The sequence below is a fragment of the Streptomyces sp. NBC_01808 genome, assembly GCF_035917395.1.
Classification (GTDB): Bacteria; Actinomycetota; Actinomycetes; order Streptomycetales; family Streptomycetaceae; genus Streptomyces.
This window is the reverse complement of the sequence record NZ_CP109072.1, coordinates 7,630,506-7,745,848: the sequence shown is the minus strand read 5'-3', so window position 1 is coordinate 7,745,848 and position 115,343 is coordinate 7,630,506. Positions and strand designations below refer to the sequence as shown.

Genomic DNA, 115,343 nt, shown 5'->3' with positions numbered 1-115,343 from the left:
GGGTCCTTCCCCAGCGCCGTCCGGGCCCGGAGGATGTCCAGGGAGGCCTCTCCCACGACCGTGCGCAGCCAGCCGCCGAGGCTCTCCACCCCGTCAGGGCCCGCACGGCTCACCCGCAACCACGCCTCCCGCACGGCTTCCTCGGCCAGCTCGGCCGAGCCCAGAACCCTGTGGGCGACCGCGTGCAGATGCGCGCGATGCTCCTCGAACCGCAGGGCCAGGAACTCGTGCTCGTCCATCGGGTCCTTCCTCCGTTCCGCCTGTCACCACCGTGACCAGCGAAGCGCGGCTGATGTGACAAGGGGGCGGCCATGGTGCTCAGGTCGTGAGACGGCGTTGCCGTCCGCGCGGGGCCCGTGGTCCGATCGCCGGATGACTCGCCGCATCGTGATCGTCGGGGCCGGCATCGTCGGCTCGTCGCTGGCCCGGGAGCTGGCGGGGCGGGACGGCTGTCAGGTCACCGTCCTCGACCGCTCCCCCGCGGGCCGGCTGTACGGGTCCACGGGCCACGCGCCCGGCTACGTCGGCGTGCTCGGCGAGGCCCCCGTCCTCACCGAGCTGGCCCGCGCCACGGTGCGGATCTACCGGGGGCTCACGGACGACTACGACGCGACCGGCGGTGCCCGTGCGCGGGGCGGCGCCGGCTTCGAGGAGACCGGCTGCCTGGAGGTCGCCACCACGCCCGCGGCGCACGAGACGCTACGCGGGCGCTCCGCCGCGGCGGAGACCGCGGGACTGACCGCCCGGTTGGTGGGGCCCGAGGAGGCCGCGGCGCTGGCGCCGCGGCTCGTCGACCCGGCCACGGCCGTCGCCGGGCTGCACTTCCCCGGCGACGGCACCGCCCGCGCCGGGCTGCTGACCGCGGTGCAGCGGCGCCGGGCGGAGGCGCGGGGCGCGGAGTTCGCCGACGGCGCGGAGGCGACGGGCCTGGAGATACGCGCCGGGCGGGTGCACGGCGTGTGGCTCGCCGACGGCACGCTCGTGCCGGCCGACGACACGGTGCTCGCCTCCGGGATCTGGGGCCCGCTGCTCGCCGCCCGGGCGGGCGTGGCCCTGCCGCTGACGCCGGTATCCCACCCGTACGTCTACGGCGGACCGCGCCCGGCGCGGCATCCGCGCGGGCCGTTCGTACGCTGGCCCGAGCACCACGCCTACGCCCGCGACCACGGCGACCGGGACGGGATCGGCACGTACGACCACGACCTGCGGCCGGTGGCGCCCGCGGACCTCGGGGTGCGCGCAGAGGAGCCCTGGCCGGGCGAGCCGTTCGACGGGCCCGTGGCCGCCGCGCTCGCGCTGCTGCCGCCCGCGCACCGCTTCACGCCCGCCGTCCGTCTCAACGGGGTCTTCTCCGTCACCCCGGACAACCTGCCGCTGCTCGGCCCGTTCACGGGGCTGCCCGGGCTGTGGTCGGCGACGGCGATCTGGGTCACGCACGCCGCGGGCGCGGCTGCCGCGCTCGCGGAGGCGATGGACGGCGGCGAGCCGGGCGCGGGGCTCGCGGCTCTGGCGCCTGACCGCTTCGCGGGCGAGCCGGCCGGGGAGCTGCGCCGCCGGGCGCTGCGCCACTACCGGGACATCTACGCCGGGGGGTGAGGCGCCGAAGGACCGGCAGGAGCGCGGAGTCGGGCCCGCCGCACCCCGGGCCCGGGGCCGCTCCCGGGGCCCTGTGGATAACTTCCGGCGCTGTCGGGCCGGCGCCGTAGGATCCCCGTGAGATCGCCGGAGGTGCGAATTGGCCGTGGACGAAACCCCCGAGGCAGGCACGCCGCCGTGGCGGATGCTGCTCGCGTACGCGCGGCCGCACCGCTGGGCGCTGTTCGCCGGAGCGCTGCTGTCACTGGCGACGGGCGCCACCGGCCTCGCGCTGCCGCTGGTGGCGCGGTCGCTGATCGACGACCTGTCGCACGACCGGTCGATCGCCGGTGCGCTGATCGTGATGTCGGTGCTGGTTGTCGCCAACGCCGGGGTGGGGGCGCTGGGTTCGTACGTGCTGCGGCGCACCGCCGAGTCGGTGGTGCTGACGGCGCGGCGCCGGCTCAGCTCGTATCTGCTGCGGCTGCGGATAGCGGCGGTGGACCGCACGGAGCCCGGGGACCTGATGGCCCGGGTGACGTCCGACTCCACGCTGCTTCGCGAGGTCACCACCGACACCCTCGTCGGGCTCGGCACCGGCGGTCTGACCGCCGTGGCGACGCTGGTGCTGATGGGCGTCGTCGATCCCGTGCTGCTCGCGGTGACCGCCGGCGTGATCTTCGCGGCCGGCACCGTCATCGGCGTCATCGTGCCGCGCATCAACCGGGCGGCCAAGCGGGCCGCGGAGTCCGTGGGTCTGATGGGTGCGGCGCTGGAGCGGGTGCTCGGCGCGCTGCGCACGATCAAGGCATCGGGCGCCGAGCACCGCGAGGAGCGGGCGGTGCACGAGGCGGCGGAGGAGTCCTGGCGGCAGAGCGTGCGGGCCGCCAAGTGGTCGGCGCTGGCGGGGAACACGGCCGGCCTGTCGATGCAGGTCGCGTTCATCACCGTGCTGGCAGTGGGCGGCGCCCGGGTGGCGACCGGGGCGATCGACGTCGGCACGCTGGTCGCCTTCCTGCTCTACGTCTTCTATCTGATGTCGCCGATCCAGCAGGTGGTGGGCGCGGTCGCGCAATACCAGACAGGAGCTGCCGCGCTGGAGCGCATCCGCGAGGCGCAGCTCCTGCCGGCCGAGCCCGCCGCGGAGCCCGCGCCGCTGCCGGAGCCCGGCGCCGAGCCGGCGGCGCTGGCCTTCGAGGACGTCCGCTTCCGGTACGCGGACGACCTGCCCTATGTGCACCACGGCGTCAGCTTCGCGATACCGCCGCGCGGCATGACGGCGTTCGTCGGCCCGTCGGGAGCGGGCAAGACCACCGTCTTCTCGCTCATCGAGCGGTTCTACGAGCCGACCGCCGGGCGGATACTCCTCGACGGCGACGACGTGACCCGCTGGGAGATACCCGCGCTGCGCGCCGCGATCGGATACGTGGAGCAGGACGCCCCCGTGCTCTCCGGCTCGCTCGGGGACAACCTGCTGCTGGGCAACGCCGCGGCCGGTGAGGACGACGTACGGGAGGTGCTGAAGACCACCCGGCTCGAGGAGCTGGTGGCGCGGCTGCCGCAGGGCCTGGACACCCTCGTCGGCCACCGGGGCACCAAGCTGTCCGGCGGCGAGCGCCAGCGCGTCGCGATCGCCCGCGCGCTGCTGCGCCGGCCCCGGCTGCTGCTGCTCGACGAGGCCACGTCGCAGTTGGACGCGGTCAACGGGGCGGCGCTGCGCGACACCGTCGCGGAGGTGTCGCGGGACACCACGGTGCTCGTCGTCGCCCACCGGCTGTCGACCGTCACCAGTGCCGACCGGATCGTGGTGATGGACGCCGGCGAGGTGCGGGCCGTGGGCACGCACGCCGAGCTGGTCGCCGGCGACCCGCTCTACGCGGAGCTGGCCACCACCCAGTTCCTCGCCGCCGCGGCCGGCACCGCATGATGGAAGACGAACGACCGAGGAGGACCGCCGTGCGCCCCGAGCTGCAGATCAGCGCCACCAACCCGGAGCATCCCGCCGCGCTGCTCGACCTGCCCTGGGAGCTGCCGCTCGACGCCTGGCCGGATGACTGCCTGGTCGACCTGCCGCGTGGCATCTCGCGGCACGTGGTGCGCTTCGCCGAGGCCGGCGAGGAGGTCGTGGCGATCAAGGAGGTGCCGGAGCGCGCCGCCCGCCGGGAGTACGAGCTGCTGCGAGACCTCGACCGGCTCGGCATCCCCGCCGTGGACGCGCTCGCGGTCGTCACCGGCCGCACCGGCGCCGACGGCGAGCCGCTGGAGCCGGCGCTGGTCACCCGGCATCTGGTGGGCTCGCGCCCGTACCGGGCGATGTTCGAGACGACGCTGCGCCCGGGCACCGTGAACCGGCTGATGGACGCGCTGGCCGTGCTCCTCGTCCGGCTGCACCTGGCGGGCTTCGCCTGGGGCGACTGCTCGCTCTCCAACACCCTCTTCCGCCGGGACGCCGGGGCGTACGCCGCGTATCTGGTGGACGCCGAGACCGGGCAGATCCAGCCGCGGCTGAGCAACGGCCAGCGGGAGTACGACATCGAGCTGGCCCGCATGAACATCTCGGGCGAGCTGATGGACCTGGAGGCCTCCGGGGCGCTGCACCCGTCGATCGACCCGATCCCGTTCGGCGCGGCCATCGCGGAGCGGTACGGAGACCTGTGGCACGAGCTGACCCGGCAGTCGGTCTACCCGGCCGACAAGCGGCACTACATCGAGCGCCGCATACGCCGCCTGCACGACCTCGGCTTCGACGTCGCCGAGATGCAGATCACGCACTCGCCGGGCGGCGACACCGTCTCGTTCGTGCCGAAGGTCGTCGACGCCGGCCACCACCAGCGCCAGTTGCTGCGGCTGACCGGCATGGACACCGAGGAGAACCAGGCCCGCCGGCTGCTGAACGACCTGGAGAGCTGGATGGCGACCCAGGACGACTACGCGCCCGGCGACCCGCTCGGCGCCCGGCCCGAGGTGCTGGCGCACCGCTGGGTGCGGGAGGTCTTCCGGCCCACCGTGGGCGCGGTGCCGCTGGCGCTGCGCGGCCAGCTCGACCCGGCGCAGGTCTACCACGAGGTGCTGGAGCACCGCTGGCTGCTCGCCGAGCAGAAGCAGCAGGACGTGGGGCTGGAGGCCGCGGTCGCCGACTACGTCGAGAACGTCCTGCCGGGCTCCGTGGCCGGCACCTCCGGCTGAGGGCACACACCCCGGCCGCCGGCGCCGCCGGCCGACGGCGCGGCCCGCGCCCGGCCGGCGGCCCACACCCCGTCCCGCGGCCCGCTGACGGCACCGCCGGGCCCCCGGCCTGATGACGCCCGCTGCCGCCGACCGCCCCCGGCGCGGTAGCGTCCGTCCATGCCCGGGATGTCGGCCGCCACCGCCGCGCTGCTGCTCGGAGCCGTCGTGGTGCTCTGCGCCGCCGCGGTGCTCATCGGCGTGCGCGTCGCACGGAACCAGCAGTACGGCACGGCGCAGGAGCGCGCCGCGTACGAGACGCTGCACACCGCCTCCCTCGCCGGCCCTCCGCTGCGCGCCGGCCTCACCGCGGACACCGCCCGCCGCGCCGCCCCGCACCTGCGCGACCTCCTCGGCGCGCCCGCGCTCGCGCTCGCCGACGGCAAGGGCGAGCTGCTGGCCTGGGACGGCCCCGAGGGCAAGCCGGGCCACGACCACTCCGAAGCCGTCCCCGGCGCCGCGGCCCAGGTGACGGACAGCGGCCGGACGCAGGTCATCGGCCCCCGCGAGGTGGCCTGCGCCTGGCCGGACTGCCCGCTGCGGCACGCCGTGGCGGTGCCGCTGGCGGTCGCCGGCCGCGTCGACGGCGTGCTCGCCGTCTTCACCTCGCAGGCGTCCGCGGGCCTGGTGCGCGCCGCCTCCGAGGTGGCCCGCTGGGTCTCGGCGCAACTGGAGCTGGCCGAGCTGGACAGCTCCCGGGCCGCCGCCAGCGAGGCGGAGCTGCGGGCGCTGCGCGCGCAGATCTCCCCGCACTTCATCTACAACTCCCTGTCCACCGTCGCCTCCTTCGTGCGCACCGACCCGGAGCGCGCCCGCGAGCTGATCGTGGAGTTCGCCGAGTTCACCCGCTACTCCTTCCGCCGCCACGGCGACTTCACGTCCCTCTCCGAGGAACTGCGCTGCATCGACCGCTACCTGCTGCTGGAGCGCGCCCGCTTCGGCGGCCGGCTGGAGGTCTCGCTGCGGGTTGCCCCGGAGGTGCTGAGCGTCGTGGTGCCGTTCCTGTGCCTGCAGCCGCTGGTGGAGAACGCCGTACGGCACGGGCTGGAGAAGAAGCCGGGCCCGGGCCGGCTCACGATCACCGCGGCCGACGGCGGCAGCGAGGCGCTGATAAGCGTCGAGGACGACGGCGCCGGCATGGCGGCGGAGACGCTGGCCCGCACCCTGGCCGGGGATCTGGCGGAGCTGGCGGGGGACGCGCCGCGGGCGCCGGGCATCGGGCTGCGGAACGTCGACGAGCGGCTGCGGCAGGTCTACGGGGACGCCTACGGGCTCGTCATCGAGACCGCTCCGGGCGCCGGGACCAAGGTGCACGTCCGGGTGCCGAAGTTCCATCCGGACGCGGTGCAGAGCGGCCCCGGCGGGATGTGAGCGATAGACGGGTTTCGCTGCCGCCGCGCCCCGCATAGGGTTCCCGCATGCTGCACACTCTCGCCGTCGACGACGAGGAGCCCGCCCTGGCGGAGCTGGCGTACCTGCTGCGCCGCGACCCGCGGGTGGCCGAGGTGCAGACGGCCGGCGACGCGCAGCAGGCGCTGCTGGCCCTCGACCGGGCGCTGGCCTCGGGCCGTTCCGTGGACGCCGTGTTCCTGGACATCGGCATGCCGGGCCTGGACGGGCTGGCGCTGGCCCGGCTGATATCCCGGTTCGCGCAGCCGCCGCGGGTGGTGTTCGTCACCGCGCACGAGGACCACGCGGTGGAGGCGTTCGCGCTGCACGCCGCGGACTACGTGCTCAAGCCCGTGGCGCCGGAGCGGCTCGCGGAGGCGGTGCGCAGGTGCGCCGAGTCGGCCGCGGAGCCGGCGCCGGAGGAGCAGCCCGAGCCGGTCGGTGCGGCGCCGGCGGAGCGCGCGGCGGTGCCGGACGAGGTCATCAGCGTGGAACTCGCCGGTGTCACCCGGTTCGTGCAGCGCAGCGAGGTGCTCTACGCCGAGGCGCAGGGCGACTACGCGCGGCTGCACACCGGCGGCGGCAGCCACCTCGTCCGCATCCCGCTCGCGACGCTGGAGGAGCGGTGGGGGGCGGCCGGGTTCGTGCGCATCCACCGCAGCCACCTCGTCGCCCTGCACCACGTGCGCGAGCTGCGCATGGAGGCGGGGCGTACGTACGTGGTCCTCGGCGGGCACATGCTGCCGGTCAGCCGGCGGCACACCCGCCAGGTCCGCGAGATGCTGGTCCGACATCCGCCCACGGCGGCGGTGTGACATGGCGGGCGATCGGGGGATCTCCGCGGCGAAGAGCGGCACGCGGAAGAGCGGTACGCCCGGCGGACGCATAGCGAAGGCGAGTTCCCAGAAGAGCAGGACGCAGAAGAGCGGGACCAGGAAGAGCGGCGTGCAGCAGAACGGCATGGAGCAGAACGCCGACGCCGACGCCACCCGGCAGACCGGAACGCCCGACTCCCCCGTGCCCCACAGCCGCACCCCGCAGAGCACCGCCCCGCCCGAACCCCCCGAGCCGCCGCCCCGCGTGACCGTCGCCCACCCCCGCACCCTCGCCGCCCGCAGCTCCCAGCCGCTGCCCGGCAGCCGCGCCCTCGTCGCCGACGACCTGGGCCGGCAGACGCCGCTGGGCGACGTCTACCTCCGCTCCCTCATGCGCACCCAACTGCGCCTCGCCGCCTTTGTCGTCGGCGCCCTCGGCGTCGTGCTCGGCGTGCTGCCGGTGCTGCTGGCGACGGTGCCCAGCGTGCGCGACAGCACGCTGGCCGGCGTGCCCGTGCCGTGGCTGGTGATCGGCGTCGCGGTGCACCCGGTGATCCTCGCGCTGGCGTGGGTGTACCAGCGCCAGGCGCGCAAGAACGAGGCCGAGTTCGCGGACCTGGTCGAGCGGTCGTGACCGCAGTCGTGACAGGGCACAGCACGTGAACACCCTCCAGCCCGCCGTCGCCGTGGCCGTCGTCTGCCTCGCCACCGCCCTGTTCGGCGTGTACGGGCTGCGCCCCGGCCGCGCCACCTCCGACTTCTACGTCGCCTCCCGCGCCGTGACGCCGCTGCAGAACGCCTCCGCGATCGGCGGCGAGTACCTGTCGGCCGCGTCCTTCCTCGGCATCGCGGGGCTGGTGCTCGCGTACGGCGCCGACATGCTCTGGTACGGCGTCGGCTACACCGCCGGCTACCTGGTCCTCCTCGCCTTCGTCGCCGCGCCGATGCGCCGCTCCGGCGCGTACACCGTCCCGGACTTCGCCGAGGCCCGGCTGCAGTCGAAGCGCGTGCGGCAGCTCGCCTCGGTGCTCGTCGTCCTCATCGGCTGGCTCTATCTGCTGCCCCAGCTCCAGGGCGCGGGGCTCACCCTGCGCACGGTCACCGGCGCCCCGCTGTGGGTCGGCCCGGTGGCCGTCGCGGCGGTGGTGATGACGACCGTCGCGTCCGGCGGCATGCGCAGCGTCACCGCGGTGCAGGCGTTCCAGTACTGGCTGAAGCTGACGGCGCTCGCGGTGCCGGTGATCTTCCTGCTGCTGGCCTGGCGCGCGGACGGCGCGCCGTGGCCGGACGCCGACGCGCCGCCGCGGTTCCGGGACGCGACGACGGTGACCGTGCACCAGGCGGTCGACGTGCGGGTCGAGGATCCGGTACGGGTCACGGTGCACGGCCGGCTCGACGGCGAGCGGCTGGACGGGGAGCGGGTGCGTATCGGCCCCGGCGTGCACGCGATCGGCGAGGAGACCCGGGTCCGGTTCCCCGCGGGCGCCGACGTACCGCACCCGGTGGACGAGGAGCCCGTCGACGGCCTCAACTGGACGCGCCCGCTGTCCGGTACGGAACACCCCGGCTACGGCACGTACTCGCTGCTCATCGCCACCCTGCTCGGCACCATGGGCCTGCCGCACGTCATCGTCCGCTTCTACACCAACCCCGACGGTCCCGCCGCCCGCCGCACCACCTGGACCGTGCTGTGGCTGCTGGCCGCCTTCTACCTGCTGCCGCCGCTCTACGGCGCCCTCGGCCGCCTCTACACCCCCGAACTCCTCATGACCGGCCGCACGGACGCCACGCTGCTCCTCCTCCCCGACCGGCTGCTCGGCGGCGGGCCGGCCGCGGCGGTCCTCGGCACGCTGCTGACCGCGGGCGCGTTCGCGGCGTTCCTGTCCACCGCCTCCGGCCTGACGATGTCGGTGGCGGGCGTGCTGGGGCAGGAGTTGGAGCGCAGACGGGCCCGGCGGGCGACGGCGCCGCCGGGCAAGGCGGCCGACGCCCGCGCGGAGGTGCGGGCGACCGTGCTGCGGCTGCGGCTCGCCGGGGTGGCCGCGGCGGCGGTGCCGTGCGTGGCGTCGCTGGTGGTCGTGGAGCGGCCGGTCGCGGACGTGGTGGGGCTGGCGTTCGCGGTCGCGGCCTCGTCGTTCTGCCCGCTGCTGCTGCTCGGGATCTGGTGGCGCGGGCTGACCCCGCAGGGCGCCGCCGCCGGGCTGCTCGCCGGCGGCGGGGCGGCGCTGGCGACGGTGGCGGCGACGATGTTCGGCGTGCAACTCGGCGGCTGGCCGGGAGCGTTGCTGGCGCGTCCGGCGGCCTGGACGGTGCCGCTGGCGTTCGCGGTGATGGTGGGGGTCTCGTGGCTGACGAGGCGCAGTGTGCCCAGCGGTACGGCGCACGCGCTGCTGCGGCTGCATGCCCCCGAGTCGCTGGACCTGCCCCGCCGCCCGGGACGTACCGCGGGCTGACCGAAGGCGTACGGGCGGTCACCCACCGCGTACGAGCGCCCGGCCCACCACGTACGAGCACCCGGCGCACCGCGTACGACCGTCGCCGGCGCAGCGCCCACCGCCCGCCGTTCGGCCCGAACCACCGCCCGGCCGACCGCTCGTCGTGCCGTCGCTACCGCTCGGCGCATCCGCGCCGCCGTTCACGGCACCACCGCCGCGCGGCGGCTCGCGCGGCGGACCGCGCGCTTCTACGGTGACCGCGCCCGGCCCGTCCGGACACCCCCGTCCCCACAAGGCGCCCATGGAGGCCGCGATGAGCAGCACACCCCCGACCGGCAGATCGCCGGACGTGTACGAGGAAGTACAGCAGAGCGAGGAGTTCGGGGAGCTGCGACGCGCGCACCGTTCGTTCGCGTTTCCGCTGACCATCGGATTCATCGCCTGGTACCTGCTGTACGTGCTGCTGTCGAACTACGCGGGCGGCTTCATGGGCACCGAGGTCGCCGGCAACATCAACGTGGCGTTCGTGCTGGGCATCGCGCAGTTCGTCACCACGTTCGCCATCGCATGGTGGTACGCGCGGCACGCCGCCGCGAAGCTCGACCCCAGGTCCGAGCAGCTCAAGGCTGAGGTCGAGGCCCGGGTGGCCGGCAGTGGCACGGAGGTCGGGAAATGACGGGCGCCACCACGAACGCGCTGCAGATGGTCGCCCAGTCGGATCCGGGTGAGCACCGCACGCTGATCGTCACGCTGTTCTCGGTCTTCGTGGCGCTCACCCTGGCGGTGACGGTGTGGGCGGGACGCAAGACGAAGGACGCCACCGACTACTACGCGGGCGGCCGTTCCTTCACGGGCTTCCAGAACGGGCTGGCGATCTCCGGGGACTACATGTCCGCGGCCTCCTTCCTGGGCATCGCCGGCGCCATCGCGCTGGCGGGTTACGACGGGTTCCTGTACTCCATCGGCTTCCTGGTCGCCTGGCTGGTGGCACTGCTGCTGGTCGCGGAACCGCTGCGCAACTCGGGCCGGTTCACCATGGGCGACGTGCTCGCCTACCGGATGCGCCAGCGTCCCGTACGCACCGCGGCCGGGGTGTCGACCATCGTGGTGTCGATCTTCTACCTGCTGGCGCAGATGGTCGGCGCGGGCGCCCTGGTCGCCCTGCTGCTGGGGATCACCGGGGACGCGGGCAAGAACTTCATCGTGGTCCTCGTCGGCCTGGTGATGATCCTGTACGTCACCATCGGCGGCATGAAGGGCACCACCTGGGTGCAGATCATCAAGGCCGTGCTGCTGATCCTGGGCACCCTGCTGATCACGATCCTGGTGCTGGCGAAGTTCGACTTCAACATCTCCCAACTGCTGGGCGCCGCCGCGGACAACTCCGGCAAGGGCGCGGCGTTCCTGGAGCCGGGGCTGAAGTACGGGGTGACGACCACCTCGAAGATCGACTTCATCTCGCTGGGCATCGCGCTGGTGCTGGGCACCGCCGGTCTGCCGCACATCCTGATCCGCTTCTACACGGTGCCGACCGCGCAGACCGCGCGTAAGTCCGTGCTCTGGGCGATCGGCATCATCGGCGGCTTCTACCTGATGACCATCGCGCTGGGCTTCGGCGCCGCCGCGCTGATCAAACAGGAAACGATCGTCGAGTCCAACCCGGCGGGCAATACCGCGGCACCACTACTGGCGGAAGAAGTCGGCGGCGGAGCGGGATCCACCGGAGGCGCGATCCTGCTGGCGATGATCTCCGCGGTCGCGTTCGCCACGATCCTCGCGGTCGTCGCAGGACTCACGCTGGCGTCGTCGTCGTCGTTCGCGCACGACCTGTACGCCAACGTCATCCGCAAGGGCAAGGCCACCGAGAAGGAGGAGATCGCGGCGGCGCGGATCGCCGCCGTCGGTATCGGCGCGGTCGCCATCCTGCTGGGCGTCTTCGCGGGCAATCTGAACGTCGCGGGACTGGTGGCCCTGGCCTTCGCCGTGGCGGCGTCGGCGAACCTGCCGACGATCCTCTACAGCCTGTTCTGGAAGCGGTTCACCACCCAGGGCGCGCTGTGGTCCATCTACGGCGGCCTGTTCACCTCGGTGTTCCTGGTGCTGTTCTCCCCGGTGGTCTCCGGCAAGGAGACCAGCATGTGGCCGGGCGTGGACTTCCAGTGGTTCCCGCTGGAGAACCCGGGCCTGATCTCCATCCCGGCCGGCTTCATCCTCGGCTGGCTCGGCTCGATCCTGTCCAAGGACGAGGACGCCACCGGCAAGAAGTACGCCGAACTCGAGGTCCGTTCCCTCACCGGCGCCGGCGCCCACTAGGCACCGCCGCCCGGCCGGCGCGGGTCGCAAGCGCGACCCGCCCGGCCATGCCGGTTCCCCGCCGGCATCCGAACGGCGGCCGGCCGGCGGTGCCCGAGCGCCTGCCGTCCGGTCGTCACCCACCCCCCTCCCCGGGGGGGGCGGGGCACCCTCCTCCGCCCCGCCCCCTCCCCCCACTCCCGCGGGCCCTTCGGCTACCCGACCGTCCCCCTTCGCTACCCGACCGTCTCCTTCGCCCGCACCTGCAGCGCGTCGAGCGCGGCGCGCACCGCAGGGCTGCCGGTCGCGCCGCGCCGGGTGACGGTGAGGAACGTACGCGACGGGACGGGCGCCCCGGTGATCCGCAGCCGCCGGATCGACGGCACGCCGGAGAACTGCGCGAGCCGGGGCACGAGGGCGACGCCGAGCCCGTGGGAGACCATCACCGCGGTCACGGTCCAGTCGCACGCCTCGTGGGTCACGTTGGGCCCGAAGCCCGCCGCGCTGCACGCCGCGAGCACGTGCTGCCGCGACCAGACGCCCGGGGGGCCGATGATCCACCGCTCCCCCGCGGCCTCGGCGAGCTCGATCGCCGTACGGTCGGCCAGCGGGTGGTCCTCCGGCACGACCAGGTCGAAGGGGTCCTCGATGAGCGTGTGCTGCTCGAAGCGCTGGTCACCGCGGGCCGGCGCCTCGGCGGACGCCTCCACGACGGCGAGATCCGTCTCGCAGTCGAAGAGCAGGTCGTAGCAGTCCGCGGGCTCCGCCTCGCGCAGCCGTACGTCGAGCCGCGGATGCGCCGCGCGCAGCGCGCCTGCCACCGGCGCCAGCAGCCGGCACATCGCGCTCGGAAACCCCGACATGCGCAGTTCGCCGGCCGGCTCCTCGCCGAGCGCGTGCAGTTCGGCCGCCGCCCGCTCCCACTGCGCCTCGATGACGTCGGCGTGCGCGAGCAGCCCGCGCGCCGCGGGTGTGAGCCGCACCCGGCGGCCCTGCGGCTCCAGCAGACTGACGTCCAGCTCCCGGGCGAGCTGCCGGATCTGCTGGGAGGCGGCGGAGGGCGTGAGGTGGAGTGACTCGGCGGCGGCGGTCACGGTGCCGTAGTACGCGACCGCGCGGAGCACGCGCAGCCGGCGCAGGTCAATCATGTAGGCCCTCCTTCACGATGCGCTCCATAAATCCAACCTAGACCTGAACGAATGAAACTTCCATGCTGAAGAGGCAAGGAACGCGGGCCCGGCCGACGGGCCGCGCCGGACGAGAACCGCCGGAGCGTACGGCGGGGAGGGGACAACACGTTGTTCGAGGGTCACTGCCCCCACTGCGGCTGGGCGGACAGCACGCCGTTCCACACGGTCTCGCAGCACCGTACGGGCGGGGGGATGACGATCTGGACCCGGTGCCAGTGCGGCTCCCTGCAGATGCGGACGGTGGACGCGGCCGGCGGCCGCATCGTCACGCGCGGGCGCCCGGCCCCGGACGCGGCGGGCGGCCCGTACCCCGGAACGGCGCGGCAGCAGCCCGCGGCGCGGGTAGAAAGGTGCCATGACGGCTGACGAACCGGCGCCCGCGGTCGCCGAGATGCTCCGCGCCAACGAGGCCAACTGGGACGCCCGCGCCCCCGTGCACGCGCGCAGCGACTTCTACGGCCTCGACGGCTCCCGGGCGCCGGCCGACTGGTTCGCCCCCTTCGAGTGGGACGACCTCGGCGACCTGCACGGCCGGGACGTGCTCCACCTGATGTGCCATCTCGGCACCGACACGCTTGCCTTCGCCGAGCGGGGCGCGGCCCGCACCGTCGGCCTCGACTTCTCCGCCGCGTCCGTCGCCGGGGCGCAGCGGATCGCGGCGGCGGCGGGCCGGGAGGTGGAGTTCGTACGGGCCGACGTGCACCGGGCGCCCGAGGCGCTGGCGGGCCGGCGCTTCGACGTCGTCTACACCGGCAAGGGCGCGCTGTGCTACCTGCCGGACCTCGCGGCGTGGGCCGACGTCGTACGGGCCCTGCTGCGGCCCGGCGGCGTGCTGTACCTGGCCGAGTTCCACCCGCTGCTCAACTCACTCGGCCCCGCGGGCGACCCCGGCGAGGTGCCGGAGCTGCTGCTGCGCCACGACTACCTCGCCGGCCGCGGCCCCGTACGCAAGGACTCCCCGCACACGTACACTGACGGCCCGCCGCTCACCGGATCCTTCACCAGCTACGAGTGGCGCCACGGCCTCGGCGACGTGGTCACGGCGCTGGCCGGCGCCGGGCTCGCCGTCGACCTGCTGCGCGAGACGGACCTGCTGCCGTGGCCGCGGTTCGCTGCGATGGAGCGGGACCCGGCGAGCGGCTGGTGGCGGCTGCCGGCGACCCGGCCCGCGGTCCCGCTGCTCTTCGCGCTCCGCGCCGCCCCCGCGCCCGGGCCCGTGCGAGGGGCTTGATCCGGGGACCCGTTCCGGGTGACGCTCCCCTGACCACCGCACGAGCCCCGCGTAGGCCACCCGCTCCCGCCCCCGTCAGGAAGCGCACCGCATGACGCAGCCCGCCCGCCGTCCCCACATCCTGCTCCTCACCAGCGACCAGCAGCACTGGAACACCCTCGGCCGCGGCAACCCGGAGATCCGCACCCCGCACCTCGACCGGCTCGCCGCCCAGGGCACCGCCTTCGAGCGCGCGTACTGCCCCAACCCGACGTGCACCCCGACCCGCGCCTCGATGATCACCGGCAAGTACCCCAGCCAGCACGGCGCGTGGACGCTCGGCACCAAGCTGCCCGAGGACCAGCCGACGCTCGGGCAGCACCTGAGCGCCGCGGGGTACGCCACCTCGCTGGTCGGCAAGGCACACTTCCAGCCGCTCGCGAGCACGGCGGAGCACCCCTCGATCGAGTCGTACCCGCTGCTGCAGGACCTCGACTTCTGGCGGGACTTCCACGGCCCGTACTACGGCTTCGACCACGTGGAGCTGGCCCGCAACCACACCGCGGAGGCGCACGCGGGCCAGCACTACGCGCTCTGGCTTGAGGAGCAGGGCTGCGCGGACTGGCGGCGGTACTTCCGGCCGCCGACCGGCACCCTGGACCCCGGCGTGCGGCACACCTGGCCGATCCCCGAGGAACTGCACTACAACGCCTGGATCGCCGAGCGCACCGGCGCGCTGCTCGACGGATACGCGGAGCGGGACGAACCGTTCTTCTGCTGGGCCAGCTTCTTCGACCCGCACCCGCCGTACCTCGTGCCCGAGCCCTGGGACCGGATGTACGACCCGGACGCGCTGACCGTGCCGGAGGCCGTCGCGGGCGAACACGACGGCAACCCGCCGCACTTCGGCCTCACCCAGCAGGACCGGCCGGACTTCTCGCCGTGGCAGGAGTCGGGGCAGTACGTCCACGGCTTCCACTCCCACCGGCTGCCGGCCGCGGAGCGGCGCCGGCTGGTGGCGACGTACTACGGGATGGTCAGCATGCTCGACGCGTACGTCGGCCGGATCCTGGACCGGCTCGACGCGCTGGGGCTGGCCGAGGACACGATCGTGGTGTTCACCACCGACCACGGGCACTTCTTCGGCCAGCACGGGCTGCAGGCCAAGGGCGCGTTCCACTACGAGGACCTGCTGCGGGTGCCGTTCCTCGCCCGGCTGCCCGGCCGGGTGCCCGCCGGGCGCGCCTCCTCCGCGCTGGTGTCGACCGTCGACCTGGCGCCGACGTTCCTGGAGCTGGCCGGGCTGCCGGTGCCGCGGGAGATGACCGGCGTCAGCCAGGCGGAGGTCCTCACCGGCGGCGCGCCGAGCGCGCGGGACCACGTCATCTGCGAGTTCCGGCACGAGCCGACGGCGGTCAGCCTGCGCACGTACGTCGACGACCGCTACAAGCTGACGGTCTATCAGGGGCGCACGTACGGCGAGTTGTTCGACCTGCGCGCCGATCCGGGCGAGACGCGCAACCTGTGGGACGACCCGGGGAGCGCCGGGCTCAAGTCCGAGCTGCTGCTCAGGTACATCTGGGCGGAGCTGGGCAAGGAGCCGATGTGGATGCCGCGGGTGGCGGCGGCCTAGGGTACGGGCCCCGGGCGCTCCCCGGGGCCGGGTCAGTCCCGGTCGACGTACTCGCGCAGATGCTGCGCCGTGAGCGTGTCCGCCTCCGCGACCAGGGCGGCCGGGGTGCCGGTGAACACCACCCGGCCGCCGTCGTGGCCGCCGCCGGGACCGAGGTCGATCAGCCAGTCGGCGTGCGCCATGACCGCCTGGTGGTGCTCGATGACCACCACCGAGTTGCCGTCGTCGACCAGCCGGTCGAGCAGCGCCAGCAGCTTGTCGACGTCGGCCATGTGCAGCCCGGTGGTCGGCTCGTCGAGGATGTACGTCGCCGCCTTCTCGGCCATGTGGATGGCCAGCTTCAGCCGCTGCCGCTCGCCGCCGGAGAGGGTGTTGAGCGGCTGGCCGAGGCGCAGGTAGCCCAGGCCCACGTCGGCGAGCCGGCCGAGGATGGCGTGCGCCCGGCCGGCGGGGAAGAAGCCGTGCGCCTCGGCGACCGACATCTCCAGCACCTCGCTGATGTTCTTGCCGCGCAGCGTGTACGTCAGCACCTCGGGCGTGTAGCGCTTGCCCTCGCACTCCTCGCACACGGACGCGACACCGGCCATCATCGCCAGGTCGGTGTAGATCAGCCCGATGCCCTTGCACTTGGGGCAGGCGCCCGCGGAGTTGGCCGAGAAGAGCGCGGCCTTGACGCCGTTGGCCTTCGCGAAGGCGGTACGCATCGGGCCGAGCAGCCCGGTGTACGTCGCGGGGTTGGACCGCCGCGAGCCGCGGATCGGCGACTGGTCGGCGACTACGACGCCGTCCCGTCCGGCGAGGTAGCCGTGCACGAGCGAGGACTTGCCGGAGCCGGCGACGCCGGTGACCACGGTGAGCACCCCGAGCGGCACCTCGACGCTGACGTCGCGGAGGTTGTGCAGGTCGGCGCCCTCGACGGCGATGTGCCCGCGCGGCTGTCTGGGCCGCTCCCGCAGCCGTACCCGGTGCTCCAGATACCGGCCGGTCAGCGTTCCTGAGGCGCGCAGCCCCGGCACGTCGCCGCTGAAGGTGACGTGCCCGCCGTCGCTGCCCGCGCCGGGGCCGAGGTCCACGACGTGGTCGGCGATGGCGACGACCTCCGGCTTGTGCTCCACGACGAGCACGGTGTTGCCCTTGTCGCGCAGTTGCAGCAGCAGGTCGTTCATGCGCCGGATGTCGTGCGGGTGCAGCCCGACGGTGGGCTCGTCGAAGACGTACGTGACGTCGGTGAGGCTGGAGCCGAGGTGGCGGACCATCTTCACGCGCTGCGCCTCGCCGCCGGAGAGGGTGGCGGAGGGGCGGTCGAGGCTGAGGTAGCCGAGGCCGATCTCGACCAGCGAGTCCAGCACCCCGCGCAGGTTGTCCAGCAGCGGCCCCACCGACTCGTCCTCGATCGCGCGGACGAACTTGGCGAGGTCGGTGATCTGCAGGGCGGCGCACTCGGCGATGTTCCGGCCCTGGATCTTCGAGGAGAGCGCGGCGGCGGAGAGCCGGGTGCCGCCGCAGTCGGGGCACTCGGCGAAGACGACGGCGCGGTCGACGAAGGCGCGGACGTGGCTCTGCAGCGCGTCGCGCTCCTTCACCAGCCACATCCGCGTGATCTTGGGTATCAGCCCCTCGTACGTGATGTTGTGGTTGCCGACCCTGACCTTCACGGTCTCCTTGCGCAGGAGGTCGTGCCACTCCTGGTCGGTGAAGTCCGCGAGCTTCTTGTCCGGGTCGTAGAAGCCGGAGGAGACCAGGACCTCCCAGTACCAGTTGCCGACGGCGAAGTTCGGGATGGTGACGGCGCCCTCGTTGAGCGAGAGCCGGCGGTCCACGAGCTGGTCGACGTCGATCTGCGAGACCTCGCCCAGCCCCTCGCAGCGCGGGCACATGCCCTCGGGGATGTTGAAGCTGAACGCGCCGGAGGTGCCCACGTGCGGCTCGCCGAGCCGGCTGAACAGGATGCGCAGCATCGCGTACGCGTCGGTGGCCGTGCCCACCGTGGAGCGGGAGTTGGCGCCCATCCGCTCCTGGTCGATGACGATGGCGGCGGAGAGGTTGTGCAGCCCGTCGGCGTCGGGCCGGGGCAGGTTCGGCATGAAGGACTGGACGAAGGCGCTGTACGTCTCGTTGATCAGCCGCTGCGACTCCGCGGCGATGGTGCCGAAGACGAGCGAGGACTTGCCGGAGCCGGAGACGCCGGTGAAGACCGAGAGCCGCCGCTTGGGGATGTCGAGCGAGATGCCGGCCAGGTTGTTCGCCCGGGCGCCGCGCACCTTGATCACGTCGTGGGTGTCGGCGAGGCTCGCCGCGCCGGCCGCGGGCGGCGGGCCCGGCGGGTCGTTCTCTGCTGCTTGCGCTGAACACATGAGCGCGATTCTAATCAAACTTGACTAGCGACCGCTTCCGGGTTTTCTCCGGGCAGGGCGTCGGCCAGCGTCGGCACCGGACCGAGCGCGTCGAGCAGGCCGCAGCACCGCAGGATCCGGTGCGCGATGCCGCCCTCGGGGCAGACCAGCCGCAGCTCGCCGCCGCGGTCGTCGGTGCGCTTGCGGGCGCGTACCAGCAGCCGCAGTCCCGAGCAGTCGAGGAACTCCGTCCCGCACAGGTCGATGACCACGCGCGGCGCGGGCGCGCCGGTGATCACGTCGAGGTACGGCTCGAGATCGAGCTGGGCGGCGAGGTCGATCTCGCCGGTCAGCTCGAGCACCGTGAATCCGTGCAGCCGGTAGCTCCGCGCGAAGCGCGACTCCACCCGGTCGGCGTGGTCGCCGCCGGTACGCCACGAAGCTCCGGTCACGTCGTCTGTGTACACCACGTGCTCCCCCCACGGGGCCCGTTCTGCCCAGCCTGGGGCAGGCAGCCGAGGTCATAGTCACCGGGGTCCTGGGTGGACCGCCAACCGTAGTGCGGCATGTCGGGACAGGGGCAAGGTTGGCGCAAACGAGCCGGTCAATTTTCCTTCGACCGGGCGATTAATCCACAAACAGCTTGACCGATCCTCACACGATATGGCAATGGGCGATACCGCATCGGGTGCGCCGGCGCGTAAGTCCACGCCGCGCCGCGCTTCCGTCCATGGCCGCGGTCGCCGACGGGCTGGTACGCCTGGGCAGTTGCCGTCGTCCGAGGGAGCCGCCATGCCGCAGGAGACCCCAGCGCCAGCACCGCGCAGCCCGTCCGTACGCACGACGCCGCACCCCGGGCCGTACGCCCGCCGCCGGAACCGGCGCCCCCGCAGCCGCGCGCCGTGGCTCGCCGCGGCCGCCGGGATGCTGCTGTCCCTCGCCCCCGGCGTGCCCGCCAGCCAGGCCGCCGAGCCCAACCCGGCGCCCGTCACGGTCCCTTCGGTCCGCTCGTGGGAGGGCGGCACGGGCACGTGGGAGCTGACCCGGGACAGCCGGATCGTGCTGGACCGCGGCGACGCCGGGCGACTGGCGCCCACCGCGGCGATACTCGCCCGCGAACTGGACCTCCAGGAGGGGCTGCGCCCGCGGATCGCCACCGGCCTCCCCGGCCGCGGCGACATCGGCCTGGCCCTCGGCGGCGGCGCCCCCTCCCCCGAGGGCTACGAGCTGGACCTCGCCGACTCCGCCCGGATCACCGCCCCGGACCGCCGCGGCGTGCTCTACGGCACCCGCACCCTGCTCCAGGCCCTGCGCACCAGTGCCACGGAGCACCAGGTCGCCCGCGGGACCGTGCGCGACCACCCCACCCACGGCGAGCGCGGCACGATGCTCGACGCGGGCCGCCGGTACTACTCCGTGGACTACCTCAAGCAGCAGATCCGCCAGCTCGCCTGGTACAAGCTCAACACCTTCCACCTGCACCTGACGGACTGGAACGGCTACCGCATCGAGAGCGACAAGTACCCGGAGATCGTCGCGGAACAGCACTACACCAAGCGCCAGTTGCGCGACCTGGAGGACTACGCGGCGCGCTACGGGGTGACGCTCGTTCCGGAGATCGACCTGCCCGGGCACGCCGTCTCCATCGGCGACGCCCGCCCCGACCTGGCGTTCTCCTGCGAGTCGATGTCCCGGCCGAGCAACGGCTGGGAGGGCTCGGACCGCGGCCACTGGACCCTGGACTACACCAAGCCGGAGACGCGGCGCTTCGCCCGCGAACTGGTCGCCGAGGTCGCGGACGTCTTCGACAGCCCCTACCTCCACATCGGCACCGACGAGATCCCGCTGCGCCCGGCACAGGAGGCGTGCCCCGAACTCGTCGCGTACCAGAAGAAGCAGGGCTACCCCTACCCCGGCGACGTGCTGGTGGAGTTCATCGACGACCTGGCCGGGGCCGTCCGCGCCGAGGGCAAGACGGCGCAGGTCTGGCAGTGGTGGGACTTCCAGCAGCCCACGAGCATCGACCCGGACAAGCGCACGGGGGTCACCGAATGGCTCTCGCCCCCCGGCGGCCGGGCCGCCGAGGGCTACCCGACCGTGGGGATGGAGGAGAGCAAGCTGTACATGAGCGCCGGATTCGGCGCCACGCCCGGCGACTACGCCTTCTTCGACGTGCGCGACGTGTACCGCGACTACCCGTTCGAGTCCGCGCCCAACATCCTCGGCTACCGGATGGCCCGCTGGTCCGACCGCACCTACGACTACTCCGTCGGCTGGGTCGACTACTTCGCCCGCCGTCCGCTCGCCGTCGTCGCCGACCGCACCTGGGCCACCCCGGCCGGCTCCCCCGTGCAGCCGTTCCTCGACGCCTACGACCGCGTCGGCGACGCGCTGCCGGTCACGGCGTCCGACCCGGCGGACCCCGGGTCGCAGATCGGCGCCAACCCCGGTCTGTACGGTCAGGAGGGCTGGACGGCGACGGCCACCAGCGAGGAGAGCACCGGCGAGCCGGGCGGCGCGGCGCGCGCCGTCGACAACGACCCGTACACCCACTGGCACAGCGACTACGGCGCCGCGCTGCCGCAGCAGTTGTCCGTCGACACGGGGGCCCAGCGGCGTCTCGCCGGGGTGCGCTACATGCCGCGGCAGGACGGTGGCATCAACGGCCGGGTCAAGGACTACGAGGTGCTGGTCTCCACCGACGGCGAGCGCTGGCGGACGGTGGCGGCGGGCAGCTTTTCCGAGGACCGCACGGAGTTCACCGTGCCGTTCCGGGAGGTGGAGGCAAGGCACATCGCACTGAAGGTGCTCAGTGAGCACGGTGCGTCGGACACGTTCGCCTCGGTGGCCGAACTGGACGCCGTACGCGCCCGGTGAGCCCCGCAGGGCGCGCCGGTGTGAATGTCGAGCGACACCGGGGCGCACCCCCGGTGACGTACCGACATAACTGAAATACCCGGACAACCCTCACCCCCGGCGGGCGGTCTGACCCCGTGTCAGACCGCACCGCTGGAAGCGGTATTCACGAATGAGGACTCGGGTACGCACCGCCCTGGCGATCGCCGCGGCGCTCGCCGCCGGCGCCGCGCTCGCCGCCCCCGCGACGGCCGCGGGCCGGGCGCACGAACCCCGCTGGGGGATATCGCTCGCCGGCAGCCTGCCGGACGGGGCCTGGCTGCACTCGGTGACGTCCGCGGGCGGCAGCGCCTGGGCCGTCGGCGGCTTCGCCCACGTCGGCCGGGAGAGCCGCCCCGTGGTGATGCGCTGGCGGAACGGCGGCTGGACCGAGGCCGAGGCCCCCGGCGACCCGGACCTGCGGCTGACCGACGTCCACGTGGAGTCCGACCGCAGCGTCTGGGCGACCGGCCGGGTCCCCGCGGCCGACGGCGTGGGGTTCGCCGAGCCCAGGGTCCTGCACTGGAACGGCCGCGGGTGGCGGGACGTCACCGGCCCGGTGAGCGGGCTCTTCGCCGAGGCCCTCACCGGCGACGGCCGCGGCGGCGTCTGGGTGTCGGGAGACCCGTACGGGTGGGAGGGCCCGCCGGTGCTCTGGCACTACGACGGCCGCCGCTGGACCCGCCACGAGGGCGCCACGGTGGCGGCGGGCGAGACGCAGGCGTACGAGGTCACCGCCCTGGCCCCGGGCGGGCGGCACGGCGGTCCGTGGGCCGTGGGCAGCTACGCGCGGGTCGAGGGCACGACGGCGTACCAGTCCGAGCTGATCGAGCGGTTCGGCCGCCGCTGAGGCGTTAATTCGGTTGCCCTGCCCGGCCGGCCGCTGCTCCACTGGCCGGGCACGGCAGACCCATGCCCCAGGACCGAGAGGAAACGCGCATGCGCGCAGCGTTCATGTCCACCCAGCAGGCCATCGCCACCTACGCAAGGGACATGACGCTCCGTGCACACGCTGAACCTGGGAATCCTGGCCCATGTCGACGCCGGTAAGACCAGCCTGACCGAGCGGCTGCTGCACGCGGCCGGGGTCGTCGAGGAGGTCGGGAGCGTCGACGACGGCAGCACCCGCACCGACTCGCTCGCGCTGGAGCGGCAGCGCGGCATCACCATCAAGTCCGCCGTCGTCTCCTTCGCGCTCGACGGCATCACCGTCAACCTCATCGACACGCCCGGCCACCCGGACTTCATCGCCGAGGTGGAGCGGGTGCTGCACGTGCTCGACGGCGCGGTGCTCGTGGTCTCCGCGGTGGAGGGCGTGCAGGCGCAGACGCGCGTGCTGATGCGCACGCTGCGGCGGCTTTCGATCCCCACGCTCGTCTTCGTCAACAAGACCGACCGGCGCGGCGCGCGCGACGACGCGCTGGTGCGCGACATCGCCGCGAAGCTCACGCCCGGGGCCGTCGCCATGGGCTCCGTCCGCGGACTCGGCACCCGGGCCGCCGCGTTCACCCCCTACGGCCCTGACCACCCCGGCGACCCGGGCGCCCCCGACAACGCCGCCTTCGCCGGCCGGCTCGCCGACGTCCTCTCCGGCCACGACGACGCGCTGCTCGCGGACTACGTCGCCGACGAGGCGGCGGTGACGTACCGCAGGCTGCGCAAGAGCCTCGCGGAGCAGACCGCGGGCGCGCTCGTGCATCCGGTGTACTTCGGCTCCGCCGCCACCGGGGCGGGCGTCGCGGAGCTGACCGCGGGCATCAAGGAGTTGCTGCCGGCGCCCGCCGGGGACCCGGAGGGTCCGGCCGCGGGCACGGTCTTCAAGGTCGAGCGCGGTCCCGGCGGCGAGAAGGTCGCGTACGTGCGGATGCTCGCCGGCACGCTGCGCACCCGCCAGGAGGTGGCGTACGGCGACGGCGACCGCGCCCCCGTGACGGAGAAGGTCACCGGCGTCGAGGTCTTCGAACAGGGCGCGGCGGTGCCCGCCGCCGGGGTCGGGGCCGGCCGCATCGCTCTGGTGCGGGGCCTGGCCGGGGTGCGCATCGGCGACGCGGTGGGCGCGGCCGTGGGCCGGGCGGCGGACGCGCGGCGGCACCACTTCGCGCCGCCGACGCTGGAGACGGTGGTGGTGCCGGACCGGGCCGCCGACCGGGGCGCGCTGCACACGGCGCTCTTCCAACTGGCCGAGCAGGACCCGCTGATCGCGCTGCGCCGGGGGGCCGGGCCGGGCGGTCTGCAAGAGCTGTACGTCTCGCTCTACGGCGAGGTGCAGAAGGAGGTCATCGGGGCCACGCTCGCCGACGAGTACGGTCTGCCGGTCTCCTTCCGCGAGTCGTCCGTCATCCACGTCGAGCGGCTGGCGGGCAGCGGCTCGGCGTACGAGAAGGGCGACACGGACACCAACCCGTTCCTGGCCACCGTCGGGCTGCGCGTCGACCCCGCGCCGCCCGGCACGGGCGTGGTCTTCGCGCTCGCGGTGGAGCTGGGCTCGATGCCGTACGCGTTCTTCAAGGCCGTCGAGGACACGGTCCGCGCGACCCTGCACCAGGGCCTGTCCGGCTGGGAGATCCCCGACGTGCGGGTGACGATGACGCACTCCGGCTACTGGCCCCGGCAGAGCCACGCCCACCAGGGCTTCAGCAAGGCCATGTCGAGCACCGGCGCCGACTTCCGCGGCATCACGCCGCTGGTGCTGGCGGACGCGCTGAAGCGCGCGGGCACCCGGGTGCACGAGCCCGTGCAGCGGTTCCGGCTGGAGGCGCCCGAGGACGCGGTGCCCGCGCTGTGGCCGGTGTTCGCGGCGCTGGCCGCGGTGGTCGACGGGCAGGAGGTGCGCGGCGGGGTCGCGGTGCTGGAGGGCGAGGTGCCGGCGGCGCGGGTGCACGGCCTTGAGCGGCGGCTGCCGGGGCTGACCCGGGGCGAGGGCGTGCTGGAGACCTCCTTCGGCCACTACCGGGCGGTGCGCGGCCCGGCCCCGGCCCGGCCGCGTACCGACCACAACCCGCTGGACCGCAAGGAGTATCTGCTGCACGTCCAGCGGCGGGTGTGAGAGGCGGTACGGGTACGGGGTGGTGGCCTCCCGTACCCGTACCGCGGCTGTGTGCCCCGCCGGAGCCGGCGCTTCAGCGCGCGAGCGCGGCGAGGGGTTCGCGGGCCAGGACGCGCACCGCCTCCTCGGCGAGCCGGCGGATGTCGCCGCGCGGCTTCTCGGGGTAGCGGTCGCGGCGGCGCGCCCAGGCGTCCTCGTACGCGAACCAGTCGACGGCGGCCGGCTCCTCGCCGGTCGCCAGCGCGGTGTCGAGCGTGGCGAAGTAGGTCTTCCAGCGGCTGTGGTAGAAGTCGCCGAGCAGGCCCTGCCATTCGCGGTTCGCGTAGTCGTGCAGCCCGGCCTCGCTGCCGGCGCGCGGGCCCCAGGTGGTGATCAGCGAGCGCGCGTCGTACTCCAGCCGGTCGCGCTCGGCGCGGTCGGCGCCCCAGGCGCGGGCCTCGGCGAGGTGCCGGCCGAGCAGGTGCTGCGCGTCGGTGCCCACCACCCGGTCGAGCAGCCGGATCAGCTCCAGCCAGGCGGCGGTCAGCTCGCGCAGCCCGTCGCGGTCGCCGGCCTCGTACGCCTCCTTGATCCGCGCCAGCAGCGGGCGGCTGCGGTTGGCGAGCGCCTGCCTGGCGACGTCCATGAGGTCGTAGCGGTACGCGGCGGAGCGGCTCAGCCCGGGGGCGACGGCGAGGAGTTCGGTGAGCGCGCGGTCGAAGGCGGCGATGTCGTAGCGGTCCTCCTGCGGGCTCCAGGCGGCGGCGCTGCGGACGGTGAGCCCGGGGCGGGCGCAGAAGAGGCTGTCGGCGCCCTCGCTCCAGGAGTCCGCGCGCGTGGTGCCGTACGCGGTCTCGCGCAGCACCTGCCAGGCGGCTGCCGCGTGCGGGTCCTCGGCGCCGTAGCGGGCGGTGGCGTACTCGCGGAACCAGGCGTCGAGGTCGATCCGGCCGGGGGTCCAGGCGAGTTCGGTGAGCAGGGACATCGCGGCGGGGTTGTTGTCGGCGCCCTCCGGCATCATGGCGATGCCGGCCAGTGCGCTGCCCGGCTTGTCGCGCCAGGCGGGGTAGAGCGCGGCCCAGTCGGGGGTGTTGGCGCCGAGGGGGGTGTGGCCGCCGAAGTTCCAGATGGAGCCGAAGGCGTAGGGGGTGCCGAGCCAGTCGGCCTCGCGGTCGGTGACGGTGGGGAACCGGTCGGACAGGCCGTCGAGGATGAGCATGCGGTCGCGGTCGACGGCGTCGAGGATCTCCCGGCGCGGGTTGTGCTGCCAGCCGAGTATCGCCCAGAGGGCGTCCGGGTGGGCGCGCCGGAGGGCGGCCTCCACGGCGCGGGCGGCGGGGCCGACGGGGACGTCGCCGGGGTCGCCGCCCTCGTGCAGCAGGTCCATCTTGTACAGGCCCGCGGGGCCGAGCAGATCGCGCTGGTGGCCGTAGAAGGCGGCGGCGACCTCGGCGAAGCGCGGGTCGCGGGGGTCGAGCCAGCCGGGGCGGTCGAAGCCGACCCAGCCGCCCTGCGGGACGACGTGGGCGCCGGGGTTCTTCCCGGCGAAGCCGTCGGGGACGGTGCCGAAGTAGCCGGGGAGCACGGGCGTCATGCCCAGCTCGCGGACGCGCGCGGTGATGCGGGCGCCCAGTTCGGCGCGCAGGCGCAGCAGCCGGGCGGAGACGGGCCCGCCGAAGTACGCCATGTTCTGCAGCAGCCACCAGGGCTGGTGCGCGGGGGCGGGGATCCAGGCGCGCAGTTCTTCGTCGGAGTAGCCGAAGGCGCGGAAGGTCTCGTAGTAGACGGCGTCGGTGCCCACGCAGACCAGCACCTCGTTCACGCCGTGCAGCGCGAGCACGTCGAGGGCGCGCTCCCACGCGGCGAAGTCGCGGTAGGCGCCGGTGTAGCCCTCGTTGGTGTCGTTGTACGCGAAGCGGTGCGGCACGTGCGCCTCGCCGGTGAGCGGGGCGGCGGGGGCGGGCAGTCGCGCGGGCAGGTCGAGCTGGTCGCCGTTCCAGGAGATGTGCGCGCGGGCGGTGCGCTTGAGGTAGGCGCCGGCGCCGGTGAGCAGCGCGCCGGTGCCGGTGGCGGCCACCTCGATCCGGCCGGGGGAACCGGTGACCCGGTAGCGGTCGGGGCCGTCGGCGGGGAGCAGGGAGAGCTCGAACTGCCGGTGGTGGCTGGGCAGCAGGCGGGCCAGCGCCCGGCGGGCGCCCGCGGTGCCGTCCCCGCCGCCGCTCCCGTCGCCCTCGCCGTCCGCGCCGTCTCCGCCGCCGCGCGCCGCGGCGGGCGCCGTGAGGCCGAGGGCCGGCAGCAGCACGGCGCCGCCGGCGATCGACGTCCCTGCCAGGAAGTGCCTGCGGTTCACGCTCATCGGTTCCCTCCGGGGAAGTCGGTGCTCTGGACCTCAGTGCTGGTGCGCGGGGCGGCGCTGGCCGGCCGCGAAGTACTCGGCGAGCACGGGGTCCGGCGGCGGTACGTCGTACGCCGTGCCGCCGGTGCGCAGCGACCGGGTCGCGAGCACGCCCGCGGCGACGCTCATCCGGGCGGCCAGCGGCGAGGTGTCGGTGGCGTCGCCGAGGCGGACGAAGCGGCAGAACTCGGCGATGACCCGGTCGTCGGCCCGGCCGTGCGCGCCCTCGCCGGCGGGCACGCGGTGGATGGCGTCCGCGCCGGGGCGGTAGCCGGAGGGGCCGGTGTGCCAGACGCGGACCTCGTCGCCGGGGCGGTCGCCGAAGTTCTCCAGCCGGCCCTCGGTGCCGATGACGGTGTAGCTGCGCCAGTAGTCGGGGCTGAAGTGGCACTGCTGGTAGGCGGCGATGACGCCGTTGTCGAGGCGCATGTTCATCACCGAGACGTCCTCGACGTCCACCACGGGGTTCAGGTCGCGGCGCGCGGCGGGCGGCCAGGTGTCGTCGCGGTGCCGGCCGGCGGGGCGCGGGGTGCCGGGCGGACGGCGGGGCAGGTCGCCGTAGAGCATGAGGGCCCCGAGGGCGTGCACGCGGCTGGTGTAGCCGCCGGCGAGCCAGTGCACGACGTCGATGTCGTGGGCGGCCTTCTGCACCAGCAGCCCGGTGGTGCGGCGGCGGTCGGCGTGCCAGTCCTTGAAGTAGTAGTCGCCGCCGTACGCGACGAAGTGCCGCACCCACACGGTGCGCGGCACGCCGATGTCGCCGCGCGCGACGATGTCGCGCATCAGCCGGACGACGCCCGTGTGCCGCATGGTGTCCCCGACGTACAGCGGCGTGCCCGTCTCGTACGCGGTGCGCAGGATCGCGTCGCACTGCTCGACGGTGATGCCGAGGGGCTTCTCGACGAAGACCGGCTTGCCCGCTTCGAGCGCGGCGCGCGCGACGGCCGCGTGGGTGTCGTCGGGGGTGGTGACGACGATCGCGTCCACGCCGTCGGCGTCCGCGGCGTCGAGGAGCCTGCGGTGGTCGGCGTACGCGACGGCGCCGGGGAAGCGCGCGCCGACTCCCGCGCGCACCACCGGGTCGGTGTCGGCGACGGCGGCCACGACGGAGCCCACCCCGGGCCGGTGGGCGGCATCGGCGAGGTTGCCGCGCAGCCCGAGGCCGACGACGCCCAGCCGCAGGTCCGTCACGATGCTCCCGCGCCCGCTCATGCCCGCACCACGGACATCCCCTGCTCCTCGAACTCGCGCGCCCTGTCCGCCGCCCGGTCGTCCGTGACGAGCACGTCGATGTCGGCCGGCGGGCAGATCCGGGCGAAGGTGCGCACCCCGAGCTTGGTGGAGTCGGCGACCACGACGAGCTTCGCGGCCTGCGCGGCGAGCAGCGCGTTGATGCTCGCCTCGTGCTCGTCGCGGGCGCTGGCGCCGTGCTCGGCGTCGACGGCGTCGGCGCCGACGAAGGCGATGTCGAGGCGGATCTCGCGCAGGATGTGGCCGGCGAGCGGGCCGACCAGCTCGTACGAGGACGGCATGGCGACGCCGCCGGAGACGACGACCTTCACGCTGCGCCGCACGGCCAGTTCGGCGGCGATGTTGAGCGCGTTGGTGACGACGGTGACGGCGGGCTGGCCGTCGCCGCGGGCGCCGTCGCCCTCGCCGTCGCCCCAGTCGGCGCGGGCGGCGAGCGCGCGGGCCACCGCGGCGGTGGTGGTACCGCCGTTGAGGCCGACGACCATGCCGCGCTCGACCATGGCGGCCGCGGCCCGGCCGATGCGCTCCTTCTCGGCGGCGTCCCGTCCGGCGCGGTGGCGCAGGGGCAGGTCGTACGCCACGTCGTTCGGCACCGCGCCGCCGCGGGTGCGGACGAGCAACTGCTGCTCCGCCAACTGGTCCAGATCGCGCCTGATGGTCGCCGCCGACACGGCCACCTCGACGGCCACGGCCTCCACGTCGAGCCGGCCGCGCTCGGCCAGCAGCCGCAGCAGCGCACCATGCCGTTCGTGCTGGTTCAACCCGAATCCTCCCACGTACGATGCTTGAAGATGCTTGGAATTCTGCCTTAGCATGCACGATTGAACAATGGTTCTCACACAGGGCGGGGCGATGAAGATGACGTACGTAGCCGCTGAGCTGGCCGATCAGCCCGCGTGCTGGCGACGGGCGACGGAGCTGGCGGGGGTGCACGGGCCGCTGCTGCCGCAGCCCGGCGAGCGGGTCGCCGCCGTCGGCTGCGGCACCTCCTACTTCATGGCGCAGGCCTTCGCCGCGCTCCGCGAGGAGGCGGGCCACGGCGAGACGGACGCCTTCCCCGCCTCGGGTTTCCCGGCGGGCCGGCGCTACGACCGGGTGCTGGCGCTGACCCGCTCCGGCACCACCACGGAGGTGCTGCGGCTGCTGGGCACGCTGGGCGGCTCGGTGCGTACCACCGCGATCGTCGCCGACGGCGCCACGCCGGTGGCCGAGGCCGCGGACGACACGGTGGTGCTGGACTTCGCCGACGAGCGCTCCGTGGTGCAGACCCGCTTCGCCACCACCGCGCTGACCCTGCTCCGCGCCCACCTCGGGGTGCAGCCGGCCACGGCGGTGGAGGACGCGGAGCTGGCGCTCGTCGAGCCACTGCCGCAGGTGCTGCTGGCCGCCCGGCAGTTCACCTTCCTCGGCGCCGGCTGGACCGTGGGCCTGGCGAACGAGGCGGCGCTGAAGATGCGCGAGGCGGCGCTGGCGTGGACGGAGTCGTACCCGGCGATGGAGTACCGGCACGGCCCCATCAGCATCACCACCTCGGGCACCGCGACCTGGATGATCGGCGACGCGCCCGCGGGGCTGGAGGACGAGGTGCACGCCACCGGCGCGCTCTGGGTCACCGGCGGGCTCGACCCGCTGGCCGAGCTGGTGCGGGTGCAGCGGCTGGCGGTGGCGCTGGCCGGCGCCCGCGGCCTGGATCCGGACGAGCCCCGCCACCTGACCCGCTCGGTGATCCTCAGCCCGGCGGGCTGAGGATCACCGGGGACCGGTGGGTTTCAGAACGGGCCCTGGAGGGCGCCGAGCCGGTCGGTGAGCCGCAGGTTCTCGGTGTAGTCGACGGGGCAGGAGATGACGTCCACGCCGTCGTGGGCGAGGGCGTCGCGCAGCGTGGGCAGCAGTTCGTCCGCGGACTTCACCGCGTGCCCGCGGGCGCCGAAGCTCTCCGCGTACGTCACCAGGTCCGGGTTGGCGAAGCGGGTGTGGGAGTGGCGCCCCATCTCCAGCTCCATCTTCCAGGTGATCAGCCCGTACTCGTCGTCGACGAGGACGAGCACGGTCATCGGGATGTTCTCGCGGACCGCGGTCTCCAGCTCCTGGGAGTTCATCAGGAACGCGCCGTCGCCGGTCATCGCCAGCACCTGCGCGTCCGGCCGGGCGAGCTTGGCGCCGATGGCGCCGGGCACGGCGAAGCCCATGGTGGACAGGCCGTTGGAGATCAGGCAGGTGTTCGGCTCGTACGTGGGGAAGAGCCGGGCCATCCACATCTTGCCCGCACCGGTGTCGACCAGCACCACGTCCTCGCGGCCCAGCGCCTCGCGGACGTCGGCGACGACGCGCTGCGGGGCGAGCGGGAAGGACGAGTTGCGGCGGCCATGCGCCAGTTCCTCGGCGAGCAGGCCGCGGATGAGCCGGCCGTCGCCGTGGAAGGTGCGGCCGACGGCCTCCGCGAGGCCGTCCAGTGAGGACGACGGGTCGCCGAGCACGCCGACCGCGACCGGGTAGTGGGAGTCGACCTCGGCCGGGAACTGGTGCAGGTGCAGGATCTGCTTGTCGCCCTGCGGGTTGATCTTGACCGGGTCGAACTCCTGCAGCTCGTACCCGACGCAGATGAGCACGTCGGCGTTGTCGAAGCCGAAGTTGGTGTAGTCGTGGCGCATGAAGCCGACGGCGCCCAGCGCGTTGGGGTGGTCGTCGGGGAAGACGCCCTTGCCGTTGAAGGTCGTCGCCACCGGGATGTCGAGCCGCTCGGAGAAGCGGATCAGGGCGTCCTTGGCGCCGGCCCTGGTGGCGCCGTGGCCGGCCAGCAGGATGGGGCGCGCGGCGCCCGCCAGCACCTCGGCGGCGCGCTCCAGTTGCGCCGGGGACGGGGCCTCGGGGCGCGGCCGGTTGATGGGCAGCGGGTTCAGCGGCGGGTCGGGGACGAGGCCCTCTATGTCCTCGGGCAGCGCGAGGAACACGGCGCCGGGCCGCTCGCTCTGCGCGGTCTTGAACGCCTGGCGCACCATCTCCGGTACCGCGCCCGGGGCCCGTACCTGCTGGGACCAGTCGGTGACCGGGGCGAACATCGCGGGCAGGTCGATGACCTGGTGCGACTCCTTGTGCACCCGGTCGAGACCGCCCTGCGCGGCGAGCGCGACCACCGGGGTGCTGTTGGTGTGCGCGTCGGCGACGCCGAGCAGCAGGTTGATGGCCCCGGGGCCGAGGGTCGCGGAGCACACCCCCGCGAGGCCGGTGATACGGCCGTACATCTCCGCCATGAACGACGCGCCCTGCTCGTGGCGCACCAGGACGTAGTCGATGGACGGTGAGGCGTTGACGGCGTCGACGAAGCGGATGTTCTCCTCGCCCGGCACGCCGAAGACGTGCGTCACGCCCTCCGCCTCCAGGCAGCGCACCAGAAGGTGCGCCACGTCTTCGGGGGTGTCTGCAGTGCTCATGCCCCGAGCGTAACCTGCGGGGCGCATGCGAAAGGCTCCGCCGGAATTCGGTCGGAGCCTCGGAATGCTATGCTGGGGAATTCTCTGCGCACATTCAGAAATCGTGAACTAGCGCTGGAGGAAAGTGCGATGCGGGCATTCTATCCGTGCGGGAGTTGAATTGTCAAACGAGGTGTCGGACGAGGTGCAGAACGAGGAAATGCGACGGGAGCAGGAATTCCTTGACCTGCTCCGGCAGCGCCTCACCGAGCTGCGCGACGGCGCGGCGGCGGGGGTACAGGCGGCCCTGGCCCGGGACGGGGGCAACACCCTCCAGGCCAGACTGGAACGCGACGTGCTGGTGGCGGAACAGTCCGGGCTGCTGGCCGCGTTCAACGCCGGCGAGCACGGCCTGTGCTTCGGCCGGCTGAGCTTCCGCGACGGCCGCGACCACCACATCGGCCGCATCGGCATGCGCGCGGACGACGAGGAGCGCACGCCGCTCGTCGTCGACTGGCGGGCCGAGGTGGCCCGTCCCTTCTATCTCGCCACCGGCCACACCCCCATGGGCCTGCGCCGGCGGCGGCACATCTCCACCGAGGGCCCCCGGATCACGGGCCTGCACGACGAGATCCTCGACCTCACCGACACCGAGCGGACCGGTCTGGAGGGCGCCGACGCCGACGCGGTGCTCCTCGCCGCGCTCGACGCCGCCCGCACCGGCCGGATGCACGACATCGTGCAGACCATCCAGGCCGACCAGGACCGCATCATCCGCGCCCCGCACCGCGGCGTCCTCGTCGTCGAGGGCGGGCCCGGCACCGGCAAGACCGCCGTGGCCCTGCACCGCGCCGCCTACCTGCTCTACGCCCACCGCGAGCAGCTCGCCCGCCGCGCCGTGCTCATCGTCGGCCCGGGCCCCGCCTTCCTCGGCTACATCTCCGAGGTGCTGCCCGCCCTCGGCGAGACCGGCGTGCTGCTGGCCACCCCCGGCGAGTTGTTCCCCGGCGTCGACGCCACCGGCACCGACACCCCGGCCGCGGCGGCGGTCAAGGGCGGCACGGCGATGGCCGGCGCGCTCGCCGCGTACCTCGAAGACCGCCAGCGGCTGCCGGAGTCGACCGTCGTCATCCCGCACGAGGACGGCGAGCTGCACCTCGACTACTGGCTGGCCAACGCGGCCCGCCGGCGGGCCCGGGACACCGAGCTGCCGCACAACGCGGCCCAGCCGCACTTCGCGTTCAACGTCATCGACGGGCTGACCCGGCAGCTCACCGACCGCCTCGGCCAGGACCCGTTCGGCGAGGAGAACCTGCTGGGCCCCGACGACATCGCCCAGCTCGGCAAGGCGGTCGTCGCCAACGAGGAGGTGCACGCGGCCATCGCGGAGCTGTGGCCGCTGCTGACGCCCCAGGAGCTGGTCGCGGACTTCCTCGCGGAGCCTGTGCACCTGCCGGAGGCGGACGGGGAGTTGATCCGCCGCGCCGGCGGGCCCTGGACGCCTGCGGACGTGCCGCTGCTGGACGAGGCGGCGGAGCTGCTGGGCGACGATGGCCCCGCGCAGGCGGCGGCGCGGGCGCGCGCGGAGGCGGAGCGGCAGGAGCGGATCGCGTACGCGCAGGGCGTGCTGGAGATGTCGTACGGCTCGCGCACCCAGGAGTTCGAGGACCGCGACGACGACGAGGCGGAGGTGCTGGCCGCGCACGACCTCATCGACGCCGAGCGGCTGGCCGAGCGCCAGGAGGAGGCCGACCACCGCACGGCGGCCGAGCGGGCGGCGGCGGACCGGACCTGGGCCTTCGGCCACATCATCGTCGACGAGGCGCAGGAGTTGTCGCCGATGGCGTGGCGGCTGCTGATGCGGCGCTGCCCGACACGGTCGATGACGCTGGTCGGCGACCCGGCGCAGACGGCGGAGCCGGGGGCGTGCGGGGCGTGGGAGGCGATCCTCGGCCCGTACGTGGACAAGCGCTTCGAGCACATCACGCTGGGCGTCAACTACCGTACGCCGGCGGAGATCATGGAGGTCGCCGCCGAGGTCGCGCGTTCGGAGGACCCCGGGTACGTACCGCCGCGCTCGGTGCGCGCCACGGGGGTACGCCCCTGGGCCGAGCGCTCCGGGGAGTCGCCGGGCGCCGTGCCGGCGGCGGTCGCGGCGGCCGTGGCCCGCGAGTCGGGCGGCGCGGGGCGGCTGGCGGTGATCGCGCCGCGGGAGCTGCTGCCGGCGCTGGCGGTGGCGCTGCCGGACGCGGCCTCGGGCGCGGCGCCGGACCTGACGCGGCCGGTGGTGCTGCTCGGACCGCGGCAGGCGAAGGGGCTGGAGTTCGACACGGTGATCGTGGCGGAGCCGGCGCTCTTCGGGGGCAGCGATCTGTACGTGGCCCTGACCCGGGCGACGCAGCGCCTCGGCGTCGTGTACGCGGACGCGCTGCCCGCGGCGCTCGTCGGGCTCGCGTAGCACAGCGAGGTCGGCGCGCCGCACCGGACCGGGAGGAGCCCGGTGCGGCGCGCCCGCCCGGCCGGCGGCCGGGCTGTCAGGGGGCTCTCACCCGCCGTGCGGCTCGCCGTCCGGCGCCGCGGCCGGGGTGCCCGGGTCCCGGTGCGGGTCGAACTCGGCGTGCATCCTGCGGGTGTGGTCCACGTACCGCGGCGGGCCGGTCAGCGTCACCTCCGCGGTGAGCCGCGGCGCCGCGCTCGACGCGGAGAGCCGCAGCTCCAGCGCGCCCGGCTCCACCACCCGGCGCCCGTCGCGGCCGGTGAACGACGCCACGTCGGCCGGCACGACGGCCCGTACCCGGCGCTCCTCCCCCGGGCGCAGCGCCACCCGGGCGTAGCCGACGAGGCGCTGCACGGGCTGCACGACGGAGGCCACGGGGTCGTGCAGATAGAGCTGGACGACCTCGGTGCCGTCCCGCCCGCCGGTGTTGCGGAGGGTGAACGACAGCGCGAACTCGCCGTCGGTGGCGCACTCGTGGGCCGCCACCTCCAGTCCTGACCAGGCGAAGGTCGTGTACGAGAGCCCGTGGCCGAACGCGAACGCCGCGGTCGGGTCGATGTTGGACACCTCGTTCGCCTGGCCCAGCCGGGGTGCGAGGTACGTCGTCGGCTGCGCCCCCGGGCCGCGCGGCACGCTGACGGGCAGCCGGCCCGACGGGTTCGTCCGCCCGCCGAGCACGCCGGCCACGGCCGTCATGCCCTCCTCGCCCGGGAAGAAGGACTGCACGATCGCGGCCGCCTCGTCCGCCGCCCGCCCGAGCGCGTACGGGCGCCCGGCCAGCAGCACGGGCACCACCGGGGTCCCGCTGTCCAGCAGGGCGTCGAGCAGGTCCTGCTGGACGCCGGGCAGCGCCAGCGACTCCGCGTCGCAGCCCTCGCCGCTGGTGCCGCGGCCGAAGAGCCCGGCGCGGTCGCCGAGCGCCGCGATCACGACGTCGGCCGCGCGGGCGGCCCGTACCGCCCCGGCGATGCCGTCCGTCTCCGGGCCGTCGACGGAGCAGCCGGCGGCGACGGTGACGGTGGCGTCCGGGAACTCCCGGCGCAGCGCCTCGTGGAGCGTGGGCAGCCCGATCCCGACCGGGGTCGCGGGGTGCTTGACGCCGACGTGGACGGGGAACGAGTAGCAGCCGAGGACGGCGTGCGGCTCCTCGGCGTTGGGGCCGACGAGGGCGATACGGCGCGGGCGGTGCAGCGGCAGGGTGCCGTCGTTGGCGAGGAGCACCACGGCCTGCTCGGCGACCTCGCGGGCCAGCTCCCTGTTGCCGGCGGAGTCCAGGTCCACGGTGCCGCGCACCGCGTCCGGTTCCGCTCCCGCGCCCGCGTCCGCCAGCGCTTCCGGCACCGGCGACCAGCCGGGGTCCAGCAGTCCCAGCCGGACCTTCTGCGTCAGCACCCGGCGCAGCGCGCGGTCGACCAGGCCCTCGTCGACCCGCCCGTCCGCGAGCGCCGCGAGCAGCGGCGGCCCGAAGGTCTTGACCGTCGGCAGCTCCACGTCCACCCCGGCCGCGAGCGCGGCGCCGGCGGCGCCGGCCCAGTCGCCGGCCACGCCGTGCAGCGTACGGAGGAACGAGATGCCGAAGTAGTCGGCCACGACGGTGCCTTCGAAGCCCCAGGTGTCCCGCAGCAGCCCGGTCAGCAGCGACGCGTCGGCCGCGGAGGGCACGCCGTCGGTGTCGGTGTACGAGCTCATCACCGACCCCACACCGCTCTCCCGCAGCGCCATCTCGAACGGCGGCAGCAGCACGTCCGCGCGCTCGCGCTCGCCCACGGGTACCGGCGCGAGGTTGCGCCCGGCGCGGGAGGCGGAGTAGCCGACGAAGTGCTTGAGGGTGGCGAGGACGCCGGCTGACTGCAGGCCCTGGATATACGCGGTGGCCACCGTGCCGACGAGGTACGGATCCTCGCCGATGGTCTCCTCCACCCGGCCCCAGCGCGCGTCGCGTACGACGTCCAGGACCGGCGCGAGCCCCTGGTGGACGCCCACGGCCCGCATGTCCCGGCCGATCGCCGCGGCCATCCGCCGCACCAGCGCCGGGTCGAACGTCGCGCCCCACGACAGCGGCACGGGGTACGCGGTCGCGCCCCAGGTCGCGAAGCCGGCCAGGCACTCCTCGTGGGCGACGGCCGGGATGCCGAAGCGCCCGGCGGCCACGACCCGCTCCTGGGTGCGCTGCAGCGACAGCGCGCCGAGCGCGGGGTCGACGGGCGCGGTGCCGAACGGCCGCGTCAACTGGCCGAGCCCTGCGGGCAGCAGCGCGCCGAGGTCGACGGCCTCCTCCATCTCGTGCTGGTACGGCGCCACTTCGCCGCCTTCTGCGGAGGCGCCGACCCAGACCCCGAAGAGCTGGGCGACCTTCTCCTCCACGCTCATGGCGGCGATCAGCGCCGCCACGCGGGTGCCGATGTCGTGTGCGGGGTCGTTCCACACGGGGGTGGCCGTGTCCGGGGCGTCTGCCCGGGGTGTCTCTACTGCCACGTTCGCGGTCACTTTCCTCCGACGCCCATGAGGCCCTGGACCAGGGCACGCCGGGCGAACAGGTAGACGAGCAGGACGGGAATCATCGACAGGACCACGGCGGCCAGCAGCCCGGGCGCGTCGATGCCGCGCTCGGTCTGGAAGTTGTAGAGGCCGAGCGTGATCACCTTGGTGGATTCGGACTGGGTCAGGACGAGCGGGAACAGAAAGCCGTTCCACGCCTGGAGGGCGGAGAAGACCACGATGGTCGCGAGCCCGCCCCGGGAGAGCGGGAGCACCAGCTGGAAGAACATCCGCCGGGGGCTGGCGCCGTCCATGGCCATGGCCTCGAACAGCTCCCTGGAGATGTCGCGCATGGTGCCGCTGAGGATCAGCGCGGAGACGGGCAGGCAGAAGGCGGCCGTGGGCAGGATGACGCCGATGAGGTTGTCGTAGAGCCCGGCCTCACTGATGAGGTAGAACATCGGGACGATCACGGCCTGCAGCGGGATGGCCAGGCCCAGCAGGAAGAGCCGGAAGACGCCGGTGGTGACCGGGCCGCGGCTGCGCACGATGGCGTACGACAGCGGCGGCACGAGCAGCAGCACGATGCCGACGACGCAGACGGTGACGAGCAGGGTGTTGAGGAAGTACCTGCCGAAGCCGGTGTCGAAGGCGCCCGTGAAGTTGCCGAAGGTGATGTCGTCGGGGAAGCCGAGCGGCCCGCCCTGGGCGAAGTCCTGCCGGGTCTGCAGCGTCGCCGTGATCATGACGTACAGCGGCAGGGCGATGAGGAGGAGCCAGACCAGCGAGCCGGCACCGGCGAGGTAGTGGGGACGACGCCTCATCACAGGCCCTCCGTGGTGCCGCGCATCTTGTCGTAGCCGGACAGCCGCACCATGATCAGCGAGATGACCGTCGCCGCCGCGACCAGGACGACCGCGATGGCCGCGCCGGCGCCGTAGTCGAAGCTCTTGAAGGCCCGTTCGTACATGTAGTAAGCGCTGATGGTGGTGTCGGTGCCCGGGCCGCCCTGGGTGAGGATCAGGACGGTCTCGAAGGTGGTGAGCCCGCCGACGACCATGAGGATCGTCGACGTCATGATCGCGTTGCGCAGTTGCGGCAGCGTGACGTGGAAGAACTGGCGGTAGCGCCCGGCTCCGTCGATCTCCGCCGCCTGGTAGAGCACGGGCGGGACGGCTCGCGCCGCGCCCTGGTAGATCAGGGTGTGGAACGGGGTGAACTGCCAGGTGCTGACAAAGGCCAGGACGCCGATCGCGGTCGCCTGCTCACCGAAGAGGTTGCCGTCCCCGAAGAGCCAGGTGGCCTCGGCGGGCACGCCGAAGTTGGGGTCGAGCAGGGCGCGCCAGACGACGGAGACGGCGGTGGCGGACAGCAGCAGCGGGACGAAGTAGATGGCCGAGAGCACCGCGCGGTTCTTCTGGTGGCCCGCCGCCCAGACGCCGAGCATGACGCTCAGCGGCGTCTGGATCGCCACGCCGAGCCCGGTGAGCAGCAGGCTCAGCCAGATGCTCTTGATCATCACGGGGTCGTCGAGGACCCGCCTCCAGTTGTCGAGCCCGGTGAACTCCGGGTCGCCGATGCCGTCCCAGGCCATGAAGGACAGCACCACGACCATGAGCAGCGGTATGACGGCGAAGGCGGCGAAGAACAGCGTGGCGGGGGCCGCCCAGAGAAAACCCGGGCGGCCCACGTCGGCCACGTTCGTGGTCCGCGTCCGGCGCCGCTCCTTGACCGGGGCGGCGGGACGGACGCGCGTCATCTGTGTGGTCATGGGTCGTCAGGACGTCGGGAGGGCCTGCATGGCGGAGATGAAGCCGTCCTCGTCGAGCTGTCCGTTGAAGAACTGCTGGACGGCCTTGTGCATGTCGGTAGCGGCGGCCTGCGGATATGCCTGGTCCCAGGAGAGCTGGAAGTGCGGTGCCTTCTCGACCAGGTCGTACTGGAACTTCGAGTACTCGGGGCTCGCCGCCTCGTCGAGGAATTCCGCGGTGTTGGTCGTGGTCGGCAGGTTGCCGATGGACAACTGGTCCTTGACGAACTGGTCGGAGTACATGAGCTTCAGGAACTCCGCGATGGCCTCGGGGTGTTCGGCCTTCTTCATCACCGAGTAGTAGTTGTTGGTGTTGCCCGCGAGGTTCGCCGGGTCGCCCTTGCCGCCGTCGACGGACGGGAAGGCGCTGTAGCCGAGGTCCTCGGCGGCGAAGGTCTCGTCCAGGCTCTGCTGGGTGGAGTAGTACCAGGAGCCCATCAGCTCGAAGCCCGCCTTGCCCGTGGAGACGAGCTGGGGGGAACCGTCGTTGGTGAACTTCACCGAGTCGTACGTGTCGCCGAACGCGCCGGCGTCGACGAGTTCGCGGATCATGCCGAGCGCCCGCCGGCTGTCGTCGCTCGCCCACGCCTCCTTGTCGCCGTCCAGCGCCTGCTGGAACAACTCGGGTCCCGCGATGCGGTCGTAGAGGTACTGGAACCACATCTGGGTGGGCCACATGTCACCGCCGCCGAGCGCGATGGGGGTGACGCCGGCGTCCTTCAGCTCCGCCACCGCTGCCAGCAGGTCGTCCCAGGTCTCGGGCGGGTCCACGCCGGCGTCGGCCAGCACCTTCTTGTTGTGGAAGAGCATCACCGGCTGCGTGCCGCGCATCGGGACGCCGTACGCCTTGCCGTCCACCACCGAGGCGTCGAAGACCGAGGGCAGGAAGTTGTCCTTCAGGCCCGGGTCCTTCTTGATGAAGTCGTCCAGCGGCAGCAGGAGGTCGGCGTCGACGAACGGCTTGATGCTGCCGCCGCCCCAGTGGAAGAAGACGTCGGGGGCCTGCGGGGTGCTGATGATCGTCTGCAGCTTCTGCTGGTAGTCGGCGCCCGGGATGGTGTCCAGACGGGCCTTGACCTCGGACGTCTTGTTGAACTCGTCGACGAGCTTCTTCTCCACCTTGTTGGTGGCGTCGCCGTAGACGAGGACGGTGAACTCGTTCTCGCCGGAGGCCGATCCGCCGTCGTCGCCGCAGGCCGCCAGGGTCAGCGTGAGCCCCAGCGCCACGCCGCCGGCGAGTATGCGGGGCATCCGCCTTCGAGTCTTCATACGTACGCCTCTCGAAAATTTCGTCCCGATTACCGAAAGTCGATGTAGGGCTGGACAGTAGGCGAGCGACCGCAGACGGTCAACGGGCCTGCGGCCGCGCGACCAAACCGTTACCGCTGACCGTGCCTTATCCTTCGAACCATGCGTGAAGACGACGACGTGGACGGCCGCGTGACCCTGGCCGAGGTGGCGACCCAGGCCGGGGTGTCCCTCTCGACGGTTTCGAAAGTTCTCAATGGGCGATCCGATGTCTCTCGGCCCACGCGCACGAAAGTCGAGCAACTGCTGGAGACCCACGGCTACCGCCGCCGGGCCCAGGCCGCCCCACAGGCGCCGCTCATCGAGCTGGTCTTCCACGAGCTGGAGAGCGTCTGGGCGATGGAGCTGATCCGCGGCGTGGAGAACGTCGCCAAGCAGAACCACGCGAGCGTCGTCCTCACCGAGAGCGGTACGCGGCACGCGCCGGACCCCGACTGGATCGAGGGCGTCCTGCGCCGCCGCCCGCTGGGCGTGGTGCTCGTCTTCTCCACGCTGCCCGACCGGGTGAAGAAGCAGCTGCGCTCGCGCGCCATCCCGTTCGTCATCGTCGACCCGGCGGGCGACCCCGAGCCCGACGTGCCCTCCGTCGGCTCCGCCAACTGGTCCGGCGGCATGGCCGCCACCCGCCACCTCATCGAGCGCGGCCACCGGCGGATCGCCATCATCACGGGCCCCGAGGACATGATGTGCTCCCTCGCCCGGCTCGACGGCTACCGCTCGGCGATGGCCATGGCCGGACTCGACGTCGACCCGGCGCAGGTCCGCTTCGGCGACTTCCACGTCCAGGGCGGCTTCGACCACGCCATGGAGCTCCTCGACGGGCCCGGCCGGCCCACCGCCGTGTTCGCCGGCAGCGACCTCCAGGCACTCGGGGTGCTGGAGGCGGCCCGGCTGAAGGGGCTGAGCGTGCCGGACGAGCTGTCCGTCGTCGGCTACGACGACGTGCCCCTGGCCCAGTGGTCCAGCCCCGCGCTCACCACCGTCCACCAGCCGCTGCGGCAGATGGCGGAGGAGGCGGCGCAGATGCTGCTGCGGCCGCGCGAGCCCGGCAAGGGGGCGCTGCGCATGGAGCTGGCCACCCGGCTGGTGGTACGGCAGAGCACCGCGGCGCCGGCGGAGCCGCCGGCCGGCCCGTAGGGGCGCCGGGCCCTCCGCTTCCCGGCCCTGCCCGAAGTCCCGTACGACGCCCGGGGCTTCGCACCTCCGTTCCGGTACCGCGAGCGGCAACCTCCCGCCGTCCGGCGGCAACCCACGGCCGGAGCGTGCCGCCGCCACGCGGGCGCGCATCCCCCCACCCGCACACGTACCGGACGGAGAGCAGCACATGCGCACGCACAGGAGGAAGCCCCGCACCATGTCCGTCGTCGCCACCGCGACGGCCACCGCAGCCGCCACCGCCGCCCTGCTGGTCCCGGGCGCGCTGGCCGACGACGCCGCCCCGGCCGCGGCCGCCCCGATCGGCTTCGGCGCCGGCACCACCGGCGGGGCCGGCGGTCCGACCGTGAGGGTGTCGGACGCGGCCGCGTTCACCGCCGCGGTGCAGAGCGACGGACCGCGGATCGTCCAGGTCGACGGCACCATCCAGCTCGGCGGCATGACCAAGGTCGCGTCCGACAAGACCGTCGTCGGCGTCGGCGGCAACGGCCGCATCACCGGCGGCGGCGGACTGAACATCAGCGAGGTCAGCAACGTCATCGTGCAGAACCTGACGATCTCGGGCAGCGACGACGACAACGTCAACGTCCAGTACTCCACGGACGTCTGGCTGGACCACAACACGCTGACGGACGCGAACGACGGCAACCTGGACATCAAGCGCGCGTCGAACGACATCACGGTCTCGTGGAACCGCTTCCACGGCCAGGACAAGAACGCGCTGCTCGGCCACAGCGACTCCAACGCCGGCGAGGACGCCGACGCCCTGCACGTCACGTACGCCTTCAACTGGTTCGACGGCACCAACCAGCGCAACCCGCGGGTCCGCTTCGGCAACCCGGTGCACGTGCTCAACAACTACTACGACGACATCGGCTCGTACGGCGTCGCCTCCACCGAGGACGCCGGCGTGCTGATCGAGGGCAACTACTTCGAGAACACCGAGGACCCGTTCCACCTCGGCGAGGCCAGCTCAGGACCCGGCACCATCGAGGCCCGCGGCAACCACTTCCAGAACTCCGGCACCGGTGAGGCCGGCGGGTCCGTCGCGGACATCCCGTACAGCTATTCCGTGCAGCCCGCGCAGGGCGTCAAGAGCACCGTGACCGGCGGCGCCGGCGCCGGGAAGCTCTGAGAGACGGCGCCGCGCGCCGCGGCGGACCGCGGGACACGTCCTGCCCCTCCCGCGGTGCGAAGTCCCCCGCGGCGCGCGGCGCTTCACCGCCGTAGGCGCCGCCGTCCGGCTCCCCGGCACCCGCCCGGCGGGGCGGACGGCGGCCCGGACTCCCCTCCCCCGGGGCGAGGTTGCGGTATTCAACGGGAACGGCGCGCGGGTTATCCTCCTGCGCACCAGGGGTATCGCCCCGGCCGTGCGAGCGCACGCACCGTTCCCCCACACCCTCGACCCCACCCCAGGAGGGTCACCATGAGAGTGCGTACCATCTCGGCGATCGCCGCCGGGTTCTGCCTCGCCGTCTCCGGCGTCGCCCTCTCCGCGGCCAGCGCGGACCCGCCCGCGAAGTCCGGGCAGGCGGCGGTCGAGCTGACCACCGTGGCCGAGGCGAAGAACCCGAGCGCCGGCACCGCGGGCCCCGGTGACACGGTCTGGATCGCCGAACGCGCCGGCACCGTCCGCGTCCTCACCGACTCCGGCCTCGGCGAGCCCGTGCTGGACATCTCGGGCGACACGACGACCGACGGCGAACGCGGGCTGCTCAGCATCGCCTTCGACCCGGAGTTCGAGCACTTCTACGTCTCCTTCACGGACCGGGAGGGCACCAGCACGGTCGACGAGTTCGCCGTCGCCGACGGCGAACTCGACCCGGGCTCGCGGCGCACCGTCCTCACCCAGGAGCAGCCGTACGCCAACCACAACGGCGGCCAGATCGCCTTCGGCCCCGACGGGATGCTGTACATCGCCCTCGGCGACGGCGGCGCGGGCGGCGACCCGCACGACTACGGCCAGAACCTGAACACCCTGCTCGGCAAGCTGCTGCGGATCGACCCGGGCGGCGGCGACCCGTACGCGATCCCCGAGGACAACCCCTTCGTGGACGACGCCGGCGCACGGGACGAGATCTGGGCGTACGGGCTGCGCAACCCGTGGCGGTTCTCCTTCGACGCCGAGACCGGCGACCTGTGGATCGGCGACGTCGGGCAGAACCGGGTCGAGGAGATCGACTACGCCCCGGCCGACAGCCCCGGCGGCGAGAACTACGGCTGGGGCCGGATGGAGGGCTCGGAGGTCTTCGACGGCGAGGAGCCGGCGAACCACGTGCCCCCGGTGCACGAGTACGGCCGCGACGGGCTCGGCTGCTCGGTCACCGGCGGCTTCGTCTACCGCGGCGAGGCGATCCCGGACCTGGCGGGCCGGTACCTGTTCAGCGACTACTGCGACGGCACCGTCCGCGCGCTCGCCGCCGCTGACACCGAGGTCACCGGCGAGAGCGACCTCGGTGTCAGCGGCGGCGAGGTGATCTCCTTCGTCCAGGGCGGCGACGGGGAGCTGTACGTGCTGGACCTCGGCGGGCCGGTCCAGCGGCTGGACCCGGCCGCGTAGCACCGGCGACCCCGCGGGCCGCCGCAGCGCGGCCCGCGGGCACCGGTGGCCGCTCGCCCCATTCCGGTCGCGGGCGCGGGACGTTACCGTGCGGTAGATGAAGCGACCGGGGCTCAGTGACCTGACGGGACGGCGGATCTTCGTCACCGGCGCGGCGGGCGGCATCGGCCGCGCCACCGCCGCTTTGGCCGCGGACCGCGGCGCGGAGCTGTTCCTCACCGACCTGGACGGGGACCGCCTCGACGCCACCGCCGCGCGGATACGCGCCCGGGGCGGGACCGTGCGCTACGCGGGCGCCGCCGACATCGCCGACCTCGACGCCGTACGGGCCGTGGCCGACGGCGTGCACGCCGCGGCGGACGGGCCGATGGACGTGGTGATGAACATCGCCGGGATCTCGGCGTGGGGCACGGTGGAGCATCTGGAGCACCGGCACTGGCGCGCCATGGTCGAGGTCAACCTGATGGGTCCCGTGCATGTCATCGAGGCGTTCGTGCCGCCGATGATCGCGGGCGGCCGCGGCGGGCACCTGGTCAACGTCTCCTCGGCGGCGGGCCTGCTCGGGCTGCCGTGGCACGCGGCGTACAGCGCGGGCAAGTTCGGGCTGCGCGGCGTCTCCGAGGTGCTCCGCTTCGACCTGCGCCGGCACGGCATCGGCGTCAGCCTGGTCTGCCCGGGCGCGGTGGACACGCCGCTGACCGAGACCGTGGAGATCGTCGGCGTGGACAAGGGGAGCAAGGCGTTCAAGCGGCTCCAGGCGGGCTTCCGCAGGCAGGCGGAGGCGCCGGAGGCGGTCGCCGGGATGATCCTCAAGGGCGTGGCACGCAACCGCTACCTGGTGCACACCTCCGGGCGGGTACGGGCCGCGCACGGGCTGCAGCGCGCGGCGCCGCCGCTGTACGCGCTGGCGATGCGGGCGATGAACTCCGCCACCCACCGGCTGCTCCGCCGCGCGGTCCTCGCCCCGCCCGAGCGGACCGCCCCGGGCGGCGACCCGAGCCCGCGGCTGGACGGGGGCGATGCGCGGTGAGCGCGCCGCGCATCGCCCCCGGCGGGCGCCGCGACGTCGGCGCGGCGACCTGGCTGCTCAGCCGTGCGGCGGGCCGCGTCGCCGGCACCCGGCCGCCCGCGCTCTTCCTCGTCCTGGGCCGGCACCGCCGGCTGTTCCGGGGCTGGCTGCGGTTCGCCGGCCGGCTGATGCCCCGCGGCACACTGCCGCGCCGGGAGACGGAGCTGGTGATCCTGCGGGTGGCGCATCTGTGCGGCTGCGCGTACGAGTTCGAGCACCACCGCAGGCTCGGCCACCGGGCCGGGCTGACCCCCGCCGACGTCGCCCGGGTCGAGGCGGGCCCCGGTGCGGACGGGTGGACGGAGCGGGAGGGCGCGCTGCTCGCCGCCGTCGACGCGCTGCACCGCGACCGGGACCTCGACGACGCGCTCTGGCGGCGGCTGCGGATCCACCTGGACGAGCAGGAGGCCATCGAACTGCTGCTGCTCGCCGGGCACTACGAGATGCTCGCCACGGCCATCGCCGCGCTGCGCCTCGCGCCGGACCCGGCCCGCTAGCGGGCCCGCCGCGACCCTCCCGTACCCCCGACCGGAGGGCGGCATTCAGCCGTTCCACAGTTTTCCGACCAATTTTCTAGGAAAACCATTGACGCAGGCCAGCGCGGTACGCAGGATGGGGGGCATGTCCTCGACGCGGGCGCTTCTCTTCCGTCGCAGGCACGTCGACTTCTGTCACGTGGCCAGCGCCGTCTGCCGTCACGGCTAGCCGCCGGACGACTTCCTCCGCACCCCTGCCCCCGCCCGCGCCGCGGCCGTCGCCGTCCGCGCGCCGGTGGGCCGGCTCCCCCTGCCCTCCGTCCTCGGGAGACCCATGTCCTCCTCGCCGTCCCGCCGCGCCTTCGGCGGACTGCTGGGCTCCGCCGCCACCGCGGCCGCCCTCGGCACCGCCGCCTCGCCCGCCGCCGCCCAGAACCCCGAAACCCCCTTCCGCGCCGCCGCCGAGCGCACGGCGCGGCGGCCCAACATCCTCTTCGTCCTCGCCGACGACCTCGGCTGGGCCGACCTCTCCAGCTACGGCTCGCCGCACATCCGCACCCCGCACCTGGACCGGCTCGCCCGCCAGGGCGTGCGGTTCACCCAGGCGTACTCGGGCTCCGCGACCTGCTCCCCGACCCGCTTCTCGCTCTACACGGGCCGGCACCCGGGCCGTACGGAAGGCGGGCTCGCCGAGCCGATCGCCGACAAGTCGGCGGGCCTGGAGCCCGGGCACCCGACGCTGGCGTCGCTGCTGCGCGACGCCGGGTACGCCACGGCGCTCATCGGCAAGTGGCACTGCGGCTACCTGCCCGACTACAGCCCCACGCGCTCCGGCTGGGACAGCTTCTTCGGCAACTTCGGCGGCGCCCTGGAGTACTACTCCAAGCTCGGCTCCGGCGGCGAGTACGACCTGTACGAGGGCGAGGTCGAATACCGCGACCTGCGCTACTACACCAGGGTGCTCACCGAGCGCGCGGTCCGGCACCTGCGCACCCGCGACCGGCAGCCGTGGCTGCTCAACCTCAACTTCACCACCCCGCACTGGCCGTGGATCGCCGACGGCGACGAGGCGGAGAGCGCGGAGATCGTCCGCCGTATCAAGGCCGGCGACCGCCGCGCCCTGTGGCACGCGGACGGCGGCTCGCTGGAGAAGTACCGCGAGATGGTCGAGGACCTCGACCGCTCCGTCGGCGAGGTGCTCGCCGCGCTGCGCGCGAGCGGCCAGGAGCGGGACACCCTGGTCGTCTTCGCCAGCGACAACGGCGGCGAGCGCTGGTCCCACCGGTGGCCGCTGTCCGGCGAGAAGGCGTCGCTGCAGGAGGGCGGGATACGCATACCGCAGATCGCCCGCTGGCCCGCGCGCCTCGACGGCGGCCAGGTCAGCCACGTGCCGCTGTACTCCCCCGACTGGACCGCCACGCTGCTGGAGCTGGGCAGCGCCCGCCCGGCCGCCTCCCACCCGCTGGACGGCCGCAGCCTCGCCGGCTACCTGCTGCGCGGCGAGGAACCGCCGGAGCGCGACCTGTTCTGGCGGGTGCGCGGCGAGCGGGCGCTGCGCCGCGGCGACTGGAAGTACCACCGCGGCAAGGACGGCGCGGACCGCCTCTTCGACCTCGCCCACGACCCGCGCGAGCGGGCCGACAAGGCGTCCGTACGACCCGAGTTGCTGGCCCGGCTGCGCACCGCGTGGGAGAAGACCGACTCCGGTCTGCTGCCGTACCCCGCGCCGGCCGCCGGCTGACCGCCCGTCCCGCTCCGACCACCAGAAGGAGACCGACCGATGACCCACTCACTCCCCGCCCCGGCAGCCGGGGGCGAAGCCGCGGGCGCCGTACGCCATCTGCGCCTGGTGCGCGAGCCCGCGCCGCACGGCGAGCGCACCGCGGACGGCAAGCCGCTCCTCGGCTACGTCGTGCTGGTGCCGCCGGGCCTCGATCCCGCGGACCTGCTGGCCGAGGGCGCCGACGCCGCGCCGCTGCAGCGGGCGCCGCAGAGCGCGGGACCGCCGGACGCGCCGCCCGGCGGCGGGCCCGTACGCATCGACGTGGAGCGGCGGGTGGCCGAGGTGGACGGGCAGCCGATGGACCTGACGTTCCTGGAGTTCGAGCTGCTCGCCCATCTCGTCGCCCACCCGCGGCGGGTGCACTCGCGCGAGTCGCTGGTGACCACCGTCTGGGGCTACAGCCACGTCGGCGACGGCCGCACGGTGGACGTCCACGTCGCGCGGCTGCGCCGCAAGCTCGGCGCGGCGCACCGGCACCGGATCGTGACGGTCCGGCGCATGGGCTACAAGTACGAGCCGGTCGAGCCCTGACGCGCCCCCGTCCCGCCCCCCGTCTCCGGTTCCCCCGATCCCGAAAGGCGAGCTCCCCATGGCCGCCCAGCTCCACCTCTCCGCAGCCCTCGACGACGCGACCGCCGACCACCGCCCCGCCGGTGCCGGCGGCGCGTGCAACCCGCCGCCGTACGCGCGCTGGACCCGGCTGGTGCACCTGGCCGAGCAGGGCGGTCTCGACTTCGTCACGCTCGACGGCGCGGGCGGCCCGGGACGGCTCGACGTACTGGCCGTGCTCGCCCGGGCGGCCGGCGCCACCAGCCGCATCGGGCTCGTCCCGGCCGTCGCGGCGCTGCCCGCGGGGCGGTTCGCGCCGCTGACGTCCGCGGCGGCGCGTATGGCCGTCGACGGCAGGGCCGGCTGGCTGGTACGGACCGCGCTGCCCGGCGAAGGCCCCTTCGGCACGCAGCCGCACGGCCGCGGCGCGTACGCCGCCGGGCCGGGCCGGCACCCCGCCGCCCGCCGCCCCCTGTCCGCGGCCCGGCTGCGCCGGCCGCACCGGCCGCACCGGCCGCCGGTAGCGGTGGTGCTCGACGTGCACGGTCCCGACCGGCGCTGGCTGCAGGCCGTCCGGCACGCCGACGTGGTGCTCCTGGACGCCGAGCACCCGGCCGCCGCCCAGGTCTGCCGCGCGGCGCTCAAGCACCAGGCGGCGGCCGCGGGCCGCGATCCGCACGCCCTGCGGGTGCTGCTGCGCCTCGGGGTCGACCTCGGCCGCGGCGGCGGGCGCGGACTGCGGCCGCGGGCGGAGACGCTGCACTTCGCCGGGCCGCCGGCCGAACTGGCCGGGCTGCTGGCGGAGTGGCACGCGGAGGGGGTGGCCGACGGGTTCCACCTGCTGCCGGCGCACGCGGCCACCGATCTGCTCGCGGTCGTGTACGGGCTGGTGCCGAAGCTGCGCGAGCGCGGGGTGTTCCGCTCCGGCTACCGCGGGCGGACGCTCCGCGAGCACCTGGCGCCGACCGCCTGACCGCCGGCCCCCGCGGGAGGACCGGGGCGCCGGCAACGCAGCGGCCCCGTACGGCTCACTGAGCCGTACGGGGCCGCTGCCGTGCACTCCCAGGGGCTCCCCCGCCGGCGGTGCTGGCGCCGGCCGGGGCGGCCCGGGAGCGTACGCCGGTCACGTACGCGCGCTTCCGCGAACCCGGGCGGGCGCACGAGAGGCGGCCGACGGGAGCCGGAAGCAGGGGAGCAGGGCCCTTCGCACTCCTCCGGGTTAGCGAAGGGCCCTGCCCGTCTGTGTGGAGTCCGGCGCGGCCCCGCTTCTCCGCGGTCCGCTCACCGTCTCCCACCGATTCCTACTATTCCCATCGGTGTGCTAGGAATTATGGAAGCAGTAGCCTCGTCGCGTCAAGCAGGTGCCCGGGGGTGGACCGGTCCCCGGGACGCGAGATCATGGACGAGTCCGTTCCCGGCTCAGCTGGAGGTACCGTGGCCGCGCCTTCGTCTCCCCCCGCCGCTGGTCCCGCCCGCCACGTCGTGGCCGTCGTCGGCGCGGGCGCCGCCGGGGCACTGACCGCGATACAGCTCTGCGAGACCGCGATCCGGCGCAGCACGCCGCTGGAGCTGGTGCTGATCGACCCGGCGCCCGAGGCGGGCCGCGGCGTCGCGTACGCCACCCCCGACCCGCGGCACCGGCTGAACGTCCCGGCCGGCGGCATGAGCTGCTACCCGGACGACCCCACGCACTTCGTGCGCTGGCTCCGCGCCCACGGCGAGCGGTCCGCCTCCGCCTGCGACTTCGTCTCCCGCCACCGCTACGGCGCCTATCTCGCGGACTCCCTCGGCCAGGCCGTCATCCGCGCCCACGGCACCGTCGCGGTGAGCCGGCTGCGGACGAGGGCGACGGGCTGTACGTGGACCGACGGCGGGCGCGCCACCCTGCGCCTCGCCGACGGTCACACCCAGCGGGCCGACAGCGTCGTCCTCGCCACCGGACCCGCGCCCGGCCCCCGCGGCTGGGCCCCTGCGGCCCTGCGCGCCAGCGACCGCTTCGTCCCCGACCCCTGGGCGCCCGGCGCCCTCGACACGCTCGCCGGGGACGCCCACGCCGCCGCCGACGTGCTGCTCGTCGGCACCGGCCTGACCGCCGTGGACATGGCGCTGAGCCTGGAGCGGTCCGGCCGCCGCGTGCACGCCGTCTCCCGCGGCGGCGAACTGCCCCGCCCGCACGCCCTGACCGCGCTGCCGCCCCTCCAGGCGGACCCCGGCCTGCCCGGCCTGCCGCTGGCGGAGCTGCGCGCCGCCGTACGCCGACACGTGGCCGCCGCCGTCCGCGCCCACGGCGACTGGCGCCCCGCCGTGGACGGGCTGCGCCCGCTGACGCAGGCGATGTGGGCCCGGCTCTCCGACGACGACCGGGCCGACTTCCTGGCCCGCGACGCCTCCCGCTGGAACGTCCACCGGCACCGCATGCCCCCGGCCACCGCGGAGTCCGTGCAGCGGGCCCTGGCCGCGCGGCGGCTGCGGCTGCACACCGGGCAGGTGCGGGACGTCGCCGAGGGTCCCGGCGGCGGCCTGGCCGTCACGCTGAGCGGCGGCCGGACGCTGCACGTCGGCTGGGTGGTCGACTGCACGGGGCCCGGGCTGCGCGTCGAGGAGTGCGCCGACCCGCTGTGGCGGGGGCTGCTCGCGGACGGCACGGCCACGCCGGGCCCGCTGGGCATCGGGGTGGCCACCGACGCCGGCCGGCTGCGCCCCGGCCGCGCCCCGGCGATACGGGCGGGCTCCCCCGCCGCGCCTCCCCCGCCGCTGTTCACCCTCGGCGCCGCCCGCCGCGGCGAGTTGTGGGAGACCACCGCCGTGCCGGAGATCCGTGTCCAGGCCGCCGAGGTCGCCGCCGCCGTGCTGGAGCCGCTGCGCGAGCCGGTACGGGGCCGGCGCCGGCCCACCGACATCAACGGCCTGCCCGTCTCCACGCACGCCGCTGCCGCCGCCGCGTACCGCACGGGCCTTGAGCGGCTGCTGAAGGTCCGCGCCGGCGCCGAGACCGCGCTCGCCCGCGCCGTGGAGCTGGACCCGGGCTTCGCGCTGGGGCACGCCGCGCTCGCGCTCGTCGGGCACGAGTGCGGCGCCGACGTCGACGTGCCGCGGGCGCTGGCCGACGCACAGCGCGCGGCGCGCGAGCGCGCGGACGAGCGCGAGCGGGCCTTCGTGGAGGTGGTCACCCGCCGGATCGCCGGCTCCGGCGGCGACGAGGCGCTGACCCGGCACCTGGCCGCGTACCCGGGCGACGCGCTGGCGCTGAGCGTCGCCGTGCCGACCATCGCGTTCTCCGGCGTCACCGACCTGGACGGCGCGATGGCCCGCAGGCTGGTGGAGCGCACCACGTCCGCGTACGAGGGGCACTGGTTCCACACCTCGCTGCTGGCCTTCATGCGGCAGGACGACGGCCGCTTCGACGAGGCCGGGGAGCTGGCCCGCCGGGCGCTGGCCGTGGAGCCGGCCGCGGGCCACGCCGTGCACGCGCTGGCCCACGTGCACTACGAGACCGGGGCCCACGAGCGCGGGCGGGACTGGCTGGACGGCTGGATCGGCGACCAGGGCCGCGGTGCCACGCACCGGGCGCACTTCTCCTGGCACGTCGCCCTGCACGAGCTGGCGCTCGACGACCCGGACGCGGTACGGCGGCGCTGGTTCGCCCAGTTGGCGCCGGGCCGGGTGAACGGGGTGCGGGCGCTGGTGGACTCGGGGTCGCTGCTGTGGCGGGCCCGGATGTCGGGGTGCTGGACCGGCGAGCAGCCCGTGGAGGGCGTGCTGGCGGCGGTCGAGCGGGAGGTCGTGGAGCGGCCGGCGACGCCGTTCACCGCGATGCACAGCGCGGTGGCGCTGACCGCGGCGGGCGACCTGGCGGCGCTGCGCCGGCTGCGGACGCACGCGGCGGGCGCGGACCCGGTGCAGCGCGAGGTCGTGGCGCCGCTCTGCGAGGCGCTGGAGGCGGTGCTGGAGGAGCGCTGGCCGGACGCGGTGGCGCGGCTGGAGTCGATCCGGCCGGTGCTGCGCAAGGTCGGCGGCAGCGCGGCACAGCGCGAAGTGGTGGAGGAGACGCTGCTGTTCGCGCTGGTGTCGGGCGGCCGGTGCGAGGCGGCCAGGCGGCTGCTGGAGACCCGGCTCGACCGCCGCGACTCCCCCGCCGACCACCGCCGCCTCGCGGCCCTGCCGGGTCTCGACTGAACGTCCGTGCGGCACGGCCGGCCCGTACGGCACCGTCCCGCGGGCGGCGCCGTACGTGCCGCGCTCAGTCCTCCGGGGCCTCGGCCCGCAGCGGGCGCCAGTACTGGCGGGTGCCCTCGTCCCGCAGCACGTAGCCGAGGCGCTGCGCCTCCTCGCGCAGTTCCTCCGCGTCGGTGGCGTTCTTCTTCCCGAGCGCGTGCTCCCGGGCCTTCAGCACGGCGTTGGCCGCGGCGGACAGCTCCGCGGAGTCGCGGACCCAGCGGTGGTAGCAGCCGGCGTACGGGTCCTCGTGCAGCCACCGGTAGCCGTGCGCGGTGAAGCCGCGGGCGAGGTCGGCGGGCTCCAGGTCGGTGGGCCTGCACAGCAGTTGGCGGGAGGCGGCGTCGAGGATCACCAGCCGGTCCTTGTCCAGGAAGGCGGCGGCGACCTCGGCGCGGGCCAGGATGCGGGACTCGCCGTCCTTGTCGATCCGTACGGTGTCGTCCTCGAAGGTCACGCGCATCGCCAGCACGTACACGAGGAGCCCGCCGGCCAGCCCCAGCACCAGCCCGACGACGGGGCCCGCGACCGCGGTCCAGCCGTCGTCAAAGGAGGCCACCAGCTCGAACGGGCCCCGCATCGGCGCCCACTTCAGCCCGGCGACCTCGTCCGCGACGCGCGGGACGAGCCAGCCGAGGAAGAGGCCGAGCGCCGGCAGCCCGGCGAGCAGCAGCAGGCGGTACAGCAGACCGGGGCCCACCGTGGCGGCGGCGCGCTTGGCGAGGCGGTCGCCGCCGGGTCCGCCGCCGGGCTCGCCGTCTGGTTCGCCGCCGTCGCGGTCGTCACGGGACATCGCGGGTGCTCCGGAATCCATCGTCGGTCGTCCTTCCTGCCGGTCCCCGGCGACGCTACGGACGCGGGGCGGGGCGGCGGATCGGCCGAAGGTCTGCGGAGCGCGGCGGCGGGTACGACTTTGGTCGCTTTCCCGCGACGGCGGTGCCGGAAGGGAACCGGCCCCGGAGCCGTGGGCTCCGGGGCCGGCTGGGGCTCACCGCCGGATCATCACAGGGGCTGGACGGTGATGTTGCGGTAGCGGACCGCGTTGCCGTGGTCCTGGAGCCGGATGGCGCCGGCGACCGGCGTCTCCGGCTTCCCGGCCCCGGTGGGGCCGTCGACGGCGACGTCGTCCTGGACCTTGACGCCGTTCCACACCACCGAGATACGTGCGTCCTCGGTCTTCTTGCCGTCCGCGTCGAAGCGGGCGGCCCGGAAGGTGATGTCGTACGTCTGCCAGGTCCCCGGCGGCTTCGCCGCGTTCACGTCGGCCGCCTTCTTCTTGTAGATGGCGGCGGCGTCGTCGTTCGCCAGCGGGTCCTTGCCGTACGAGTCGAGGATCTGGACCTCGTACCGTTCCTGGAGGTACACGCCGCTGTTGGCGCGGTCCTGCCCGGTGACGTCCGGCGGCAGTTCGGGCAGCCAGAACTCCACGTGCAGCTTGAAGTCCTCGTACGCCTTCTTGGTGCGGATGTCGCCGCAGCAGACCTCCATGGCCTCGCCGTCGAGCAGCGGCCACTCCGGCGTCCTGCCGTCCACGTGCTGGAAGGCGGAGCGGTCCGCGCCGTCGAAGAGCGTGACGGGCTCGCCGCTGCGGTGGACGCTGATCATGTCGAGGTTGACGTGCCCGGTGTCGTCGCCCTCGTTGACGTAGCGGATGGTGTTGCTGCCCGCGCGCAGCGAGACCTTCTCGGTCTTGGTCGTCCACTCCTTCCAGGTGCCGGTGGACGCGAGCTGCGCCTGCTTCACCTTCGTGCCGTTGACGTACATGCTGACCGTCTTGGTGCCGGTGAAGGGGTTCGGGCCGTTGGAGTAGCGCAGTCCGACGTCGTAGGTGCCTCCCTTCCCGGTCGTGACGTCGAACGTGGTGGAGGCGCCCTTGTTGCCGTAGCCGGCGACGAAGCCGCGGCCGGAGTGGCCGGCGTGGTCGTCGGCCAGGTTCGCGCCGCCCTCCAGCCGGGCCTCCTCGGCCTCGTACGCGGTGGGCACGCGGTCCTCGTCACCGGGGATGTTGTTCAGCGTGTACCACGCCTCGGTGCTCCACAGCTCCTGGCCGCCCTCGGCGGTGAACGGGCGCGGGGAGCGCACGTGCACCACGTAGCCGGGCTTCAGGCCGAGGATCTCCAGGGTGACCTTCTTGCGGTCGTCCGACAGATCCGCGGAGGTCACCGGCAGCACTTCCTCGCCCACCTTCGGCCCGCCGTACTCGGGGGTGGGGACGTAGCGCCACTGGGTGACCGAGTAGCTCTCGGCGAGCGCGTCGGCGGTCTCCTGCGACAGCGGCTTGGTGTAGCTCATCTCGAAGCCGGTCTCGGTGGCGTCCATGGAGACGATGTCGAACGCCTCGTTCCCGCCGGGCGTCAGCTTCTGCAGGCCGTGCTTCAGCTTGCCCGGCTGGCCCCAGTTGCCGCCCGCGCCCAGGCCGCCGGCGTAGATCGCGCCGTCGGGGCCCATGCTGATGCGGTTGACGCCGGCCTCCAGGCCCTGGGTCATGCGGAAGACCGCGCCCTGGTACTCACCCTCGACCTTCTGCAGGTCGGCCCGCTGGATGCCGCCGTAGGTGACGTCGCCGAAGAGGAGCTGGCCCGCGAAGGTGCCCTTGTCCATGTACAGCGGCGTGCTGGGCGAGTTGGCTATCTCGTTCTGCGGCAGCCAGAGCACGGGCTGGGTGACGGGCTTGTCGTCGAACGGCCCGTCGGGGTTGGTGTAGTGGTTGAAGAAGCGGTCCTGCTTGATGTGCAGGAGCTTCGACGACGGCAGCCAGCCGCCCTGGTTGTCGAGGACGAACAGGTCGTCCTTCGGCCCCCAGCCGATGCCGTTGGGGGTGCGCAGGCCCCCGGCCACGTAACTGACCTTGCCCGTCGTGCGGTTGACCTTGATGGTCGTGCCGCGGTTCTCGGAGGGCTGCGGGTCGGTGGTGGCACCGCCGTAGTTGATGGCGACGGACAGGTTCAGGTAGAAGTACCCGTCCTTGTAGAGCAGGCCGAAGGCGAACTCGTGGAAGTTGTTGCTGAACGGCCAGGTGGCGACGGTCTCGTACGCGTCGGTGACCTCGTCGCCGTCATTGTCCTTCAGCCGCGTCAGCTCGTGCTTCTGCGAGACGTAGAGGTCGCCGTCGACGTACTTGATGCCCTGCGGCTCCTTCAGGCCCTCGGCGACCTTCTTCACCGTCACCTTCTCCGGCGAGGTGTCGCCGGTGACGTTGTCGAGGAGATAGACCTCGCCGGTGACGTTGTCGGTGCCGCCCCAGGTGGTCACGGCGAGCCGGTCGTCGGGCAGCCAGTCCATCGCGGTGACCTGCGGCTCGAAGCCGTCGGGGCGCAGGTCGGTCAGCTTGAAGTCCGGATGGACGCTGTTCAGCGGCAGGCCGTCGCCCGGCGAGTCGGTGTAGCCCTCGCACTCCTTGCGGCCCGGCGCGGTGACGCGGACGACGCCGGCGTCGGTGCTGAGCACCGAGTTCGGCACGGTGGCGAAGCCACTGGCGCCCGGAGGCTGCCAGGCCAGGGTGACCTGCTGGCCGCCGCCGCGCTCGAAGTGCTCGATCAACAGCGAGTGGTAGCCGGCGGTCAGCTCGACGGTGCCGTCCTTGGGGGGATCGGTGCCGTGCAGCCCGTCGTGGTCGATGACGACCTGGTTGTCGATGAGCAGCCGCGAGCCGTCGTCGCTGGTGAGGCGGAAGGTGTACGTGCCGTCCTGGGGCACGTTGATGTTGGCGGTGGTGTGCGAGACGAAGTTGTCCTCGAAGCCGAAGTCCCCCGCGGTCGAGAAGTCGATCTGCGGCATGAGCTTGTCGACGTTCGGGGTCTGCGCGGGCTTGAGTGTGCAGATCTCGTCGAGCGGGACCTGCACGTCGTACGTGCGCAGCGTGACGCCGGGCTCCTGCGGCGGGAGTTCGGCGAAGGGCTGGTTCTGCGGGCCGGGGGCCCGTTCCGGAGCGGGTGCGGGATCGGGTGCGGGGTCGGCGCCGGCGGGTGCGGCCCAGACGCCGCCGACGAGAAAGGCCGCCGCGAGCACCGTGGTCGTCCGTCTGCGGACACGGTGGTACAGCCGTGCGGACATTCGTTCCTCCAGACGCGAAAGAGGGCGGGAAGAACCTTCGGATTCCGGGCGGGTGCGGCGCTGAGCCTAAAGACTTCGTCCAGGCCTGTCCATAACTTTGTCATCCGAGAGAAAGAAGTTCCGGGACCAGCTCCCGGGCGTCGCGACGGGCGGGGAGCACGGCCTCCTCGGGCGCGGAGGTGGCCGGCCAGCGGGTGCGTACCCCCGTGTCGGCCCAACCGCCCACGGCGGCGAGGAACTTGTCGAGCGCCGGATTCGACAGGCCGCGGACCTGGAGCGGCGCGATGTGCCGGCGGAACAGCTCGGCCAGCCGGCGCTGGACGTCCCGGGCGGCGGCCGGGTCGGTGTGCATCGTCTCGTACCAGCGGACAGAGCCCGCCGGGGCGAGGGCGGCGACGTTGGAGTAACTGCCGTGCGCGCCGCGGGCGATGCCGGTGGCGAGCAGATGGCCGGGGACGAAGACGGAGCAGCGCTCGGCGTACGGGCGTACGGCGGCGTACCAGTCGTCGTCGCCGCCCGCGGTCTTCAGTCCGACGAGCGCGGGCACCTCGTCCAGCAGCCGGCCGAGCAGGATGGGTGACACCGGGGTCTTGGCGTGCGGCGGGTTGTAGAGCACCAGCGGCACCGGGTCCGCGGCCTCGGCGATCCGGGCGAGGAAGGCGACGGCCTCGTCGTCGGCGAGCGGCAGCCAGTCCGGGAGGATCACCTGCAGGGCGCCGGGGGCCAGTTCGCGGGCGCGGCGCACCCGGGCGAGGGCGGTCTGCGCCACCGGGTGGGAGGCGCCGATCTGGAACGGCATGCCCGCCGCGGTGCACCGCTCGGCGAGCAGTTCGTTGATGCCGTCGAACTCGTCCTCGGTCAGGGTGTGGAACTCTCCGGCCGTGCCGTGCGCGTAGATCCCGTGCAGCCCCGCGTCCAGGAGTGCGTCCAATTGCGAGGAGAGCCGGCCCCGGTCGATCGCGTCATCGGCGTCGAGGGGCAGCAGCAGCGTTCCCCAGATCCCGGTGATGTCCTTCGCTCTGAGTGGTGTCATGCCTGGAGCGTACGAGCCCGGCGCGCGGCCGGAAGAGGCCGCGGGGGCCTAGAGCCAGCCCGCGGGGAGCGTGGCGCCCCCGGCGCGGAGGTGGCGGAGGGCGGCGGCGATGGAGTGGCAGTCGAAGAGCGCCGAGTGCTCGGCGCCCGCGGCGGGCCTGGACAGGCCAAGGGCCTGCCAGAGCCGGCCGGAGTTGGCCGAAGCGGTCTGCGGGGCGAGGGTGTTGAGCCAGGGGCGCACGTTGAGGAAGCCGTTGGCGAGGAAGCCGTGCGCGACCTGCTCGCCGCGGGCCCTGGCCCAGCCGACGTTCTCGCCGAGCACGATCATGTCGTTGCCGTACGAGAGCACCGAGCGGCCCGCGCAGAAGCCGAGGAAGTCGCCGAGCGCCGCCGCGGGGTCGCGGCCCTCGCGGTCGACGGTCTCCTGGTCGATGCCGGTCAGCTCGCTGAAGTACGGGGACAGCCGCGGGTTGACGACGGGCCGGACCAGGGCCTCGAACTCGTCCGTCACGGCGAAGTCAGCGTCCAGCCTGAGGGCTCCGATCTGCACGATCTCCCGCAGCTCGCCCGGCGCCGACCAGTCCCGCTCCGGTGCCCCCGGCCACGTGGTGAACTCCAGGTCGAAGACGATGATTGACGACACGTGGCCCTCCTCCGATTGCGCGGCAGCCAGCGTACGGCCGCGGCCGCCCGGAACGATCAACCGGGGTGGCCCGCCGCCGTGTCGCCCGCTTCGGACCCGGGCGCGGCGGCTTCGGGGACGGCGGCTTCGGGGACGGCGGCATCCGCGGCGGCGAGGCGGGCGTCGGCGCGGTCCGGGGCGTAGAGGCCGTCGACGACCATGGCGGCGGCGCCGACGAGGGCGGAGCGGTCGCCGAGCCGGGCGGTGACGACGTCGAGGTGTGCCGTGGTGCGCGGCATCGCGCGCCGGTACAGCAGCTCGCGTACGCCGGTGAGGAACGGCACGGAGGAGAGCTCGCCGGCGATCATCAGCACCCCGGGGTTGAGCAGCGTGACCACCGTGACCAGCACCTCGCCCACCCGCTGCCCCGCCTCCCGGGCCAGCCGCACCGCCTCGGGGTGCCCGGCGGACAGCAGGTCGCGCACGTCGGAGCCGGACGTCGCGGGCACGCCGAGGCCGTCGAGCCGCGCGGCGAGCGCGTGCCCGCTGGCGACGGCGGCGAGGCAGCCGTACGAGCCGCAACTGCACAGCGCCTCCCGGCTGTCGTGCAGCCGTATGTGCCCGATGTCGCCGGCGCCGCCGTCGATGCCGCGGTAGACGCCGCCGTCCACGACGACGCCCGCGCCTATGCCGGTGGACGCCTTGACGAGCAGGAAGGCGGCACAGTCGGGGAAGCCGGCGCGCTGTTCTCCGTACGCCATGAGGTTGGCGTCGTTGTCGACGAACACGGGGACGTCCGGGGCGCCGCCCAGCCGGGCGGCGAACGTACGCCGCAGGTGCCCGGTGAGGGGGTAGCCGTCCCAGCCCGGCATGATCGGCGGCTCCACCACCCGGCCGGCGGCGACGTCCACGGGCCCGGGCACGGAGAGGCCGATGCCGCAGACCCGCGCCGCGCTCTCGCCCGCCTCGGCCAGCAGCGGGCCGAACCAGCGGCACACCTCCGCCAGCACCGGCTCGGGACCGTCGCCGATGACCAGCGGGCCTGTCTTCTCGGCGAGTAAGTTGCCCGCGAGGTCGAGTACGGCGGCGCGGCCGTGCCGGGTCTCCAGGTCGGCGGCGAGGACGACGGCGTGCCGGTCGTCGAACTCCAGCCGGGCGGAGGGGCGGCCGCCGGTGGAGGTGCCGGCCACCTCGCGGATCCAGCCGGCGCGGAAGAGCTGGTCGAGCCGGAGCCCGACGGTGGACCGGGACAGCCCGGTGGCCTGCTGCAGCTCGGCGCGGGTGGGCGCCTCGCCGCTGCGGATGAGGCGCAGCAGGCGGCCCGCGCTCGCCGGGTTCCCCGCCATCGTCCCCCTTGCTCCCTGCTCGTCGGCCGGTACGCGCGCGCCGCGTGGTGTGGCGCGCTCCTCCCCCGGAGAACAGAAGTACCACGCGAAGCCGGCAACCGCCGAGCGGGGCGGGGTCGGGCGGGGCTCAGCGGCGGCGGCGTGCGCGGCGTACGGCAAGGGCGACGGCGGCGAGCGCCGCCGCGACCGCGGCGCCGGCGGCGGCCCGCTTGGCGACGGGGACACCGGCGGTACGGACCAGGTCCAGCGGCTCGGTCCCGGGGGCGGCGGTCTCGACGGCGGGCACGGCGGCTGGCGCGGCGGCCTCGGCGGGCTCGGGCCCGGACGCGGGTTCGCCTCCGGCTCCGGATCCTCCTCCGCGTACGGCGTCGGCAGCGGCGTCGTCACCGTCCGGGTGCGTGGCCGCCTCCGCGCCGCCGTCCGCCAGCTTCCCCGCCAGGCACTCCGCGAACCGCCCCACCAGCCGGTCGCCCACCTCCGCCAGCACCCCCCGGCCGAACTGCGCGGGCCTGCCCGTGACCGCCAGGTCCGTCAGCACCGACACCCGCGTGCCGCCGCCGGTCTCGGTCAGCTCCCCCGTGACCGTGGCGCGCGCCGTGCCCGTGCCGCGCGCCTCCTTGCCGTTCGCGGACAGCACCATGCGCCGGCCCGCCTCGTCCTTCTCCTCGAAGGAGGCCGTGCCCCGGTACGTGAGCGTGATCGGGCCGACCTTCACCTTGACCGTGCCGCGCACGGTCTCGCCGTCGAAGCTCTCGACCGCCGCCCCCGGCATGCAGGGTGCGATGCGCTCGATGTCGAGCAGCGCCCGCCACGCCTCGTCGGCCGGTACGGGAACGGTGAACTCGTGCCGCAGCTCCATGGCGTGTCCCTTCGTTGCCGGGTTCGTCGTCATGCGTCGGCCGCTCCCCGCACCACCGCCGCCAGCCGTTCGAGCGCGGCCAGGCTGTGCCCGGCCACGAAGGCGTCGACGTGCGGCAGCACGGCGGCCATGCCGCCGGCGAGCGGCGCGTAACCGGGCCGCGCCTTGCGCGGGTTGGCCCACACCACCCGGTGCGCCAGCCGGTGCAGCCGGCGGGCCTGGGCGCCGAGCAGGGTGGGGTCGCCGCGCTCCCAGCCGTCGGAGAGCACGACGACGACCGCGCCGCGGGCCAGGCCGCGCTGCCCCCAGCGGTCGAGGAACGCCCGCAGCGTCTCGCCGAGCCGGGTGCCGCCGCTCCAGTCCGGCACGGCGGTGCCGACCGCGGCCAGCGCGGCGTCCGGGTCGCGGTGGGACAGCTGCCGGGTGACGCGGGTCAGCCGGGTGCCGAGGGTGAAGACCTCGGTGGCGGGGGCGGGGCGGCCGTGGCGGGCGGCGTGGGCGAAGCGCAGCAGGGCGTCGGCGTACGGGGACATGGAGCCGCTGACGTCGAGCAGCAGCACGACGCGGCGCGGCTTCTGCACCGGGGCGCGGCGGCGCAGGGCGGCCGGTTCGCCGCCGCCGCGCAGCAGTTCCCGTACGGTACGCCGCGGGTCGACGGCGCCGCGGCGGGCCGGGCGGCGGCGGGCGGTGCGGCGGTGCTCGCCGCGGAGCGCGAACGCCGTGCGCAGCCGGTGCAGTTCGGCGCGCTCCGCGGCGGTGAGCCCGGCGATGTCGCGGTGCCGCAGCACCTCGGCGGAGCCGGCGCGGGCGGCGGCGGGCGCCGCGGGGCCGGAGCGGTCGCCGTCGTCGCCGGGCGCCTCGACGGCGGCCGGAGCGGTGCGGCGGACGCGGGGCGGTGGCGCGGTACGGGGCGGGCGCGGGGGCGCCGCGCGGTCGCCGAAGTACGCGGCGAACGCGCGGTCGTAGGGCGCCAGGTCCTCCGCGCGGCCGCAGAGCGTGAGCCGGCCGGCCCAGTACACCTCGCGCCGCCCGGTGCCGAGCGCGTCCACGGCGCAGAGGAACGCCTGCACCCGCTCGCCGCCGGCCGGCACCCCCGCCTCCCGCAGTGCCCGCGCGAACCCGACGAGCACGGCGACGCCGTCGGCCCAAGCACCGGTCGTGACCGGGCCCGTGGCAGCGGCGGTCGGGCCCGGGACCGCGGGGCCGGAATCCGGCACACCCGCGTCCGGCCCGCCCCGGCCCGTACCCCGGCCGTCCCCTTCTTCTCCCCGCTCCCCCACCGCGGTCAGCTCCCCCGGGCCGCGGCCAGCAGCCCCCGCAGGTCCAGTGCCACCGCCCGCTCCGTGTCCTCGCGGTACTTCAGCACCGAACCCAGCGTCGCCACCGCCAGGTCGGCGTCCAGCTCCGTCGCGCCGAGCGCCGCCAGCGCCTCCGCCCAGTCGATCGTCTCCGCCACCCCCGGCGGCTTGACCAGGTCCATGCCGCGCAACTGCTGCACCGCCGCGGTCACCTGCGCCGCGAGCCGCCGCGCCACCCGCGGGCGGCGGCTGCGGACGATCGCCAGCTCGCGGGCATAGCCGGGGTGCGCGAACCAGTGGTACAGGCAGCGCCGTTTGAGCGCGTCGTGGACCTCGCGGGTGCGGTTGGAGGTGAGCACGACCACGGGCGGGGTCTCGGCCCGCAGCGTGCCCAGTTCGGGGATCGTCACCGCGTACTCCGACAGCAGTTCCAGCAGGAACGCCTCGAACTCGTCGTCCGCGCGGTCGATCTCGTCGATCAGCAGCACGCTCGGGCTCGTCCGCAGCGCGCGCAGCAGCGGGCGGGCGACGAGGAACCGCTCGCCGTACAGCTCGTCCTCCAGGCGCCCCGCGTCCGTGACGCCCGCCGCCTCCGCCGCCCGCAGATGCAGCAACTGGCGCGGGAAGTCCCAGTCGTAGAGGGCCTGGGAGGCGTCGATGCCCTCGTAGCACTGGAGCCGGATCAGCGGCGCGCCCGTGACGTCGGCGAGGGCGGCGGCCAGCGCGGTCTTGCCCGCGCCCGCCTCGCCCTCGCAGAACAGCGGGCGGTGCAGGGTGAGAGCGAGGTGGCAGGCGGTGGCGAGGCCGTCGTCCGCGAGGTAGCCCGTGGCCTCCAGCCGGGTCCGCAGCTCCCCGACGGACGCGGGCCGCACGCCCGTTGCGGGTACGGGCCGTGCGGCCCCCGACGCGGGCCGCACGGCCTCCGGTGCCCGCGCGTCGCGGGCGCCGCCGTGCGGCCCGCGCTTCTCCGGCTCCCCCGCCGGTTCCTCACGCGCCATCGCGCTCGCCTCCTCGGGCACCGGCCGTCCCGTCCCGGCCGCCCGTCACGCCGGCCCGGCCGCCGCGAGCACCGCCCTGCGGGTGAGCACGTGGGCGAGGTGCGCGCGGTACGCGGCGGAACCCGACAGGTCCGCCGCCGGACGCGTACCCTCCGCCGCGGCCGACGCCGCCTCCGCGACCGACTCCTCCGTCGCCTCCGCCCCGGCGAGCGCCGACTCGACGGCCGCCGCCCGCACGGGCGTCGGGCCCATACTCGTCAGCCCGATCCGGGCCTCGGCGATCCGCCCGCCGTCGTGCCGCACCGCGGCGGCCACGCCGACGAGGGCCCACGCCTGCGCGGACCGGCTGAACTTCTCGTAGCGGAAGCCCCAGCCGTCGTACTTGGGCACCCGGATCTCGGCCAGCAGTTCGCCCGGCGCCAGCACCGTGGTCAGGTAGTCGGTGAAGAACTCCCGCGCCGGGACCGTCCGCCGGCCCCCGGGGCCCACCGCGGTCAGCTCGGCGTCCAGCGCGAGCACCACCGCAGGCAGGTCGGCCGCGGGGTCGGCGTGGGCCAGCGAGCCGCCGAGGGTGCCGCGGTGCCGGACAGCCGGGTCGGCGACGGTGGCGGTGGCCGCGGCGAGCAGCCCGGCGTGCCGGCGCACCAGCGGGTCGCCGAGCACCTCGTGGTGGGTCGTCAGCGCGCCGATCACCAGCGCGTCGCCGTCGTCGCGTACGCCGCGCAGCCCCGGGATCCGGCCCGCGTCCACGACCAGGTCGGGGAAGGCGAGCCGCATCCGCAGCAGCGGCAGCAGGCTCTGCCCGCCGGCGAGCACCTTCGCCTCAAGCCCGGCGGCCTCGGCGTCGGCGAGCGCGCTCACGGCCGCGTCGACGGACTCGGGGCGTACGTAGTCGAATGCCGCGGGGATCATTCCGGGCCTCCCTTCTGCGCGTCCTGGATCGCCCGCCACACGCGCTCCGGCGAGCAGGGCATCCGCACGTCGGTGACGCCCAGCGGGCGCAGCGCGTCGACGACCGCGCCGACCACCGCGGGGGTGGAGGCGATCGTGCCGGCCTCGCCGACGCCCTTGACGCCCAGCGGGTTGGACGTGGCGGGGGTCTCGGTGCGGTCGGTGACGAAGGCGGGCAGGTCGGGGGCGGCGGGCACGTGGTAGTCGGCGAGGGTGCCGGAGACGAGGTTGCCGTCGTCGTCGTAGACGGCCTCCTCGTAGAGCGCCTGCGCGATGCCCTGTGCCAGACCGCCGTGGACCTGGCCCTCCACGATCAGCGGGTTGACGACCTTGCCGACGTCGTCCACGGCGACGTACGAGCGGATGCGGACCGCCCCGGTCTCCGTGTCCACCTCGACCGCGCAGAGGTGGGTGCCGTGCGGATACGAGAAGTTGTCCGGCTCCACGACGTGTCCCGCGTTGATCGTCGGCTCCATGCCGTCGGGCAGGTCGTGGCCGGTGAAGGTCGCGAAGGCGACCTCCTGGATCGTCTTCGTCGCCTCCGGCGAGCCGCGGACGGCGAACGTGCCCGCCGTGAACTCCAGGTCCTCCTCGCTCGCCTCCATCAGATGGGCCGCGACCCGGCGCGCCTTGCCGACGACCTTCACCGCCGCCTCGTGCACGGCGACGCCGCCGACGACGAGCGAGCGCGAGCCGTACGTGTCCATGCCCTGCGGCGCGACGCGCGTGTCGCCGTGGAGCACGTCGACGTCCTCGACGGGCACGCCGAGCACGTCGGCGGCGATCTGGCTCCAGGTGGTGGCGTGCCCCTGGCCGTGCGGGCTGGTGCCGGTGATCACCTCGACCTTGCCGGTGGGCAGCATGCGGATGCTCGCCGCCTCCCAGCCGCCGGCCGCGTACCGCAGGTCGCGCAGTACGCGGCTGGGCGCCAGGCCGCACATCTCGGTGTACGTGGAGACGCCGATGCCGAGCCGCACGGTGTCGCCGCGTGCGTGCCGCTCGCGCTGCTCGGCGCGGAGCGCGGCGTAGCCGAAGTGGGCGAGTGCCTTGTCGGTGGCGGCCTCGTAGTTGCCGCTGTCGTAGGTGAGGCCCGCGACCGAGGTGTACGGGAACTCGCCGTGGCCGATCCAGTTGCGCCGGCGCAGCTCGACGGGGTCGAGGCCGAGTTCGGCGGCGAGTTCGTCCATGACGCGTTCGACGGCGTACGTGGCCTCGGGGCGGCCGGCGCCGCGGTAGGCGTCGGTGGGGGTCTTGGTGGTGAAGACGCCGGTGCAGTGGAAGGCGTAGGCGTCCATCTTGTAGATCCCCGGGTACATGAAGGCGCCGAGGATGGGGATGCCCGGGGTGACGAGCATGAGGTACGCGCCCATGTCGGCCAGCAGGTCGACCTTCATGCCCAGCAGCCGGCCGTCGCTGGTCGCGGCGACCTCGACGTCCTGGATCTGGTCGCGGCCGTGGTGGGTGGCGAGGTAGCCCTCGGAGCGGGACTCGGTCCACTTCACCGGGCGGCCGAGCCGCTTGGCGACGACGAGCGCCAGTGCCTCCTCCGCGTACACCTGGAGCTTGGAGCCGAACCCGCCGCCGACGTCCGGGGCGATGACGCGGATCTTCTGCTCGGGGATGCCGGTGACGACGGCGAGCATGAGGCGCAGGATGTGCGGGATCTGGGTGGCGGAGTACAGGGTGTACTCGTCGGCGCCGGTGGCCGCGGGGGCGGCGACGACGGCGCGGGGCTCCATGGCGTTGGGGATGAGGCGCTGCTGCACGTAGCGGCGGGTGACGACGACGTCGGCGCGGGCCCTGGCCGCGGCGTAGTCCCCGCTCTCCAGGGGCCAGTCGAAGCAGCGGTTGGTGCCTTTGTCCGCGTGCACGAGCGGGGCGCCGTCGGCGAGCGCGGCCTCCATGTCGAGCACGGGCGGCAGCGGCGTGTAGTCGACCTCGACGGCCTCCAGCGCGTCCGCGGCGGCGAAGCGGTCGCGGGCGACGACGACGGCGACGGGGTCGCCGGCGTGGCGTACCTCGCCGACGGCCAGCGGCGGGTGGTCGGGGTGCACGATGTCCTCGGTGACCAGCCAGGCGCAGGGCAGGGAGCCCAGCTCGCCGTCGAGGTCGGCGGCGCAGAAGGCGGCGACGACGCCGGGGCGTTCGCGCACCGCGGTGAGGTCGAGGCGATCGATGCGGGCGTGCGCCATCGGGCTGCGCAGCACCGCCATGTGGAGCATGCCCGGCAGGGTGATGTTGTCGGTCCAGCTCGTCCGGCCGGTGACCAGGCGGGCGTCCTCCTTGCGCGGGTGGGAGCGGCCGATGGCGGGTGCCGCCTGCTCTGCGGTGGTCATATCGCGCCCTCCCCGCCGTCGCCGGCTCCGGCGTCCGTCCCTGCCCCCGACCCTGCCCCGGCTTCGGCCGCGGCGAGGACCGCGCGCACGATGTTCTGGTAGCCGGTGCAGCGGCAGAGGTTGCCCTCCAGGCCGTGTCTGACCTCCTCGGCGGTCGGGTGCGGGTTGGCGCGCAGCAGGTCGCGGGCGGCGAGGATCATCCCGGGCGTGCAGTAGCCGCACTGCAGCCCGTGCTCCTCGTGGAAGGCGCGCTGGAGCGGGTGCCACCGGCCGTCCTCGGCCAGCCCCTGGATCGTCGTCACCTCCGCCCCGTCCGCCTGAACGGCCAGCATGGAACAGGATTTGACGCTGGCGCCCGCCACGTCGACCGTGCAGGCACCGCAGTTGCCGGTGTCGCAGCCGACGGGTGTGCCGGTCAGGCCCAGGCGGTCGCGCAGGTAGTGCACGAGGAGCAGGCGCGGCTCCACGTCGTCCTCGTAGGTCGTGCCGTCGACTGTGACCGAGATGCGGCTCATGTGCCCTCCCCGGAACGGACGGGTCCGTGGCGCTGTGGTGTGCGCCACTGTAGGACCGCATCCCGGGCGGGGGAACTAGGCCGTCGTACGCAGGAATTCGCCGAGGCCCGCGACCAGCCGGTCGACGTCGTCGGCCGAACTGTATGGAGCCGGCCAGGGGCCGGGGGCGCGTCATCCGTACGGCGCCCCGGGCCCCGGCCGCTTGTCCCATAGTGATCATTTTCATTCGGACGAGTGGTGCTGGGGTGACGCGCGGGGGCGGATGGTCCGGACGACCGGTTCGTCCCCGGTCGTCCTTCTAGGGTCGGGCGCGCACCAACCACCCTCGATCGCTTTCGGAAAGGCTCTTCATGAAGCTGCGCACCGCCCTCGGCACCTGCCTCGCCGCTCTCGCCCTCGTGCTGCCGATGGCCGGCCCCGCCCAGGCGGCCCAGGGCGAATTCCACTACAAGTACGTCGACGGCTTCGGCCAGGAGCGTCAGGTCGACCTGCACGACCCGGTCAGCGGCAAGTGCATCAACCTGTACGGCGTCGGCGACGACGACGTGCCGCCCGGCTACGGCCCGCACAACGACACCGACACCGCCGCGACGGTCTATCGCGGTGCGAACTGCACCGGCGCCGAGTGGCGGTTGAAGGCGCACGGCAGGCCGGCGAGGGACGCCCTGGAGCTTCGCTCGGTCCGTTTCGACGCCCCGGACGCTCCCTGAGCCACGGCGGGATCCCGCCGGCGCCCGCCTCCGGGCCCGGCCGCGCGCGGCCGGGCCCGGAGGGTCCTCAGGCGACGGTGACCGGGTGCCGGACGACCGCGTCGAAGAGGTAGCCCTGGTCGTTGTGGACGGTCTGCGCGGGCTGGGTCCTGCCGGTCACGTCGGTGGCCCGGGCACGGACGTCGGCGGGTCCCGGCCGTTCCGGGCGCCAGTCGGCCGACCAGCGCACCCAGCCGTCGGCGCGGGGGGCGTCGGCGAGCTCGGCGGGGCGCCAGGTGGCGCCGCCGTCGGTGCTGACCTCCACGGCCCGCACACCGCCCGCGCCGGACCAGGAGCGGCCGGTCAGGCGGTGGGTCTCGCCGGCGGCCAGGGTGGCGTTCCAGGGCAGTTCGAAGGCGCTCTTGAGGGTCTGCCGGCTGAGCGGCTCGCTGCCCTCGGGCGGGTAGGAGGGGCCGAAGAGGCGGTAGAAGTCGGTGTTCCACGGGGAGTACAGCGGCTCGGCGGAGACCTGCAGGTCGCCGACCCACTTGATGGAGGAGATGCCGACCCACGACGGTACGAGCACGCGCACCGGGTGCCCGTGGTCGGCGGGCAGCGGCTCGCCGTTCATCTCGTACGCGAGGATCACGTCGTCCAGCGCCTTGGCCACCGGCAGCGGGCGGCGCACGTGGCCGAGGTTGATCCCGTCCGCCACGTACTCGCCGTCCAGCCCGCTCGGCATCACGTCGACCGCGCGCCGGGTGATCCCGGCCAGCCGCAGCACGTCGCCGAGCCGGGCGCCGCGCCAGCGCGCGACGCCGACGGCGCCGAGGGTCCACGAGGTGCCGGAGACGGTGCCGCCCTGCTGGCTGGCGAAGAAGCTGCGGCCGTTGCCCGCGCACTCCACGAACGCGGACCTGACCGCGGACGGCAGCGCCTTGAGGTCGTCGAGCCCGAACTCGGCCCCGCCGCCGCGGAGTCCGTCGCCCCAGACGCGCAGGCTCCAGCCGTCGGCGTCGAGCACGGGGGTGGCGGTGTGGTTGCGGACGAAGAAGCGATCGGCGGGCGTGAGGTAGCCGGTGTCCTTCAGGGCGGGCCAGTTGGTCTCGGCGTTGGTGCCGCGGATCGTGAACAGCTCGGGCGGCAGCGGCTTGACGATGCCGGCGGCCCGGGGCACGGCCGGCGCCGCCCCCGCGGGCGCGGCGCCGAGGGCGCCCAGCGCACCGGCTCCGCCGGCGGCGGCGAAGAGCCGCAGCATGTCGCGGCGGGCGACGCCCGGGGTGCGGGCGTCGCCGTCGAGCCACTGGCGCAGGCGGCGGCGGTCGTACGAGGTCTCGTCGGACGGCTGCGTTTTCGGCATGGTGTCGATCATCCGGGCGGCCGTCCGCAGAACGCCATTGCCCGTTTGTGAAGAACTCGTGAAACCACCCGGAGGGCGTACGGGCCGCGGGCCGGGCCCGCGCGGGGCGAACCGGGGCGCGAGTGACGAGCGTTCGTGCGAGGTACGGGCGCGACGGACCGCGCCTGCGGGTGGATTGCGGGCGCCGGGGGCGTAGTCGGGCGCGGCGCGGAGCAACTTCGGGCCGTGACCCGGGAGAACACACCGCGCGCGGCGCGGCCCGCCGTACGCGCCGCCGTGCTGCTGGCGGCGCTCGCCGCCGCCTGCCCGGCCGCGGTAGCCGGCGCTGCCCTTGCCGCCGGCCCCGCCGCCGCCGACGCCCCGCGGACCGCCGCCGTACGGGGGTGGGCGCTGCCCGCCGACGGGTGCGTGCGCGTCGGCGTGGACCTGCCGCTGGAGGAACTGGGGCGGATCGCGCGGGAGCAGGGAGTCGGGGAGGCGGTGCGGCAGGGGTGCGGCAAGAAGCCCTCGCCGACGCCCACCCCCACGCCGCCCGAGCCGGCGCCGACCCCGACCCCCACGCCGAGGCCCACCCCGACGCCCACGCCGCCCACGCCGCCCCCCACGCCGTCGCCCGAGCCACTCGCGCCCGCACCGAGGGAGCCGGCCGCACCCGAGCCCGCCGCGCCGCCGCCCACCGCGCCCGTACCGGCGACGCCGACGCCCACCCCCACGCCCTCGCCCTCGCCCAGCCGCACGCCGAGCCCCGATCCCTCCCCCACCCCTTCGCCCTCGCTGCGGCCCCTCTACCACGAGCCGCCGCCCCGGGAAGTCGACGAGGGCACCTCGCCCGTGACCAGAACGCTGCTCTTCGTCGCCCCCGCGATCCTCGCCGCCGCCGCGCTCAGCGGCTCCGGCGCGGCGGCCCGCAACCGCTCCTGACCGCCCGCAGCCCGACCGCCGGAGGCAGCCCGTGTCCGAATGGCTCATGCTCACCCTCGCGATGGCCGCGGCCATCGCGGTCGTCGTGCTCATCACCGTCCTCCGGCACCGCCGCCCCGACGAGGAGTTCGACCCCACCGAGACCCCCGACGTCATCGAGTACATGACGATGATGATCGGGGTGGTGTACGCGATCGTGCTGGGCCTGGCGATCGCCGGCGTCTGGGAGGCGAAGGGCAGCGCGGAGGACTCCGTGCAGCGGGAGGCGTTCGCGCTGCACGAGACGAGCGAGCGGCTCGCCGAGTACCCGGCCCCGGTGCGCGAGGAGATCCGGGCGGACATCGCTGCGTACGTCGGCTACGCGGTGCACGAGGAGTGGCCGGCGATGCAGGACGGCGAAGGACTGAGCGAGCGCGGTGACGAGCTGCTGGACGAGGTGCGCCGCGGGCTCTTCGCGTACGCGCCGGAGACCGACGCCGAGAACCGCGCCGCCTACGCGGTGGGCGACCAGATCGCCGCGGCCGAGGAGGCCCGCAACGAGCGGGCGTTGAACTCGGGTCCTACGATGCCGTCGCTGGTGTGGTTCGGGCTGATCGCCGGCGGTCTGGTGGCCATGGGCATGGTCTTCGCGCTGCAGATCCAGCGCTCCGCGCGCGAGTTGATCCTCGCGGGGCTGCACAGCGGGCTGCTGGCGTTCCTGCTCTTCCTGGTCTGGGAGTTCGACCAGCCCTACGTCCGCGACTCGGCGGGCATGCTGGAGCCGTTCACCACGCTCTTCCCGAGGGCCGCCGGCTGACACCCCGGCGCTCCCCCGCGCCGGTGAGGGCCGGGGCGCCGCCTCGGGTTGTAGCGTCGCCGCATGACGCACTCACCGACCGCACCGGCACCGGGCGCCGCGGGCCCCACGTTCGACATCGGCGGCGACATGCCGGTCGGCCGCATCGGCTACGGCACGATGCGGCTCACCGACCACCCCGGCATCCCCCCGTCGGAGGCGGTCATCTGGGAGCCGCCGCGGGACCGGGCCGGCGCCGTCGCCGTGCTGCGCCGCGCGGTCGAGCTGGGCGTGGGGCTCGTCGACACCGCCGACTCCTACGGCCTCGGCGCCGTCGAGGAGGTCGTCGCCGAGGCGCTGCACCCGTACCCGGAGGGGGTCGTGGTCGCCACGAAGGCCGGGCTCGCCCGGCCTGGCCCGGGGCAGTGGGTACCGCTGGGGCGGCCGGCGTATCTGCGGCAGCAGGCGGAGCTGAGCCTGCGCCGGCTGCGTACCGACCGCATCGACCTGTTCCAACTGCACCGCGTCGACGCGGACGTGCCGCTCGCCGACCAGGTCGGGACGCTGAAGGAGCTCCAGGACGAGGGCAAGGTGCGGCACATCGGGCTGTCCGAGGTCGACGTCGCCCAACTGCGCGCGGCGCGCGAGATCGCGACGATCGCCTCCGTGCAGAACCTCTACAACCTCGCGATGCGCCAGCACGAGGCCGTCGTCGACTACACCGCCGCCGAAGGCATCGCCTTCGTGCCCTACTTCCCGATGGCCGTCGGCACGCTGGCCGCGCCCGGCGGCGCGGTCGCGGAGGTGGCGGCCGAGCTGGGCGCCACGCCGGCGCAGACGGCGCTGGCCTGGCTGCTGCGGCGGGCGCCGAACGTGCTGCCGATCCCGGGCACCACGTCGCCCGACCACCTGGCGGAGAACGTGGCGGCGCGGGATCTGGCGCTGTCGGACGAGCAGTTCGCCCGGCTGTCGGCGCTCGGCGGCTGACCGGGGCGGGGGGCTACGGGCAGCGCACGACCTGGCCCGCGTACGACAGGTTGCCGCCGAAGGCGAAGAGCAGCACGGGCGCGCCGGACTCCACCTCGCCGCGCGCCACCAGCTTGGAGAAGGCCAGCGGCACGCTCGCCCCCGAGGTGTTGCCCGACTCGGTGACGTCGGTGGCGACGACCGCCTGCGGGGCGCCGAGGCTGCGCGCGAGCGGCTCGATGATCCGCAGGTTCGCCTGGTGCAGCACGATCGCGGCGAGGTCGGTGGGTGCCACGCCGCCGCGCTCGCAGACCCGGCGGACGATCGGCGGCAGCTCCTTGACGGCCCAGCGGTAGACGGCCTGGCCCTCCTGGGCGAAGACGGGCGGCGAGCCCTCGATACGTACCGCCGACCCCATCTCGGGCGCGGAGCCCCACACGACGGGGCCGATGGCGCCCGCGTCGCCGGGTCCCGCCGCGGGGGCGACCACGGCGGCACCGGCACCGTCGCCGGTGAGGACGGCGGTGGAGCGGTCGTTCCAGTCGGTGACGCCCGTCAGCTTCTCCGCGGCGATGACCAGCGCGCGGCTCGCGGCGCCGGCGCGGAGGGTGTGGTCGGCCTGGGCGAGGGCGTGGGTGAAGCCGGAGCAGGAGACGTTGACGTCGATGGCGGCGGGCGCGGGGATGCCGAGCCGTTCGGCGACCCGCGCGGCCATGCTCGGCACCCGGTGCTCGGCGGTGCAGGTGGCGACCATGACGAGGTCGACGTCCTCGGTCTTGGTGCCGGCGCCGGCGAGCGCCTTGGCGGCGGCGTGCGCGGCCATCATGTCCACGGTCTCGTCGCCGGCCGCGACGTGCCGGGCGCGGATGCCGACCCGGCTGCGGATCCACTCGTCGTTCGTGTCGACGAACTTCGCCAGGTCGTCGTTCGTCAGCACCTTGCCTGGCTGGTAGTGGCCGAGGGCGAGGATCCGCGATCCGGTCATGGGCCGCCTCCGCTGGGGTGACTGGTCGTCCGCTGCCCTTTCGAGTCTGACGGGTGTGCCCCCGGGTTGGGCAGTGGAGATCCGGCAAAGCGGCGGCGCGGGTCTTTGGCGGGGTGTGCCATTGCCGCGCCGCCGCCTCGCCTCCCCTACGCCCCTACGTGAGGGACTGCGGGTAGTCGGTGATGATGCCGTCGACGCCGAGACCGGCCATCCTGCGCATCGCGCCGGGCTCGTCGACGGTCCAGACGTTGATGTCCATGCCCAGCTCGTGGACGCGGTCGACCAGGGCCTGGTCGGTGACGGTGTACTGCGGGTTGACCTGGTCCGCCCACTCGCTCAGGGCGACCAGCTCGGCCTCGGTGGGGCGGTCGGCGTCGAGGAAGCCGATGGGCACCTCGGGCATCAGGTTCTTGAAGCCCTGCGCGTCGTCCAGCTCGAAGGACTGGACGGCCAGTTGGCCGTTCGCCAGCGCACGCTGCACGTAGCTCGGCTTGGCCTGCAGCAGCTCGGCCAGGTCGGCGGGCAGGCTGGCGTCGTAGTGCCCGCACGGGCTGATCTCGGCGAGCAGGCCGGACTTCCGGTCGACGAGCTCGATGACGCGGTCGACGGTGATGATCGGCTCGCCGGCGTACTTCGCCGAGAACCAGGAACCGGCGTCCAGGCGGCTCAGTTCGGCCCAGGTGAAGTCGGCGACGCGGTAGCTCGGCCGGCCCGGGTAGACCTCCTCGATGTCGGTGGTCCGCTCCATGGTGCAGTCGTGGAAGTTGACGAGCTTGCCGTCCTTGGTGCGCTGCACGTCGATCTCGACGAAGTCGGCGTCCTGGCGGACCGCCAGCCGGGTCGCCGCCGCGGTGTTCTCGGGCGCCACGCCGGAGGAGCCGCGGTGGGCGATGACGTCGGGCCCGGCGGGCGCGGCCTGGGCGGCGGACGCGCCGGCGAGGATGCCCGCGGCCGTCAGGGCCGCGAGGACGGGCGCCGCCCGCAGCAGGGATCTCACGAGCTTCACAATTGACCTTCGCTCTCGTGGTGTTGGTGGTGCTGCCGAGGCTGAAGACGTGACGTTAAACAAGACGGACGATCACGTAAAGAGGCCGTGGTCGGGACATGACCATGCTTGCCCGGGGGTGTCCCGGATGCTGGGATGCGGTGTGCGCGTACGGTCCCGGTGGCCGGCGGTGCGCGGGAGAGGCGGAGCGATGGGGAGCGTACGGCGCGGCGGGAAGCTGGCCGATCTGGTGCTGCTGGCGGCGGTGGTCACGGCGCTGGGGGCCGGGTGCGGTGCCCCCGGCCGGCAGGGGTCGGAGCCGGACGGCGGGCGGGAGCACGAGGCGCCGGGGACGGAGCGGGCGCGGGAGGGCGGGCAGACGCGCGAGGACGGCGGCGGGCGCGGGGCGCGCGCGGTGGGCGTCGCGACGTACAACGTCTACCTCGGCGCCGACTTGAAGCCCCTGTTCGACGCGGGAAGCCGGGCGGAGCTGGTCACGCGCGCGGGCGAGTTGTACGCGGCGATGGAGGCGACGGACTTCCGCGAGCGCGCGGCGGCCCTCGCCGACCTGCTCGCGGCGCGCGCGCCCGAGGTCGTGGGGCTCCAGGAGGTGGCCCGCTGGGAGAGGGGTCCCGCGGGCGGCGAACTGACGGTCCGCTACGACTTCCTGCGGCTGCTGCTCGACGAGCTGGCCGCCCGCGGCACCCCGTACCGGGCCGTCGCCGCTAACGACAACTTCACCGGCCGGATGCCCGTCTCGGCCACCGAGGAGGCGCGGTTCACCGACCGGGACGTGATCGTCGTACGCGACGGGCCGCCCGCCTCCCGGCCGCGTACGTCGCGCGCCGCCTCCGCGGCGTACGGCGCGAAGGCCACCCTGCCCTCCCGGATCCCCGGCCTCTCCTTCGAGGTGCCGCGCGGCTGGTCGTCCGTGGACGTCACGGTGCGCGGCGGGACGTTCCGCTTCGCCACCACCCACCTGGAGGCGTTCGGCACCCCCGACGTGCGCGCAGCCCAGGCCCGCGAGCTGGCCGCCGCGCTCGCCGGCTCGCCGCACCCCGTCGTCCTGACCGGCGACTTCAACTCCCGCCCCGGCGACGCCTCCGGCGCCTACGGGATCCTCGCCGGGGCCGGCTACGCGGACGCCTGGACCTCGGCGGGCGGCGACCCGGAGGGCGGCTGGACGGCGGGGCAGAGCGGGTCGCTCCTGGCCGGGGACGAACTCTCCCACCGCATCGACCACGTGCTGTTCGAACCGGACGGCGTGCGGGCGGTCGCGGCGGATGTGGTCGGCGACCGGGAGGCGGACCGCTCGGCGCCGACGGGGTTCTGGCCGTCGGACCACGCGGGGGTGGTCGCCGAACTGCGGCTCGGCGGCGGGCGGTAGACGTCGCCGGCCGCCGGCGTCTCAGCCGCTGGCCTCCTCCGGCGGCGCGCCGTCCCCCGGCCCCGCGTCCGGCTGTGCGGCCTGTGTCCGTGCGGAGTCCTGCGCGTCCTGCCGCGGCAGCGCCGCGCCCGCGGCCGTACGCCAGCGCTCCAGGAACTCCTCCGCGCGCGCCCGCGGCCAGCGCGGCTCGTACGTCCTGCCCGGCGTCCACCGCGGCACCGCGTCCGCGGCCGGCAGCTCCGGCTCCAGCGCCATCCGGGCCAGCGCCGCCGCGCCGAGCGCGGTGGCGTGCGGCGAGGGGTAGACGTCGACGGGCACCTGCGAGAGGTCGGCCTGCGCCTGCATCAAAGTGCGGCTGCGGGTCAGCCCGCCGTCCACCCGCAGCCGGGTGAGCGGGCCGCCGAGGTCGGCGGCGACCAGCCCGGTGACCTCCGCGACCTGGGCGGCGACGCCCTGCAGCACGGCGAGCACCAGGTGCTCGCGGCGGCTGGCCAGCGTCAGCCCGGCGAACGACGCGGTGGCCTCCGAGCGCCACCAGGGCGCGGCGAGCCCCGCGAACGACGGCACGCACACCACCCCCTCGGCATCCGCCGCCGCCACCTCGTCCAGCTCCGCCGCCGAGCCGACCAGGCCCAGCTCGGTCAGCCAGCGCACCGCCGAGGCCGCCGTGTACACCTGGCCGTCCACGCAGTACGGGGTGGCGCCGCGGGCCCGCCAGGCGACCGAGGTGGTCAGCCCGGAGCCGGAGCGCACCGCGGCCTCTCCGGTGTTGGCGAGCAGGAACGCCCCTGTCCCGTACGTGCACTTGGCGGTGCCCGCGGTCAGACAGCCCTCGCCGAACAGCGCCGCCTGCTGGTCCACGACGAGCCCGGCGACCGGCACCTCGGCGCCGAAGGCGGCGGTGGTGCCGGCCACCTCGTCGCAGGCCGTGATCCGCGGCAGCTCGGCGGGATCGAGACCGAAGAGGGCGACCAGCCCGGGGTCCCAGTCGACGGCGTCGAGGTCGAGCAGCAGCGAGCGGCTGGCGGTGGCCGCGTCGGTGACGTACGCGCCGGTGAGGTGGTGCAGCAGCCAGGTGTCGGTGGTGGTGACGACGCCCCCGCGGACGCCGTTCTCCCGCAGCCAGGCCATCTTCGGGGCGGAGAAGTACGGGTTGAGCACCAGCCCGGTGCGCCGGGCGACCCACTCGGCGGCGTCCGCGCGCGCGTCGCACTGCCGCTGCGACCTGGAGTCCTGCCAGCTCACCGCCCGCGACAGCGGCTTGCCTGTGGTGCGGTCCCAGGCGAGCACGGTCTCGCCCTGGTTGGCGAGCGCCACCGCGTCCACCGGCCGGCCCGCGGCGGCCACGGCCTGCCGCCCGGCGGCCAGCACCGAGGCCAGCAACTCCGCCGGGTCCTGCTCCACCCCGCCGCCCGGCAGGTAGTCGGGCGTCACCGGCACCTCGGCGACGGCGACCACGCCGCTGCCGTTGCCGCGGTCCTGCGCCTCCGGGTCGACGACGAGGGCCTTGGTGCCGGAGGTGCCCTGGTCGATGGCGAGCACGGTCGTCATGGCGGGGCGGGCCTCCTTGTGGTCACCGGGCGTGGGCGGGTTCCGCGGCCGCGATCAGATGGTCCATCAGGGCGAGCAGTACGCCGCGTACCGACTCGCGCTCGCGGGCGTCGAACAGGACGATCGGGGTGGTGGGCTCCTTCAGGGTGAGCGCGTCGCGGATCTCCTCCGGATCGTAGTCCTGCTCGCCGTGGAAGCAGTTGGCGGCCACGACGAACGGCAGGTCGCGGCTCTCGAAGAAGTCCACGGCGGCGAACGAGCGGTCCAGCCGCCGGGTGTCGACGAGCACCACCGCGCCGAGCGCGCCGCGCAGCAGGTCGTCCCACATGAACCAGAACCGCTCCTGGCCCGGGGTGCCGAACAGCATCAGCACCGCCACGTCCAGGGTGATCCGGCCGAAGTCCATGGCCACGGTGGTGGCCGACTTCTGCTCGATGCCGGACAGGTCGTCCACGCCCACCCCGGCCGCGCTCAGCCGCTCCTCCGTGCGCAGCGGCGTGATCTCGCTGACGGCGCCGACCGCCGTGGTCTTGCCCACCCCGAACCCGCCGGCCACGAGGATCTTCACGGGCGGGAGGTAGGCGTCCCAGACGGCGTCCGGGGCCTCGGTGTCAGGCTCGCTCAAGGCCGCTCCTGATTCGTCGGAGGAAGTCGATGTTCATGGCGTCCGGATCGCTCATCGGCGGTCTGTGCTCGATGAGCCCCTGTTCCAGCAGTTGGGCCAGGAGGACGGCGGCGGGCGTCAGCCGCATCTCGATCCGGGCCGCCAGCTCGGCCACGGCGATGCCGGGCCCCGCGCACAGCCGCAGGATCGTCTGCCACTCCTCCGGAATGCTGCGCGCGTCGTCGGGCGGCACGGCGGCGCGGACCGTGGAGTGCATGGTGAACTGCTCACCGGGCGCCCGGTCGGTGCGCGATCCGGTGAGCGCGAACGTCCGTGTCCTGCGCGTTCCCCGTGGCGCGCTCATTACCGGATACGAGCCCTGCGGGCCCCGACGCCGAGCTGGTGATTGAAGGCGCGGGCGACGCGGACGGTCTCGCGCATGGCGAGGCCGATGGACTCGGGGCCCGAGGTGTAGACGACCAGGGTGCTGCCGTTGCCGCAGGCGGTGAGGATGAGGTGGCTGTGCTCCATGGTGATGTTCAGATGCAGGACGGACCCGCCGTCGACCGGCATCGACAGCCCGTCTGCGAGGCTGGCGAGGCCGGAGCAGGCGGCGGCGATGGTCTGGACGTCCTCGCGGGTCCAGTCCAGGCCGTAGCCGCAGAGGGCGAGGCCGTCGTCGGCGAGCAGCACGAAGCCGGTGAGGTCCGGCACGAGTTGCAGATTGTTGCGGAGGTTGTCGAAGACGGCCGCGTCCTCCGGGCTCGCGGGGATGACGTTCTTCACGTGCCTGAGGCTGCTCATCGGTCGCTGTCTTCCTCCGGGTCGGTCAGGGCTTCCTGAAGCTGGGTGAACGCCGACTCGATGCTGTCGAGCGGGCGTCGGTCCATGGCGGTGGCGGGCCGGCGCCTGCCGTCGCGCAGTTGGCCGGCCATGCTGGTGCCGGGTACGCGCTGGGGCAGCCCGCCGGCGCGGGCGGCGGGGGGCGCGGGCGCCGGCTCGGCCCCGGGGGGCGGCTCGGTCGCGGTCTGGGGGGTGGCGGTGACAGGCAGCTCCTCGGTCGGTTCGGGCACGGGTAGCGGTTCCGGTCGGGGGGCCGGCTCGGCGGCCGGCTCCGGGTGGGGCTTCTTGGGGCGCACGGGCAGGGGTTCCTCGGCGCGTACGTGCTCGGGGACGGCGGGCGCCGCCGGGGCGGGCGCGGCCGCGGTCACGGGCTCGGGCTCGGCGGGTGCCGCCGGGGCCGGGGGGCGGTGCCGTTCCGGGGGCGGCGCGCCGTCGTCCGCGGGGCGGGCCGGTGCCAGCCCGGGCGCCGGGTCGATGGGGCGTACCGGACCGGGGGGCCCGCCGGCGCGCGCCGGCTCGCGGCGTACCAGACCGGCCGCCGTCGGCTCGCGCCGCTTCGCGGGCCGCGGCCCGGAGCGCCCCGGCAGCGGCTTGCGTACCGGGGTGCGGTCCGCCAACTGCTCCGGCGCGCCGGTCAGCAGCGCGGACGGCACCAGCACGACCGCCAGCACGCCGCCGAAGCGGCCCTGCTGGAGCGTGACCCGTACCCCGTGGCGCTGCGCCAACTGCCCGACCACGAACAGGCCGAGCTGGTCGGAGGACTTGGCGAGCACCGCGTACGGCGGCACGTCCAGCAGCCGCCCGTTGAGCGCCTCGAAGTACCAGCTCTCCGGCGCCCGCCCCTTGTCCTCCACTTCGATGGCGACGCCGGTGGCGGTGTGGGTGGCGCGGACGAAGACCTCGTAGCCGCTGGGCGAGTAGGTGGTGGCGTTCTCGATCAGCTCGGCGATCAGGTGGGTCAGCTCCCCCGCCACCTCAGGCACCACCCACGCCTCGGCCTGGAACTCCTTGGTGACCTGGGCGAAGCCGCGGGACTCGCCGGCGGCGTCGACGATCAGGTTGGCGATGTGCACGGGCTCGGTGTGCGGGTTGGTGACCGCGCCGCCGGAGAGCACCAGCAGGTTCTCCAACTGGCGGCGCACCCGCACGGTGAGGTGGTCGAGCTCGTACAGCTCGGACAGCAGCGCGGGGTCGGTGTCGGCGTAGCGGTGCTGCAGTTCGTCCAGCGTGCGCAGCACGGCGAAGATGAGGGTGACGGACCGCATGGTGACGCCCTCGGCGAACTTCTCGAAGCCGAACCGCTCCTCGTGCACCACCCGCGCCGCCTCGACCACCTCCTCCGCGAGCCGGGCGACGACGTTGGAGATCTCGCCGAACTCGTCGGCGGCGGCGACCTGTGCGGGCAGCGCCGACAGGTCGACGTCCTCGCCGCGCTGGAGCCTGACGATCATCTGCGGCAACTGCCGGCGGGCGACGGCCAGGGCGCTGGAGCGCACCTCCTCGGCCCGGCGCACGATGGTGCGGCTGATCCAGAGCACGGTGCCGAGCACGATCGCGACCAGCAGGACGCCGCCGGCCGCGATGGCGTACGCCGTCATGCGCAGCTCGCCGGCCCGGTCCTCCGCGTCGTCGGCCAGCGCCTGGATCCGGGCGGCGGCCAGGCCCGCGAGGCCCGGGCCGAGGTGCTCGTACGTCTCCTGCCACCCGGCGGTCGCGACGGGCAGCGTCACGGGGCTGCCGGATTCCCGGCTCACGCCGAGCACCGCGTCCTCGATCCGGGTCTTCTCCGCCCATTCCTTCGAGTCGGTGACGGCGTCGTAGCGGTCCTTCTCGTCGTCGGGCAGCAGCGGGCCGGCCAGCGTCCCGTACGCGAACCGCTGCACGCCGACGGCTTGGACGAAGCGGGCGTGGTCCGCCGCGGTCAGCCGGCCGTCCTTCGCGCCCGCCAGCAGGGTGTCCTGGAGCGCCAGTGACTCGCCGGCCTGGAGCAGGGCGGTCAGCGGGCGGGAGCCCTGGGCGAGGGTGCCGTTGTGGGCGCGCACACGGATGTGCACGGCGATGGTCTGCTCGATGGCGCGGGTGTACGCCTCCAGGGCCTCGTCCCGGTCCCCGGAGCGCTCGGCGGCGCGCTCCCGTACCCCGGCGAGGCCGGCGACGCCCCGCAGGGCGGCTTCGAGCGGCGGGCGGACGGCGGTGTCGGGGGCCTCGTCGGCCAGCTCGCCCAGCGCGAAGGCGGCCTCGTCGGTCAGGGCCTGCTGGTTGCCGAGCTGGGCGGCGTTGACCGGGCCGCGGGCCCAGTGCAGCGCGGTCATCCGGCGCTCGGCCTGCAACTCGGTGACGAGCGCGAACGACGGCTGCTGGAGCCGGTCGAGGGTGTCGGCGTAGTCCTGCACGGCCCCGGCCCGGTTCAGCTCCCGGACGGCGCCGACCGCGGCGAGGGCCGCGAGCGCCGCCGTGACGACCGCGGCCAGGATGCGAAGGAGCGTACGCAGGCGCATGGGGCGCCCGGCGTGGGCGGGGTGGGTGGTTGCGGACATCGGACCTCACGGAGCGCTGGTCGTTGGCGGTCGGGACGGTGCGCCGGGCCGCCGCCGGTCCCTCGCGCGGCGGCCCGGCGCGGCGTCACACCAGGTCCTTGCCGAGCTCTGCCATCTCGGGGTCGGCGGTGTAGACGGGTGTCTTGTACGAGCGCCGGCCGGCCGCCCACCACGAGACGGTGGCCAGCAGCAGCACGGCGGCCAGGGCCACCGAGGCGTAGTTGAAGCTGTTCACGTCGACGGGCGATTCCTGCGGCAGACAGAAGACCACCGTGATCACGGCCACCCAGCACACCGCGACCCAGCCGATCAGCGAACTCCACTTGCCCAGGTTCCACGGTCCTGGCACGAAGCGGTCCTTCGCGCGCAGCCGGAGATAGATGGGGATGGCGTAGGCGGGGGTGATGCCGATGACGTTGATGGCGGTGACCGCGCCGTACGCGGTCTCCGAGTACAGCGACGGCAGCGCCAGGCAGAACGCGACGGCCACCGACAGCATGACCGCCCGGGTGGGCACGCCGGTGCGCGGCGAGACGCGGCGCCACATCTTCGAGCCGGGCAGCGCGCCGTCGCGGGAGAAGGCGAAGACCATCCGCGCGGTGGCGGCGGTCTCGGCGTTGCCGCAGAAGAGCTGCGCGCAGATGACGATGAGCAGCAGGGCTTTGGCGCCGCCTTCGCCGATGGCGTCGATGAAGATCTGCGCGGGTGGCACGCCGGTGCCGGACTCCTGGGTGCCGACGTAGTCCTGGATGGCGAAGGTCAGCCCGGCCAGCAGCACGAAGCCGGCGACCCAGGAGACCCAGATCGCCCGGACGATGCCCTTGGCGGAGCTGACCTGCGCCTGGGTGGTCTCCTCGGAGAGATGCGCGGAGGCGTCGTAGCCGGAGAAGGTGTACTGGGCGAGGAGCAGGCCGATGGCGGTGACGTAGAACGGGTTGTTCCAGCCGGTGTCGTTGTTGAACTCGCCGAAGACGAAGCCGGCCGACTGGTGGTGGTCGGGGACGACGATCAGGACGCCGACGATGATGGCGACGCCGGCCAGGTGCCACCAGACGCTGATGGAGTTGAGGATGCTGACGACGCGCACCCGCAGCAGGTTCAGCGTCATGTGCAGCACCAGGATGACCGCGAAGATCAGCAGCGTCTTCTCCGCGGTGGGCTCGAAGCCCCACTGGAGGTTGAGGAACGCGCCGATGAACAGGGCGCAGCCGTAGTCGATGCCGGCGATGGCGCCGAGCAGGCCGAGCAGGTTGAGCCAGCCGGTGTACCAGCCCCAGCGGGGGCCGCCGAGCTGGTGGGCCATGTAGTAGAGCGCGCCGGAGGTGGGGTACGCGCTGGTCACCTCGGCCAGGCCCATGCCGACGCAGAGCACGAAGAGGCCGACGGCCACCCAGCCCCACATCATGACGGCCGGGCCGCCGGTGCTGAGCCCGAAGCCGTACAGCGTCATACAGCCGGAGAGGATCGAGATGACCGAGAAGGAGATGGCGAAGTTGCCGAACGGGCCCATCCGCCGCGCGAGTTCCGGCTCGTAGCCGAGGTCGCGGAGATGGGCGTCGTCGTCCTTGCGCCGGGACGTGCCGGCGGTGCTGACCGGCGCTTGTGACATGGAGTGACCTCCGATGGGGACTGGCAGGGGCATGACAGGACAAAGGGGACGGACGTACCGGGTCACCCGCTGCCGAGGGCCGTCGAGCGGGCGCGTAAGAACTCGGCCTCCGCCAGGTCCTGCCGGTCGGGGTCCTCGGTCACGTAGGCCCAGGGCAGGAGGGTGGCGTACGGGCCGAGGCCGGTGAAGACCCGGGCGGCCTCGGTGAACTCGCGGGCGGCGCTGAGCGCGTGGGCCAGGTGGTTGAGGTCCAGCACGGAGCGCACGTCGGCGTTGGTGACGTCGAACCAGCCGTCGAGGGCGCGCCGCGTGTCGCGCAGGATGTCCTCGCGGGACCACTGCCGGTGCACGAGCGCGTCGCCGCGGCCGCGGCGGCGCTCGAAGTGGTAGTGCTCGGCGTGGGCGAAGAGCGGCAGCACGAGGAGGGGGGAGGCGAGCGGGGCCCAGGAGCCGACCCAGCGGGCGAAGTCCATCGCATACGCCTGGGAGCCGCCGGAGGCCGAACAGATCTGCAGCACGCGGTGGTACGCCTCGCGGTTGTACCGATCCCGCTTGACCACCTCGTCGAGCAGCCCCCACGGCCCGTACGGCAGCAGGTTCTCCGGCGGCGCCACCCGGTGCTCGGGCCGCTGCTGCCGTGCGTCGACCGTGGCCAGCGCCAGGAGGCACACCCACGGCACGGGATCCCCGGGATGCAGCAGCGCCGCCTCCCGGCACGCCTGCCGCGCGTCCTCCTCCAACTGCCCGGCGCTGGGATGCCGCTGCCGGTGCGCCTGCACGGCCCGCCCGACGGCGACCCGGGCCAGCATCATCCGCGCGTCGGCGCTCTCCGGCTCCTCGTCCAGCCAGATCTGCACCACCGCCGACTTGGCGGCCACCACCCCGAGCACCTGCGACCGCGCGGTCCGCGCCGCCCAGTCGGCACCGGTCCTGCCCAGCAGCGCGCGCATGGACATCCAGCGGCCGACGCGCAGGTCGTCGACGACGGCCCTTAAGTCGTCGTCGAGCCCGGCGAGATGGTAGACGGGCCGGAACTCCCCGCCCCGCCCGGAACCACGGGCCATCACCACCCCCCGCGCTGTACGCGGCGGGGCACGCTGCGGCCGGGGCCGGGCGACAGGGAGCGGGGCGTACCTGCTAAGCGGACGCACCGCGGCGACTGCCATGCGATGTTCATCGAAACCTCGGGCACGCGCACGCGAGAGGTGCGTGGTACTGGTGCGCGGCTTTCCTGCGGACGTTCGTGATGGGGTCGAGGGGATCGTAGCGACAGGAGGGCCGTCTGTGTAATCAACCGACGAATGTTGCCGACTAGCAACGCAAGGTCTGGACCACCAGCCACCATCCAGCCCTCCGTACATGCCCCCTGTCCGGCATGCCGGACAGGGGCACCCCGCCCGGCAGAACCGGTGCGGCCAAGTCCGACACCGGGCACCGAATGCCCCTTAACCTCACGAAGAGCCCACCCGCGCAGAGTGCGACTGCGACCGGCCCGCTCTCGTCAGGCGGAAAGCAGCCCGGAACCCCGCGGGCAGGCGTCCGCCCGGGGGCGGACGCCGGGCAGCCCGGGGTCGTACGCTCCGCAGCCGTTACGCCCCGCGTCTCCCCCCGCCGGTCGCCGGCTTCGCGTACCGGTGGCAGGGCACCGTCACCGGGCCGTCCTCGCCCTCCGCCTGGTAGTCGAACGGCCCCTCGTCCGTCCAGCCCTGCCGGGCGTAGAACCGGCGCGCCCGCGCATTGCCCGTCACGACCGCCAGCCACACCCGCTCGTGGCCCCGCGCGGCCGCCCGCCGCTCCCCCTCCGCGAGCAGCAGCGCGGCGACGCCCGTGCCGCGGTGCTCCGCCGCGACGAAGAGCTGCTCCACCTCGTCCCCTCCGACGGTCACGAACCCGGCGATCTCACCGCCGACTTCCGCGACCGCCGTCTCCGGCACCCGCGCCGCCGCCCGGGCCGCGAACGACTCCGGCGTGCGCATCGCCACCAGGGCGTCCGAGACATGCCCCAGGTGCGCGTCCCGCCATGCGCTCTCCCAGAGGCGCGCCACCGCCGCCGCGTCCCCGGGACGGGCGGGCCGCAGCGCCGGCTTCTCGTCGTGCGTCGTCATGCCCCCACGCTAACCGCGGCCTGTGACATCCGCCTCCGCGGCCCGCCCGGAGATCGCCGGCGCGACGTACGGCGGCCGTACCGGCGGCGAAAGGACGAAACGAGATGACATCCCCCGGTAGCGAGACCCCCGAGTCCGACGCGGACTCCCCCGACGGCGCAGTCCGGGATGTGGCTCAAGGTCGCCAAGAAGGGGTCGGGGATCGCCTCCGTCACGATGGCCGAGGTCGACGACGTCGTGCTCTGCTACGGCTGGATCACCGGACTGCGCCGCCGGTACGACGACGCCCACTTCCTGCAGAAGATCACGCCGCGCCGGCCCTGCAGCCACCCTTCGACGGGCTCGGCAAGACGGACCGCTACCTGGTGATCGTGCGGCTGCTGCGGGCGCGGACGGAGGTAGTTCCAGATCCGGGCCGAGTGCGGCACGGTGGTGTCGATCTTGGAGAGCGCCCCCTGCGGGGGATGGACCGGCCTTCTGCCATCGGGTATCTCCTGCCTGCAGCGCGCGCTTCGCTGCCGGCAAACGTACTGTCACTTTGCGGTTGTGCGGGGGGTGTTCTGCCGGTTTCCGCGGGGCGGATCGGGGCGGATCGGGGCGGAGGCACGGTGCCCCCGCCCGCGATCCGCGCCCGCGGCCGACGGGTGGCGACCGGTACGTCAGTCGACGAGGTAGTCGGCCTGGCCGTCCTTGGCGCCCTGGAGGAAGGCGACCATCTCTTCCCTGGTGTAGACGAGGGCCGGTCCTGTCGGGTCGGTGGACTGGCGGAGCGCGACGCTGCCGTCGGGCAGGCGCTTGGCCTCGACGCAGCTCCCGCCGTTGGTGCCGCTCCAGGGCTTCTGCCAGCCCTCGGTGCCGAGTTCGGTAGCCGGGATACCGCTGCGGAAGGTGGGGGGGTCGGCTCGCATGGTCAGTACTCCTTACGCATCTCCACCAGGCGTGACCTGGTCCGGTCCAGCGGATCGGCCTGGACGGCCATCCGGTCGAGTGTTTCCAGATACCCGACGACGTCCTCGGGCTGGTCGACGTAGACCGCGCCGGTCAGGTTCTCCGTGTAGACGATGTCGGGCAGTTCGGTGAAGCCGAAGCGGAAGTAGTGGAACGGGCCGAACGCGCCCGGGTGCGGCCCGGCCGAGAAGGGCATGATCTGCATCTTCACGTTCGGCAGCTCGATGGCTTCGATCAGCCGGTCTATCTGGGCCCGCATCACCTCGGGACCGCCGACGGGCCGGCGCAGCACCGACTCCTCCAGCACGGCCCACATCGCGGGCGCCCTGGGGGCGGTCAGCAGGTCGGCGCGGGTCGTCCGCAGGGTCACCCGCCGCTCGACGTCCTCGTCCGAATCGTTGGGGAAGCCGACGCGGAAGAGAGTCCTGGCGTAGTCCGCGGTCTGCAGCAGCCCGGGGACGTAGTGCGGCTCGTAGATGCGGATGACGGTGGCGTCGGTCTCCAGGCTCACGTACGCCCGGAACCAGTCGGGAAGCACGTTGCGGTACTTGTACCACCACCCTGGCTGGTTGGCCTCCTTGGCCATCCGGAGGAAATCGTCGGTCTCGGCGCCGCCGACGCCGTAGAGGCGCAGCAGCTCGCGCACGTACGGGATGCGCAGGCCGACTTCCGCCTTCTCCATCCGCCGCACGGTCAACGGCGTGACGTCGATGGCCTCCGCGGCCCGGTCGAAGCTGACCTTCGCCTGCTCCCGCAGGTGCCGCAGCCGTTTGCCCAGGACCATGCGGAGCACGGTCGGGGCGCTGCCGCCTCCCGAGCGTGTTTCGCTCACGTCCTGACCTCCCGGCGCTGCTACCCCGGGAGTGTGCCACGGACGGCATGACGGTGACAGGGGGGTCCGCACACATTCTGAAATTATCAGGGCGATGCTTGCGGACTGCTGTTGCCGACAGCCATAGTGAAGGGACCTGCCGACCACGCCGACCGCGCTCACGCCCCCACCGCGGTCCGGTCGCACGGCAGTTGGCGACTCCAGGGACCCCGGCGGCCGACCACCGCCGGGAGGGGGCACATCCTCGACCGCGTACGACCTCCGAGGAGCGCATCGTGAGCAGCAGACTGGGCCTCGGCCTGGGGCACGAACGCCATCCGTTGCTGGGCAAGCTGGTGCTGGACCGTTCCTCCGGACGCACCGGCGTGCTCCGCGCCATCTGCCCCGAACCCGAGACCCACACGGTGTGGTCGACGCCCGTCCTACGCCAGGTCGCCGGCCCCCGGATGGCCTGGCTGGTCCCGGTGGGGGGCGGCGTGGAGTGGACGACGACGCCGGACGCCATCGAGGAGGCGACCGCCTGAGAGCGGACCCGGGGAGGAGGGCCGGACGGACTCAGCCGCGCCTTGCGGCGCGGCTGAGTCCGCGGTGCGGCCGGGTCCGCTGTGCGCTGGTGCGGGAGGGCTCAGAGTTCCCAGACGACGGGCAGGCCCGCGCTGGTGCCCTCGTCGGTGTAGTCGTGGACCACGTCCAGGAGTTCGGCCATGCGGGCCTGCCAGGCGACGTTCACCGGAAGGTGTTCCAGCTCGGCGAGGAGGCGGGCGTAGTCCTCGCACTCGATGACGTGGAAGAGGTCGGTGCCGCTGCGCCAGATGGTCCAGGAGGTCGCGCCGGCGCCGCGGATGGCCGCCGTCAGCTCCTCGGGGACCTCGCGGTGGGCGGCCTCGTACTCCTCGATGCGGTCGGCGCGGACCTGCGTGCGCAGCGCGATCCTCATTTGCCGGGCTCCGGTGCGCGCAGGCGCAGGCCCTGCATGCCGCCGTCGACGGCCAGGGCGGTGCCGGTGACGGACGCCGCGGCGGGGCTCGCCAGGTAGGCGATGGCGGCGGCGACTTCGTCGGCGGTGACCAGGCGGCCCATGGGCTGGCGGGCGTGGAGCGCGGTGCGTTCCGCGGCGGGGTCGGGGGCCTGGTCCAGGAGCCGGCTCACCCACGGGGTGTCCGCCGTGCCGGGGTTCACGCAGTTGACCCGGATGCCCTCGCGTACGTGGTCGGCGGCCATCGCCAGCGTCAGGGACTGCACCGCGCCCTTGGTGGCGGAGTACAGCGCGCGCTGCGGGAGGCCGGCGGTGGCGGCGACGGAGCAGGTGTTGACGATCGCGGGGTGCGCGGAGCGGCGCAGGTGGCGCAGGGCGGCGCGGGTGGTGCGTACGACGCCCAGCAGGTTGACGTCCAGCACCCGGTGCCACTCGGCGTCGTCGTTGTCCTCGACGGTGCCGGCGGCGCCGATGCCGGCGTTGTTCACCAGGACGTCGATGCCGCGCAGGGCGCCGGCCGCGTCGCTGACCGCGGCGGTGACGGAGTCGTCGTCGGAGACGTCCGCGCGGTAGCCGCGCAGGGGTTGGGGTACGTCGCCGGGGTGGAGGTCGAGGACGGCGACCTGGGCGCCGCGCTCGGCGAGCAGCCGCGCGGTGGCCAGCCCGATCCCCGAAGCCCCGCCGGTCACCACGGCCTTGAGCCCGTCGAAGTCCTTCATCCTGAAATGGCCTCCTGTCATCCGACGATTGCCCAGCCGGGCGCGAGCCCGTCAGTCGCAGCGCACCTATACACGTAGCACGATCTGCATATTTACCAGATCGATGGCCGTCTGCGACACCCCACGGAGCGAAGATCCGCCCGCCCGACGCGAATTGATCGGACCTCTGACGGAGGCTAGGAGGGCACGCCCACGGACTTCCGCAGCGTGTAGAGGCACAGGCTGAGCGCGTTGTGCTTGGTGTCACCGCCGCGCTGGCGCTGCCACGCGACGTACAGCAGCGACCAGACGAGCTGGACGATCCAGTCGGTGTCCAGCCGGCCGTCCAGCGTGCCTTCTTCGCGGCCCCGGTCGACGAGCCTGGCCAGCGCCTGGTCCGCCTCCGTCTCCTCGTCCCAGTCGTCCCAGTTCCACGTCCCGGCCAGCGAGTCGTCGAAGGCGATCGTCAGGCTCTCGCCCAGCTCGAAGTACTCCTGGCAGATCCGCTCCAGCGCGGTGAGCGCGGGGCCGTCGTCGGGGCGGGCGCGGTCGGTCGCGGCGGCGATCTTGTCGAGGACGTCCGTGCCGATGGCGGCGACCAGGTCGGAGCGCTCGGCGAAGTAGCGGTGCACCGTGGTGCGCCCGACGCCCGCCGCCGCCGCCACGTCGGCAAGCGAGGCCGTCGGGTTCTTGGCGAGCACGGCGGTGCCGGCGTCGAGGATGGCGCGCCGTGTCCTGGCCCGCGCGCCGGTGCTGCTCACTGCGGTGTCCATGCCCATACCGTACCGCCACCCCCAGAATGGAACTCGCTTGACGAGAATGGAACACCAGTGTTCTATTGCTGGGCATGAGCGTTCCGGAAAGCGTGCGCATCCTCTGGTCGTTCGCCAGGCCCCACCGGCGGGTGCTGGCGCTCGGATTGCTGCTGGCCCTGGCCGGCTCCGCCCTCGGCCTCGCGTCCCCGATGCGGGCGGGCGGCTCGGCGCACGGCGGGTTCGGCGGCGGTGCCGTGCTCGAACTGCGGGGCGTCACCGCCGCGTACGGGCCGGGCCTCGACCCCGCGGTACGCGGCATCGACCTCGCCGTGCAGCGCCGCGGGCACCTCGCCATCGTCGGCCCGTCGGGCGCCGGCAGACGACGCTCCTGTCACTGATCCTGCGCTTCCTGGAGCCCCAGGAGGGCGAACTGGCGCTGGACGGGCGGCCGTACCGCGCGCTGAGCCACGCCGCGATCCGCTCCCGGCTGGCGTACGTGGAGCAGGACACCCCGGTCGTCCCGGGCACCATCCGGGACAACCTGCTGTTCTCCCGCCCCGACGCCGGGGAGGAGGACCTGCGCCGCGTGCTGCGCGACGTGCGGCTGGCCGAGAAGGTCGACGGCCTCGACGACGGTCTTGACACCGAGCTGTCCGCCACCGCCGTCTCCCGCGGCGAGCGCCAGCGCATCGCGCTGGCCCGCGCGCTGCTGCGCGACCCCGACGTGCTGCTGCTGGACGAGGCCACGGCCCAGCTCGACGCGCTCACCGAGGCCGCGGTCCACGAGTGCATACGCACCCGGGCGCGGAACGGCGCCGTCGTCACGATCGCCCACCGGCTGTCGACCGTGATCGACGCGGACACCATCGTGGTGATGGAGTCCGGCCGGATCCGCGCCCGCGGCACGCATGACGAACTGCTCGCCGCCGACGTGCTCTACCGCGACCTGGTGGAGGCGCTGCGGATCGCCTCGGCGGGATCGGGGGCCGCTGCGCCCGCCGGTCACGCAGCGGCCCCCGTCACCGTCGTCGCCCCGGGTGCGCCTCAGCGCACCGGGTAGGCGTCGACGATGGTCTGGTCGACGGTCCTCCCTTCGGCGGCCGAGCCCTCGACGCGTACGGAGACGGAGTCACCCGCGCGCGGCCGCACCCCGGGCGCCGTGGCCAGCACGGAGCCGTCCGTCATGGGTACGACCAGCATGCGGTGCCAGCGGTCGCCGGAGTCGGTGGACACCCACATCCGCAGTGTGCCCTTCTCCTCGCGCAAGTCGCTCCGGCTCTCGGAGGACACCAGCCGGGCCCCCATCATCAGCGGGACACCGGCGCGCAGCGTGCCGTCGTCGCTGGTCGGCGGCCGGTGGTCGACCGTGAGCAGCCGCGGCTTGACGGCCGGCCCGCCGGGCGCGGGCCCGCGGGACGGGAAGGTCCAACTGGTCTCCGTGCGGCTGCCGAGCGGCAGCCGCGCGGTGTCCGGGCGCGCCGTGTGCTCCAGGCGGTACGTCGCTGGCTCGGACGGCACGTCGAAGTACGCGCTGCCCGGCTGGCGCGGCTGCACCTCGGTGCCGTCGCGGTACAGCCGCAGGCTCTGCTCGCCGAACACGCCGGTCGGTTCCTGCCCGTTGTGCTCGCCGTCGCTGAGGTCGACGGGCACGTTGAGGCTGCCGTCGTAGTGGTTGCCGGCGACCACGGCCGGTGCCAGTCCGCGGAACCACACGGGTGCGCCCCGCTCCCCGCGCTCGTACGCCGCCGTCGGCCCGCACACCGAGAAGCCGCCCGCGGACGGCGCGCGCACGCAGTGCTGCCAGCGCACCTCCGGTCCCGCGGTGACCAGTTCGGTCCTGCGCCGCGGCACGTCCAGCGGTTCGCTGATCCCGTAGGCGGCGTGGATCCGGTCGGAGTAGGCGAAGCGCGTCTCGGCGTACGTGTCGGCGCCGCCGCCCAGCGAGCGGTAGTCGGACGTCATCCTGGCGAGGTCGCGGACCTCGGCGTGGGAGACGTCGTAGACGGGCGGGTCGGCGACCTTCTCGCCGCCGAGCACCAGCTCGTACGCGTCCGCCTGCCGGCCGTGCGCCGGGCCCGTCGCGTCCAGCCGCCAGCGGGTCTCGAACGCCACGGTGCCGCTCTTGACCCCGCCGGTCGGCTGCAGGAACACCCGGCCCTCGGTGACCTCCTCGCCGCCGGCGTAGATGCCGTCGCCGATGCCCGCGCCCCGCTTGGCGTCACCGCGCTGGTAGTGGATGGAGACGTGCTCGACCTCGGTCTGCGCGCCCGCGACCCGCGCGGGCCGCAGTTGCTTCGCCTTGCGCGCGTCGATGGTGTACTCCATGTCCCGGTCGAGCATGACCTCGGGCGAGCCGGCGAAGGCGACCGTGGCCGGGGAGCCGTCGCGCGCCGGGGTCTCGACCTTCGCCATCACGCTGAGCGACCCGGGCAGCAGCCGGGCGGTGCCCTGGCCGTTCTCGTCCAGGTGCACGGACTGGGAGCCGCCGCCGCTGACGGGGCGGTAGTCGTCCATGTTCGCGAGCCACACGGTGCCGCCGGCCCAGGGCTCGCCGTTGCGGTCGAGCACGGTCAGCCGGATGTCGTGCCGGGGCGCTTCGAGGTAGGCGTTGAACGGCAGCGTGACGGTGTCGCGGCCGTCGCGCTCCACCACGACCCCGCCGGCGTAGACGCGCGGCGGCGCCGCGCCGGGGTCGAGCCTGGCCGTGATCGTCTCCTTCTCCCCCGGCGCCACGGTGACCTGGGCCGGGCTGACGGTCAGGAGGCCGTCGGGGGCATCGTCGCCGTAGACGTCGCGGGAGTTGTCGGAGAGGTCCAGGCGCTCGGGTTCGGTGCCGTTGTTGGTGACGGAGAACTCGACGGTGCGCGGCTCGCTGCCGCCGGGGTAGCGGAGGTAGCCGAAGTCGACGTTGCCGCGGTCGAATTCGAGGGTGTCGGAGACGGCGCCGGGCACGTCGAGCATGCCCGCGCCCGCGTACTGGGACTGCGTCTTGTCCGCCTCTCCGTCCGCGGTGGTCATGAGCGTGGTCTTCACCCGCTCCCAGCTCCAGTCGGGGTGCTTCTCCAGCAGCAGCGCGGCGGCGCCCGCGACATGCGGCGCGGCCTGCGAGGTGCCGTTCATCATCGTGTACGGATCCGCCGTGCCGCCGCCGGAGCGGGCGCCGGTGATGCCGGTGCCGGGTGCGATCAGGTCGGGCTTGGCGCGGAACGTGGCGCGCGTCGGCCCGACGCTGGAGTAGAACGCCGTCTTGCCGCTCTCCACCGCGGCGCCGACCGTCAGCGCGCTGCGCGCGATGCCCGGCGACTGGATGGTGCCGCCGAACGGGCCCATGTTGCCCGCCGCCGCGACGAAGAGGGTGCCGGTGTCGGCGGTCAGGGCGTCCAGCGCGAGGGCGACCGGGTCGTCGCTCGCCCCCGGCTGCGCGCCGAGGCTGAGGTTCGCCACCTCGGCGCCCTGCTCGGTGGCCCACTCCATGCCCGCGATGACCCAGGACGACTGCCCCCGGCCCTCGTCATCCAGCACCCGGGCGTTGAGCAGCCGGGCGCCGTGGGCGACGCCGCGGCGGGCGCCGTCCGCCGCCGCGCCGGTGCCGCCGACGATCGAGGCCACGTGCGTGCCGTGGCCGTCCGGGTCGCCGGTGGAGCCGCTGCCGGTGAAGTCCCGGGCGGCGGCGATCTGTCCGCGCAGGTCGGGGTGGTCGGCGTCGATGCCGGTGTCGAGCACGGCGACGTCCACGCCGGCTCCGCTCAGGCCGCTCTCCCAGGCCCCGGGGGCGCCGATCATGCCGAGGTTCCAGTCGAGTTCGGCGGCCCGGACCTCGCGGTCGAGCCACACCTTGGTCACCCCGGCCGCGGCCCGCGGTCCCGCGGGGGCGGTGAGCCGGTCGGCGAAGCCGGCGGCGGCGTCCTTGGGCACGTCGACGGCGGTGGCGCCGATGCTGGGCAGCCTGCGGCTGCCGGCCGCCTCGTCGAGCGCGGCCAGCGGGCGCGGGCCGCGGACGATCAGCGGGAGGGTGTCGGTGGCGGCGTCGTCGTAGTCCATCGCGGCCAGCGCCGTGACGTTGAACAGCTCGATGTCCAGGACGCCGGGCACCAGCCGGGCCACGGCGTCGGGGATGACGTAGACGTCGCCGCCCTCGTACAGGGTCGTGAACGACGTGCTCCCCTCGGCGCCTTCCGCGGGGGTCACGGAGACGGTGGGCCGGCCGTCGGCGACGGGGCCGAGGGTGACGGTGTCGCCCGTCACGAGGGTGATCTCGGTGCCCGGTTCGGCCGCCGCCGCGGCGCGCGCGTCCGGGCCGGACGGCGCCGCGGCGGAGGTCCCTGGAGCGGCGGCGGTTGCGGGCGCGAATGCCGCGGGGTGTGACACTGACGATTCGGGCAGCGCTGTGGCTAGAGAAGGCACGGAGGCCAGCAACGAGGCGAGGCAGCCGAGCACGGCGGCGCGGACGGGCAGGTAACGCCGGGACGAACGATGCATGACTTGGGTTGTAACCCGCTCGTCCGGCGCCAAGGAAGCGGTTTCCGTTGGCGACTTGTCGCCATGTCGGCTATTGGTCAGACAGGGCGTACGGCGGCGGGGACCCGTGCGGAAGGAGCGTGAGAGACGATGCTGGAGCCGGCAGGCGTCGAACCGACGGAGGAACGGGTGTACCGGCTGCTGGTCGGGCTGCACGGCGCGGACGCGGAGTCCGTGGCCGCGGAGTTGGGCCTCGACCGGCGGCGCACCGAGTCGCTGCTGACCTCGCTGCAGGAGAAGGGACTGGTCAGCGGCCCGGAGCAACGCCCGGGCGGCGGGGGGCACTTCGTGCCCGTGGCGCCGGACGTGGCGCTCGGGCCGCGGCTGCTGCGCGGGCATGAGGCGCTGGAGCGGGCCAGGCGCGGGGTGACCGAGCTGGCCGAGGAGTTCCGGGCGGGCGGCAGGCGCCGCGACGCGCGGCAACTCGTCGAGGTCGTCACGGGCGTGACGGCGATCCGGCAGCAGATACGGGACCTCGCGTACGGCTCGCGCACGGAGGTGCTGGCGCTGTGCAAGGCGGGGCACGTGGCGATGCCGTCGGAGGACAACGACGAGGAGTTCGAGATGCTCGCCAAGGGGGTGCGCTACCGCGTCGTCTACGAGCGCGCCCTGCTGGAGGAGCCCGGCATGCTGGGCAACGTCGCCCTGGGCGTCCGGGCGGGCGAGGCGGCGCGGGCGGCGAGCGCGCTGCCGGTGCGGCTGATGATCGCGGACGGGGCGCTGGCGCTGTGCCCGCTGGTGCCGAACGCGGACAGCAGGTTCGGCGAGCCGACGGTGGCGGTGGTGCGCAGCAGCGCGCTGCTGGACGCGCTGATCGCGCTCTTCGAGAGCCAGTGGGCGGCGGCGTCGCCGCTGCACGTCACCGGAGCGGGCGAGCTGGCCGGGCTCGGCGAAGGCCCAGGGGCGGCCGGGCCCGCGCTCGCGGAGGATGAGCGCTATCTGCTGTCGCTGGTGGTGGCCGGGCTGGCGGACAAGGCGATCGCGACGCAGCTCGGCATCAGCCAGCGCACGGTGCAGCGCCGGCTGCGGGACATGATGGGCCGCGTGGGCGCCGACACCCGGGCGCAGTTGGTGTGGCAGGCGGCCCGCCGCGACTGGCTGCCGTGACGGCGGCGAGGACGGCCGTGCCCGGCTGAGCGCGGGCCCGGGACCCGTATCCGTACGGCGGACGCACGACGAGGTGCGCCCGTAGGACAGGTGTGCCCGGACGACACGCGGGCCCGGACGCCGCGGACGCCCCGCCGGGGGACGACGTCCCGGCAGGGCGCGCACCCGCACCGGTGCGGCCGGATCGCTCCGGCCGCACCGGTGACGGAGGGTGTCACTTCAGCGCGTAGGCCCGCTTCACCGTCTGCTCGACGCTGTTGCCGGCGTCGTCCCACGCCTTCACACGCAGCGAGACGAAGCCGCCGTCGTCACCCACCGAGGGGTGCAGCAGCCAGACCCGGTAACCGCCGTCCCACCAGGGCATCACCACGGCGTCCTTCCAGGTGGCGCCGTCGTCGAAGGAGGTGGAGACCTCCATGCCCTTGATGCGCCGCCCGTCGAGCCCGTCCTGGTGCCGCGCCGTGATGCCGAGCGGCACGAGCCGCCCGCCGGGCGCCGCGCCCCGCGCGTCGGTCGGCACGTCGTAGTCCAACTGCACCAGCGGCAGCAGGTCCTGCTCACCCGCCGCGGGGCGGTCGGCCGCGAACGACCAACTGGTGCGCGTGCTCACGCCCGTGCGCCACTCCGGGGTGGTCCTGTCCACCGCGAGGTCGAGGCGGTACGTGCCCTTCCCGCCGGTGCCGCCCGCGGGGAACGCGCCCCAGGCCGTGCGGCCCTCGGCCAGCTTCTCGCCGTCGCGGTAGAGCGCCGCCGACGCCTTGTCCGCCGGGGTGCCGTCCCAGTCGCCGCCGTCCAGGCGGCTGTAGTGGCCTTCCTGGGAGTCGGCGAACTCCGGGATGCGGATGGTGAGCTGGTCGCCCTCGCGGTACGAGGTCAGACCCTCCACGCCGCGCGGGATCGCGGGCCGCACCACCGGCGCGAACCAGCTCTCCTCGACCCGCTCGCCCGCGCGGTAGCTGCGGGCCGCCTGGATCATGCCGCCGGCCAGCGGGTTGAAGGTGTCGAAGGTGTAGCGGTGGTGGACGTTGTGGCGCCAGAGGGTGTCGCCGGCGCTCACGTACTCGGTGCGCTCGTGCGGGGTGGGCACGTGCCGCTGGTACTGGTTGATGGCCGTCCCCATCCACGGCCGCCAGCCGAAGCGCTGCTCCTTGGTCCAGGGGTTGCCGCCGGAGTCGCCGTAACTGGTCTGGACGGTGGCGGTGTTCGAGCCGCTCACCCGGTGCACCACGCGCTCGGGCACCTGCTGCTTCGCCACCTGCATCACGTCGTACATGTACGGGCTGGCGGGCGTGCCGTGCAGGTCGACGGTCGCCTGGCCCCCGGCCAGCGCCGCGCGCAGCCGCTCGCCGACGTCGTACCGGACCATCGCGCCCACCGCGGGCAGCCGGTCGCCGCCGGGCCGCCACACGCTCCAGCCGGGCGAGCCCTCCGGGCAGACGACGATGACGTACTTCGCCCCGGCGGCCGCGGCGCGGCGGACCGCGTTCTCGTCCTGCGGGGTCTTGCCGTCGACCAGGACGGCGGAGCGGGCGAGGTCGGCGCCGCCGTCGGCGAGGGCGGCGAAGTCCGCCTCCGTGCCCGCGCCGGCGTCGACCAGGGGCAGTTGCCGGGTGCCGTCCAGGGCCGGGGAGCGGCCCATCAGGCGTACGGCCTCGATGTCGGCGCGGGCCTGCGTCCCGGACCCGCGGACGGTGCCCGTGAGCATCGGGGCCTCCAACTGCCAGCGGGAGGAGACCTCGAAGACGCCCTCGCGGGCCTTGGCGGTCGGCGTCACGAACAGCTTGCGGCCGTCGACGCTGTACTCCATGTGCCCGTGGGAGATGCTGCGGTTGCCGAACTCGCGGTGGCTGTAGAAGCTCATGACGGCTTCCTGCACCGCCGGCTTCGGGGTCTCGATCTTCACCTCGTTGGCCTTGCGGGCGTCGAGCACGACGTCCAGGTCGCCGTCGACCTTGAGCTGCGGGTCGACGATGAGGCTGTCGACGCTGCCGCCCGGGATCTTGTCGGAGACCACCGCGTGCAGGAAGTACTCGCCCTCCGGCACCTCGACGGTCAGCGTCCTGCCGTTCGGGATGTACGTGACGACGTCGTAGCGGTCGTCCTCGCCGAAGAGCGTGACGGGGTTGACGAACGCGGGCTGCCCGGAGCGGTCGATGCCGCGCAGCGTGACGGTGCGGGTGGGTGCCTCGCGGACGGCGCCGATGGTGGTGTGCGCGACGGTGTCGCCCGCGGTGGCGGTGACGTACCCGCCGTAGCGGCCGGGGCGCAGCCCCGCCGGGTCCAGGGTGACCGGCACGGTCGCGGTGCCGCCCGCGGCGATCTCGACGGTGTCGCCGTCCGGCAGCCCCACGGCGTCGGCCGGGACCGGCTCGCCGTTCGCGGCCCGCAGCGAGGCGGCGAGCTTGAGCGTCACGGGCGCGTCGGAGGCGTTGGTGTACGTGACCTCGCGCCGCACCGGCTCGCCGCCCTCGTCGACGCCGCCGAAGCCGAGGGTGCCGGTGGCGTACACCTGCTGCGCGTCGGCACGGGCGGCGTCCACGCGCCCGCCGCCCTGCTCGTAGACCGTCAGGCCGTCGTGCCGCTGCGCGGTGCTGACCAGCGCGTCCTTAAGCTGCTGCGCGGTCCAGTCGGGGTGGCGCTGCGCGATCAGCGCGGCGGCGCCGGCGACGTGCGGCGCGGCCATGGAGGTGCCGGAGGCGGTCGTGTAGAGGTCGTCCACGGGCGTGCCCATGGCGGTGCCGGCCGCGCGGGCGGCGACGATGTCCACGCCGGGCGCGGTGATGTCGGGCTTCACGGCGAGGTCCCCGACGCGCGGGCCGCGGCTGGAGAAGCCGGCCAGCGACTCGTCGCGGTCGACGGCGCCCACGGTGAGCGCGGCATCGGCGGCGCCGGGTGAGCCGACGGTGGCCGAACCCGGGCCGTTGTTGCCGGCCGAGGCGACGAAGAGGGTGCCGGTCTCGGCGGTCAGCCGGTTCAGGCCGAGGCTCAGCGCGTCGGTGCCGTCGGTGGCCGCGTCGGTGCCGAGGCTCATGTTGACCACGTCGGCCCCGGAGTTGGCGGCCCACTCCATGCCGGCGAGCACCTGCGACTCGGAGCCGAAGCCGTCGTCGCCGAGCACCTTGCCGACCAGCAGCCGGGCGCCGGGCGCGACGCCCTTGCGGGAGCCGTCGGAGCCGGCGCCGGTGCCGGCGACGGTGGCCGCGACGTGCGTGCCGTGGCCGAAGGCGTCGCCGGTGGTGGGGCTGTCGGAGAAGTTGCGGGCCTCGTCGACCTTGCCGGCCAGGTCCGGGTGTTCGGCGTCGACGCCGGTGTCCAGCACGGCGACCTTGACGCCCTTGCCGTCGTGGCCGCCCTGCCAGACCTCGGGCGCGCCGATCTGCGCCACGCTGCGGTCGAGCGAGGCGCTGACCTTGCGGTCCAGCCAGATGCGCTCGATGCCGCCGGCGAGCTTCGGCTCGGCCGCCGTCCCGGCGTTCTTGCGGTCGTCGTCGACGGCCTCCCAGAGGCGGTCGGCCCTGTCCTTGCCGGCCTCGACGGCGCGGGCGTTCAGGCTCGGCAGCGCGGTGCCGGTCTTCACCCCGGGCAGCTCTGCGGCGTCGGCGCTGCGGGCGTCCTTCGCGTACGACACGATCAGCGGGATCCGCTTGCTGCGCCCGTCGCCGTAGCCCTGCTCGACCAGTTCCGTGATGTTGAACAGGTCGCGGTCCACGGCGCCCGAGCCGACGTAGGGCACCGCGTCGGTGGGGATGACGTGCAGGTCGCCGTCGATTTCGAGCTGCTCGAAGCCGCCTCCTTCGGCGCCGTCGCGTGGCGTCACGGTGGCGGCCTGCCGCCCGTCGGGGAAGCGCTCCAGCCGGACACGGTCGCCGGTCACGAGCGTGACGGAGCTGAGCGAGGAGCCGGCCGCCCGGTCCGCGACCGTCGCGCCGCCGGGTGAGGCGGCTGCGTGGGTCGCGGATGGCGCCAGCGTGACCAGGAGCGCGCCCGCGGTGGCGAGCGCCGGCAGCTTTACTCGTCGTAGATGCACGGGGCAAGCTTTCGGTCCTGACGGGCCGGCTGTCACGATCTCTGCCGTGCCCGGCTTGCGACATGTCGCCTGTACGACAACGGGCGCCCGGCCGGGGACGGGTGGCCCGACGCCGGGTTCAGCCGGGGCTGTACCAGTTGCCCGGGCCGTGCGCGGCGGGCGCGAAGTGGGCGAGCAGGGCGGCCAGTACGGGCGCCGGCCGCTCGACGGACGCGAGGTGGCCGGTGCGGGGCAGCTCGACGAGGGCGGCGTCGGCGATGCCGTCGGCCAGGGCGGGGGCACCGGCGGCCGCGGCTTCGGCGGTGGCGCGCCGGGCGGCGGCGGTCTCGTCGGATATCCGGCGCTGCGTCAGGGGTGGTCCGGCGGCCACGGCTGTTGCACCTCCCGGGGCGAGGCGGCTCCGGCATGGTTCCCGGCACCGGGTCCCGCGTGCGCCTGGCGCACGAGTGTTCACTTCGGGGCTACCCGCCGAGTCTTCGCGCTCACCCCACCGGTGTCAACGCCCCCGCGCCCGGCGGGTCTTACCGCCCCGGCGGGCCTCGTGCTCGCGGTAGAGGTCCTGGAGGAGCGCCACCGCGGCGTGCGTGGCCGGGTGCGGGTCGTGGCGGCGCCAGACGAACCGCACGGCGACCGGCGGCGCGTCGCGTACGGGCCGGTAGACGATGCCGTCGCGGCGGTACTGCGCCACGGTGCTCTCCGGGGTGAGGCCCACGCGGCGGCCGGTGGCGATGTCCGCGAGCCAGTCGTCGACGTCCCGGGTGTGCTCCACCGCCGGCCGGTCCGCCTCCGGCCACATCTCGGCCGTGGTGGTGCCGGTGCGGCGGTCCACCAGGACGGTGCGGTCGCGGATGTCGGCGAGCAGCAGGCTGCGGCGGCGGGCGAAGGGGTCGTCGGCGGCCATCGCGCAGTAGCGGCGCTCGTGGCCGACGACGGCGTGGGCGTAGCGCCGCTCGTCGACACCGGTGCGCACGATGGCCAGGTCGCAGAGCCCTTCCGCGAGGCCGCCGGTGGCCGAGTTGGTACGGATCAGGTGCAGCTCCACCTCCGGGTGCCGGCCGGCCCAGCGGCGCTGGAACTCCGCGGTGTGCCGTCCCGCCGCCGACCAGGCGTGCCCGATGCGCAGCCGGGTGTGGCCGGTGGTGGCCTCGCCGACGAGGTCGTCCGCCTCGGCGAGCAGGTGCCGCGCGCGGGCGAGCACCTGGACGCCCGCGGTGGTCGGGGTGACGCTCCGGCTGGTGCGGTGGAGCAGCCGGACGCCCAGGATCCGCTCCAGCGCCAGCAGGGTGCGGGAGACCGCGGCCTGGGAGACGCCGAGATCGATGGCGGCGTCGGTGAAGCTGCCGGTGTCCACGATGGCGACCAGGCAGCGCAGGTGGCGTAGCTCCAGATCCATGACTTCAGCGTATAGAACGCGCGACACATGCATTTTGCGCATACGAACCGGGCGCGCATGCTCCGTGCCATGACCGTCGAACCGCAGCCCGCCGCCGTCCTCCCGCGCGCCCGCCCGCGGGAGGACGCCCGGCCCGCGGGACGTGCGGCGGGCGTCGCGATGATGCTCGGCAGCGGGCTGTCGAACCAGACCGGCGCCGCCGTCGCCGCGCTGGCGTTCCCCGTCGTCGGACCGGCCGGGGTGGTCGCCGTACGGCAGTGGGTGGCCGGTGCCGTGCTGCTGGCGGTGGGCCGGCCCCGGATGCGTACGTTCACGCGCGCGCAGTGGTGGCCGGTGCTGGGTCTTGCCGCGGTGTTCGCGGTCATGAACCTCTCGCTGTACACCGCGATCGGCCGGATCGGCCTCGGCCTCGCGGTGACGCTGGAGTTCCTCGGCCCGCTGGCCGTGGCGCTCGCCGCCACCCGCCGCCGCACCGACCTGGCATGTGCGCTGGCCGCAGGCGCGGCCGTCGCCGTCCTCACCCGCCCGCGCCCCGCCGCCGACTACGCGGGCATCGCGCTCGCCCTGCTCGCCTCCGTCTGCTGGGCCTGCTACATCCTGCTGGGCCGCACCGTCGGCCGCCGGCTGCCCGGCGTCCAGGGCCCGGCGGCGGCAGCGGCCGTCTCCGGCCTCGCGTACGTCCCCGTGGGCGCGATCGTCCTGGCCCACCGCCCGCCGACCGCCGCGGCCCTCGGCTACGCCGTCACCGCCGGCGTGCTCTCCTCCGCCGTCCCCTTCCTCTCCGACCTGCTCACGCTGCGCCGCGTCCCGGCCCGGCTGTTCGGCACGTTCATGAGCGTCAACCCGGTGCTGGCGGCGCTCGTCGGCATGGCCGTGCTCGACCAGCGGCTGGGCCCGTACGAATGGGCGGCGATCGCCGTGATCGTCACCGCGAACGCCGTCGTCGTCACCCGCCGCTGACAGGTGCGCCCCGCCCGCTCTGTGGTGTACGACGCCTTGGCAGCCGGCCCGTACGGCGCCATGATCGCCCCCGGCGGCCGGGCCGCGTGCCCGGCCGCCAAATGATGTGCACCAGCGAGAGGAGCGGCTCATGTTTCGCAGGACATCGACGCTCGCGCGCACCGCGCTGCTTGCCGCGGCGGTCGTGATCACCCCGGTCACCGCCCTCGGGGCGGCCGCCGCGCCGCAGCAGGGCGCGGCGGCCGACCGGGCGCCGGCCGCCGCGGCCGGTACCCGCACCACCCAGGATCCGAAGGAGCCGGGCGACCCCAACACGAGCGAGACGGCGCACGACGTCGTCTTCGCCATCCACGGCGGCGCCGGCACCCTCAGGCGCGAGGACATGACCCCGGAGCTGGAGCGGGAGTACCGCGCCAAGCTCACCGAGGCCGTCCGCACCGGGCAGCGGGCGCTGGCGGACGGCGAGTCCAGCGTCGCGGCCGTCGAGGCGGCGATCAACGTCCTGGAGGACTCGCCGCTGTTCAACGCCGGCAAGGGCGCGGTTTTCACCACCGACGCGGAGAACGAGCTGGACGCCGCCCTCATGGACGGCGCCACCCTCGACACCGGCGCGGTCACCGGGGTGACCCACATCAAGAACCCGATCTCGCTGGCGCGGGAGATGATGGAGAACTCCCGGCACGTGCTGATGAGCGGCGAGGGCGCGGAACGGTTCGCGCAGCACCGCGGCATGGAGCTGGTGACCCAGGACTACTTCTTTACCGAGCGGCGCTGGGAGTCCCTGATGGCCGCCAAGAAGGGCGAGTCGGACTTCGACTTCGGCGAGACCGGCACGGTCGGCGCCGTCGGCATCGACGGCAACGGCGACCTGGCCGCCGGCACGTCGACGGGCGGGCTGACGAACAAGCCCGTCGGCCGCGTCGGGGACACGCCGATCGTCGGTGCGGGCACGTACGCGAAGAACGGCAACATCGCCGCGTCCGCGACCGGCACCGGCGAGCTGTTCATCCGTGAGGCCGTGACGCACACCATCTCCGCGCAGGTCGAGTACCTGGGCCGGTCGGTGTCCAAGGCGGCCGGGGAGGCGATCGACAGGACCGAGGTGCTGGGCGGCGACGACACCGGCGGGGTGATCGCGCTGGACTCCCGCAAGAACCTCGCGTTCACCTTCAACACCTCGGGCATGTACCGGGGTTACGCCACCGCGGACGGCGAGATCGTGGTCAAGATCTTCGCCGACGAGTGACGGGCCGGGCGGCGGGGGCAGGGCTCCCGCCGCCCGCTGCCACGGATCGGCGGGCCGGCGGACCGGGACGGGCGGCGCGTCGCACCAGGCGGCGGCCGGTACGGTCCCGGGGCGTCAGCGGCCCGTGCAGCACGGCGTCGGGGCCGGGGCCTCGAACGGGATCAGCGTCTCCGCCGCCGCCGGGATCACCGCGAGCACCAGCCGCCCGTCGAGCCACTGCGGGCGCACGTGCCCGCGGGTGACCATCCGGGCCTCCCACGGCGGCCCGTGCGGCGCGCCGAGCAGCACGACCTGCTCGATCGCCGAGGCGCCCAGCAGCTCCCCCACCGTCATGGTCCCGGTCAGCGCGTCCGCCCCCGGGTACAGCACCGCGCGGCCGACGCTGCGCGAGGCGTGCTCGGCGGCGGCGCGGGCCGCCGCCGCGGCGGCCTCGCCGGGGCCGTGGCGGGTGCCGCCGGGCAGCCCCGCGACGGCGTGGCCGCGCGCGGTGAGCCACCGCCAGGCGGCGGCCGCGTCGGTGGCGCCGGCGAGCGCCAGGGAGACGGCGATACGGGGCCGGTCGCCCGCGACGAGGTGGGTGCAGCCGTACGCGGTGCGCGGCAGCCGCAGTTCGCCGGCGAGCGCGTGCAGCAGGTGGTCCGCGTCGCGCAGCTCGGTCAGTCCGGGGTCGGCGCCGAGGACGTAGGCACCGCTCATGCGCGCCAGCGGGTCGCGGTACGGGCGGCGGGCCGTGCGCCCGGCCGGCGGTGGTCGCGGTGACGGTGTCCGTGGCCCATGACGCCCTCCCAGTCCTGCCGGGTGCCGCGTCCTGACGCGGCGGCTGCTGCCGAGGGTCGGGCCGCAAGATGAACGCCGTGCGACCCGGCGGTGATCCCCGAAGGGCCGTACGGCGGCGGCTTCGAGGGCAGCCCGGGGCACGCCGCAGGACCGGGCGGACTAGTACTACAGGGCTAGATTTTGATCATCTGGAGTGGCAATCGCCTCCGAAAATGATGGCGACGAGCTTCGGCCTGATGCTCACGACGCCAGATCGACCAGCGAAGCCCGAGGTCAACCAGGGTGCGAGCGGAACCGATCAAGTTGAACAACCGTCGAACCTCGGCGATGGTCAAGGCTGCGAGTCGGCGTGCGTGCACTCGTGGCCTCCTGGGCTCGTCCGGTCTTGCGGAGCCCTTTTTTCGCGACCCGCGCCATCGCCGCCAAGAATGCCAACGCCAGCATGGACATGGTGATGTGGCGATACCAGGCGTCGTACTTGCGCACCTGGTAGTTGTCCAGCCCGGCCTGCTGTTTCGCGGCCTCAAAGCACTCCTCGACCGGCCAGCGCAGTCCGATGACCGCGACCAATTCCGACAGCGATTCCTGGCGCGGGTTGTGGCAGTGGAAGTAGGAGATCTCTCCGTTGTCGATGTTGCGCCGGATCACATACAGGTGTCTCTCGCGCCCGGCGATCACGGCCCAGTCGTAGGTCCGAAACCCCTTCGCGCCGATACCGCAGGCGCGGCGCGTGAAGTCCCCCGGCCGCAAGCCGGCCGCCAGGACGTCCAAGCGGGTCGGGCAATCAGGGTTGGTGGTGACGCCCCCGGTGTTGATGTCGGTGGACTTCGGAACGGCCATGCAGTACGCGGTGCCGCCTTCTTCCAGGAATCTGCGCAGCCCGCGGTTCTGACCGAACTCCTCGTCCGCCGTGAACCACGAGAACGGCACCCCAGCCGCCACCGCGCGCTCGATCATGGCCTGGACCTGCTGCGGACGGGTACGGAAGACCACCTCGTCATCGATTCCCGCCTCGCGGCGGCGCTCGAAGTCAGCGCACCAGGACTCCTGCGGCAAATACAGCTCCCGATCGATCAGGACGCGGTCGCCGCTGCGGTTTGCGTAGGCCAGGAATGTCCCGATCTGGCAGTTATCGATACGCCCGAGGGAGCCGGAGTACTGGCGCTGGACCCCGGCCGACTTCCTCCCTTTCTTGGCGAATCCGGTGGGATCGGCGATGAGCACGCCCCGGGGGTCCGCGAAATGTTCCATGGCGTAGTCGCGGGTCAGGTCCCGCAGCAGGTCCGCGCTCCAGGGGGTGAGATTCAAGAACCGCTGGAGCGCCTTGGGTTCCTTGGCGCCAGCGAACTCGGCAATGGTCCAGCCGTTCTTCCGCTGGAGCGGCGAAAGGAGCCCACGCAGGTACTGGTGGGCGTGCTCGCGGGATTCAGGGCGGTAGAACAGCGGACTGATCCGCTCGCGCAGCGCAGTGAACTCGCGCTTCCACACGGCTAATTCAGCACGGGTTACCGCGCCTTGCGGGAGATCTTGATCACGGGCTTGCGTCGCTGCCATGGACGAAGTCTCTCCCAACCCCATGATCAAGATCTAGCCCTGTAGTACTAGGCCCTGTCTGGCCGCGGGGAGGCCCGCGGCCGCGGATCGCCTCAGCCTCCCCCGGCGTCCAGCAGCCCCAGGTCCGGCGGTACCAGCGCCGTCGCCGCCACCAGGTCCGTGAGCAGCCGGTGGTCCGGCGTGCAGCCCTGCGGCTCCGGCGGCTCCTCGTCCCGTACCGCCGGCGACCGCCCCGCCGCGCGCGGCATCCGGCGGCGTACGTCCTCCACCCGGCGGGCGACCTCCGCCGCGTCCCACCGCTCCCCCGGCCGCAGGAACGCCATCACCTCCGCCGTCTGCCGGTACGGCAGCGGGCGCGGGTCCGGCTCGTGGCGCAGATACCGCTGCCCCAGCACCACCAGCACCAGCCGCTCGTCCTCCGACAGCGCCCACGCCGCCGGCGGCGGTGCGCCCGCGAGCCCCCCCGGACGCACCGGTTCCGGGCGGACCACGTACAGCTCCACGAGGTGTTCGCGGAAGCCGGAGCCCTTGACGAACACCGGCGTGTACCCCGCGGCCAGCGGCAACCGGTCCGAGCCCGGCGGCAGTAGCCGGCCGCGCGGCAGCCGCAGCGCCTGCTGGCCGGTGTTGCGCAGCGTCCAGCCGCCCTCCAGAAACGTCAGCTCGCCGTGCCGCCGGCTCACGCCCTGGTCCCGCCGGCCGACGTGCAACTCGACGTCCCCGCCGGCGCCCTCGTCCCCAGGACCGCGCCCGAACCGGACGGTCAGCCCGGGCAGGGGCGCCACCTCTATGCCGTCGGTGGCCGAGCGCGCGTGCAGCGTGCCCGGCTGAGCGGGCGTCACGCCACGGGCCAGGCTGTCGCGCCCGCTCATCCCCGGCGTCCTCGGATACGGTCCATCGCAGGTCCCCTCGGCCGCGGCCGGCTGCTGCCGACCGCCCCACGGTGCTCCCTGCCTCCGGGGACCCCTCCCCGCCGCCGGTCACGGGCCTGCGCGTACCGCCGGGGCCGGACCGGCTCAGATCTTCGGCAGCTCTCCCGCGGCCGTCTCGGCGAGCCGCGTGGCCATCGCGCACAACTCGTCCGGCGACTCGTCGTCGCCGTCGAGGGTGAGGTAGAGCAGTTCGACGGCCTTCTGCCCGTTCTCGTCGGGGTACTCGCGGTACTCGACCCGTACGGTGCAGGTGTCCTCGCCGTCGTACGCCGGGGAGACGACCGTGTCCCGGCCCGCCAGCATGGTCACCCTGCCGTCCTCGCCGCTGAGCGGCTGGTCGCGGTCGTAGCGCAACTGGATCTCTATGTCGCGCGTGGTGCTGTACCAGTCGCAGTCCCAGTTGCCGAAGCCCACGTCGGGGTCGCCGGCGTCGACGCCGGGGACGATCTCCAGCGCGCGGGCGTCGAGGAGCCGGCAGGCGTCGAGCCACAGCAGCGAGACGTCCGCCGCCGGCGGGTCGCGGCGCGGCACCGTGCGCTTCTCTGCGCGGGCCTTGCCCAGCGTCTCGCTGGCGGTCCTGGCGGCGATGTCGGCCATGTCGCACAGGGTCCCGATGCCGCCGTAGTCCCGGGCGTCCCCGCCGTCGACGTAGATCCAGATGCTGACGTCCCGGTCCGCCTCGTCCGGCAGGACAAGGGCCCGCGCGCACTCGTCGCCCTCCTGCGGCTCCTCGATGATGCCGATGCCGCCGAAGGTACGCACCGGGGCCGGCGACTCGGGCGCGGGTCCGGAGTCGAACTCGACCTGGACATCGATGTGTTCGCCCTCCTCGACCTGCGGATAGACCAGCACGTCGCAGCGGTCGAAGTTGCCGTAGTCGCGGTCCCGCTCCACGTACGTGCCGAACCGGGCGAACTCGCCGGGGTCGGTCAGCGCGCACGGGTCCATGGTGCGCTGGTCGCCGATGATCGAGCCGGCGCGCGGCTTCTCGTCGCCCGGCGTACCGCCCGGCTCGTCGTCGCGGTCGGGGGTGAGCCACCAGAACCAGGCGCCGGCCACCGCCGCCGCCGTCACCAGCGCGGTACCGGCCGCCGCGGTCGCCCGGGGATGCCGGCGCGGGGCGCCGAGGAAGCCGAACCGGCGCGCCCACCTGCGCTGCCCGGCCGCCTCCTCCAGCAACCGGCGGGCCTCGGCCGCGTCGGGCCGCCGGTCGGCCCGGCGGCGGAGCATCGCCTCGAGCGGCCCGGCGAGCGGCCCGGTGTCGCGCTCGCGGCGCAGCACGCCCTGGCTGACCTTCCACTCGCGCAGGGTGGACTCGTCCTCGTCGCCGTCGTCCTCGTCGTGGGGGACGCCGGTGACGGCCTTGTAGAGCATCGCCGCGAGGGAGTACACGTCCGAGCGGGGCACGGGCGAGCCGTTGACGACCTCGGGGGCGGCGTAGTCGGGGGTGTAACTGAGCGGGCGGTCCGGCGAGATGGTCTCGTTGCTGCCGGTGCGCTGGGCGGAGTCGAAGTCCGTGAGCTTGGGCGTGCCGTCGTCGGTGATGACGACGTTGGCGGGCTTGACGTCGCAGTGCACGACGCCGTTGGCGTGCAGAGCCGCGAGCGCCGACGCGATCTGCGCCCCTGTCCGCGCCGCCTTCTCGGGTGCCATCCTGGGCTGCTTCTCCAGGCTGCCGCCGGTGACGTGCTCCATCACCAGCCAGCAGCCGGCGTCCGGGCCCGACTCGATGAACTCCACGCCGTAGAGCGTGACCACGTGCGGGTGGGTGGCCTTCGCCTGGGCCCGGGCCACGCCCAGCAGCCGGGGGCGCTCGCCGATGGCGCCGCCGCGTTTGAGCACGACCGGGCGGCCCAGTTGCTCGTCCGCGGCGAACCACACCTCGCCGCGCCCCTCGTCACCGATCAGCTCTTCGAGCCGGTAGCGGTCGCCGACAAGCTGACCCACGCGCACCGCGACTCCTTTCGCCCGTCTGCAGGCGAAACTTATCGGCTGCGCGCGGCGCAGGCACGACGTCTTCACGACTTCCCCGCGCCGGCGGCGCGGAAGCGGCGAAAAGGGCGCTCAGCTCGAGAAATAGTCGTCCAGCAGTTCGAGATCGGGCGGCACCAGAGTCGTGGATTCCACCAGTCCGCGCAGCAGGTTGTGCTTCAGGACGCTGTCGCTCGGGCCGCCGCCGTCGTCGCCCCGGGTCACCTGGTACGGGAAGCCGCCGCGCGCCAGCCGCCGGCGGACGTCCTCGACGCGGTGCTCGATGACGCGCTTGGTGATCCCCTCCGCGCCGGGCAGGAAGGCCAGCAGCTCGGCCGCCTGCCGGTACGACAGCGGGCGCGGATCCGACTCGTACTGCAGGTACTGCTGCCCGAGGACGACGAGCACCAGCCGCTCCTCCCCGGAGAGCGTCCAGCGCTTGGGCGGCAGCGTCTCGGCCCGGTGCCGCGGCACCCGGCCGGCCTCGCCGGCGTCGGTGACGTACAGCTCGACGAGGTGCTCGCGGTGCCCCGAGCCCTTGACGAACAGCGGTGTGTAGCCGGGGGCGAGGGGGATCGGCTCGGTGCTCAGGTGCATGAGCCGGCCGCGGGGCAGCCGGACGAGCTGCTGCCCGGTGTTCCTGAGCCACCAGGTGCTGCGCTGGTACGACAGCTCGCCGTGCCGGCGGCTGACGCGCAGGTCGTCCTCGCCGACGCACAGGTCGACCTCGTCCTTGTCGCGCCCGAAGCGCACGACGCGCTCGGCGCCCGGCGGCACCCGGATGCCGCCGGCGACGCTGCGGGCGTGCAACGTGCCGGGAGGCGACGGCGCGGCGCCGCGCGCCAGGCTCTCTCGCAGGGTCATCGCCGGCCTCCGGAGCTCGTGACGGTACGTGCCCCACCAGTGTCCCGCGCGGTCCGGGGACCGGTCCCCGAAGCGAGGTGACCGGCGGAAAACCGCACGCGGTTCAGCCGGGCAGGGCCTGGTGCAGCAGCTCCTGGAGGCGCAGCCCGCGGCGGGCGTCGAGGCCGCCGGGGCGGCCGGCCCGGACGGCGGCGGCGAACTCGCGGCGCAGCACGGGCCAGCACTCCTCGTGGTCGAGCCCCGCGGTGTCGTAGACGAGTTCGTCCCCGGGACCGAACAGCTCGACACGGGTGCGGGCGGCGGGCAGCCGGACGCTGCCTGACAGCGACGCCTGGCTGACGGCGCCGTTCTCGTGCTCGCAGGTCAGCTCGATCCAGCGGCGCGGGTCGCCGGTGCCGCGGACGGCGGCGACGGGGCCGACGGCGGCGTCGAGGAGGTCCAGCAGGTGCGGGCCGAGGTCGAGCAGGGCACCGTGCTCAAGACGCCAGGCGGTGGCGAAGTCGCCGCCGAGGAAGGCGCCGTGGAGGTAGCAGGAGCGGGCGCCGGTGACGTCCGCGGCGGCGGCGCGGCGCAGGAAGTCGCGGGTGGCGGGGTGGTACCGCTTGGTGAGGACGAGCTGCGAGACGACGCCGTGCTCGGCGACCGCGGCGGCGACGGCGCGGGCGGCGCCGAGGTCGGGGCCGAGCGGCTTCTCCAGCAGCAGCGCCCTGCCCGCGGCGGCGGCGCGTACGGCCAGCTCGGCCTGGACGGCAGGCGGTACGGCGAAGGCGACGGCCTCGCAGCCGTCGAGCAGTTCGGCGAAGGAGCCGGCGACCGCGGCGCCGTACGGCGCGGCCACCTCGGCGGCGGCCCCGGGGCGGCGGGCCCAGACGGCGGTCAGCTCGGTCTCGGGCCCGGCGGCGAGCATCCGGGCGTGCATGGCGCGGGCCCAGGGCCCCGCGCCGGCGAGCCCGACCCGTACCGGCGGCACCGGAGCCTTGGCACCGGCCGTCATCGCGCCCCGCTTCCGCTGCGGGCAGCCAGCCGTTCGTCCGCGCGTCCCGGCGCGTACAGGTGCTCCACCACCAGCGCCCCCGCGCCCGCGAGCCCCGCGGCGTCGCCCAGTCCCGGCGTGACGACCTGGAGGTGCGCGGTGGTGCGCGGCATCGCGCGCTGGTACAGCAACTCCCGTACGCCGGTGAGGAAGGGGGTGCCGGCGAGGTCGCCGACGATCATGAGCACGCCGGGGTTGAGCAGCGTGACGACCGTGGCCAGCACCTCGCCCACCCGCATCCCGGCCTCGCGTGCGAGCCGCACCGCGTCCGGCTGCCCGGCGGCCAGCAGATCGCGCACGTCGGAGCCGGAGGTGGCGGGCACGCCCAGCTCGGTGAGCCGGCCGGCCAGCGCCCGCCCGCTGGCGACGGCGGCGAGGCAGCCGTACGAGCCGCAGGCGCAGAGGGCGTCCATCCCGTCGTGCAGCCGTACGTGCCCGATGTCGCCCGCGCCGCCGTCGATGCCCCGGTAGATGCGGCCGTCGACGACGACGCCGGCGCCGATGCCGGTGGAGACCTTCACGAGCACGAAGGCCGCGCAGTCGGCGTATCCGGCGCGCTGCTCCGCGTACGCCAGGAGGTTGGCGTCGTTGTCCACGAGCACCGGCACGTCCTCGGGGCCCTCCGCGTGCTTGACGAAGGACCGGCGCATGTGGTCCTGGATCGGGTAGCCGTCCCAGCCGGGCATGATCGGCGGCTGCACGACGAGCCCGGTGTCGAAGTCCACCGGACCCGGCACCGAGATGCCGATGCCGCACACCTCGTCCGTGCCCCGCCCGGCCTCGGCGAGCAGCGGGCCGAACCAGCGCCCCAGCTCGTCCAGGACCGGCTCGGGCCCGTCGCCGACGCGCAGTTCGTCGGTGCGCTCGGCGAGCGGCCGGCCGGCGAGGTCGAGGACGGCGGCGCGGCCGTGCCGGGTCTGCAGGTCGGCGGCGAGCACGACGGCGTGCCCGGTGTCGAACTCCAGTTGCACGGAGGGCCGGCCGCCGGTCGAGACGCCGGCGGCACCGCGCAGCCAGCCGGCGGCCTGGAGCGCGTCGAGCCGGCCCGCGACGGTGGAGCGGGACAGGCCGGTGGCCTCCTGCAGCGCGGCCCGGGTGGTGGCCTCGCCGGTGCGGATGAGCTGGAGCAACTGCCCCGCGCTCGCCTGGTTGCGCATACGTCGTCCTCCGCTCAGCCCTTGTCCGCGCCGCTGGTCAGGCCCTCGGTGAGGAGCCGTTCCGCGGCGAAGAACAGCAGTACCACGGGGATGGTGAGGACCACGGAACCGGCCATGAGCACGGTCTTGGAGACCTCGATGCCGTTGGAGAGCTGCGCCAGGCCGAGCGAGACGGTCCAGCTCTCCGGCTCGGCGGCGAGGAAGAGCAGGGCGAACAGGAACTCGTTCCAGGCGATCATGAAGACGTACAGTCCGGTGGCCATCAGCGAGGGCGCGGCCAGCGGCAGCACCACCTTGCGCAGCGTCTGCACCCTGCTGCAGCCGTCGAGCGACGCCGCCTCCTCGATGGAGGCCGGGATGGTGACGAGGTAGTTCTTCAGCATGTAGATGGAGACTGGCACGGTCTGCGCCACGTACACGATCGCCAGGCCCACGAGGCTGCCGGACAGGCCCATCCGCGCGAACATCACGAACAGCGGGACGGCCAGCAGCGTGGCCGGGAACAGGTAGACGGCCAGGAACATCGCGCTGACCTGGCGGCTGCCGAAGAACTTCAGCCTGCTGACGGCGTACGAACCGGGCACGGCGGCGGCGAGCGTGAGCACCACGGTGCCGAGCGACACCAGCGCCGAGTTGAGCATCAGCTTCAGGAAGCCCTGGCCGCCGTCCTCGGTGGGCTTGAGCACGTCCCGGTACGTCGCGGTCGTCAGCTCCTTCGCCGACACCCACATCGACCCGGGGTCGACCAGCAGGGAGTCGATGGGCTTCAGCGACAGCACGACCATGTAGTAGAAGGGGACCAGCGTGATCAGCGCCAGGAACGCGATCACCACCCAGCGGAGCGTGCCGAAGAGGCGGTCCTCGAACTGCGCGCGCGTCATCACGCCTCCTCCTGGACCCGCTTGGCGAAGAACTTGAAGTAGATGCCCAGAAGCACCGTCAGCACGGCCGCCAGGACGAGCGCCTGGGCCGCGGCGGCGCCCACGTCGAAGCGCGAGGTGAGGAAGTCGTAGACGCGCACGGCGGCGATGTCGGTGCCGGCGCCGCCGCCGGTGAGCAGATAGACGTCGTCGAACTTGTTGAACGTCATGATGAAGCGCAGCACGCACAGCAGCGCGATCACGGGCATGAGCTGCGGCAGCAGGACGTGCCGGAAGCGCTGCGAGACCGTGGCGCCGTCCACGGTGGCGGCCTCCTCCAGGGTGTCGGGCACGGCCTGCAGCCGGGCGAGGAGGAAGAGGAAGGCGAAGGGGAAGTACCGCCATATCTCGAAGGCGATGACGGTGAGCAGGGCCAGGGGTATGTCGAAGTGCCAGCCCAGCAGGCTCACCTCGTACTGCCGGGTGGACAGGAAGGCGATCGGGTCGTCCCAGCCGAAGGCGTCCCTGCCCCACTCGTTGACCACGCCGTACTGGGGGCTCAGCGCCACCTCCCAGACGAAGGCGACGGCGACGACGGGCGCGACGTACGGCAGCAGCATCGAGCCGCGCAGCAGGCCGCGGCCGCGGAACGGGCGGCGCAGCGCGAGGGCGGCGACCAGGCCGAGCAGCACGGATCCCGCGGTGGCGCCGACGGTGTAGACGAGGGTGGTGCCGAGGCTGGACCAGAAGCCGGCCGAGGCGAAGACGTCGGAGAAGTTCTCCAGCGACCAGTTGCCGAACAGCCCCATGCCCTGGATGTCGACGAGCTTGGCGTCCTGGAAGGCCAGCAGGACCGTCCAGAGGATCGGGACGATCACAACGACCAGCACCACCAGGAACGTGGGGCTGACGAAGGCCAGTCCTGCGCGGTTCTCGCGGCGGCTCGCGGTCATGGGGCGGCGGGTGCGCGGCCGGCCGCCGGCGGGCGGGCGGGGGTCCGCGGAGTTCGCCGCGGGGCGGCTGTCGATCGTCGTCATGTGCGGTTTCCTCGGTGAGGGTTCCTCGGGGGGAGAGGGGCCGGCCGGTCAGTCAAGGGAGGTCTTCAACGCGTCGACCTCTTCGTACGCCTCGCGCGCGGCCTCCCCGGGACTCGTCTGTCCCGAGGTCATCGCGCCGACGGCCTTGGCGACGGGCAGTTCGCCGTTGGTGGCGCCCACGAGCGCGCCCTCGCCCTGGTCGATGCCCCACCGCTTCATGTCGCCGACGCCGGCGACGAGCTGGTCGAGCAGTTCCGGGGAGAAGACCTCCTCCATGGACTTCCTGGTGTCGACGCCCATGTCGCTGGCGCGCCAGGCGTCGAGGTAGCGCTCGGGCTGCCCGGGGGTGCCGGTGCGGACCGGGATCTTGCCCTCGGGCGCCATGCCGAACCAGTCCTCGTAGCCGGCGCCCATCATGTACTCGATGAACTGGGTGGAGGCCTCGGTCTCGGCGGTCTTGGTGGCGAGCCACGAGGTGATCTCGCCGAACTGGGCGGGCTCCGCGCCGCCGGGGCCCTGGAGCGAGGTGACGATGCCGCTGTTCGCGGCCAGGAACCCGGGGTCGTCCTTGCACTCGGCGCAGCTCGGCATGGCGTCGTTGCGCAGCCCGGCCAGCTCGTCCAGGAGGAACGAGGACCAGATGATCATGCTGGACTGGCCGGCGAAGTAGGTGGCCCGGGTGGTGTCGACGGTCTGCAGCCCGGGCGGGCCGTACTGGCGGGCGAGGGAGTCGTACGTCTCGAAGGCGGTGCGGCACCGTCCGGAGTCCAGGCCGATGCCGCCGTCGCCGTCGACGAGGTCGCAGCCGTTGGCCAGGGCGAGGTCCTCGAAGCTCTGCTGGGTGAAGACGTCGGCGGGGTCGGTGGCGACGGATATCCCGTCGCGGCCCTTGACGTCCAGCGTCTCGGCGGCCCTCAGCAGGCTCGCGTAGTCGTCGGGGACGTCGAGTCCGGCCTCGCGGAACAGGTCCTGGCGGTACGCGACGATCTGCACCCAGGCGTCGGAGGGCACCCCGAGCCGGGTGCCGCCGTCGGCGGTCAGGCGCAGCCCGTTGGCGTCGAACGTGTCCTCGCCGAGCCGGTCGACGACCTCGGCGGGGATGCGGGTGTTCAGCAGCTCGTTGCTGTACATCTGCCAGGCCTGGCCGAGCGGTACGGCGCCGATCACGTCGGGCAGGTCGCCGGCGGCGGCGGCCGACATGATGAGCTGCGGGAGCTGGTTCTCGTCCACGCCGACCAGCTCGACCTCGACGCCGGTCTCGTCCTCGAAGCGGTCGATGACCTTCTGGGTGCTGGCGATGCGGTCGGTCAGGCTCTCCTCCGACCACACGGTGATCTTCCGGTCGGGCTTGCCCGGACCGGAGGCGCCGGTGGCGCAGCCGGCGAGCACACCCATGGCGAGGGTGCTCGCGAGCAGGGCCGAGATCCGCGACCGCCGGGTCCACGTGCGCATGTTCTGATCCTTTGACTGTTCCTTGGATCGACTTAAGCGTTGGCGGACTGCATCACACCACTACTTTTTCATGTTGACAAGACATAAGTCTGAGATATCTTCGACGCAAGTCGTTAACAGCCGTGCCCCCGATCAGCCCCACCGGAGCACCCACCGTGGAACGCGTCGTCCAGTTCACCGCCCCCCGTCAGGTCGAGGTCGCCGAGCACGAGAGCGCCCCGCTCCCGCCAGGCCACCTGCGGGTCCGTACCCGGTACTCCGGTATCTCCGCCGGTACCGAACTCACCGCCTACCGGGGTACGAACCCGTATCTGACCCGCTCCTGGGACCCGGCGGCCCGGCTGTTCCGCGAGGACGCGGCGGGGCTTTCGTATCCGGTCGCCGGCTGGGGCTACTCCGAGGTCGGCGAGGTCACCGAGGTCTCCCCCGAACTCGCCGGCACCCCCGGCCTGCCCGCGCTGGGCGACCTGGTCTGGGGCATCTGGGGCCACCGCAGCGAGGGCGTCGTCCCCGCCGAGCGGATGGCAGGGCACACGCTGCCCGCCGGGCTCGACCCGCTCGCCGGGTCCTTCGCCAGGGTCGGAGCGATCGCATACAACGCGGTCCTCGCCGCCGGCATCCATGTCGGCGAGGACGTCGCCGTCTTCGGGCAGGGCGTCATCGGGCTGCTCGCCACCCGGCTCGCCGCGCTCAACGGCGGCAGCGTGACCGCCGTGGACGCCCTCGGCACCCGGCTGGAGCGGGCCGCCGAGCACGGCGCGGCCCGTACGCTCAACGCCCGCACCGACGCCGTCGCCGAGGGAATACGGGCGGCGACCGAGGGGCGGGGCGCGGATGTCGCCATCGAGATCAGCGGCGCGTACGCGGCGCTGCACGAGGCGCTCCGCTCCGTCGTCGTCGACGGCCGGGTGGTGGCCGCCGGCTTCTACCAGGGCGACGCGGTCGGGCTGCGGCTCGGCGACGAGTTCCACCACAACCGGGTCAGGCTCGTCTGCTCCCAGATCGGCGGCGTCCCGCCGGAGCTGGCCGGGCGGTGGGACCAGCAGCGGCTGCAGCAGACGTTCCTGCGGCTCGTCGCCGACGGCCGCGTCGAGGTGCTGCCGCTGGTCAGCCACGTGGTGCCGGCGGCGGAGGCCGCGGACGCGTACGCCCTGCTCGACGAGCGGCCCGAAGCCGCCCTCCAGGTCGTCCTGGAGTTCTGAGACCGCCGTGCCCGACCCCGCACCCCGCTCCGCGCACCCGCGCACACCCCCCGGCAGAAAGGCCGACCGCCCCGCCATGTTCTCCCTCGCGGCCCAGGAACAACTGCTGCCCGGCGACACCCTCCAGCAGAAGTGGGAGTTCGCGCAGGCCGCCGGCTACGACGGCATCGAGCTGCGCGCCCAGGGCGACCTGCGGTTCGCCGCCCGGCTGCCCGAGCTGAGGCGCGCGCTCGCCGACGGCGTCGTCATGCCCACCGTCTGCGTCGACATGCTGCACTTCTTCGGCGACTTCGACGCCGGGCGGCGCCGCGACGCGGTGGCGCAGATGAAGTCGCAGCTCTCGGTGATCGCCGAGATCGGCGGCGTCGGCGCGCAGACCCCTGCGTCGTACGGGATGTTCTCCCGCCGGCTGCCGCCCTTCACCCCGCCGCGCGACGAGGCGGGCGACCGCGCCGTGCTGCTCGACGGGCTGGCCGAACTGGGCGAGCACGCGCGCCGCGAGGGCGTCGTTCTCTTCCTGGAGCCGCTGAACCGCTACGAGGACCACATGGTCAACCGGCTGGCACAGGCCACGGAACTCATCCGTGCCGCCGGCCTGGACAGCGTGCGGATCGGCATCGACAGCTACCACATGAACATCGAGGAGGCCGACCCCGCCGCCGCGATCCTCGACAACGCCCCCTGGATCGGGCACGCGCAGGTCTCCGACTCCAACCGCTTCCAGCCGGGGGCCGGCCATCTCGACTGGCCCGCCTGGCTCGGCGCGCTCCGCGCCGCCGGCTACACCGGCTGGCTCGCCGCCGAGTGCCGGCTGACCGGCGACCCGGCGGCGGCCGTCGCCGCCGTGCCCGGGTTCCTGCGCAGGGCCGGCGCATGACGGCGGCGCCCGCGGAGGGGCGGGGCGCGACGGCGCTGACGGCGGCGCCCGGCGACGGGCCCGGCGCCGGGGGGTCCGGGCCCGTACGCGCGGACGACCCGTGGCGGGCCGCGGCGGCGGTGCTGCTGGGCAACTGGACGGGGACCTCCACCGTCCCGTCGCGCACGCTGTACCCGCACCAGTGGAGCTGGGACTCGGCGTTCGTCGCGATCGGGCTGCGGCACCTGTCGCCGCGGCGGGCGCAGCGGGAGCTGGAGATGCTGCTCGGCGCCCAGTGGGGCGACGGCCGTATCCCGCACATCGTCTTCAACCCGGCCGTGCCGCACGCCGCTTACTTCCCCGGCCCCGACTTCTGGCGCTCGGCGGGCTCCCCCGCCGGCGGCGGGGGCGGGGCCGCCGGTCCGGGCGCGGGGGCCCGGGCCGGCGCCCCGGCGCACACCCAGACCTCCGGCATCGTGCAGCCGCCGGTGCACGCGCTCGCGGCGCTGCTGGTGCACCGGGCGGACCCGGCGGCCTCCGCGCGCCGCGGCTTCCTGGCGCGCGTGTACCCGCGGCTGCTCGCCTGGCACCGCTACCTCGCCGAGGACCGCGACCTGGGCGGCGCCGGGCTGGCCGCGATCGTCCACCCCTGGGAGTCCGGGATGGACAACAGCCCCTGCTGGGACGGCCCGCTGGCCCGGATCGAGCCGGCCCCGGCGGCGTCGTTCCGCCGCGCGGACCTCGACCACGGCGATCCGGCGGACCGGCCGACCGACCTCGACTACGGGCGGTACGTGCGGCTCGCCGCCGACTACCGCGACGCGGGCTACGCGGACGCGGGGGTGCGGCACGGCTTCGCCGTCGAGGACCCGTGCGTGAACGCGCTGCTGATCGCCTCGGAGGAGGCGATGGCGGAGATCGCGGCGGAGCTGGGCACCGACCCGGGCGGCCACCGGGAGCGGGCCGCGCGGCTGACGGAGGCGCTGGTGGCCCGGCTGTGGGACGCGGAGGCGGGCATCTTCCGCAGCCGCGACCTGCGGGCGGACCGGGCCGTCGAGGAGTACAGCGTCGCCGGACTGACCCCGCTGCTCGCCTCGGGACTGCCGCCCGCGGTGGCGCGGACGCTGCGGGACACCCTGGCGGGCGCGCACTTCCGCCTCGGGGAGCTGCCGCTGGTCGCGTCGTACGACCTGGAGGGCCGGGCGTTCGACCGCACCCGGTACTGGCGCGGCCCGGCGTGGTTCAACACCGCCTGGCTGCTGGAGCGCGGCCTGCGCGGGCACGGCGCCGCCGCGACGGCGGACGCGCTGCGGCACGCGGTGCTCTCCGGGGCGGCCGAGTCGGGGTTCGCGGAGTACGTGGACCCGCTGACGGGCGCGGGCCGGGGCGCGCGGGGCTTCAGTTGGACGGCGGCGCTGGCGCTGGACCTGGCGTCGTCCGGCGGGGAGTGGCCGGGGGCGGGCGCGCGATGAGCGACGGCCGGGTGCTGCTCGCGCGCGCCGGTACGTTCGCGGTGCTCACCCGGGGCGGCGGCGTCACGGGCCGCCGCGGCACGGCACCGGACGGGCTGTTCCGCCACGACGCCCGGCACCTGAGCCGCTGGCTGCTGACGGTCGACGGCGCGGAACCGGCGGTCCTCACCCCGGCCCGCGACGGCTGGATCCCGGCCACGAGCGTCCTCACCCCGCCGGCCGTCCGCGACGCCCCGGCCCCGTACACGGTCTTCCGCGAACAGGCCGTCGCCTCGGGCCTCCTGCTGGAACACCTCCGCCTGGTCAGCAACAGCCCGGACCGGGTGACGGCCCGGCTGGAGCTGCTGGCGGACGCGGACTTCGCGGACCAGTTCGAGCTGCGGTCGGACGGCCGCACGTACGCCCGCCCGCCGGAG

95 protein-coding genes (2 of these 95 cut by a window edge) are annotated in these 115,343 nt (G+C 74.2%); 41 read left to right on the top strand and 54 right to left on the bottom strand.

The annotated features are described in order from the left end of the window. Positions 1-239: the 5' portion of a sigma factor gene (locus OG946_RS33975; RefSeq protein ID WP_326799775.1), read on the bottom strand. It extends 769 nt beyond the left edge of the window; the window shows 239 of its 1,008 coding nt (coding positions 1-239); the start codon lies at positions 237-239; its stop codon lies beyond the left edge, outside the window. Between the two features lie 133 nt (positions 240-372). Here OG946_RS33975 and OG946_RS33970 point away from each other — a divergent pair, with 133 nt between their 5' ends. From OG946_RS33970 to OG946_RS33930, 9 genes are all read left to right on the top strand, one after another. Beyond that, positions 373-1,596: an NAD(P)/FAD-dependent oxidoreductase gene (locus OG946_RS33970; protein WP_326799774.1), complete on the top strand. Its 1,224-nt coding sequence runs from the start codon at positions 373-375 to the stop codon at positions 1,594-1,596. Between the two features lie 184 nt (positions 1,597-1,780). Beyond that, entirely contained in the window at positions 1,781-3,502 is a 1,722-nt protein-coding gene (locus tag OG946_RS33965) for an ABC transporter ATP-binding protein (protein ID WP_442814659.1), read from the top strand. Next, on the top strand, positions 3,502-4,761 hold the full coding sequence (locus tag OG946_RS33960; RefSeq protein ID WP_442814564.1) for a DUF4032 domain-containing protein: 1,260 nt from the start codon (positions 3,502-3,504) through the stop codon (positions 4,759-4,761). Before OG946_RS33965 ends, OG946_RS33960 begins: the two co-directional genes overlap by 1 nt. 168 nt (positions 4,762-4,929) lie before the next feature. Continuing rightward, a complete protein-coding gene (locus OG946_RS33955; RefSeq protein WP_326800450.1) occupies positions 4,930-6,171 on the top strand; it encodes a histidine kinase in 1,242 nt (413 codons plus the stop codon). Positions 6,172-6,218: 47 nt separating this feature from the next. After that, the gene (locus tag OG946_RS33950) at positions 6,219-7,004 is read left to right on the top strand and encodes a LytR/AlgR family response regulator transcription factor (protein ID WP_326799771.1); all 786 of its coding nucleotides are present in this window, start codon (positions 6,219-6,221) and stop codon (positions 7,002-7,004) included. A 130-nt stretch (positions 7,005-7,134) separates the two neighbouring features. Beyond that, on the top strand, positions 7,135-7,638 hold the full coding sequence (locus OG946_RS33945) for a hypothetical protein (protein ID WP_326799770.1): 504 nt from the start codon (positions 7,135-7,137) through the stop codon (positions 7,636-7,638). A gap of 25 nt (positions 7,639-7,663) precedes the next feature. Continuing rightward, positions 7,664-9,457, top strand: coding sequence for a sodium/solute symporter (locus tag OG946_RS33940; protein ID WP_326799769.1), 1,794 nt, complete (start codon positions 7,664-7,666; stop codon positions 9,455-9,457). A gap of 283 nt (positions 9,458-9,740) precedes the next feature. Continuing rightward, positions 9,741-10,115: a DUF485 domain-containing protein gene (locus tag OG946_RS33935; protein WP_326799768.1), complete on the top strand. Its 375-nt coding sequence runs from the start codon at positions 9,741-9,743 to the stop codon at positions 10,113-10,115. Continuing rightward, positions 10,112-11,752 carry a solute symporter family protein gene (locus OG946_RS33930; RefSeq protein WP_326799767.1) on the top strand — a complete coding sequence of 547 codons (1,641 nt, stop codon included), beginning with the start codon at positions 10,112-10,114 and terminating at the stop codon, positions 11,750-11,752. Before OG946_RS33935 ends, OG946_RS33930 begins: the two co-directional genes overlap by 4 nt. A gap of 215 nt (positions 11,753-11,967) precedes the next feature. On the opposite strand, the gene OG946_RS33925 is transcribed toward OG946_RS33930, so the two are convergent. Both OG946_RS33925 and OG946_RS33920 read right to left on the bottom strand, forming a co-directional pair. Next, positions 11,968-12,879: a LysR family transcriptional regulator gene (locus OG946_RS33925; protein ID WP_326799766.1), complete on the bottom strand. Its 912-nt coding sequence runs from the start codon at positions 12,877-12,879 to the stop codon at positions 11,968-11,970. Between the two features lie 161 nt (positions 12,880-13,040). Further along, positions 13,041-13,190 (bottom strand): hypothetical protein, encoded by a 150-nt coding sequence (locus OG946_RS33920; RefSeq protein ID WP_326799765.1) that lies wholly within the window; start codon positions 13,188-13,190, stop codon positions 13,041-13,043. An 86-nt stretch (positions 13,191-13,276) separates the two neighbouring features. Here OG946_RS33920 and OG946_RS33915 point away from each other — a divergent pair, with 86 nt between their 5' ends. Together OG946_RS33915 and OG946_RS33910 are read left to right on the top strand one after the other, a co-directional pair. Beyond that, a complete protein-coding gene (locus OG946_RS33915) occupies positions 13,277-14,152 on the top strand; it encodes a class I SAM-dependent methyltransferase (RefSeq protein WP_326799764.1) in 876 nt (291 codons plus the stop codon). A 91-nt stretch (positions 14,153-14,243) separates the two neighbouring features. Continuing rightward, positions 14,244-15,764 carry a sulfatase family protein gene (locus tag OG946_RS33910; protein ID WP_326799763.1) on the top strand — a complete coding sequence of 507 codons (1,521 nt, stop codon included), beginning with the start codon at positions 14,244-14,246 and terminating at the stop codon, positions 15,762-15,764. Between the two features lie 32 nt (positions 15,765-15,796). Here the strand turns inward: OG946_RS33910 and OG946_RS33905 are convergent, their stop codons facing one another. Both OG946_RS33905 and OG946_RS33900 read right to left on the bottom strand, forming a co-directional pair. Further along, entirely contained in the window at positions 15,797-18,034 is a 2,238-nt protein-coding gene (locus tag OG946_RS33905; protein ID WP_326800449.1) for an excinuclease ABC subunit UvrA, read from the bottom strand. Between the two features lie 98 nt (positions 18,035-18,132). After that, a complete protein-coding gene (locus tag OG946_RS33900) occupies positions 18,133-18,564 on the bottom strand; it encodes an STAS domain-containing protein (RefSeq protein WP_326799762.1) in 432 nt (143 codons plus the stop codon). A gap of 325 nt (positions 18,565-18,889) precedes the next feature. Here OG946_RS33900 and OG946_RS33895 point away from each other — a divergent pair, with 325 nt between their 5' ends. The 3 genes from OG946_RS33895 to OG946_RS33885 all read left to right on the top strand — a co-directional run bounded on the left by OG946_RS33895 (position 18,890) and on the right by OG946_RS33885 (position 24,038). Next, positions 18,890-20,974: a family 20 glycosylhydrolase gene (locus OG946_RS33895; protein ID WP_326799761.1), complete on the top strand. Its 2,085-nt coding sequence runs from the start codon at positions 18,890-18,892 to the stop codon at positions 20,972-20,974. A gap of 151 nt (positions 20,975-21,125) precedes the next feature. Then, positions 21,126-21,842, top strand: coding sequence for a hypothetical protein (locus OG946_RS33890; protein ID WP_326799760.1), 717 nt, complete (start codon positions 21,126-21,128; stop codon positions 21,840-21,842). Positions 21,843-21,995: 153 nt separating this feature from the next. Next, positions 21,996-24,038: a translation factor GTPase family protein gene (locus OG946_RS33885; protein WP_326799759.1), complete on the top strand. Its 2,043-nt coding sequence runs from the start codon at positions 21,996-21,998 to the stop codon at positions 24,036-24,038. A gap of 73 nt (positions 24,039-24,111) precedes the next feature. Here the strand turns inward: OG946_RS33885 and OG946_RS33880 are convergent, their stop codons facing one another. The 3 genes from OG946_RS33880 to OG946_RS33870 are packed head-to-tail and all read right to left on the bottom strand — an operon-like array spanning position 24,112 to position 28,424. Further along, the gene (locus OG946_RS33880) at positions 24,112-26,373 is read right to left on the bottom strand and encodes an alpha-N-acetylglucosaminidase (RefSeq protein ID WP_326799758.1); all 2,262 of its coding nucleotides are present in this window, start codon (positions 26,371-26,373) and stop codon (positions 24,112-24,114) included. Positions 26,374-26,406: 33 nt separating this feature from the next. Continuing rightward, positions 26,407-27,624 (bottom strand): Gfo/Idh/MocA family protein, encoded by a 1,218-nt coding sequence (locus OG946_RS33875; RefSeq protein ID WP_326799757.1) that lies wholly within the window; start codon positions 27,622-27,624, stop codon positions 26,407-26,409. Further along, entirely contained in the window at positions 27,621-28,424 is an 804-nt protein-coding gene (locus tag OG946_RS33870; protein ID WP_326799756.1) for a DeoR/GlpR family DNA-binding transcription regulator, read from the bottom strand. Before OG946_RS33870 ends, OG946_RS33875 begins: the two co-directional genes overlap by 4 nt. 97 nt (positions 28,425-28,521) lie before the next feature. On the opposite strand from OG946_RS33870, the gene OG946_RS33865 reads away from it, so the two are divergent. Further along, entirely contained in the window at positions 28,522-29,409 is an 888-nt protein-coding gene (locus tag OG946_RS33865) for an SIS domain-containing protein (RefSeq protein WP_326800448.1), read from the top strand. Between the two features lie 23 nt (positions 29,410-29,432). Here the strand turns inward: OG946_RS33865 and OG946_RS33860 are convergent, their stop codons facing one another. Then, positions 29,433-31,094, bottom strand: coding sequence for an acetolactate synthase large subunit (locus OG946_RS33860; protein WP_326799755.1), 1,662 nt, complete (start codon positions 31,092-31,094; stop codon positions 29,433-29,435). A 199-nt stretch (positions 31,095-31,293) separates the two neighbouring features. Here OG946_RS33860 and OG946_RS33855 point away from each other — a divergent pair, with 199 nt between their 5' ends. Continuing rightward, complete coding sequence (locus tag OG946_RS33855; protein WP_326800447.1) at positions 31,294-33,531, top strand: HelD family protein; 2,238 nt, start codon at positions 31,294-31,296, stop codon at positions 33,529-33,531. 87 nt (positions 33,532-33,618) lie between these two features. Here OG946_RS33855 and OG946_RS33850 read toward each other — a convergent pair whose 3' ends face one another. From OG946_RS33850 to OG946_RS33835, 4 genes are read right to left on the bottom strand one after another with little or no spacing between them, the layout of a single operon-like run. Next, complete coding sequence (locus tag OG946_RS33850; protein ID WP_326799754.1) at positions 33,619-36,057, bottom strand: beta-glucosidase; 2,439 nt, start codon at positions 36,055-36,057, stop codon at positions 33,619-33,621. Continuing rightward, a complete protein-coding gene (locus OG946_RS33845) occupies positions 36,054-36,872 on the bottom strand; it encodes a carbohydrate ABC transporter permease (protein ID WP_326799753.1) in 819 nt (272 codons plus the stop codon). Before OG946_RS33845 ends, OG946_RS33850 begins: the two co-directional genes overlap by 4 nt. After that, positions 36,872-37,819 carry a carbohydrate ABC transporter permease gene (locus OG946_RS33840; protein WP_326799752.1) on the bottom strand — a complete coding sequence of 316 codons (948 nt, stop codon included), beginning with the start codon at positions 37,817-37,819 and terminating at the stop codon, positions 36,872-36,874. Before OG946_RS33840 ends, OG946_RS33845 begins: the two co-directional genes overlap by 1 nt. A gap of 6 nt (positions 37,820-37,825) precedes the next feature. Further along, positions 37,826-39,127 (bottom strand): ABC transporter substrate-binding protein, encoded by a 1,302-nt coding sequence (locus OG946_RS33835; RefSeq protein ID WP_326799751.1) that lies wholly within the window; start codon positions 39,125-39,127, stop codon positions 37,826-37,828. Between the two features lie 141 nt (positions 39,128-39,268). On the opposite strand from OG946_RS33835, the gene OG946_RS33830 reads away from it, so the two are divergent. From OG946_RS33830 to OG946_RS33790, 9 genes are all read left to right on the top strand, one after another. Beyond that, positions 39,269-40,303, top strand: coding sequence for a LacI family DNA-binding transcriptional regulator (locus OG946_RS33830; RefSeq protein ID WP_326799750.1), 1,035 nt, complete (start codon positions 39,269-39,271; stop codon positions 40,301-40,303). A gap of 187 nt (positions 40,304-40,490) precedes the next feature. Next, complete coding sequence (locus OG946_RS33825) at positions 40,491-41,456, top strand: pectate lyase family protein (protein WP_326799749.1); 966 nt, start codon at positions 40,491-40,493, stop codon at positions 41,454-41,456. A 291-nt stretch (positions 41,457-41,747) separates the two neighbouring features. Then, positions 41,748-42,881 (top strand): PQQ-dependent sugar dehydrogenase, encoded by a 1,134-nt coding sequence (locus OG946_RS33820; RefSeq protein WP_326799748.1) that lies wholly within the window; start codon positions 41,748-41,750, stop codon positions 42,879-42,881. Between the two features lie 97 nt (positions 42,882-42,978). Continuing rightward, positions 42,979-43,911, top strand: coding sequence for an SDR family oxidoreductase (locus OG946_RS33815; protein ID WP_326799747.1), 933 nt, complete (start codon positions 42,979-42,981; stop codon positions 43,909-43,911). Beyond that, complete coding sequence (locus OG946_RS33810) at positions 43,908-44,447, top strand: carboxymuconolactone decarboxylase family protein (protein WP_326799746.1); 540 nt, start codon at positions 43,908-43,910, stop codon at positions 44,445-44,447. Before OG946_RS33815 ends, OG946_RS33810 begins: the two co-directional genes overlap by 4 nt. 313 nt (positions 44,448-44,760) lie before the next feature. Then, on the top strand, positions 44,761-46,167 hold the full coding sequence (locus OG946_RS33805; RefSeq protein WP_326799745.1) for a sulfatase family protein: 1,407 nt from the start codon (positions 44,761-44,763) through the stop codon (positions 46,165-46,167). Between the two features lie 39 nt (positions 46,168-46,206). After that, complete coding sequence (locus OG946_RS33800; RefSeq protein ID WP_326799744.1) at positions 46,207-46,740, top strand: winged helix-turn-helix domain-containing protein; 534 nt, start codon at positions 46,207-46,209, stop codon at positions 46,738-46,740. Positions 46,741-46,798: 58 nt separating this feature from the next. Continuing rightward, positions 46,799-47,731: an LLM class flavin-dependent oxidoreductase gene (locus tag OG946_RS33795; RefSeq protein WP_326799743.1), complete on the top strand. Its 933-nt coding sequence runs from the start codon at positions 46,799-46,801 to the stop codon at positions 47,729-47,731. Positions 47,732-48,240: 509 nt separating this feature from the next. Beyond that, complete coding sequence (locus tag OG946_RS33790; protein ID WP_326800446.1) at positions 48,241-50,934, top strand: FAD/NAD(P)-binding protein; 2,694 nt, start codon at positions 48,241-48,243, stop codon at positions 50,932-50,934. 64 nt (positions 50,935-50,998) lie between these two features. Here the strand turns inward: OG946_RS33790 and OG946_RS33785 are convergent, their stop codons facing one another. From OG946_RS33785 to OG946_RS33735, 11 genes are all read right to left on the bottom strand, one after another. Beyond that, positions 50,999-51,787 (bottom strand): YqeB family protein, encoded by a 789-nt coding sequence (locus OG946_RS33785; protein ID WP_326799742.1) that lies wholly within the window; start codon positions 51,785-51,787, stop codon positions 50,999-51,001. 188 nt (positions 51,788-51,975) lie between these two features. Next, positions 51,976-55,026: a family 16 glycoside hydrolase gene (locus OG946_RS33780; RefSeq protein ID WP_326799741.1), complete on the bottom strand. Its 3,051-nt coding sequence runs from the start codon at positions 55,024-55,026 to the stop codon at positions 51,976-51,978. Between the two features lie 100 nt (positions 55,027-55,126). Next, positions 55,127-56,059 carry a dihydrodipicolinate synthase family protein gene (locus tag OG946_RS33775; protein ID WP_326799740.1) on the bottom strand — a complete coding sequence of 311 codons (933 nt, stop codon included), beginning with the start codon at positions 56,057-56,059 and terminating at the stop codon, positions 55,127-55,129. 48 nt (positions 56,060-56,107) lie between these two features. Next, entirely contained in the window at positions 56,108-56,701 is a 594-nt protein-coding gene (locus tag OG946_RS33770; RefSeq protein WP_326799739.1) for a 3'-5' exonuclease, read from the bottom strand. A 56-nt stretch (positions 56,702-56,757) separates the two neighbouring features. Further along, a complete protein-coding gene (locus tag OG946_RS33765) occupies positions 56,758-58,026 on the bottom strand; it encodes an ROK family transcriptional regulator (RefSeq protein ID WP_326799738.1) in 1,269 nt (422 codons plus the stop codon). A 127-nt stretch (positions 58,027-58,153) separates the two neighbouring features. Beyond that, positions 58,154-58,885 (bottom strand): SRPBCC family protein, encoded by a 732-nt coding sequence (locus OG946_RS33760; RefSeq protein WP_326800445.1) that lies wholly within the window; start codon positions 58,883-58,885, stop codon positions 58,154-58,156. A 29-nt stretch (positions 58,886-58,914) separates the two neighbouring features. Beyond that, the gene (locus OG946_RS33755) at positions 58,915-60,165 is read right to left on the bottom strand and encodes a vWA domain-containing protein (protein ID WP_326799737.1); all 1,251 of its coding nucleotides are present in this window, start codon (positions 60,163-60,165) and stop codon (positions 58,915-58,917) included. A gap of 5 nt (positions 60,166-60,170) precedes the next feature. Beyond that, positions 60,171-61,181 carry an AAA family ATPase gene (locus tag OG946_RS33750; protein ID WP_326799736.1) on the bottom strand — a complete coding sequence of 337 codons (1,011 nt, stop codon included), beginning with the start codon at positions 61,179-61,181 and terminating at the stop codon, positions 60,171-60,173. A 45-nt stretch (positions 61,182-61,226) separates the two neighbouring features. Then, positions 61,227-62,093, bottom strand: a complete 867-nt coding sequence (locus OG946_RS33745) for an FAD binding domain-containing protein (protein WP_326799735.1) — start codon at positions 62,091-62,093, stop codon at positions 61,227-61,229. Continuing rightward, positions 62,090-64,468, bottom strand: a complete 2,379-nt coding sequence (locus OG946_RS33740; RefSeq protein WP_326799734.1) for a xanthine dehydrogenase family protein molybdopterin-binding subunit — start codon at positions 64,466-64,468, stop codon at positions 62,090-62,092. Before OG946_RS33740 ends, OG946_RS33745 begins: the two co-directional genes overlap by 4 nt. Next, positions 64,465-64,983, bottom strand: a complete 519-nt coding sequence (locus tag OG946_RS33735) for a (2Fe-2S)-binding protein (protein ID WP_326799733.1) — start codon at positions 64,981-64,983, stop codon at positions 64,465-64,467. The genes OG946_RS33740 and OG946_RS33735 overlap by 4 nt, the downstream gene beginning before the upstream one ends. 350 nt (positions 64,984-65,333) lie before the next feature. Between OG946_RS33735 and OG946_RS33730 the strand changes: the two genes are divergently transcribed. Further along, the gene (locus tag OG946_RS33730; protein WP_326799732.1) at positions 65,334-65,693 is read left to right on the top strand and encodes a hypothetical protein; all 360 of its coding nucleotides are present in this window, start codon (positions 65,334-65,336) and stop codon (positions 65,691-65,693) included. 67 nt (positions 65,694-65,760) lie between these two features. Here OG946_RS33730 and OG946_RS33725 read toward each other — a convergent pair whose 3' ends face one another. Then, positions 65,761-67,044, bottom strand: coding sequence for a sulfite oxidase (locus tag OG946_RS33725; protein WP_326799731.1), 1,284 nt, complete (start codon positions 67,042-67,044; stop codon positions 65,761-65,763). Positions 67,045-67,257: 213 nt separating this feature from the next. Here OG946_RS33725 and OG946_RS33720 point away from each other — a divergent pair, with 213 nt between their 5' ends. The 3 genes from OG946_RS33720 to OG946_RS33710 all read left to right on the top strand — a co-directional run bounded on the left by OG946_RS33720 (position 67,258) and on the right by OG946_RS33710 (position 69,715). Further along, the gene (locus tag OG946_RS33720) at positions 67,258-67,953 is read left to right on the top strand and encodes a hypothetical protein (RefSeq protein ID WP_326799730.1); all 696 of its coding nucleotides are present in this window, start codon (positions 67,258-67,260) and stop codon (positions 67,951-67,953) included. Positions 67,954-67,984: 31 nt separating this feature from the next. Beyond that, on the top strand, positions 67,985-68,749 hold the full coding sequence (locus OG946_RS33715) for a bestrophin-like domain (protein ID WP_326799729.1): 765 nt from the start codon (positions 67,985-67,987) through the stop codon (positions 68,747-68,749). 63 nt (positions 68,750-68,812) lie between these two features. After that, positions 68,813-69,715 (top strand): aldo/keto reductase, encoded by a 903-nt coding sequence (locus tag OG946_RS33710; protein ID WP_326799728.1) that lies wholly within the window; start codon positions 68,813-68,815, stop codon positions 69,713-69,715. Positions 69,716-69,728: 13 nt separating this feature from the next. On the opposite strand, the gene OG946_RS33705 is transcribed toward OG946_RS33710, so the two are convergent. Both OG946_RS33705 and OG946_RS33700 read right to left on the bottom strand, forming a co-directional pair. Then, positions 69,729-70,679: a beta-ketoacyl-ACP synthase III gene (locus tag OG946_RS33705; RefSeq protein WP_326799727.1), complete on the bottom strand. Its 951-nt coding sequence runs from the start codon at positions 70,677-70,679 to the stop codon at positions 69,729-69,731. Positions 70,680-70,833: 154 nt separating this feature from the next. Then, positions 70,834-71,685 (bottom strand): glycerophosphodiester phosphodiesterase, encoded by an 852-nt coding sequence (locus OG946_RS33700; RefSeq protein ID WP_326799726.1) that lies wholly within the window; start codon positions 71,683-71,685, stop codon positions 70,834-70,836. 190 nt (positions 71,686-71,875) lie between these two features. On the opposite strand from OG946_RS33700, the gene OG946_RS33695 reads away from it, so the two are divergent. Next, a complete protein-coding gene (locus tag OG946_RS33695; RefSeq protein ID WP_326799725.1) occupies positions 71,876-73,051 on the top strand; it encodes an endonuclease/exonuclease/phosphatase family protein in 1,176 nt (391 codons plus the stop codon). A gap of 21 nt (positions 73,052-73,072) precedes the next feature. On the opposite strand, the gene OG946_RS33690 is transcribed toward OG946_RS33695, so the two are convergent. From OG946_RS33690 to OG946_RS33655, 8 genes are all read right to left on the bottom strand, one after another. Continuing rightward, a complete protein-coding gene (locus OG946_RS33690) occupies positions 73,073-74,602 on the bottom strand; it encodes an FGGY family carbohydrate kinase (RefSeq protein ID WP_326799724.1) in 1,530 nt (509 codons plus the stop codon). Positions 74,603-74,624: 22 nt separating this feature from the next. Beyond that, the gene (locus OG946_RS33685) at positions 74,625-75,227 is read right to left on the bottom strand and encodes a GTP-binding protein (protein ID WP_125938328.1); all 603 of its coding nucleotides are present in this window, start codon (positions 75,225-75,227) and stop codon (positions 74,625-74,627) included. Then, the gene (locus OG946_RS33680) at positions 75,214-75,570 is read right to left on the bottom strand and encodes a DUF742 domain-containing protein (protein ID WP_047019231.1); all 357 of its coding nucleotides are present in this window, start codon (positions 75,568-75,570) and stop codon (positions 75,214-75,216) included. Before OG946_RS33680 ends, OG946_RS33685 begins: the two co-directional genes overlap by 14 nt. Further along, positions 75,570-76,010 (bottom strand): roadblock/LC7 domain-containing protein, encoded by a 441-nt coding sequence (locus tag OG946_RS33675; RefSeq protein WP_326799723.1) that lies wholly within the window; start codon positions 76,008-76,010, stop codon positions 75,570-75,572. Before OG946_RS33675 ends, OG946_RS33680 begins: the two co-directional genes overlap by 1 nt. Next, the gene (locus OG946_RS33670) at positions 76,007-78,586 is read right to left on the bottom strand and encodes a nitrate- and nitrite sensing domain-containing protein (protein WP_326799722.1); all 2,580 of its coding nucleotides are present in this window, start codon (positions 78,584-78,586) and stop codon (positions 76,007-76,009) included. Before OG946_RS33670 ends, OG946_RS33675 begins: the two co-directional genes overlap by 4 nt. A gap of 85 nt (positions 78,587-78,671) precedes the next feature. Beyond that, a complete protein-coding gene (locus OG946_RS33665; protein ID WP_326799721.1) occupies positions 78,672-80,195 on the bottom strand; it encodes an amino acid permease in 1,524 nt (507 codons plus the stop codon). 62 nt (positions 80,196-80,257) lie between these two features. After that, positions 80,258-81,259, bottom strand: a complete 1,002-nt coding sequence (locus OG946_RS33660; RefSeq protein WP_326799720.1) for a hypothetical protein — start codon at positions 81,257-81,259, stop codon at positions 80,258-80,260. A 525-nt stretch (positions 81,260-81,784) separates the two neighbouring features. Continuing rightward, a complete protein-coding gene (locus tag OG946_RS33655) occupies positions 81,785-82,300 on the bottom strand; it encodes a GNAT family N-acetyltransferase (RefSeq protein WP_326799719.1) in 516 nt (171 codons plus the stop codon). Positions 82,301-82,468: 168 nt separating this feature from the next. On the opposite strand from OG946_RS33655, the gene OG946_RS33650 reads away from it, so the two are divergent. Continuing rightward, positions 82,469-82,669, top strand: coding sequence for a YdeI/OmpD-associated family protein (locus tag OG946_RS33650; RefSeq protein ID WP_326799718.1), 201 nt, complete (start codon positions 82,469-82,471; stop codon positions 82,667-82,669). Between the two features lie 290 nt (positions 82,670-82,959). Here the strand turns inward: OG946_RS33650 and OG946_RS33645 are convergent, their stop codons facing one another. Both OG946_RS33645 and OG946_RS33640 read right to left on the bottom strand, forming a co-directional pair. Continuing rightward, on the bottom strand, positions 82,960-83,208 hold the full coding sequence (locus OG946_RS33645) for a DUF397 domain-containing protein (RefSeq protein WP_326799717.1): 249 nt from the start codon (positions 83,206-83,208) through the stop codon (positions 82,960-82,962). A gap of 2 nt (positions 83,209-83,210) precedes the next feature. Further along, the gene (locus tag OG946_RS33640) at positions 83,211-84,032 is read right to left on the bottom strand and encodes a helix-turn-helix domain-containing protein (protein WP_326800444.1); all 822 of its coding nucleotides are present in this window, start codon (positions 84,030-84,032) and stop codon (positions 83,211-83,213) included. 323 nt (positions 84,033-84,355) lie between these two features. Between OG946_RS33640 and OG946_RS33635 the strand changes: the two genes are divergently transcribed. Further along, positions 84,356-84,604: a hypothetical protein gene (locus OG946_RS33635; protein ID WP_326799716.1), complete on the top strand. Its 249-nt coding sequence runs from the start codon at positions 84,356-84,358 to the stop codon at positions 84,602-84,604. Between the two features lie 101 nt (positions 84,605-84,705). On the opposite strand, the gene OG946_RS33630 is transcribed toward OG946_RS33635, so the two are convergent. From OG946_RS33630 to OG946_RS33620, 3 genes are all read right to left on the bottom strand, one after another. After that, positions 84,706-85,017 carry an L-rhamnose mutarotase gene (locus OG946_RS33630; protein WP_326799715.1) on the bottom strand — a complete coding sequence of 104 codons (312 nt, stop codon included), beginning with the start codon at positions 85,015-85,017 and terminating at the stop codon, positions 84,706-84,708. Next, entirely contained in the window at positions 85,014-85,775 is a 762-nt protein-coding gene (locus OG946_RS33625; RefSeq protein ID WP_326799714.1) for an SDR family NAD(P)-dependent oxidoreductase, read from the bottom strand. Before OG946_RS33625 ends, OG946_RS33630 begins: the two co-directional genes overlap by 4 nt. A gap of 176 nt (positions 85,776-85,951) precedes the next feature. After that, positions 85,952-86,527: a TetR/AcrR family transcriptional regulator gene (locus tag OG946_RS33620; RefSeq protein WP_326799713.1), complete on the bottom strand. Its 576-nt coding sequence runs from the start codon at positions 86,525-86,527 to the stop codon at positions 85,952-85,954. Positions 86,528-86,601: 74 nt separating this feature from the next. On the opposite strand from OG946_RS33620, the gene OG946_RS33615 reads away from it, so the two are divergent. Both OG946_RS33615 and OG946_RS33610 read left to right on the top strand, forming a co-directional pair. Beyond that, on the top strand, positions 86,602-86,907 hold the full coding sequence (locus OG946_RS33615) for a hypothetical protein (RefSeq protein WP_326800486.1): 306 nt from the start codon (positions 86,602-86,604) through the stop codon (positions 86,905-86,907). Further along, entirely contained in the window at positions 86,898-87,569 is a 672-nt protein-coding gene (locus OG946_RS33610) for an ABC transporter ATP-binding protein (protein WP_326800443.1), read from the top strand. Before OG946_RS33615 ends, OG946_RS33610 begins: the two co-directional genes overlap by 10 nt. On the opposite strand, the gene OG946_RS33605 is transcribed toward OG946_RS33610, so the two are convergent. Then, a complete protein-coding gene (locus OG946_RS33605) occupies positions 87,554-90,754 on the bottom strand; it encodes a S8 family serine peptidase (RefSeq protein WP_326799712.1) in 3,201 nt (1,066 codons plus the stop codon). The two genes, OG946_RS33610 and OG946_RS33605, sit on opposite strands and share 16 nt — an antisense overlap. A gap of 363 nt (positions 90,755-91,117) precedes the next feature. Between OG946_RS33605 and OG946_RS33600 the strand changes: the two genes are divergently transcribed. Then, a complete protein-coding gene (locus OG946_RS33600; RefSeq protein ID WP_326799711.1) occupies positions 91,118-92,134 on the top strand; it encodes a helix-turn-helix domain-containing protein in 1,017 nt (338 codons plus the stop codon). Between the two features lie 214 nt (positions 92,135-92,348). Here the strand turns inward: OG946_RS33600 and OG946_RS33595 are convergent, their stop codons facing one another. The 3 genes from OG946_RS33595 to OG946_RS33585 all read right to left on the bottom strand — a co-directional run bounded on the left by OG946_RS33595 (position 92,349) and on the right by OG946_RS33585 (position 97,554). Beyond that, positions 92,349-96,161, bottom strand: a complete 3,813-nt coding sequence (locus OG946_RS33595; protein ID WP_326799710.1) for a S8 family serine peptidase — start codon at positions 96,159-96,161, stop codon at positions 92,349-92,351. Between the two features lie 118 nt (positions 96,162-96,279). After that, entirely contained in the window at positions 96,280-96,531 is a 252-nt protein-coding gene (locus tag OG946_RS36275; RefSeq protein WP_442814562.1) for a hypothetical protein, read from the bottom strand. 126 nt (positions 96,532-96,657) lie between these two features. Then, complete coding sequence (locus tag OG946_RS33585; RefSeq protein WP_326799709.1) at positions 96,658-97,554, bottom strand: LysR family transcriptional regulator; 897 nt, start codon at positions 97,552-97,554, stop codon at positions 96,658-96,660. Positions 97,555-97,611: 57 nt separating this feature from the next. On the opposite strand from OG946_RS33585, the gene OG946_RS33580 reads away from it, so the two are divergent. Both OG946_RS33580 and OG946_RS33575 read left to right on the top strand, forming a co-directional pair. Then, positions 97,612-98,514 (top strand): EamA family transporter, encoded by a 903-nt coding sequence (locus OG946_RS33580; protein ID WP_326799708.1) that lies wholly within the window; start codon positions 97,612-97,614, stop codon positions 98,512-98,514. A 130-nt stretch (positions 98,515-98,644) separates the two neighbouring features. Continuing rightward, a complete protein-coding gene (locus OG946_RS33575) occupies positions 98,645-99,760 on the top strand; it encodes an isoaspartyl peptidase/L-asparaginase family protein (protein ID WP_326799707.1) in 1,116 nt (371 codons plus the stop codon). Positions 99,761-99,874: 114 nt separating this feature from the next. On the opposite strand, the gene OG946_RS33570 is transcribed toward OG946_RS33575, so the two are convergent. The 10 genes from OG946_RS33570 to OG946_RS33525 all read right to left on the bottom strand — a co-directional run bounded on the left by OG946_RS33570 (position 99,875) and on the right by OG946_RS33525 (position 111,397). Continuing rightward, positions 99,875-100,456 (bottom strand): hypothetical protein, encoded by a 582-nt coding sequence (locus OG946_RS33570; RefSeq protein WP_326799706.1) that lies wholly within the window; start codon positions 100,454-100,456, stop codon positions 99,875-99,877. A gap of 354 nt (positions 100,457-100,810) precedes the next feature. Continuing rightward, positions 100,811-102,091: an IS701 family transposase gene (locus tag OG946_RS33565; RefSeq protein ID WP_442814244.1), complete on the bottom strand. Its 1,281-nt coding sequence runs from the start codon at positions 102,089-102,091 to the stop codon at positions 100,811-100,813. Positions 102,092-102,183: 92 nt separating this feature from the next. After that, complete coding sequence (locus OG946_RS33560; protein ID WP_326799705.1) at positions 102,184-102,963, bottom strand: FHA domain-containing protein; 780 nt, start codon at positions 102,961-102,963, stop codon at positions 102,184-102,186. Positions 102,964-103,107: 144 nt separating this feature from the next. Next, on the bottom strand, positions 103,108-104,970 hold the full coding sequence (locus OG946_RS33555) for a serine/threonine-protein kinase (protein WP_326799704.1): 1,863 nt from the start codon (positions 104,968-104,970) through the stop codon (positions 103,108-103,110). Between the two features lie 117 nt (positions 104,971-105,087). Beyond that, on the bottom strand, positions 105,088-105,858 hold the full coding sequence (locus tag OG946_RS33550) for an FHA domain-containing protein (RefSeq protein ID WP_326799703.1): 771 nt from the start codon (positions 105,856-105,858) through the stop codon (positions 105,088-105,090). A 103-nt stretch (positions 105,859-105,961) separates the two neighbouring features. Further along, entirely contained in the window at positions 105,962-106,852 is an 891-nt protein-coding gene (locus tag OG946_RS33545) for a Gfo/Idh/MocA family protein (protein WP_326799702.1), read from the bottom strand. After that, the gene (locus OG946_RS33540) at positions 106,849-108,048 is read right to left on the bottom strand and encodes an ROK family transcriptional regulator (RefSeq protein WP_326799701.1); all 1,200 of its coding nucleotides are present in this window, start codon (positions 108,046-108,048) and stop codon (positions 106,849-106,851) included. The genes OG946_RS33545 and OG946_RS33540 overlap by 4 nt, the downstream gene beginning before the upstream one ends. A gap of 14 nt (positions 108,049-108,062) precedes the next feature. After that, a complete protein-coding gene (locus OG946_RS33535; protein WP_326799700.1) occupies positions 108,063-108,929 on the bottom strand; it encodes a carbohydrate ABC transporter permease in 867 nt (288 codons plus the stop codon). Continuing rightward, positions 108,929-109,945: a carbohydrate ABC transporter permease gene (locus OG946_RS33530; protein ID WP_326799699.1), complete on the bottom strand. Its 1,017-nt coding sequence runs from the start codon at positions 109,943-109,945 to the stop codon at positions 108,929-108,931. The genes OG946_RS33535 and OG946_RS33530 overlap by 1 nt, the downstream gene beginning before the upstream one ends. A gap of 48 nt (positions 109,946-109,993) precedes the next feature. Beyond that, complete coding sequence (locus OG946_RS33525; protein WP_326799698.1) at positions 109,994-111,397, bottom strand: ABC transporter substrate-binding protein; 1,404 nt, start codon at positions 111,395-111,397, stop codon at positions 109,994-109,996. A gap of 155 nt (positions 111,398-111,552) precedes the next feature. Between OG946_RS33525 and OG946_RS33520 the strand changes: the two genes are divergently transcribed. From OG946_RS33520 to OG946_RS33505, 4 genes are all read left to right on the top strand, one after another. Continuing rightward, positions 111,553-112,599 carry a zinc-dependent alcohol dehydrogenase gene (locus OG946_RS33520; protein ID WP_326799697.1) on the top strand — a complete coding sequence of 349 codons (1,047 nt, stop codon included), beginning with the start codon at positions 111,553-111,555 and terminating at the stop codon, positions 112,597-112,599. A 76-nt stretch (positions 112,600-112,675) separates the two neighbouring features. Beyond that, positions 112,676-113,476 carry a sugar phosphate isomerase/epimerase family protein gene (locus tag OG946_RS33515; RefSeq protein WP_326799696.1) on the top strand — a complete coding sequence of 267 codons (801 nt, stop codon included), beginning with the start codon at positions 112,676-112,678 and terminating at the stop codon, positions 113,474-113,476. Further along, positions 113,473-114,927: an MGH1-like glycoside hydrolase domain-containing protein gene (locus tag OG946_RS33510; RefSeq protein WP_326799695.1), complete on the top strand. Its 1,455-nt coding sequence runs from the start codon at positions 113,473-113,475 to the stop codon at positions 114,925-114,927. The genes OG946_RS33515 and OG946_RS33510 overlap by 4 nt, the downstream gene beginning before the upstream one ends. After that, positions 114,924-115,343 carry the 5' end (the start) of an amylo-alpha-1,6-glucosidase gene (locus OG946_RS33505; protein ID WP_326799694.1) on the top strand. 1,569 nt of this gene lie beyond the right edge of the window, so 420 of the gene's 1,989 nt are visible here — the first part of the coding sequence; it begins with the start codon at positions 114,924-114,926; the stop codon falls past the right edge of the window. Before OG946_RS33510 ends, OG946_RS33505 begins: the two co-directional genes overlap by 4 nt.

Bases quoted from the DNA above. Each gene is read 5' to 3' on its own strand.
- OG946_RS33970 (WP_326799774.1), top strand. From the start codon at position 373: ATGACTCGCCGCATCGTGATCGTCGGGGCCGGCATCGTCGGCTCGTCG.
- OG946_RS33965 (WP_442814659.1), top strand. From the start codon at position 1,781: ATGCTGCTCGCGTACGCGCGGCCGCACCGCTGGGCGCTGTTCGCCGGA.
- OG946_RS33960 (WP_442814564.1), top strand. From the start codon at position 3,502: ATGGAAGACGAACGACCGAGGAGGACCGCCGTGCGCCCCGAGCTGCAG.
- OG946_RS33955 (WP_326800450.1), top strand. From the start codon at position 4,930: ATGTCGGCCGCCACCGCCGCGCTGCTGCTCGGAGCCGTCGTGGTGCTC.
- OG946_RS33950 (WP_326799771.1), top strand. From the start codon at position 6,219: ATGCTGCACACTCTCGCCGTCGACGACGAGGAGCCCGCCCTGGCGGAG.
- OG946_RS33935 (WP_326799768.1), top strand. From the start codon at position 9,741: ATGGAGGCCGCGATGAGCAGCACACCCCCGACCGGCAGATCGCCGGAC.
- OG946_RS33930 (WP_326799767.1), top strand. From the start codon at position 10,112: ATGACGGGCGCCACCACGAACGCGCTGCAGATGGTCGCCCAGTCGGAT.
- OG946_RS33925 (WP_326799766.1), bottom strand. From the start codon at position 12,879: ATGATTGACCTGCGCCGGCTGCGCGTGCTCCGCGCGGTCGCGTACTAC.
- OG946_RS33915 (WP_326799764.1), top strand. From the start codon at position 13,277: ATGACGGCTGACGAACCGGCGCCCGCGGTCGCCGAGATGCTCCGCGCC.
- OG946_RS33910 (WP_326799763.1), top strand. From the start codon at position 14,244: ATGACGCAGCCCGCCCGCCGTCCCCACATCCTGCTCCTCACCAGCGAC.
- OG946_RS33895 (WP_326799761.1), top strand. From the start codon at position 18,890: ATGCCGCAGGAGACCCCAGCGCCAGCACCGCGCAGCCCGTCCGTACGC.
- OG946_RS33890 (WP_326799760.1), top strand. From the start codon at position 21,126: ATGAGGACTCGGGTACGCACCGCCCTGGCGATCGCCGCGGCGCTCGCC.
- OG946_RS33880 (WP_326799758.1), bottom strand. From the start codon at position 26,373: ATGAGCGTGAACCGCAGGCACTTCCTGGCAGGGACGTCGATCGCCGGC.
- OG946_RS33875 (WP_326799757.1), bottom strand. From the start codon at position 27,624: ATGAGCGGGCGCGGGAGCATCGTGACGGACCTGCGGCTGGGCGTCGTC.
- OG946_RS33865 (WP_326800448.1), top strand. From the start codon at position 28,522: ATGACGTACGTAGCCGCTGAGCTGGCCGATCAGCCCGCGTGCTGGCGA.
- OG946_RS33860 (WP_326799755.1), bottom strand. From the start codon at position 31,094: ATGAGCACTGCAGACACCCCCGAAGACGTGGCGCACCTTCTGGTGCGC.
- OG946_RS33855 (WP_326800447.1), top strand. From the start codon at position 31,294: ATGCGACGGGAGCAGGAATTCCTTGACCTGCTCCGGCAGCGCCTCACC.
- OG946_RS33845 (WP_326799753.1), bottom strand. From the start codon at position 36,872: ATGAGGCGTCGTCCCCACTACCTCGCCGGTGCCGGCTCGCTGGTCTGG.
- OG946_RS33840 (WP_326799752.1), bottom strand. From the start codon at position 37,819: ATGACCACACAGATGACGCGCGTCCGTCCCGCCGCCCCGGTCAAGGAG.
- OG946_RS33835 (WP_326799751.1), bottom strand. From the start codon at position 39,127: ATGAAGACTCGAAGGCGGATGCCCCGCATACTCGCCGGCGGCGTGGCG.
- OG946_RS33830 (WP_326799750.1), top strand. From the start codon at position 39,269: ATGCGTGAAGACGACGACGTGGACGGCCGCGTGACCCTGGCCGAGGTG.
- OG946_RS33825 (WP_326799749.1), top strand. From the start codon at position 40,491: ATGCGCACGCACAGGAGGAAGCCCCGCACCATGTCCGTCGTCGCCACC.
- OG946_RS33820 (WP_326799748.1), top strand. From the start codon at position 41,748: ATGAGAGTGCGTACCATCTCGGCGATCGCCGCCGGGTTCTGCCTCGCC.
- OG946_RS33815 (WP_326799747.1), top strand. From the start codon at position 42,979: ATGAAGCGACCGGGGCTCAGTGACCTGACGGGACGGCGGATCTTCGTC.
- OG946_RS33805 (WP_326799745.1), top strand. From the start codon at position 44,761: ATGTCCTCCTCGCCGTCCCGCCGCGCCTTCGGCGGACTGCTGGGCTCC.
- OG946_RS33800 (WP_326799744.1), top strand. From the start codon at position 46,207: ATGACCCACTCACTCCCCGCCCCGGCAGCCGGGGGCGAAGCCGCGGGC.
- OG946_RS33795 (WP_326799743.1), top strand. From the start codon at position 46,799: ATGGCCGCCCAGCTCCACCTCTCCGCAGCCCTCGACGACGCGACCGCC.
- OG946_RS33785 (WP_326799742.1), bottom strand. From the start codon at position 51,787: ATGGATTCCGGAGCACCCGCGATGTCCCGTGACGACCGCGACGGCGGC.
- OG946_RS33780 (WP_326799741.1), bottom strand. From the start codon at position 55,026: ATGTCCGCACGGCTGTACCACCGTGTCCGCAGACGGACGACCACGGTG.
- OG946_RS33775 (WP_326799740.1), bottom strand. From the start codon at position 56,059: ATGACACCACTCAGAGCGAAGGACATCACCGGGATCTGGGGAACGCTG.
- OG946_RS33765 (WP_326799738.1), bottom strand. From the start codon at position 58,026: ATGGCGGGGAACCCGGCGAGCGCGGGCCGCCTGCTGCGCCTCATCCGC.
- OG946_RS33760 (WP_326800445.1), bottom strand. From the start codon at position 58,885: ATGGAGCTGCGGCACGAGTTCACCGTTCCCGTACCGGCCGACGAGGCG.
- OG946_RS33750 (WP_326799736.1), bottom strand. From the start codon at position 61,181: ATGGCGCGTGAGGAACCGGCGGGGGAGCCGGAGAAGCGCGGGCCGCAC.
- OG946_RS33745 (WP_326799735.1), bottom strand. From the start codon at position 62,093: ATGATCCCCGCGGCATTCGACTACGTACGCCCCGAGTCCGTCGACGCG.
- OG946_RS33740 (WP_326799734.1), bottom strand. From the start codon at position 64,468: ATGACCACCGCAGAGCAGGCGGCACCCGCCATCGGCCGCTCCCACCCG.
- OG946_RS33735 (WP_326799733.1), bottom strand. From the start codon at position 64,983: ATGAGCCGCATCTCGGTCACAGTCGACGGCACGACCTACGAGGACGAC.
- OG946_RS33730 (WP_326799732.1), top strand. From the start codon at position 65,334: ATGAAGCTGCGCACCGCCCTCGGCACCTGCCTCGCCGCTCTCGCCCTC.
- OG946_RS33725 (WP_326799731.1), bottom strand. From the start codon at position 67,044: ATGATCGACACCATGCCGAAAACGCAGCCGTCCGACGAGACCTCGTAC.
- OG946_RS33710 (WP_326799728.1), top strand. From the start codon at position 68,813: ATGACGCACTCACCGACCGCACCGGCACCGGGCGCCGCGGGCCCCACG.
- OG946_RS33705 (WP_326799727.1), bottom strand. From the start codon at position 70,679: ATGACCGGATCGCGGATCCTCGCCCTCGGCCACTACCAGCCAGGCAAG.
- OG946_RS33695 (WP_326799725.1), top strand. From the start codon at position 71,876: ATGGGGAGCGTACGGCGCGGCGGGAAGCTGGCCGATCTGGTGCTGCTG.
- OG946_RS33690 (WP_326799724.1), bottom strand. From the start codon at position 74,602: ATGACGACCGTGCTCGCCATCGACCAGGGCACCTCCGGCACCAAGGCC.
- OG946_RS33680 (WP_047019231.1), bottom strand. From the start codon at position 75,570: ATGAGCGCGCCACGGGGAACGCGCAGGACACGGACGTTCGCGCTCACC.
- OG946_RS33675 (WP_326799723.1), bottom strand. From the start codon at position 76,010: ATGAGCAGCCTCAGGCACGTGAAGAACGTCATCCCCGCGAGCCCGGAG.
- OG946_RS33670 (WP_326799722.1), bottom strand. From the start codon at position 78,586: ATGTCCGCAACCACCCACCCCGCCCACGCCGGGCGCCCCATGCGCCTG.
- OG946_RS33665 (WP_326799721.1), bottom strand. From the start codon at position 80,195: ATGTCACAAGCGCCGGTCAGCACCGCCGGCACGTCCCGGCGCAAGGAC.
- OG946_RS33660 (WP_326799720.1), bottom strand. From the start codon at position 81,259: ATGGCCCGTGGTTCCGGGCGGGGCGGGGAGTTCCGGCCCGTCTACCAT.
- OG946_RS33655 (WP_326799719.1), bottom strand. From the start codon at position 82,300: ATGACGACGCACGACGAGAAGCCGGCGCTGCGGCCCGCCCGTCCCGGG.
- OG946_RS33650 (WP_326799718.1), top strand. From the start codon at position 82,469: ATGTGGCTCAAGGTCGCCAAGAAGGGGTCGGGGATCGCCTCCGTCACG.
- OG946_RS33645 (WP_326799717.1), bottom strand. From the start codon at position 83,208: ATGCGAGCCGACCCCCCCACCTTCCGCAGCGGTATCCCGGCTACCGAA.
- OG946_RS33640 (WP_326800444.1), bottom strand. From the start codon at position 84,032: ATGGTCCTGGGCAAACGGCTGCGGCACCTGCGGGAGCAGGCGAAGGTC.
- OG946_RS33630 (WP_326799715.1), bottom strand. From the start codon at position 85,017: ATGAGGATCGCGCTGCGCACGCAGGTCCGCGCCGACCGCATCGAGGAG.
- OG946_RS33625 (WP_326799714.1), bottom strand. From the start codon at position 85,775: ATGAAGGACTTCGACGGGCTCAAGGCCGTGGTGACCGGCGGGGCTTCG.
- OG946_RS33620 (WP_326799713.1), bottom strand. From the start codon at position 86,527: ATGGACACCGCAGTGAGCAGCACCGGCGCGCGGGCCAGGACACGGCGC.
- OG946_RS33615 (WP_326800486.1), top strand. From the start codon at position 86,602: ATGAGCGTTCCGGAAAGCGTGCGCATCCTCTGGTCGTTCGCCAGGCCC.
- OG946_RS33600 (WP_326799711.1), top strand. From the start codon at position 91,118: ATGCTGGAGCCGGCAGGCGTCGAACCGACGGAGGAACGGGTGTACCGG.
- OG946_RS33585 (WP_326799709.1), bottom strand. From the start codon at position 97,554: ATGGATCTGGAGCTACGCCACCTGCGCTGCCTGGTCGCCATCGTGGAC.
- OG946_RS33580 (WP_326799708.1), top strand. From the start codon at position 97,612: ATGCTCCGTGCCATGACCGTCGAACCGCAGCCCGCCGCCGTCCTCCCG.
- OG946_RS33575 (WP_326799707.1), top strand. From the start codon at position 98,645: ATGTTTCGCAGGACATCGACGCTCGCGCGCACCGCGCTGCTTGCCGCG.
- OG946_RS33570 (WP_326799706.1), bottom strand. From the start codon at position 100,456: ATGAGCGGTGCCTACGTCCTCGGCGCCGACCCCGGACTGACCGAGCTG.
- OG946_RS33565 (WP_442814244.1), bottom strand. From the start codon at position 102,091: ATGGCAGCGACGCAAGCCCGTGATCAAGATCTCCCGCAAGGCGCGGTA.
- OG946_RS33560 (WP_326799705.1), bottom strand. From the start codon at position 102,963: ATGAGCGGGCGCGACAGCCTGGCCCGTGGCGTGACGCCCGCTCAGCCG.
- OG946_RS33550 (WP_326799703.1), bottom strand. From the start codon at position 105,858: ATGACCCTGCGAGAGAGCCTGGCGCGCGGCGCCGCGCCGTCGCCTCCC.
- OG946_RS33545 (WP_326799702.1), bottom strand. From the start codon at position 106,852: ATGACGGCCGGTGCCAAGGCTCCGGTGCCGCCGGTACGGGTCGGGCTC.
- OG946_RS33540 (WP_326799701.1), bottom strand. From the start codon at position 108,048: ATGCGCAACCAGGCGAGCGCGGGGCAGTTGCTCCAGCTCATCCGCACC.
- OG946_RS33535 (WP_326799700.1), bottom strand. From the start codon at position 108,929: ATGACGCGCGCGCAGTTCGAGGACCGCCTCTTCGGCACGCTCCGCTGG.
- OG946_RS33530 (WP_326799699.1), bottom strand. From the start codon at position 109,945: ATGACGACGATCGACAGCCGCCCCGCGGCGAACTCCGCGGACCCCCGC.
- OG946_RS33525 (WP_326799698.1), bottom strand. From the start codon at position 111,397: ATGCGCACGTGGACCCGGCGGTCGCGGATCTCGGCCCTGCTCGCGAGC.
- OG946_RS33515 (WP_326799696.1), top strand. From the start codon at position 112,676: ATGTTCTCCCTCGCGGCCCAGGAACAACTGCTGCCCGGCGACACCCTC.
- OG946_RS33510 (WP_326799695.1), top strand. From the start codon at position 113,473: ATGACGGCGGCGCCCGCGGAGGGGCGGGGCGCGACGGCGCTGACGGCG.